Source organism: Cupriavidus sp. 05T41 (assembly GCF_056396525.1).
On sequence record NZ_JBFTLQ010000003.1, the window covers coordinates 57,672 to 173,014 of the forward strand.

A 115,343-nucleotide genomic window follows, 5' to 3' on the forward strand; every position below is an offset into this window, starting at 1 on the left:
CGAGCACCTCGATGCGCGGCTCGAGCAACTGGCAGGCTGCCTCGGTTTCGTTCAGCTCATACAGGGTATCGGCCAGCAGCCCGGCGGCCATGCAGGCCAGGCCAACGTAGGCGGCACCGTGGCGCTCGGCTTCTTCCATCACCTCGCGTACGATCTTGCCGGCCAGCTTGAGCTTGCCCTCGCGCGCCAGGCTGATGGCATGGATGCAGCGGCCGAGCTGGCCGCTGCGCGGCGCGCCGGTGCGCATCTCGGCTTCTTCCAGCACGCTGCGGGCCAGGCCGTAGTCGCCGCGCGCGGTGAGAAGCCATGACAACACATTGCCACGCGAATGCCAGGCAAAATCATCGATGTCGTCCGGCACGTCCCACAGGCGCGGCAGCATGGCCGTCGCCGCGTCGGTGTTATCCAGTTGCAGGGCCAGCCCAGCCCGCAACAGGCACAGCGTGTAGCACTCGCGCGCATCCAGCCGGTCCTGCTGCKATTCCATCTGGTCCAGGCTGCGCTGCAACTGGTCGAAATCCCGGGCGTAGAGCTGCAGATAGGCATTGACGACATGCAGGCCGAAACGCCCCTCCACCTGCTCCGTCGGCAGCATGCGCATCAGCCCCGCCACCTGGTGCAGCTTGCCGCGCGACAGCAGCGCGTGCGCGCAGCCTTCGACCATGCCCGCCGCCATGTCGGCGTGGCCGGCGCTGACGGCATGGAACACGGCCTCGTCCAGGTGCCCGCGGCGCTCGAACCAGCGCCATGCCGCGGCGTGCAGCGCGCGCTGCCCGGCCTCGCCGCGGCCGGCCAGGCGGTCGAGCAGCGTTTCACGCAGCAATGGATGGATGCGGTACCACGTCTCGTGGTCGGCACCGTCTTCCGAGGTGATGAACAGATGGTCGGCCACCAGCCGGCCCAGCCGGGACTGGATCTGGGCAATGCCCGCAAGGGGCCCGACAATGTCCGCGCAAAGCGGTGCGCTGAAGCGCTGGCAGATGGCCACGCTGACCAGCATGTCCAGGTCGGCCGGTGCCAGCCGCGCCAGCAYCTCGCGCCCGAAATAGCCGGCAAATGCGCCGGTATCCTGCATGCGCGTCAGCGCGGACCTGCCGCCCTGCCGCGTGCGCAGGTCGACGGMAAAGAGCTGCAGCCCCGCCACCCAGCCGTCCGTGAGCGCATGCAGCGCAGCGGCATCGCTGCTGCCGATGGCGCCGAGCTGCTCGCGCAGGAAGCGTTCCGACTCGTCCTGCGTAAAGCGCAGGTCGCGCATGCCGAACTCCGCCACCGTGCCCTGCAGGCGCAGCCGCTCCATCGACAGCTCCGGCGCGCTGCGCGAGCTGAACACCAGGTGCAGCGGTGGCGGCGCATAGTCCAGGAGCCATTGCAGCGCCTGCAGCACGCGCGTGTCGGCGATCTGGTGCAGGTCATCGATCATCAGCACCAGCGCGCGCTGTCGCTGGGCCAGCGCCTGGACCAGCGTGATCACCMAGAGTTCGATGGCGGCCTCGCTGCAATCGGCGCCGACCACCTGCGCGGCGGCGGCGGCGGCGCCGGGGTCGGCTTCGCCGATGCTGGCCAGCAGGTAGTCGAAGAAACGGGCGGGCTCGTTGTCCTCCGCCGCCAGCGACAGCCAGCACACGTCATACCCGAGCGGCAGGATGGCCTTGCKCCACGCCATCAGGGTGCTGGTCTTGCCACTGCCGGCATGGCCCTGGATCACCACGCAGMGCTGGCGGCGCGCTTCAAGCAGCCGGTTCAGCAGCGCCTCGCGCGGCATGAGCTGGCGTGCGCCGCGCGGCGGCTGCACCCTGATGCTGGCAATGGGTCGCCACTCAGGCGCAGGCACCGCGGTGCCGCCCGTTCCCGGCAAGCGCTCTGCGGATGACGCATCCGCCAGCAATCCGGTCGGGCCGGCGGCGGCGGGCACGTGCCCCGCGTCAGCCGAGCCGCGGATCCATTGATACGCGGTGCCCGTGCCGGTCTGCATGGCGGACTCGATGGCCGCGAGCAGTTCGGGAATGCCGGCGGGAAAGCCGGCCGGGACGCCCCCCGGCCCCTGGCCCTGCGCATCGCGCAGGAAGCGCTGCACCAGGCGCAGCCAGCTCGCCACGCTGGGCGCGAGCTGCACGCTGATGCGCGGATGCTGCCGCAACCAATGCTGCAACGATGCATCGTAGTGGCCGGCATGGCTGACCGCCAGCACCAGCAGCCGGCATCCGGGCCCCGCCGCGGCGTCGGCCCGGTGCAGGAACGTCGGCCATGCCTCATCGCGGACGATACCTGCCGGCGCATCGGGCAGGCTGCCGTCCAGCATCGTCAGCGCCGTCATCAGCGAGACCGCGAGGCTGCGCTGATGGGCCGGCAGCGAACGCATGTGGCAAGCGCCCTGCCGCGCGGGCGGCACGGCCACATCGCTGTCGCCCGCGTCTGCGATCGACAGCACCAGCGCATGGACGTGCGGCGCGGCATGGAGGGCAATGACTTCCTGCCTCATGACGGATGGTGCCATGCCATCCMCGGCGCTGGCGTCGGGGGGAACCACGCCGCCCGGGGCGATCCGTTGCGGCGCGGCGCCGGCAAGCTCCTGCGCCGGCATGCCGTAGCCGTGACGGCTGGCGCCGGGCTTGAGGCCTGCCGCGCGCCAGTGGCGCGAGACGCTGGCCGCGCTCACGCCGAGTTCGGCGGCAAGGGTGCGGGTGCTCCAGCTGCGTGGCGCTTCTGCGTTCTCGCAATGGGTCAGCATCGCCAGGCGGGCAACATCCACCTTCACCGGCGGCGCGCCGCGCGGCAGGTCCTGCAGGATCCCGCCCAGTCCCGCCATCACAAAGCGCTCGCGCCAGCGTGCCACCTGTGCCCGGCCGACGCCGAGTTGCGGTGCAATTTCCTTGTTCTGCTCGCCATCGGCGGCCAGCAGGATGATGCGCGCGCGCTGCGCCAGCCGGGCCGGCGCGTCGGCGGCGCGGGTCAGCGCCTCGAGATCGGAGCGTTCCTGCTCCGTCAGGGTGATTCGGGGGGCAACACGCATGGACAGCCTCTGCGGATTGACGATGGCTTGGAGCCATGGAAATGCGATAGCGGTGCGTTGGCGCACCGCCGGCAGGACGCTTCGGCGCCTCAGCCCTGTGCCGCAACGGCGGCGGGCACGGGCTCCTGGTACAGCGTTTCGATCAGCGGCTTGCGGCGTTCGCGCGTGGTGGCCTGGTTGATGTAGCCCTTGTCGGCCACTTCATTGGCATCGATCGACGCCGGCTCGGCCATCAGCAGCACGCGGCGCACCTGTTGGCTGACGCCGCCACCGGCGCCGTTGCGCAAGCGCTGTTGCACGGCCTGCAGCACCAGCGGATGCGATACCAGCGCCGCGGCGCCCAGGGCGGCCAGTTCGGGTGCCAGCGCCTGGCAGGCCACCACGTTGGGCCATGCCAGCGCCGCCACGTAGCCCCGGTCATGGCCGCAGATCACCGCGTCGGTCAGCAGGGGCGCGCATTGCTCGAGCAGCGCCACGCGCACGGCGCCGGTGCGCACCCAGGTGCCGTTGACCAGCTTGAAGTCCTCCACGCAGCGCCCGGCATAGCGCAGCCCTTCGGCCGGCGCGTGCGCCACCGCCAGCCGCACGGCATCGCCCATGCAGTAGAAGCCCTCTTCGTCGAAGGCGGCTCCGGTCAGGTCCGCGCGAYCGAGGTAGCCCTTGAACAGATTGCGGCCGCGCATGCGGATTTCATAGCGGCCGTCGCCGCCATCGAGCGGCACCAGCTTGACTTCGACGCCGGGCGCCGGCATGCCGAGGTTGCCGGTCTCGTCGGTCGGCCGGCTGAAGTTCAGGCCCATCGCGGTGGTCTCGGTGGCACCGAAGCCACTGGTGAACAGGATGCGCTCGCCGGTGATGCGCTCGGCCAGGCCCTGGAAGCGCGCATAGACGTCGGCCGGCAGGCTGGCGCCGCCGAAGCTGACGAACATCAGCCTCGCAAAGAAGGCGCGGKCCAGTTCGTCATCGCGCTCCAGCTCGGTCACCAGCATGGCCCATGCCGCCGGCACGGTGGCGAACATGGTCGGCGACACCTCGCGCAGGTTCTGCAGCGTGCGCGCGAACTGGCCCGCCACCGGACGCCCGTCGTCGATGTAGTAGGAAGCACCCAGCACAAAGGCACGGCCGAGGTTGCCGACACCGCCGAAGACATGGCTCCACGGCAGCCAGTCCAGCACCACCGCGCCCTGGTAGACCGGCGCGGCATGCGCGAACAGGAACTGGCCRATCAGGGCCTGGATGCTGGCGTAGGAGATCTCCACGCCCTTCGGCACACCGGTGGAACCCGAGGTGAAGAAGATGCGCGCGGTATGCTCGGGCCGCACCGCGGCATGCGCGGCCTCGAGCCGCGCCAGGCGCTGYGGCGTCAGCGCGGTTTCGCGCAGCGCCTCCCATGCCACCTGCCCCGCGGCCGCGCCCTCCACCGCGATGACCGCCCGGGCCGGCACCGCCAGCGCATCCAGCGCACGCGCAAACTGCGGCGCCGACTGCACGAAAACCGCCGCTGGCGCCAGCAGCTGGTGGATATCCCTGAGCCGCACGAAGTCCTTGCTCTGCAGCGAATACGCGGCGGAGGTCGCGGCACAAGGGATGCCKGCATATTCGGCGGCCGCGACCAGCAGCGCATGCTCGATCGAATTGCCGGAAAGGATCATCAGCGGCTGCTGGCGCGACAGGCCCATCTCCAGCAAGCCGGCCGCCACGGCCAGCATCTGCCGGTGAAAATCGCCCCAGGACAGAATGCGCCACGCGCCGGCGCTGTCGCGCTGGGCCAGCGCAGTCTGCGCGGCGCGCTGCTGCGCCCAGCCCTGCACGAAGCCGCTGAACCCCAGATGKGGGGATGGCACCGGCTCGGTGGCCGCGCGCAGCAGCAGCGTGCCGTCCGGCCGCGCCACATGGATGGCGTCKGCCGTGCGCAGCGCGGCATCACGGTAGCGAGGCGACGTAGCGGGCATGCCGTGCGTCAGGGCGGCCTCCGTGGCTGGGTGGCGATGGTTCAACATTGTCTTCAGTCTCCTCTGCTTGCGCCCTGGACCTGTCATCTCCAGGGCCGATATCGGTCAGTCGATGGTGGCGCCCGAGCGCTGGATGGTGGCCTTCCATTTGCTGCGCTCGGCCTTGACGAAGTCAGCGAACGGCTGAGCGGACATCGGCAGCGGCACGCCACCCATCTTGTGGATGGCATCGACGGCCGCCGGGTCCTGCAGCATGCGGCCGATGCCGGCCTGCCACCTGGCTACGACAGCGGCCGGCGTGCGCGCCGGGAAGAACAGGCCGATCCACGAAGTGGACTCCGCCTCGGGGTAGCCGGCCTGCGCGATGGTGGGCACCTGCGGCAGCGCCGGCAGGCGCGTGGCGCCCGTTACTGCCAGCGCGCGCAGCTTGCCGGCCTGGATCTGCGCCAGCGTGGACGCCGGATAGTCGAAGGTCATGTCGACCTGCCCGGCCAGCAGGTCATTGATGGACGGCGCGCTGCCCTTGTACGGGACATGCACAAACCTGACGCCGGCCTGCGCCTGGAACAGCTCGGCGGCCAGGTGCGTGCCGGTGCCGTTGCCGGCGGAAGACACGGTCAGCTTGCCGGGATTGGCCTTGGCAAAACCGACCAGCTCCCCGACGGACTGGTACGGCAGCCGGCTGTTCACGACCAGTACATTGGGAATGGAAACCAGCCCCTGCGCGGCGACGAAGTCCCTGGCCGGATCGAAGMGCAGCGCCTTGTACAGGTACTGGTTGCTCGCCATGGTCCCTTGCGTGCCCATCAGCACCGTGTATCCGTCCGGCTCGGCGCGCGCCGCCAGTTCGGTGGCCAGGTTGCCGCCCGCGCCGGGACGGTTGTCGACAATGACGCGGATGCCGGCATCACGCGTCATGCGCGCTGCTACCAGCCTGCCCAGCTGGTCGGTGATGCCGCCAGGCGGCCCCGGCACCACGAGCGTGACCGGCTTTTCGGGATAGGTGCCCTGCGCCTGTGCGGGCTGCGCTGCCCACGCCAGGGCGCCGGCTCCGAATGCCGCGGCACAGGTAGCGGCCAGTGTCCACTTACACAGGCGCCAGCACCGTTTTACAACGGATCTTTGCATTTCCAGTCTCCATTTCAGCGCCGGTGCTCCGGGACGGTGCCGGGCAGCCGAGGTGCGATGTGTTCTTGTCGCTCATCTTTCATCTACGAGAATTCGGAGCAATCCACCAAATGCCGTACTTAAAGATACTACGCCATTTCGTACTTATCTACCAGTGGTCGTAGAAATGACGGATATGTTCCACCTGAGCGCAGGCACGGCGCGACACGGCAGTGACCTGGTGGCGCCAAAAGCACCCCCGGAAGGGCTACGCCACCCTGTACCGCTGATAGCGGGGCTTATCCCGCGGCGCGTGGCTTATCCCGCGTCCGCCCCCCTTGGTCGAGTGGGGGCGAATGCCGGGCCGCTGCGTGACACTGTTCCGAAGATTCCGCAGCCCCCAGCCAGAAGCGGCTGCCAACGACGAGACCAGCCCATGCAGTACGACGCACCCCTCACCCCGGCCCCGCCATCCCTGCCGCAATGCCGGCCGGCGCCAGCGCGCCAGACGCCGCAGGCCCTTACGCCGATGGAGCGGCTCATGGACCTGTTGCAGGAGGTGCGCCAGTTCAGCAGCCAGCTGCAGCGCAAGGCCAGGCAATCGGCCCGCGGCGCCGGCGGGCCGGCCTATGCCGATGCATTGCACACCATGCTGTGCGACCGCATGCGCAGCGGCGATGCCCGCATGCGCATCGTCTGCTACGCGTCGGCGGCGGAACTGGGCGTGCCAGTGGAACTGCAGCCGGAACACTGCCGGCAGGCCATGAGCGGCGGCCGGGGCTTCCCCTTGCGCGTGCTGTTCTGGGCCGCGCACCGGCGCGTGCAGGCTGCCAGACGGCCGCGCCGCCATGCGGCGGCACAGCCGTGGAACTGAAGCGACCGACCGAATTGCCGCCCGCGCCGCGCGCGCGGGCATGGAGCCCGACCATGATGACCAGCACGACTGACCGGACCGCCATCCACACGCGACAGGTGACCTGCCACGGGTACGAGCGCAGCGATGGCATGCTCGAGATCGAGGMCGAACTGCGCGACCTCAGCCCCACCGGAACCGACCTGTTGTTCAAGCAGGTGCCGCCGGGCGGCGCCATCCACCATATGCGCATCGTGGTGACGATGGACCGGGCGCTGCTGATCCACGACGTGAAGGCCGTGATCGAAACCGGCCCGACCGAGTACTGCCGCGCGATCGAGTCTGCCTACGCCKGCCTGATAGGCCTGCAGATCCGCGGCGGCTTCCGCCAGCAGGCCAGGGCGATCGTGGGCGGCGTGCGCGGCTGCACCCATCTGACCGAACTGCTCGGCCCGCTGGCCACCACCGCCACGCAGACCACCATGGCCATCGGCCGCCGCGAGCGCAAAGGCCGCTGGCCGGGCGAGGGCACCGGGCCCATGCCGAAGCCCGTGCTGATCGGCAGCTGCCACACCTACCACGAGGACGGCGAGGCGGCGAAGCTGCTGTGGCCTGTGCACCGGCGCGTGCCGGCCGCGCAGGACGCCTGATCACTGGCGTCGGCAGCGCGGCGCCGCTGCCGAGGCCGCATGACGCGCATCGCGCGCTACCAGCAAGCCGGGCCGCCTCGGGCACCTGGCCGCTACGAAAACCACGGAGAAGACATGAGCTGTTTTGCAGAACGGGCCCGCGGGCCTTTGCGTACGTTGCTTGCGTTGCTCTGCCTGCCCGCGCTGCCAATGCCAGCCGCGGCGCAGGCGTATCCGGAGCGGCCGGTGCGCATCGTCTCGATCACCAGCGCCGGCACCGGCGCCGATGACTACACGCGCCTGCTGGCCAGGCACCTGGGACAGAAACTCGGGCAGAGCTTCGTGGTCGAGAACAAGCCCGGCGCGAACATGATCCTGGCCTGCGACTATGTCGCCAAGTCCGCGCCGGATGGCTACACGCTGCTGCTCTCGGCGTCCGGCGCCATGGCCGCCAACCCCTTCCTCTTCAAGCGGCTGCCCTATGACCCGCTGAAGGACTTCGTGCCGATCGCGCGCATGTCGGTGATTCCGGTCGCGCTGGTCGTGCCGGCCACCTCGCCGTACCGCACGGTGGCCGACCTGGTTGCCGCGGCCAGGGCGAAACCGGGCACGCTTAACTTCGGCACCTCGAGCACGGGCTACCGGACCATCCTCACCGCGTTCAACGACGCCGCGAAGATCCAGGCCGTGAGCGTTMCCTACAAGGCCATGAGCACGCTGCTGCCCGACCTGATGAGCGGCGTGGTCGACTACGGCGTCGTCGAGGTATCGGCCGTGGTGCCCCACGTGCAGTCGGGCAAGCTGCGCGCGCTGGCGGTCACCGCCAACGCACGCATGCCGCAGCTCAAGGACGTGCCCACCATGGCCGAGGCCGGCATGCCGGCGGCAGCGGTGAACAGCTGGACCGGCCTGTTCGCGCCGGCCGGCACGCCGCAGGCTGTCGTCGACAAGCTCGCGCGGTACACGCTGGAGTTCGTGAACTCGCCGGAGGCGCTCGCGCACTACGGCGCGCGCGGCAGCCTGGCCTTTCCCGCGAACGGCGCCGAGCTGCKMCAGACCATCGTCGCCGACCAGCAGATGTGGAAGCGCCTGATCACACTGGCCGGCATCGAGCCGGAATGACGCACGCGGCGTTTGCCGGCCGCACGCCAGCAACACCTGTCCTCCCCCCCTACTGACCCAAGGAAGCAAGCATGAGCATCAAAGGCAAGGCCTATATCGTCGGCGCCTATGAGCACCCGACCCGCAAGGCACCGGACAAGACCGTGGCCCAGCTGCACGCAGAATGCGCCAGGGGCGCGCTGGAAGACGCCGGCCTGACACTGGCCGACGTCGACGGCTACTTCTGCGCGGGCGATGCCCCGGGCCTGGGCGTGCTGAACATGGTCGACTACCTCGGCCTGAACGTGCGCCACGTGGACTCCACCGAGACCGGCGGCTCCTCTTACCTGGCGCACGTCTCGCACGCCGCGCAGGCCATCGCCATGGGCAAGTGCAACGTGGCGCTGATCACGCTGGCGGGACGCCCGCGCTMCGAAGGCTCCAGCGGCACCAAGCCGCGCAACTGGGGCGACAACCTGCCCGACCTGCCCTTCGAGGCACCGTACAGCCCGCTTACGGTCAATTCGTACGCCATGGTCGCCATGCGCCATATGTACGAGTACGGCACCACCAGCGAACAGCTGGCGTGGATCAAGGTGGCTGCTTCGCACCATGCCCAGCACAACCCCAACGCCATGCTGCGCGACGTGGTGACCGTGCAAGACGTGCTGAACTCGCCGATGATCTCGGACCCCCTGCACAAGCTGGACTGCTGCGTGGTGTCGGACGGCGGCGGCGCGCTGATCGTGGCGCGCCCGGAAATCGCGGCGAAGCTGAACCGGCCGAAGGTCAGGATCCTTGGCGCGGGCGAGCATGTGAAGGGCCAGCTGGGCGGCAAGGTCGACCTCACCTGGTCCGCGGCCCGCGCCTCCGGTGCGGCAGCCTTCGCCGAAGCCGGCGTCACGCCCGCCGACATCCAGTATGCGTCGATTTATGACAGCTTCACCATCACGGTGCTGATGCAACTCGAAGACCTGGGCTTCTGCAAGAAGGGCGAAGGCGGCAAGTTCGTCGCCGACGGCAACCTGATTTCCGGCATCGGCAAGCTGCCCTTCAACACTGACGGCGGCGGCCTGTGCAACAACCACCCGGCCAACCGCGGCGGCATCACCAAGGTGATCGAGGCCGTGCGCCAGCTGCGCGGCGAAGCCCACCCGGCCGTGCAGGTCAAGAACTGCGGACTGGCGCTGGCACAGGGCACCGGCGGCCTGCTGGGCTCGCGCCACGGCAGCGCCACCCTCATCCTGGAACGCGAATAACGCCTGACTGCAGGCATCGAGCACAGCCATGACCACACCCTACACCCCTACCCCATTCAAAGCGCCCGCCGAGCATCCCGACAACACGGAATTCTGGGCCGCCGCGCGCGAAGGCCGCCTGCTGGTGCGCCACTGCGACAGCTGCGGCAAGCCCCACTGGTACCCGCGCACGCTGTGCCCGTTCTGCCTGGGCACGACGCACTGGAAGCAGGCCAGCGGCCGCGGCACGATCTATTCGTTCAGCGTCACGCGGCGCGCCGGTCCGACGCCGTTCTGCATGGCCTACGTCGCGCTGGACGAAGGCGTCACGATGATGACGCAGATCGTCGATTGCGATCTCGACACGGTCCGGATCGGCCAGAAGGTGCAGCTGCGCTTCTCGCCGTCGGACGGCGGCGCGCCGCTGCCGACCTTCACGCTTGCCYGATCCGGCCAGCGGTTCCTGCCTCCTGCCCACAACCCTGCCAGCCTGATCCATGAATACGACTGCCTCCCTGGAACGACTGTTGAACCCGCGTTCGGTCGCCATCATCGGCGCCTCGGACGATCCATTGCGAATCGGCGGCCGGCCGATCGCCTCCATGCGCAAGCTTGGCTATGCGGGACGCATCCTGCCGGTCAACCCCAATCGCCGTGAAGTGCAGGGCCTGCAGGCCTGGCCCTCGGTCGCGGCCTTGCCGGAAGTCCCTGACGTGGCCATCGTGGCCGTCCCCTCCGGCCAGGTGCTGGAAGTGCTGAACGCACTGGGCGAACGCGGCGTGCCCGCGGCCATCCTGTTCAGCGCCGGCTTTGCCGAAGTCGGCGGCGACGGCGTGGCCATGCAGGCCGAGCTGGTGGCCGCGGCACGACGCACCGGCATGCGCCTGCTCGGGCCGAATTCGCTCGGCCTCGTCAACCTGCATACCGGCTTTGTCGGCAGCTTCTCCTCACTGGCTGGCATCGACGACGTGCGCGCCGGCCGGGTCGGTATCGTCAGCCAGTCCGGCGCGTACGGCAGCCACCTGGTATCAGCCATGGTGGATTCGGATGTCGGCCTGTCKAACATCGTCATGACCGGCAATGAGGCCGACCTGACGCTCGGCGAGATCGTCAGGCTGATGGTGGACGATCCCAACACCGATGTGATCGCCCTCTACTCCGAAGGCATCAACGATGGCGACGGCCTTGTCGACGCGCTGAAGGCCGCGCGCGCCGCGCGCAAGCCGGTGGTGATGATGAAGGTCGGCCGCAGCGAGGTGGGTGGCGCCGCGGCACAGTCGCACACCGCGTCGATCGCCGGCAACGATGCGGTGGTCGATGCCGTGCTGCAAGAGCTCGGCGTGGTGCGCGCCTACACCACCGAAGCAATGCTCGACATTGTCCGGCTGGCCACGCGCAGCGTGTTCCCGGCCGACAACACGCTGGGCGTGATCACMGTCAGCGGTGGCGCCGGCGTGATCGTGTCGGACGCCGCCGAGGAATACGGCGTGCCGATGCCAGAAATGCCCGCCTCCGCGCAGGCCGCGCTGCTCAAGCGGCTGCCCATCTGCGCCCCGCGCAATCCGGTTGACACCACGGCGCAGTTCATCAACGACCCGACGCTGGTGCAGCCGTTCATGGACATGATGCTCACCGAAGGCGGCTATCGCACGGTGCTGGGCTTCTTCAGCTATGCCGGCACCACGGGCCAGGTGGCGCCGGTGCTGCGCGAGCAGCTCGCACGGGTGCGCGCCGCTTATCCGGACCGGCTTTATGTGCTGGTGCTGCGCGGCCCGCGCGAGGTACTGCGCAACTACGAGGCCGAGGGCTTTACGGTGTTCGAGGACCCKACMCGCGCCGTCGCCGCGATCGCCGCCATGGGCCGTTTCGGCCGCGCCTTCGCCATGCAGCCGCTGGCGCCCGCGCCGCAGGTCGGACCGGTGGCCCTGCCGGCGCAGACGCCCAGCGAGGCGCAGGGCAAGAAGCTGCTGGCCGAAGCCGGCATCGCCAGCGCGCCGGAGAGCGCCTGCAGCGCGGTCGAGACCGCCGTGCTGGCGGCGCGCGAGATCGGCTACCCGGTGGTGATGAAGATCCTGTCCCCGGACATCCTGCACAAGTCCGAGATCGGCGGCGTGCTGCTGAACGTGAGCGACGAGGCAGCCGTGCGCAGTGGCTTTGCCACGCTGATGGAACGCGCCGCCAAGGCCGCGCCCGAAGCGCGCATCGAAGGCGTGCTGGTGGCAAAGCAGCTGGGCGGCGGCGTCGAATGCATCATGGGGATCAACCGCGACCCGGTGTTCGGCCCGATCGCCATGTTCGGTCTCGGTGGCGTATTCGTGGAGGTGCTCAAGGACGTGGTGTTCCACCGCTGCCCCTTCGGCGAGGACGTGGCCGAAACCATGATCCGTTCGATCAAGGGCGCGCCGCTGCTGTTGGGCGCGCGGGGCCGGCCGGTCGCGGATATCCCGGCGCTGGCGCGCACGCTCTCGCGCCTGTCGGCCTTCGCCGTGGCCGCGGGGCCGCGCCTGCAATCGATCGACCTGAACCCGGTCTTCGCGATGCCGCAGGGCGAGGGCGCGTACGCCGCCGACGCGGTCGTTGAAATCAATACGGACGCGGCCTGATGCGTGGGGGAAGGGCCGCCCTGGCGGCCCTTCCCCGTTTTTTTCCAGAGGATCTTCAGACATGAACCTTCAGAACAAGATCGCTATCGTCACCGGTGCCGCTTCCGGCCTGGGATTCGCGACATGCGAGGCACTGGCCGCGGCCGGCGCCACGGTGGTGGGCTTCGACCGCGATGCCGCCCGGCTCGCCGAGGCAATGGGCCCGGCGATGACGGCCATCGCCGTGGATGTTTCCGACGAGGCCAGCGTCAAGGCCGGCGTGCAAGCCGCGCTGCAAGCGCACGGCGCAGTCCATGTCGCCGTCAACTGCGCGGGCGTGCTGGGCCCGAGCAAGACGCTGTCCAAAGGGCAGCTCTTTCCGATGGACCTGTGGAACCAGGTGCTCGGCGTCAACCTCACCGGCACGTTCAACGTGATTCGCCATGCGGCGCTGGCGATGAGTGCCAATACCCCGGATGAAGGCGGCGAGCGCGGCGTGATCGTCAATACCGCGTCGATGGCGGCCAGGATCGGCCAGATGGGACAGGCCGCATACAGCGCCAGCAAGGCGGGCGTGGTCGGCATGACGCTGCCGATCGCGCGCGACCTGGCCGAACACGGCATACGCGTGATGTCGATCGCGCCCGGGCTGTTMGAATCCGGCATGTCGGCCGCCATGCCGCAGAAGGTGGCCGACGGCTTGCTGGAGAAGATGCTGTTCCCGCGCCGCATGGGCAAGGCCGCCGAGTTCGCCGGACTGGTGCGGCACATCGTCGAGAACCGCTATCTCAACGCCAGCACCATCGAGATCGACTGCGGCTCGCGCTGATCCGGCGCCGCCGGTCCCTTGCCCTGGTCAGCCCGCCTGCCGGAGACGATCCCGATACCGGTTGGGCGTGACGCCCTTCCAGCGCCGGCAGGCGCGGATGAAATTCGAGACCTCGCCATAGCCGAGCGCTTCGGCCACCTGCTCCAGCGTCAGGCCGCTGGCGAGCAACTCCTCGGCCAGTGCTTCGCGCACTTCTTCCTGCAGCTGGCGGAAGCTGGTGCCCTCCTCCACCAGGCGGCGGCGCAATGTGCGGGAGGTCATATGCAGTTCTCCGGCTAGCGTCTCCATGTCCAGCCACTGGCCCGGCCGGGCCACCATGCGGTCGCGCAGCTTGCCCGCAAGGCCATCGCGCGCCTGCCGGCGGGCGAGCATCGCCTGGCATTGCGCTTCGCACTGGCTCGCCACCTCGGCGCTGGCGCCCGGCAGCGGATGGTCAAGATAGCCGGATGCGTCCTTGACGATGCGGTTCTCCGCAGCCGCGAAGCGCGGCATKATGCCGAACAGCGCCAGGTAGGGGCGAGCATCGGCAGGCTCCGGCATGCGCAGGCTGACGCTCTGCACGGGCAACGTGGTGTGGATCAGGTCGCGCATGATGCTCGTCATGCTCGCGCAGTCGCGCTCGACGATAAACGTGCGCACGTCTTCCGGCACCTTGCTGTCGTCGAGGGTGGAAACCAGCGTGTCCCCCACCACTTCGGTGTGGATATCGGGAAACGGATACGAGAGATCGAGATAGCGCACCGCCATGCCGATGGCATGGCGCAGCGTGGCGCAACTCAGCAGCGCAAACCCCCAGATGCCATAGGTCGCCAGCCGGTAGCGCAGGCCAGCATCGATGCCCAGGCCCGGGGCATGTCCCAGCGCATTCACAAGGTTGCGTATCAGCCGCAACTCCTGCTCCGCTTCCACCACGGCGCCCGGGTTGGCCAGTTGCTGCCAGTTCAGGCCGGTCCCTTGCAGGCAGCGATCCCCCGACAAGCCATGGTCGAGCCCGAACTGCAGCAGCAGCTGCACGCTCGGTCCATTGTGACGGGGAACATGCCTGACGGTACGCATCGGCGCGAAGGAATTGGGTTGTCCGGAAATGATAACTATCTGTCCGAATATGCCATAACACCGACGCGCGCGCCCACTTAGCATTACTACCCATCGAGTGGCGTATCAACGCCCGAAAGACAAGAACCAGGAGACAACCCCCGTCGTCGCGGCTACCGCAGCGACACCCACCGTCCGGCAGCGCCGGACCGGTTCACTGCGCCAGCACGCGGCGCGGCATTGGTGCTCATCCATCGCACCAGGCGCGCCAAATCCCACCTTTGACAGACAAGGACATATCGACCATGCGAATGCAGGACAAGATCGCACTCGTCACCGGCGGCGCCTCGGGCATGGGCCTCGCCTTCTCGCGACGACTGGCCCGKGAAGGCGCCCKGGTCTTCTTCACCGATATCAACGAGACCGGCGGCCGGCAGGCCGAAGCGGAACTGAGGCAGGCAGGACTGCAAGCTGCTTTCCTGCGGCACGATGTCGCGCAGGAAGCCGACTGGCTGCGCGTGCTGGACCATATCCGCGTGGCCGAAGGCCGGCTGGACGTGCTGGTGAACAATGCCGGCATTGCCATCTCCCAGACCATTGAAACCTGCACGCTCGAAGACTTCGACAAGATCCTCAACGTCAATCTCAAGAGCGTCTTCCTGGGCTGCAAGCATGGGCTCGCGCTGATGAAGGCAAAGGGCGGCTCGATCATCAACGTGTCGTCGATCACTGCGATCTGCGGCGAGCCGATGGCGCCCGCCTACAGTGCGTCCAAGGCAGGCGTTCGCTTTCTGTCGAAGTCCGTGGCGCTGCACTGCGCCGAAAAAGGCTATGCCATCCGCGTCAACAGCCTGCATCCCGGCTACATCGATACGCCGCTGCTCGCCAGCGGCAACACCGGCAGCCTGAGCGAAGCCGAGCTGATGGCCTCGCGCATGCGCATCGGCGGCGAGATCCCGCTCAAGCGCCGCGGCACGCCCGACGAAGTCGCGGGCGCCGTCCTGTACCTGGCCAGCGATGACTCCGCCTATGTCACCGGCACCGAACTGGTGGTCGACGGTGGCTATGCCTGCCATTGACTGCCATCGACCTTTGCTCTGCGCACCAATTTCTGATCCAGGAGACCCTGACCATGGCACTTCCCGAAACCATCACCCATCAGGACAAGCTCCTGTACGTCGACACCACCGCGCACCCCTTCCTGAAGGCCTTCGGCGGCCATGAAGGCATCGAGATCTTCCCGCTGTTCCTGGACCCTTGCAACGGCGTATGGATCATCCGCGCCCGCTTCGCGCCCGGGCTGACGCTGCCGCTGMACTTCCACACCGGCGTGGTTCACTTCTACACCATGAGCGGCAGCTGGTACTACACCGAGTACCCCGACCAGAAGCAAACCGCCGGCTGCTATCTGTATGAACCGGGTGGCTCGATCCACCAGTTCAACACGCCGGCCGACAACGACGGCCCGACCGACGTGATCTTCCAGGTCATTGGCGCAAACGTGAACTTCATGCCGGACGGCTCCTTCATCAGCCTGTCGGATGCCGGCCAGATCAAGGCCTGGGTGGACCAGGCCATCCGTGCGCAGGACAACGGCATGAAATACATCTCGGGCGGCCTGCCGGGCCTTTCCGCCTGACGAATCGCTTCGGAGAATGCACAGATGCTACGCACGATGGGCTTTCCCGGCCAGTACGTGCAGGGCCCCGGCGCCCTGCGGCAACTGGGCGCCCTGCGCGGCAGGATGGGCTGGAAGCGGCCGGTGGCATTGCGCCAAGCCTGACCCTCACCTTCACCGGGAAGAATCATGACCGAACGAATGAAACGCGCGCTGGCCGCGATCGCGACGGGACTGGCCGTTGCCGTTGCCAGCCCGTTTGCCGCCGCGGCCCAGGGCAGCAGGCCGAACATCCTCGTCATCTGGGGCGATGACATCGGCTGGCAGAACATCAGCGCTTATGGCATGGGCACCATGGGGTACACCACGCCGAACATCGACAGCATCGGCATGGCCGGCATCCGCTTTACCGACCACTATGCGCAGCCGTCCTGCACGGCGGGGCGCGCGGCGTTCATCACCGGGCAATACCCGATCCGCTCCGGCATGACCACGGTCGGCCAGCCGGGCGACAAGCTCGGCCTGAAAGCTGAATCGCCCAGCCTGGCCGAGGTGCTCAAGCGCCTTGGCTACCGTACCGGACACTTCGGCAAGAGCCATCTGGGCGACCACAACGAGAACCTGCCGACGGCGCATGGCTTCGATGAATTCTTCGGCAACCTGTATCACCTCAACGTCGAAGAACAGCCGGAGTACCACGACTACAAGCACTACGCGAGCGACTATCCGGGCGGGCCCAAGGCATTCGCGCAGAGGTTCGCGCCGCGCGGCGTGCTCCACGCCTTCGCCACGGACAGCGACGACGCCAGCACGGATCCGCGCTTCGGGCGCGTAGGCCGGCAGAAGATCGAGGACACCGGCCCGCTCACCATGAAGCGGATGGAGGACTTCGATGCGGAGGAAGTCATTCCAAAGGCCATCGACTTCATGCAGAAGTCAAAACAGGAAGACAAGCCGTTCTTCGTCTGGCTCAACACCAGCCGCATGCATCTGTACACCCACCTCAACGACAAGTGGCGTTACGCGGCAGCCAGGTACACGCATGAAGATGACCTKCACGGCGGCGGCATGCTCCAGCACGATCACGATATCAGCCTCGTACTGGACTATCTCAAGCGCAGCGGCCTGGACAACAACACCATCGTCTGGTACTCGACCGACAATGGCCCGGAGCACTCGTCGTGGCCGCATGGCGCGACTACGCCCTTCCGTGGCGAGAAGATGACGACCTACGAAGGCGGCGTCCGGGTGGTGTCCATGCTGCGCTGGCCGGGCGTCATCAAGCCGGGCCAGATCAAGAACGGCATCCAGGCGCATCAGGACATGTTCACCAGCTTCGCGGCCGTAGCCGGCGCTCCCGACGTGGCGGAGCAGATGCAGCGCGAGAAGAAGCAGTACATCGACGGGATCAACAACGTCGACTACTGGACCGGCAAGTCGCAGGAAAGCGCGCGGCGGGACTTTCTCTACTACTACGAGAGCAAGCTGGCGGCGGTGCGCATGGGCCCGTGGAAGTTCCACTTCTCGGTGAAGGAGGATTACTACAGCGACCTGCGTCCCCGCACCATCACCATGCTGTTCAACCTGCGCAGCGACCCGTTCGAAAGCTATGACAGCAAGGATTCCTACGGTCATCTGGTGCAGAAGGCAGCGTGGATGGCGGGCCCGCTGGGCGAATTGATCGGGAACCACCTGCAAACGCTGGGGGAATATCCGCCGGTGCAAGCGGCCAAGTCGTTTGACCGCTCGAACATGGTGCAGGACTTCCTGCAGCAGAAGCGGCAGCAGGCTGCCGGGCGGCAATAGGAGTCTCCGATGGAACGCAGCGGGCAGCTCGGGGCACGAGCGGTGAAGACATCKGGAGGCGGCCGGCTGGCCACGCGGCGCCACGGCCGCGCAATCATGCTGGCCTTCGTGGCATGCGTTGCCGCCGCCACCGGCGGCGGCCTTKCCTGGTGGCAGGCACGCACCCATGCACCGGGCGCCGTCGTCGCCAGKCCTGGAGATGGCGTTAGCGGGCCGCGGGGCATGGTCCACATCCCCGGCGGCGAATTCCTGATGGGCAGCGACAGCAAGATGGCCCAGGACAACGAGAAGCCCGCGCACAAGGTGCGCGTCCATGGCTTCTGGATGGACCAGCATCACGTCACCAATGCCGAGTTCCGCAAATTCGTCGCGGCCACCGGTTACGTCACCACTGCGGAAAAGACCCCTGAATGGGACACCCTGAAGGTCCAACTGCCGCCGGGCACGCCGCGCCCGCCCGCCAGCGCGATGGTGCCGGGCGGCATGGTGTTCGTGGGCACATCGCGGCCGGTGCCGCTGCAGGACTATTCACGCTGGTGGCGCTACGTTGCGGGCGCCGACTGGCGCCATCCGGGCGGGCCCGGCACGTCGATCGATGGCAAGGACGACCACCCGGTGGTGCAGGTCTCCTATGAAGACGCGCAGGCCTATGCCCGATGGGCCGGCAAGCGCCTGCCGACGGAAGCGGAGTGGGAGTTCGCGGCACGCGGCGGCCTGGCGCAGGCGACCTATGCGTGGGGCGAGAAGTTCGCCCCCGACGGCAAGCAGATGGCCAACGCCTGGCAGGGGCAGCAGGCGCAGCCCTTTCCCGTGGTGAGTCCCAAGGCGGGCGGCGCGCCGGGCACGAGCCCKGTCGGCACCTTCCCGGCCAACGGCTACGGCCTGCATGACATKACCGGCAATGCCTGGCAGTGGGTAACGGATTGGTACCGGCCCGACCAGTTTCAGCGCGAAGCCGCTCTCGGCCGGCTGATCGAGAATCCCGCGGGTCCCGTGGCCTCCTGGGATCCGGGCGAGCCCGGCGTTCCCGTCAACGCGCCGAAGCGCGTCACGCGCGGCGGCTCCTTCCTCTGCAACGAGGACTACTGCCTGAGCTATCGCCCCAGTGCCCGACGCGGCACCGACCCTGACAGCGGCATGTCTCACCTCGGTTTCCGGCTGGTCATGGACGACAGTCGCTGGGATGCGAAGCAGCGCGATCGCTAGCCTCAGCCTCCTGATCGGGACGCTCTCCACAACCGGCTCTTCGCCGCCCCGAAGCGGTCCCTGTACAAGCCAGGCACAACAACAGCGTAGACCAACGCCAATGCAACGCCCCTCTGGGAGGAGACACGATGACAGATGCCAAAAAGACCATTGACGTAAAGCAGTTCATCGACGGACAGCGGTTCTCGCCATATCAATGGCTGATCCTGGTCGTCTGCTTCCTGACCATTGCCATCGACACCTACGATGCCTTCGCCGTCGGCTTCGTTGTCCCGGTGCTGATGCAGGCATGGCACCTGGACAAGGCGGTCTTCGGGCCCGTCATGAGCGCATCGATCCTCGGCATGGCGATCGGCGCCCTGCTGGCCGGCCCTCTCTTCGACCGCACCACGCCGAAGACCGTGATGGTTGCCTCCATGATCCTGTTCGGCCTGTGCAGCTTCGGCAGCATGTTTGCCGAAACGCCGCTTTCGCTGGGTATCTGGCGATTTCTCACCGGCCTTGGCATCGGCGCGGCGGTGCCGGGAGCCACGACACTCGTCTACGAGTACGCACCGGCAAGGCGCAGCGCGCTACTCGTCAATACCATGGGCTGCGGAGGAATGATCGGCGCGGCGGCGTGCGGCATGACCGCCGGGCTGCTGATTCCGGCCTACGGCTGGAAGAGCCTGTTCGTGGTGGGTGCGTTCATGCCGATCGCCCTGGCGATTGTCGTGCATTTCACGGTGCCGGAGCCGCTGCGTTTCATGGTGCTGCGCCAGTGGCCGGCCGAACGGATTGCCGCCGTGCTTCGCCGCATCGCCCCGGCGCATGACTTCGAAGGCGCGCGCTTTGCCTTTTCCGAAGATCAGCCCAAGGGCCCCGGATCGGGGATGGCCGTCATGCTGTCGAAGCCGCTGCGCGCGGGAACGCTGGCGCTGTGGCTGACCTACTTCGCCGGCACGTTCGCCTACTACCTGCTGATGGGCTGGATGCCCACGCTGATCCAGGAGTCAGGCGCGACCTTGCGGCAGGCGACGATCGCGACCAGCCTGTTGGCCCTGGGCGGCATCATTGGCGCCTTCCTTGTCGGCTGGCTGATGGACCGCTTCGAGCGCAACAGCGTCGTGGCGCTGGCATTTGCCCTGGGCGGCGCCTCGGTCTGGCTGATCGGGCAACAGGCCGGCAGCCCKATMTGGCTCGCCGCCAGCATCCTGCTTGCCGGCGTGGGCCTGAATGGCGCGATATTCTCGATGGGCGGCCTCGCTGCAGCGTTCTACCCGACGCATGGCCGCTCGGCAGGCATCGCATGGATGTACGGCATCGGCCGCATTGGCGGCATCCTCGGGCCAATCACCGGCGCTGTCATGCTGCGCGCGGGGGGCGCCGACGTGTTCTTCACGATCGTGGCGGCCACCATCCTCTTCCCTGTGCTGGCGCTTTGGTTCAAGCGCAGGGCAACATCAGGCGCAGGCGAGATCGCAGCCTCTGTCCGTGACGGGGTCGGAAGCAGCCGCTTGCGCTGACAATTCGACCAACCCCTGCMCGCCATCGCTGCCGTTCGGACTTGCCAGGCCGAACGGCAGCATTGGGGCGCAACGCGCGCGGCTTCGGGTCCATCTTCCGTCCMGCGGTCAAAACCTGTGCCGGACAGCTACAGCCACGCCGTACCTGCCCTTCTGCCCTGCGCTCGGCAAGTAGCCGGCGGCAAAGCCGTTGGGCGAGGAATCGAAATTCAGCCCGGCGCTTCTTTTTCGATAGTCCCCGAAGAACCCGGTTTCACTCCCACTCGATCGTCGCAGGCGGCTTGCCCGACACGTCATACACCACCCGGTTCAGCCCCCGCACCTCGTTGATGATCCGGTTCGAGCAGCGGCCCAGCAGCGCGTACGGCAGGTGCGCCCAGTGCGCCGTCATGAAGTCGGTGGTCTGTACCGCGCGCAGCGCGACGACGTAGTCGTAGGTGCGGCCGTCGCCCATCACGCCGACGGACTTGACCGGCAGGAACACGGCGAAGGCCTGGCTGGTCAGGTCATACCAGCTCTTGCCCACTTGCGCGGGTTCGCACAGGCCGGCGGCGGCGTCCTTCTCGGTGGCCAGCGTGCCGCGCAGTTCTTCGATGAAGATGGCATCGGCGCGGCGCAGCAGTTCGGCGTAGTCGCGCTTGACCTCGCCCAGGATACGCACGCCCAGGCCCGGGCCCGGGAACGGGTGGCGGTAGACCATTTCGGGCGGCAGGCCGAGTTCCACGCCGAGTTCCCGCACTTCGTCCTTGAACAGGTCGCGCAGCGGTTCGAGCAGCTTGAGGCCCAGCGTTTCCGGCAGGCCGCCCACATTGTGGTGGCTCTTGATGGTGGTGGCTTTCTTGGTCTTGGTGCCGCCGGACTCGACCACGTCGGGGTAGATGGTGCCTTGCGCCAGCCACTTGGCCTTGCTTAGCTTCTTGGCTTCGGCCTGGAACACTTCGACGAACTCGCGGCCGATGATCTTGCGCTTGGCTTCCGGATCGGTCACGCCGGCGAGGTGGCCGAGGAACTGCTCGGCGGCGTCGATGTGCACGACCTTGGCATGCAAGCGGCCGGCGAACATTTCCATCACCATCTTGCCTTCGTTCAGGCGCAGCAGGCCGTGATCGACGAACACGCAGGTGAGCTGGTCGCCGATGGCGCGATGGATCAGCGCCGCGGCCACCGACGAATCGACGCCGCCGGACAGGCCGAGGATCACTTCTTCGTCGCCGACCTGCTCGCGGATCCGGTTGACGGCTTCAGCGATGTGGTCGCGCATGACCCAGTCGGGCCTGGCGGCGGCGATCTTCTGCACGAAGCGGTCGAGGATGTCGCGGCCCTTGGCGGTATGCGTGACTTCCGGGTGGAACTGCACGGCGTAGTAGCCGCGCGCCTCGTCGGCCATGCCGGCGATCGGGCAGCTCGGCGTGGATGCCATCAGCTTGAAGCCCGGCGGCAGCTCGGCGACCTTGTCGCCATGGCTCATCCAGACCTTGAGCATGCCGTGGCCTTCGGGCGTGGAGAAATCCTCCAGGTCCTTGAGCAGCGCGGTGTGGCCATGCGCACGCACTTCGGCGTAGCCGAATTCGCGGTGATCGCTCCACTCCACCTTGCCGCCGAGCTGCACGGCCATGGTCTGCATGCCGTAGCAGATGCCCAGCACCGGCACGCCGAGGTCCCACACGGCCTGCGGCGCGCGCAGCTGATGGTCTTCGTAGGTGCTGGCGTGGCTGCCGGACAGGATGATGGCCTTGGGCGCGAACTCGCGCACGAATTCTTCCGACACGTCGTTCGGGTGGATCTCGCAGTAGACGTGCGCTTCGCGCACGCGGCGGGCGATCAGCTGCGTTACCTGCGAGCCGAAATCAAGGATGAGGATTTTGTCGTGCATGATGGGCGGATGACGTGTCGTCCGGCGCGGGGTCGGGCATCACTTCCGTGCCCGGGCCATAGCCGGGCGGTGGCGTGAAACCAGGCTCGCGCCGGTATTCGGGTGATTGCGGCCGGCCTGCCACGGGGGGCGCGCCGGCATCCTTGTCTTGCGAATCTTTCTGCAGTTCGCGCTGCGCGCGCAGTTCACGCTCGCGCACGCGCACGCGCTTGGCCGCCGGCAACTGCACGGCCGCGAAAAATGCCAGCACCGCGGCCAGCACCGGCAGCCAGATCTTGCCCGCGCCCTGCACCGGCAGGTCGAGCATGAGCATCCAGGCCACGATCAGCACCGCGCTGACCAGGTTGACCTGGCCCACCGTGCGTGCCACCGCCACCGTGAGCTGCCCGTTGATGGTGGCCTGCCACAGCAGCAAGGCCAGGCCGATCAGCGCCACGCCGAGCAACTGCCCGTAGAGGGGGGGCTGGGGCTGCGGCAACTGCAGCGCGCTGTAGAGCGTCGTGAAAGGCGAAAGCAGCAGGACGATGCCGAGCAGCAGATCCAGCAAGGCATCGAGAAACAGCACAGCTCGCAGCAGAACTTTCATGAAATCTCCTCCGGTCAGGCGTAAGGCCCGGCCTGGGGGCGCGGCCGGCTCGGCCCGGCAGAAAGCTGTACCGGGCCGTGTGACTGGCGGGGCATCGCGCCCCGCGCAGCCACTGGGTCAAAGCGACTTAGTCGATGTAGTAGTTCGGCGCTTCCTTGGTGATCTGCACATCGTGCACATGCGACTCGCGCATGCCCGCGGCCGTGATCTGCACGAACTCCGAKGTCTCGTGCCAGCTGGCGATGGAGCTGCTGCCGCAATAACCCATGGAAGCACGCACGCCACCGCACAGCTKGTGGATGATCGCCGTGACCGCACCCTTGTAGGGCACGCGGCCTTCGATCCCTTCGGGGACCAGCTTGTCGACGTTGGCGGTATTGTCTTCCTGGAAGTAGCGATCGGCCGCGCCGTCCTTCATCGCGCCCACCGAGCCCATGCCGCGGTAGCTCTTGAACGAGCGGCCCTGGTACAGGAACACTTCGCCCGGCGCTTCTTCGGTGCCGGAGAACATGCCGCCCATCATGACCACGTGCGCGCCGGCTGCCAGCGCCTTGGCGACGTCGCCCGAGTAGCGGATGCCGCCATCGGCCACCAGCGGCACGCCGGTGCCCTTGAGGGCTTCGGCCACGTTGGACACCGCGGTGATCTGCGGCACGCCTACGCCCGCCACGATGCGGGTGGTGCAGATCGAGCCCGGGCCGATGCCGACCTTGACGCCGTCGGCGCCATGATCGACCAGCGCGCGCGCGGCGGCGCCGGTGGCGATATTGCCGCCGATCACCTGCACCTGCGGATAGTTCTGCTTGACCCAGCGCACGCGGTCCAGCACGCCCTGGCTGTGGCCATGCGCGGTGTCGACCACGATCACGTCCACGCCGGCCTTGACCAGCAGGTCCACGCGCTCGTCATTGTCCGGGCCCACGCCGACCGCCGCGCCAACGCGCAGCTGGCCGCGRTCGTCCTTGCTGGCCAGCGGGTKSTCCACGGCCTTCTGGATGTCCTTCACGGTGATCAGGCCGCGCAGCTCGAAAGCCTGGTTGACCACCAGCACGCGCTCGAGGCGGTGGCGGTTCATCAGGCGCTTGGCGTCCTCCAGCGAGGCGTCCTCGCCCACCGTCACCAGCTTTTCGCGCGGCGTCATCTTGGCGCGCGCGGGGGCTTCCAGGTCTTCCTCGAAGCGCAGGTCGCGGTTGGTGATGATGCCGACCACGGTCTTGCCTTCYAGCACGGGGAAACCKGAAATACCGTGTTGATGTGACAGCGCAATCACATCCCGGATCTTCATGTCCGGAGGGATGGTGATCGGATCACGCAGCACGCCGGATTCGTAGCGCTTCACGCGCGCGATTTCGCGAGCCTGGTCGGCCGGCTTCAGGTTCTTGTGGACGATGCCAATACCACCGGCCTGCGCCATGGCGATCGCCAGGCGGGCTTCCGTGACGGTATCCATGGCGGCGGATACCAGCGGAATGTTCAGCTCGATCGAACGGGTCAGGCGGGTACGGAGGGAAACATCACGGGGCAGTACCGACGAATAGGCCGGCACAAGCAGCACGTCATCGAATGTGAGTGCTTTCTGGACAAGACGCATAGCAATTCCTCTAGGCGCAAAACCGAATTATACAGGAATGGCACGTTTCTTGACGCGCCTGCGAGTGCCCTTGTGCGAGTCTGCTATGCTCTTTGTCCTTTTTCCGGCATAGGTCTGACCAAGATGGGTATCGGCGTACTGTGCGGCCTGCTGGCCGGCGCGTTCTGGGGCATGGTGTTTATCGCCCCCAAGCTGCTGCCCGTGTTCTCGCCGTGGGAACTCGCGATCGGCCGCTACCTGGCCTATGGGCTGGTCGCGTTCATTGCCGCGCTGCCGCTGATGAAGCGCATCGCCCGCAAGCTGACCCGCGCCGATTGCGTGGCCCTGCTGCGCCAGGCCTTCACCRGCAACCTGCTCTACTACGTGCTGCTGGCCTTCGGCGTGCAGCTGGCCGGCGTCGGCCCGACGTCGCTGATCATCGGCATCCTGCCCATCTCGGTCACCATCATGGGCAGGCGCGACCACGGCGCGGTGCCGCTGTCCCGGCTGATCTGGCCCTTGCTGGTGGTGGCCGCGGGCATCGCCTGCATCAACATCGACCTGTTCGGCGGCGGTGGCGGCGCCCACGGGCAGGCCGGCGCGGCGGCGCTGCGCCCGGCATGGGAGCGCCTGGCGGGCGTCATGTGCGCGGCAGGCGCGCTGGTATGCTGGACGCTMTATGCCGTCGACAACGCGCGCTACCTGCAGCGCAACCCCCAGTACAGCGGCAACGAATGGTCGGCCTTGTACGGCATCTCCACCGGCGTGGTCTCGGTGGTGCTGGCGATCGCTGGCTGGCTGCTGGCCGGCGACAGCCTGGCCGCCGCCGGCAGCGGCCGCGACTGGCACTGGTTCTGGACGGTCAACGCGGCGGTGGCACTGGGCGCGTCGCTGATCKGCAACAACTTGTGGAATATCTCGAGCCGCCGACTGCCGCTCACGCTGTCTGGCCAGATGATCGTGTTMGAGACGCTGTTCGCGCTGGCATATGGCTTTGTGTTCGACCATCGCCTGCCGCGCCCGCTGGAGATTGCCGCCATTGTGTTGTTGATGGTCGGCGTGGMCTGGTMGGTGCGCTTGCACGCCACCGGCAAGTCTGCCTAAACTAGCGGCCAATCCCGGCGGTCAGGGGCGCGCGAGTCACTCGTGGGGCGGGGATCTCCTGCCTGCCTGGGACGACTGCGAATCGTTGCGGATGGCAGTTGCGGCCTGCCGCAGCGCGCGCCCTTCGCAGCCATTGTTCCCCGCAGGCCGTCACCCCGACCCAAGCCAATGAAACCAATGACTGCGCGCAAGACCGCCCGCCCGCTCGCGCTCCTCACGCTCGCCGCCCTGGCCTGCCTTTGCCAGTCCGGCATCGCCCAGGCGCAATGGCAATGGCGCGACGCCAGCGGCCGTACCGTGTTCAGCGATGTCCCGCCGCCGCCCTCGGTGCCGCCCGCCAGCGTGGTCAAGGCCCCCGGGCGCTTTGCCGGCGCCTTGCGGCCCGCCGAGCCGGCGCCGGCCGTGGCGGCCGTGGCGGCCATGTCGGTGAATGCCAGGACGGAGCTGAAAGGCGAGGCGAAAGCAGAGGCCAGGCCGGCCGCGAGCGCGGAAGACGCCTTCCAGAAACGCCGCGCGGACGCGCTCAAGGCCGAGGCCGAGCAAGCCACCAGGGACAAGCTCGCCCAGGAACGCCAGGTGCGCTGCACCGAGATGCGCAACTTCGCCACGGCATTGCAGCAAAACCGCCGCATTGCCCTGCCGGCCGCGGATGGCTCGGCGCAGCACCTGAACGACGACCAGCGCCAGGCCGAAATGCAGCGCGCGAACGCGAGCATCGCGGAAAACTGCGCCTAGGCGAGGAAACGGAGCGCCTTGCGCGTCAGCCGCCGCGCAGCCATTTCTGGCCTTCCCTGGTGCCGCCGCGACGGGTTTTCAGCACGCGCTTGCGGCGCGCCGACTTCGGATCCGCCACCAGCGGGCGATAGACTTCGATACGGTCGCCGTCGCGCACGACGGTGTCGGGGGTCTTGAGCTTGCTGAAGATGCCCACGCGCAGGGTGGCGGGATCCACCTCCGGGCAGGCCTGCAGCAACCCGGACGCGCCGATCGCGCCGATGACGCTGGTGCCGGGCGCCACCTCGATTTCCCTCAGGAAGGCGCCTTCAGGGCGGGCGTAGCACACCGATACGCGCACCGTGCCGGCCGCCGCGTCAGCCATTGCCATACACCACCTCGGCCCGCTTGACGAAGGCGTCGACGAAGGTATTGGCGATCATGCTGAACACCGGTCCGATGATCTTCTCCAGCAGGAAGCTGGAGAACTCGTAGTGCAGGTGGAACTCKATCTTGCAGGCGTCCTCGCGCAGCGGCGTGAAGCGCCAGGATCCGCTGAAGACCTTGAAGGGGCCGTCCTCGAACACCATATCGATGCGGGTGGGCCGCTCCTGGGTGTTGCGGGTATGGAAGTACTGCTTGATGCCGTTGAAGTGGATGTGGATCTTGGCGTCGAGCATGGTCTCGGTCTGCTCGAACACCTCCACGCCACCGCACCAGGGGAGGAACTTGGGATAGTCCTCGACTTGCGTGACCAGGTTGTACATCTGCTCGGCGGAGTGGCCGAGCAGCACGGATTTATGGACGTCTGCCATGTATCGKGAAATCGGGTGTATCGGGAAAGCAAGCACGGCCCKAACGAATCCCGGGCGCGGCATGACGCACTGCGGGATCCACCGGGGCGGGCCGGTTTGCTAGAATCGCAATTTTAGCCCACGCACGGCACATCGGCATCCCGGCCGCGTCCTKGCCACAATGCAAGGGCGCCTGGCGGCCTCCCGGCGGCGCGGCCCACCCGCCCGGCTTCCCCATCTGATTTCTGGTTTTTCGTTTTTTTGTTTTTTGTTTTTTGTTTTTTCTTACCTTCATCTCCTCTACCCGGATCGCATGACCATCGCAGACAACAAGAAGGCCTTTTTCGACTACTTCATCGAAGAGCGATACGAGGCGGGGATCGTGCTCGAGGGCTGGGAAGTCAAGGCGATCCGCGCGGGTCGCGTGCAGATCAAGGAGGGTTACGTGGTCGTGCGCGATGCCGAGCTGTTCCTGATCGGCGCCCACATCAGCCCGCTGCAGAGCGCTTCGACCCACATCAACCCCGATGCGGTGCGTACCCGCAAGCTGCTGCTCAAGGCCGAGGAAATCAAGCGGCTGATCGGCAAGGTGGAGCAGCGCGGCTTCACGATCGTGCCACTTAACCTGCATTACACGCGCGGCCGCGTCAAATGCGAGATCGGCCTGGCCAAGGGCAAGAAGCAGTTCGACAAGCGCGAAACCGAGAAGAACCGCGACTGGCAGCGCGAAAAGGCGCGCATCATGAAGGGCGCGACGAAGGAATAAGGCGCGGGGAGCAACGCTCCCGCCTGGCGCCAGCCGCGTGCGTCGCGCGCGCCCTTGCCTGCCCTCCTTGCCTTCCCTGTATCCGCTAGGCCTTCTGCGCTTTCACGATCTGCAGCGCGGCCGCCACCATGCTGCTCATCTCCCCGAGGTTGCCCGGCACGATCAGGGTGTTGCCCTGCTTGGCCAGGTTGCCGAAGGCGCCCACGTATTCCTCCGCTACCTTCAGGTTGACCGCCTCCATGCCGCCATCGGTGCGGATGGCGCGCCCGATCTTCTCGATCGCCTGCGCATTGGCTTCGGCCACGGCCAGGATCGCCGAGGCCTCGCCCTGCGCCCGGTTGATGGCGGCCTGGCGGTCGCCTTCCGATTTCTGGATGGCCGCCTCGCGCGCGCCCGTGGCCAGGTTGATCTGCTCCTGGCGCTTGCCTTCCGACGCCGCGATCAGCGCGCGCTTTTCGCGCTCGGCGGTKATCTKGGCCTGCATGGCATGCAGGATCTCCTTGGGCGGCGTGAGGTCCTTGATCTCGTAGCGCAGCACCTTCACGCCCCAGCTGGCGGCGGCTTCATCGAGCGCGTTGACCACGCTGTGATTGATGTAGTCGCGCTCTTCAAAGGTCTTGTCCAGCTCCAGCTTGCCGATCACCGAGCGCAACGTGGTCTGCGACAACTGGGTGATGGCAACCACKAAATTGCTCGAGCCGTAGGACGCCTTCATCGGATCGGTGACCTGGAAATACAGCACGCCGTCCACCTGCAACTGCGTGTTGTCGCGCGTGATGCAGACCTGGCTGGGCACGTCGAGCGGGATTTCCTTCAGCACGTGCTTGTAGGCCACCCGGTCGATGAAAGGCAGCACCACGGTCAGGCCCGGCGTCAGCGTCGCGCGGTACTTGCCGAGGCGCTCCAGCACCCAGGCATGCTGCTGCGGCACGATCTTGAAGCTCTGCGCCACCAGCACGATCACAGCGACCAGGACCAGCAGGGGCAGCAGGCTGCCGAAGAACTCGAACATGTGACCTCCGTGAGGGGGTTGAAGAAAGACAGAACGGAATAAAAACCGCGGGAAACAGGCCCGCGCCAGGACCAAACGCCTAGCGCGGGCTGACGAACAGGGTGTTGCCGTGCACCTCGACGATGCGGAAGCGCCCGGGCGCCGCGGCGGCGCCGGGCTGTAGCTCGACATMCCATTCGGTGCCGCGGTAGCGCACCCGCGCACGGCCGCCCGAGCCCCACGCCGGCACTTCCAGCTCCTGGCCGATGTCCAGGTTGACGTTGGGATCGCACTCGGCAGCATCGCGCCGCGTGCGGCCGTAGCGGGAGCGCCGCAGCACCACGAAGCCGGCCAGGGCCACCAGCGCGGCCAGCACGGTCTGGCTGGCCGCGGCAAGCMCCCCCAGCGCGGCAAGGCCGCCGGCGGCGGCCCCAAGTGCCACCATCAGCAGGTACAAGGTGCCGAGCGCCAGTTCCGCGATCACCAGCACCGCGGCCAGTGCAAACCAGATGTAGTACGGCGCCATCTCCCCCCCTACCGATCAGCAGTCCCAATTGAAAAACCCCCGYAGCGCCAGGGCGCCTGCGGGGGTTCGGAACACCTGGCGCAGGGCCGGTGTACCGCTATTGTGACTTCAAATGCCTCAGGAAGCCAGTTGCTTCCAGGTATCGATGACCGAGTCCGGGTTCAGCGAGATCGACTTGATGCCTTYCTTGGCCAGCCACTCGGCAAAGTCCGGGTGATCCGAAGGACCCTGGCCGCAGATGCCGACGTACTTGTCCAGGCGCAGCGCGGTGGAGATCGCGCGCGACAGCATGAACTTGACCGCCGGGTCGCGTTCGTCGAAGTCCTTGGCCAGCAGTTCCATGCCGGAGTCGCGGTCCAGGCCCAGCGTGAGCTGGGTCAGGTCGTTCGAGCCGATCGAGAAACCGTCGAAGAACTGCAGGAATTCCTCGGCCAGGATGGCGTTGGACGGCACTTCGCACATCATGATGATACGCAGGCCGTTCTCGCCGCGCTTCAGGCCGTGCTTGGCCAGCAGCTCGATCACCTTCTCGGCCTGGCCGAGCGTGCGCACGAACGGCACCATGATCTCGACATTGGTCAGGCCCATGTCGTCGCGCACGCGCTTCATGGCCTTGCATTCCATCTCGAAGGCTTCGGCGAAGTCTTCGGAGATGTAGCGCGAGGCGCCGCGGAAGCCCAGCATCGGGTTTTCCTCGTCCGGCTCGTAGCGCGAACCGCCGATCAGCTTCTTGTACTCGTTGGACTTGAAGTCCGACAGGCGCACGATGACGGGCTTCGGGTAGAACGCCGCGCCGATGGTGGCGATGCCTTCGGCCAGCTTGTCGACGTAGAACGCGCGCGGGCTGGCGTGGCCGCGGGCCACGCTTTCCACGGCCTTCTTCAGGTCAGCGTCGACCTGCGGGTAGTCGAGGATGGCCTTCGGGTGGACGCCGATATTGTTGTTGATGATGAACTCGAGGCGGGCCAGGCCCACGCCCTGGTTCGGGATCTGGCAGAAGTCGAAGGCCAGTTGCGGGTTGCCGACGTTCATCATGATCTTGACGTCGATTTCMGGCATTTCGCCGCGCTGCACTTCCGTGACCTCGGTCTCGAGCAGGCCGTCGTAGATACGGCCTTCATCGCCCTCGGCGCACGACACCGTCACCAGCGTGCCGTCCTTGAGCACGTCGGTGGCATCGGCGCAGCCGACCACGGCCGGCACGCCCAGTTCGCGCGCGATGATGGCAGCGTGGCAGGTACGGCCACCGCGGTTGGTGACGATGGCAGCCGCGCGCTTCATCACCGGCTCCCAGTTGGGGTCGGTCATGTCGGCGACCAGCACGTCGCCGGGCTGCACGCGTTCCATTTCCGCMGGGTCGTTGATCACGCGCACGYGGCCGGTGCCGATCTTCTGGCCGATCGCGCGGCCGCTGGTCAGCACGGGTGCCGTGCCCTTGAGCTTGAAGCGCTGCTCGGCCTTGCCGGCGGACTGGCTCTTCACGGTCTCCGGGCGCGCCTGCAGGATGTAGATCTTGCCGTCGCGGCCGTCGCGGCCCCATTCGATGTCCATCGGGCGGCCGTAGTGCTTCTCGATGATKACGGCGTACTTGGCCAGCTCGGCCACGTCCGCGTCGGTGATCGAGTAGCGGTTGCGCAGTTCGATGGGCACGTCCACGGTCTTCACGCGGCCGGCTTCGCCCGGCGCGGTGAATTCCATCTTGATCAGCTTGGAGCCGATCGAGCGGCGGATGATCGGGTACTTGCCGGCTTCCAGCGTGGGCTTGAAGACGTAGAACTCGTCGGGGTTGACCGCGCCCTGCACCACGGTTTCGCCCAGGCCGTAGCTGGAAGTGATGAAGACCACTTCCTGGAAGCCCKACTCGGTGTCGATGGTGAACATGACGCCGGAAGCGCCCACGTCCGAGCGCACCATGCGCTGCACGCCGGCCGACAGCGCCACCACGTCATGGGCAAAGCCCTTGTGCACGCGGTAGGAAATGGCGCGGTCGTTGTACAGCGAAGCGAACACGTGGCGGATCTTGTCCAGCACGTCGTCGATGCCGCTGACGTTCAGGTAGGACTCCTGCTGGCCGGCGAACGAGGCGTCGGGCAGGTCTTCGGCGGTGGCCGACGAGCGCACCGCGAACGAGGCTTCGGCGCCTTCGCGCTCTTCGGCACGGGCGTAGAACTCGCGGACTTCCTGCTCGAGACGGGGCTGGAACGGGGCCTTGACGACCCAGTCGCGGATCTCGGCGCCGGCCTCGGCCAGTGCCTTGACGTCGTCGACGTCGAGGGCCTTGAGGCGATCGGAAATGCGCTGGGTGAGGTTGTTGTGKGTGAGGAAGTCACGGAACGCGAGCGAGGTGGTGGCAAAGCCGCCGGGAACGCGCACGCCGGCCTCGGCCAGCTGGGAGATCATCTCGCCCAGCGACGAGTTCTTGCCCCCCACGGTTTCCACATCTTCCTTGCGCAACTGCTMGAACGGCAGCACATAGGCGCCGTCAATTGCCGGGTTGTTCATAAAAGCCTCAAAAACAAAGTAAGAAACCTGTTGCTGACGCCCGGAATCTTGTTGGAGTTCTGCTACCGGACGGATCGCTTGGCTAAACAGTCCCGCGCATTCCCACCCTCGGTGGGGACCGGAGTTCGACCGTGATTGCTGCAGCGCACATTGTCGACAATCCGTGGCCGGATCGTTGCCCCGACAGCGCTGGCGGAATTGCTTAGCGAAAAGATCGCCGCTATTCTACCGTGCCGCTCCGCACTTTCGCGGAGCACGGTTTCAAAAAATAATTGTACAGACATGTCCCAGCCCGCCGCTCCCGCCGCGCCCCTTGAGCCGCAGCAATCCCAGGAACCGCGCAAAGAGGAGCGCCCTGCCATCCGTACGGTTTTTATCGTCTCCGATGGCACCGGCATCACCGMGGAAACCTTCAGCCACTCCATCCTGGCCCAGTTCGAGATGCGCTTTCGCAAGGTGCGCATGCCGTTCGTGGACACCCCGGAGAAGGCACATATCGCGGTAGGCAAGATCAACGAGGCCTTCTACGCCGAAGGCGCGCCGCCCATCGTCTTCACCACCCTGGTCAACCAGGAGTCGAACAAGGCGATCCGCCGCGCCAAGGCCATGATCCTGGACATGTTCCAGACCTTCATCGAGCCGCTGGAAAAAGAACTGGGGCTCAAGTCCACGCACGCGATCGGCCGCTTCCACCAGAACGCGGACACCGAGGCCTACCAGAACCGCATCGAGGCGATCAATTTCTCGCTCGCGCACGATGATGGCCAGTCGCACAAGAACCTGGCCGAGGCCGATGTGATCCTGGTGGGCGTGTCGCGCAGCGGCAAGACCCCGACCAGCCTCTACCTGGCGATGCAGTACGGCCTGAAGGCCGCCAACTACCCGCTGATCCCCGACGATTTCGAGCGCGGCAAGCTGCCGACGGCGCTGTACGCGTTCAAGCCGAAGATCTTCGGGCTGTCGATCAACCCGCAGMGGCTGGCCGAGATCCGCAACGAGCGGCGCCCGGGCAGCAAGTACGCCGCGCTGGAAAACTGCCGCTACGAGGTCAACGAGGCCGAGGCGATGATGCGCCGCGAAGGCATCAAGTGGCTGTCGTCCACCCACAAGTCGATCGAAGAGATCGCCACCACGATCCTGCAGGAGATCAAGGTGGAGCGCGACAGCAACTACTGATCGGGAGCGCCGGCGGCGGGGCCGGCGGCAGGAACAGGCTCAGCCGCCCGGCCGCCGCTGGCGCACGGCCTCGAACAGGCAGATCGCCGTGGCTGCCGCCACGTTGAGCGACTCCAGCCCGCCCGGCTGCGGGATGCCCACGGTACGGTCGACCCTGGCCATCCATTCCCGGCTCACGCCGCTGCCCTCGTTGCCCACCACCCAGCCGACCGGCGCACGCAGGTCGGTGTMGTACACCGCGGCCTGAGCGTGCGACGAGGTGGCCAGCAGCGGCACGGCCAGGCGCGGCGCCAGCATCTCGAGCGTGCAATGCTCGACGATATTCAGGTGAAAATTCGCGCCCATGGCCGCACGCAGGGTCTTGGCTGACCAGGCGAAGGCGCTGCCGGTCACCAGGAAGGCATGGCCGATGCCGGCCGCGGCCGCGCTGCGCAGGATGGAGCCGACATTGCCGGCGTCCTGCACACCGTCGAGGATGACGCAGTCGGTGTMGATGCGCGACGGCAGGTGGCCGGACGGCGTATCGATCACCAGCATCAGGTCGATACCGTTGACCACGCCGGCAATCTGCTCGAACAACGCATCGGCCAGCAGCACCACGCGCTCGGGCGCGACCTGCGCCAGCAGCGGTGCGACCTCCGCATGGTCGTAGTGCCGCTCCGACACCACGCACTGCACCGGCTGGCCCAGCGCGGCCAGGTAGGCCTGCGCCAGGTGCACGCCATCCAGCACCGACTGCCCCGCCTTGCGGCGCGCATGCGTCGAGGTGGTCAGCGCCTTGAGATGCTTGAACAGCGCGTTCTCGCGCGAAGTGACGTGTTTCACGATGCCTGCTCCGCCGATGCGTCCCACGCCGACGCGGGTGCCGGCGCGATGGGTCCCCGCGCGATTGCCTCGCGCACGGGCGCGAATGAGCGCCGGTGGTGCGGCGTGGCGCCGAACTCCGCCAGCGCGGCCAGGTGCTGCGGCGTGCCGTAGCCCGCATGGGCATCGAAGCCGTACTGCGGATACGACGCATGCAGCGTGAGCAGCTCGCGGTCGCKCGCGACCTTGGCGAGKATCGACGCCGCMGAGATCGCCTGCACCTTGGCATCGCCCTTGACKATGGCCTCCACCGCGAAGCGCACCTGCGGGCAGCGGTTGCCGTCCACCTGCACCAGGTCCGGCTCGAGGCCGCCGTCGGCCAGGCCATGCACCGCGCGCTGCATGGCCAGCATGGTGGCGTGCAGGATGTTGATGGTGTCGATTTCCTCCACCGACGCAAAGGCGATATGCCAGCCCAGCGCGCGTTCGCGGATCTGCTCGAACAGTTCCTCGCGGCGGCGCGCCGTCAGCACCTTGGAGTCGGCCAGGCCGTCGATGGGCCGGGCGGGATCGAGGATGACCGCGGCGGCATAGACCGGCCCGGCCAGCGGCCCCCTGCCCGCCTCGTCGACGCCGCACAGGCGGCGGGCCTGCGCGGCGGCCGGGGTCAGGTCGAAACCAAGCTGGGCGGCATCGGCCTGCATGGCCCGGGCGGACTGTCGGCGCGCCATTACACGCCCCTCCGTTGGCGGATCAGGTCCGCCACCACGGCCGAGGCGATCTCGGCGGTATTGCGCTTGAGGGTCTGGTGCATCTGGGTGAAATGTTCGCGCAGGAACGCGGTATTGCCTTCGTCGTTGAGCTGCAGCAGGGTCTCGCGCGCCAGCGCCTCGGGCGTGGCGTCGTCCTGCAGCAGCTCGGGCACGACAAAACGGCCCGACAGGATATTGGGCAGCCCCACGTACGGCAGGTAGCCCTGGCGCTTCATGATCTGCGCTGTCAGCCAGGGCACCTTGTACGAGATCACCATCGGCTTCTTGTACAGCGCCGCTTCCAGCGTGGCGGTGCCGCTCGCCAGCAGGATCACGTCGGCGGCTTCCATGGCGAGATGCGACTGGCCATCGACGATGGTGAGCGGGATCTGCGGGAATTGCCGGTGCAGCTCTTCGACGATCTCGCGCAGCGACGCGCTGGCGGCCGGCAGMACGAAKGCCAGGTTGCCGTCCATGTSRTGCATGCGYGCCATGGCGCCRAAGAACGTCGGCCCGAGGTTGCGCACCTCGGACTGCCGGCTGCCCGGCAGCACCGCCACCACGCGGCTTGCGGCGGGCAGGCCCAGCCGCKCGCGCGCGCCTTCGGTATCGGGCACCATCGGGATCACGTCGGCCAGCGGATGTCCCACGTAGGTGGCGGGAATGCCGGCCCTGGCATAGATCTCAGGCTCGAACGGGAACAGGCACAGGATATGGTCCACGGCGCGCGCGATGGTGCGGATGCGCCCGCCGCGCCAGGCCCAGATCGACGGGCTGACAAAGTGCACCACCGGGATGCCGGCACGGCGCAGCGGCACTTCCAGCCCGAAATTGAAATCCGGCGCATCCACGCCGATAAAGCACAGCGGCGGCCGCGCCAGCAGCGAGTCGCGGATCGCGCGGCGCGTGGCCAGGATCTCGCGCAGCGAGCCCAGCACCTCCACATAGCCATTGACCGACAGCGTTTCCATCGGCCATTGCGATTCGAACCCCTGGGCCATCATGCGCGAGCCGCCGATGCCGGCGTAGCGCACGGTCTCGCMGAGGCGCGCCTTGAGCCCGCCCATCAGCAGCGAGGCAAGCAGGTCACCGGAATTCTCGCCGGCGACCATGGCAACCGTGCCGCGCTTGTTCTCGTGCGCCGTGCCCGCTACGTCCGGGGCAGCATCCGTGGCCGGTAGGACACCGTCGACCATGGCGTTGACCGGGTTCAGCGCACAATGCCGCGCTGAGTGGCGGCAATGAAGTCCAGGAAGCCCTGCAACGGCACGCTCGCGCTGCCGTCGGCCTGGGCGATCAGTTGCGCGATCTCGATGCGCGCGGCCTCGAAGCTCAGGTCGGACTTGTAGAGCACCTTGTAGGCCTGGCGCAGCGCCGCGATCTGCGCGGCATCGAAGCCACGACGGCGCATGCCTTCGACGTTGATGCCGTGGGGCGTGGCCTTGTTGCCGCCCTTGTCGCCGGCGGCGATCACGAACGGCGGCAGGTCCTGCACCAGCGCCGAGGCGCCGCCCAGCATGGCATGGGCACCGATGCGCACGAACTGGTGCACCCCGCTCATGCCGCCGAGGATGGCCCAGTCGCCCACCTGCACGTGGCCGGCGATCTGCGCGTTGCTGGAGAACACCGTATGGTTGCCCACCTGGCAGTCATGCGCGATATGCACATAGGCCATGATCCAGTTGTCGTCGCCGATGCTGGTCACGCCCTGGTCCTGCACCGTGCCGGTATGGATGGTGGTGAATTCGCGGATGGTGTTGCGGTCGCCAATCACCAGGCGCGTCGGCTCGTTGCGGTACTTCATGTCCTGCGGCATGCCGCCGACCGAAGCGTAGGGCCCGATGCGGTTGTCCGCGCCCACGGTGGTATGGCCTTCGACGGTGGTATGCGCGCCCACCTGGGTGCCGCTGCCGAGACGCACGTCGGGACCAATGATCGAGAACGGCCCGACGGTCACGTCGGCGGCGAGTTCGGCCTTGGGGTCGACCAGTGCGCTGGGATGGATTTGCGTCATGCGTCCTGTCCTATGGTCTGAGGAGAAGAGAAGGTACGGTCAATACAAAGTGCCGATGCTGCGATGCCCCGGCCGCGAGCGGTGCGCACGTCCGCCGGGCAATGCCGGCGCGAGCGTGGCGCAGGCCGCTTCAGCGGCCCGGCGTCATTCGGCCTGCTTGACGGTACACATCAGCTCARCTTCGCAAGCCACCTTGTCGTCCACCGTGGCGAACGCCTTGAACTTCCAGATGCCGCGGATATAGCGCTCGACCGAAACGGTCATGTGCAGCTGGTCGCCCGGCGTGACCACCTGCTTGAAGCGCGCGCCGTCGATGCCGACGAAGTAGTACAGCGAGCCTTCCTTGCGCTCCATCTCGGCGCCGAAGGTCAGCAGGCCGGCCGACTGCGCCAGCGCTTCCAGGATCATCACGCCCGGCATCACGGGATGGCCGGGAAAATGGCCCTGGAAGTAGGGTTCGTTGATCGAGACGTTCTTCAGCGTCTTGATGCGCTTCTGCGGCTCGAGCTCGAGCACGCGGTCCACCAGCAGGATCGGGTAGCGGTGCGGCAGCAGCTTGAGGATCTTCTGGATATCAATATCGGCTGCGGTCATGATGATTTCTCTTCGTTTTGCTGTGTAGGATTGCCGGCCTGGCCACGCAGGCGTTTCTCGAGCTGCACCACGCGCTCGCGCAGCTTGGTGAGCCCCCGCACGATGGCTGCGTTGCGCTCCCAGTCGCCGTGCGGCAGGAAAGGAAACACGCTGGTGAAATGGCCGCCTGGCTTGGTTATGGATTTGGTGATCGAAGTGCCGCCCGATACCGTGGTGCGATCGGCAATGTTCAGGTGGCCGGCAAAATTGGCCGACCCGCCGATCACGCAGAAACGGCCCACCTTGGTGCTGCCGGCGATGGCCGCGCAGCCCGCGATCACAGTATGCGCGCCCACCCTTACGTTATGGGCGATCTGCACCTGGTTGTCGAGCTTGCAGCCGTCCTCGATGACGGTGTCGGCCATGGCGCCGCGGTCGATCGCGGTATTGGCGCCGACCTCTACGTCGTTGCCCAGCACGGCACGGCCGGTCTGGGGAATCTTGACGTACTCCACCCCCGCCGGCCCGATATCGGGCGCGAAGCCAAAGCCGTCGGCGCCCAGCACCACRCCGCTGTGCAGTATGCATCTCATTCCGACCACGCAATGGTGATAGACCGAGACATTGGCATAGATCAGCGTGTCGTCGCCAATCTCCGCGCCCGAGCCGACAAAACCGTTGGCAAGGATGCGCACCCGCTCGCCCAGGCGCGCGCCGCTCTCGATCACCACATTGGGACCGATGAAGCACGACGGCGGCACCACGGCGTCGGGCGCCACGCTGGCGCGCGGATCGATGCCGGTGCGGTGGTCCGTGTTGGCGCGGCGCTCGAAGCCCTGCGCGATGCGGGCAAAGCACACGTAGGGATTGCGCGCCACCAGCCAGTTGCGGCCGTYGGCCTGCCCTTCGGCGCGGATGCGCTCGAGATCGGCTGCCGAGACGATCACGGCGCCGGCGTGCGACGCCAGCGCCTGCGGCAGATACAGGGGATTGGAGAGAAACGAKAGCTGGTCGGGACCGGCCTGGTCGAGCGGCGCGAGGCCGCGCACGGCGAGGTCGGGATCACCCACAACCTGCGCGCCGGTCTCGGTGGCGAGCTGACCCAGTGTGGGTGTTTGCATGGCAGTACTTCCTTGAACGACGGGAGCGACTTGGATGACGAAGCKGTCAGCCGGCTTACTTGCTGCCGGCGTTCAGCGCCTTCATCACATCGTCGGTAATGTCGATGCGCGGATTGACGTACACGGCTTCCTGCACGATCAGGTCGTACTTGCGCTGCTCGGCGAGCTGGCGGATCACGCGGTTGGCGCGCTCGAGCACCTGCGCCAGTTCTTCATTGCGGCGCTGGTTCAGGTCCTCGCGGAACTCGCGCTGCTTGCGCTGGAACTCGCGGTCGAGGTCGGCCACTTCGCGCTGGCGGCGCTGKCGGTCGGCGTCGGCCAGCACRGCSGTGTCCTTGTCGAGCTTGTCSGCSATGCCCTTGATCTTCTGGGCCATGTCCTGCAGTTCGCGGTCGCGCTTGGAGAATTCCTGCTCCAGCTTGACCTGGGCCTGCTTGGCGGGCACCGAGTCGCGCAGGATGCGTTCGGAATTGACKGCCGCGATGCGGGCTTCCTGCGCCATGGCCGGAACGGCGGCCAGCAGCGCGCCGGCCGTCAGCGCCACGGCGGCCAGGCTCTTGATCAGTGGGAACGTTGTTTTCATGAATCGGATCCTCAATCCTCTTTCCTGTCTCTTTCCTGTCTTTCCGCTATCAGAACGCAGTACCGATCTGGAACTGGAAGCGCTGGACCTTGTCGTCCTCGGCCTTCTTCAGCGGGAAGCCCACGCTGACCTTGAGCGGACCGATCGGCGACAGCCAGGACATGCCCACGCCAGTCGAATACTTCAGCTGGCTGAACAGCAGCGGCGCGCCTTCCTCGTACACGTTACCGAAGTCGAAGAAGGTAAACAGGCGCAGCGTGCGGTCCACGCCCGAGCCCGGCAGCGGGAAGATGAATTCCACGTTGCCGATCATCTTGGACGCGCCGCCCACCGGGTTGCCGTTCTGGTCCTTCTTGCCCAGCGTGCTGGTCTGGTAGCCGCGCACCGAGCCGATACCACCGGCGTAGAAGTTCTTGAACACCRGGAACGGCGTGTTGCCGTAGCCGTGGCCATAGGCCACTTCGCCGTTGAAGGCCAGCGTGAAGGCCTTGGACAGCGGGTAGAAGTACTGCTGCTGGACGCTGGCGCGATAGTACTGCGTATCGCCGCCGGGCACGCCGATTTCGACGTTGGCCTGGGTGTAGGGGCCCTTGGTCGGCACCAGCGCGCTGTCGCGGCGGTCGCGCGCCCAGCCGATCGTGAACGGGAAGTTGTTGATCGGGTCGCCGCTGCTCTTGCCCACCTTCTGTAGCCATGCCGTGTACTGGCTCGGCGTATTGACCGAGGTGTACACCTGCGAGCGCTCGTAGCCGATGCCGAAGAACACSGTGTCGGTTTCCGAGAACGGCACGCCKAACTTGAAGCCACCGCCCATCGACACGATCTTGTAGTCCTGGTCGCCGGTGTAGTACAGCGGGCGGGACGTACGGTAGAACACGTCGGTCGAGCGGCTGATGCCGTCCACCGTGAAGTACGGGTCGTACTGCGTCAGCGAGATCGTGCGGAAGGACTTGGCGGTGTTCACGTCCAGGCCCAGGCTGGTACCGGAGCCGAACACGTTGTCCTGGCGCAGGCCGGCCTGCAGCACCAGCTTGTCCGTGGAGGAGAAGCCCAGGMCCAGGCTGATCTGGCCGGTCGGCTTCTCGGTCACGTTGACGTTCACATCGACCTGGTCGGGCGCGCCGGCCACGTCCTCGGTGGTGATGTTGGTGTCGGTGAAATAGCCGGTGCGGTTGATACGGGCCTGCGATTGCGTCAGCTTCTCGCTGTCGAACCACGAGCTTTCCATCTGGCGCATCTCGCKGCGCACCACTTCGTCGCGGGTCTTGCTGTTGCCCACCACGTTGACGCGGCGCACGTATACGCGGCGGCCCGGATCGACCATCAGCGTCAGCGCGACTTCGCGCTTTTCCTTGTCGATCTGCGGTTGCGGGTTGATGGTGGTGAAGGCGTAGCCGTAGGTGCCCAGCAGGTCGGTGATGGCCTTGGTGCTCTGGGTCAGCTTCTCGGACGAGAAGATCTCGCCCTTCTGCAGCTTGAGCAGCTTTTCCATCTCGGCCTGCTTGCCGAGCAGCTCGCCYGCCAGGCGCACGTCGGACACCTTGTACTGGTCGCCTTCCTTGATGTTCAGCGTCAGGAAGATGTCCTTCTTGTCCGGCGTGATCGAGACCTGGGTGGACTCGATGGCGAACTCGAGGTAGCCGCGGTTCAGGTAGTACGAACGCAGCGCTTCCAGGTCGGCGGTGAGCTTCTGCTTGGAATAGAGGTCGTTCTTGGTGTACCAGGACAGCCAGTTCGGGGTCGACAGCTGCATTTCATCGCGCAGCGTGCTTTCCTTGAATGCCTTGTTGCCGACGATATTGATCTGGCGGATCTTGGCCACCGGGCCTTCGTCCACATTGAACACCACCGACACGCGATTGCGGTCAACCGGGGTGATCGTGGTCTGGACGTCGGCCGCGTAGTAGCCGCGCGCCACGTACTGGCGCTTGAGCTCCTGCTCTGCCTTGTCGATCAGCGCCTTGTCGTAATAGCGGGCTTCGGCCACGCCGACCGCGCGCAGGGAGCGGCGCAGGGTGTCCTTGTCGAATTCCTTGATGCCGACGAACTCGAGCTGGGAGATGGCCGGTCGCTCTTCGACCTGGACCACCAGCACGCCGTCCTCGGAACGGATCTGGACATCCTTGAAGAAGCCGGTATTGTAGAGCGCGCGAATCGCTTCCGCGCCCTTGTCGTCGCTGAAGGTCTCGCCGACCTTGACCGGCAGGTAGCCGAATACTGTGCCGGGCTCCACGCGCTGCAGGCCTTCGACACGGATATCCTTGACTACGAATGGCTCCGCGGCCCAACTGACTGGGGTCCAGGCCGCGATGATGGCACTCGCCAGCAAGCCCAGCGAGATGCGCTTATGTCTGATCAATCTTGATCCCCTCTTTGATTCCATGCAGGATTGCGCTCCGATGCTTCACGGGGCTGCGCCTTGTCGGCGTGCGGCGCGAGGTGTCGGTGACACCCGCATGCCGCTGCCGGCAACCTACGTCTAGCCGCGCGCAAGAAACAGCCGGCTGACGTCRTTGAACAARGCGAGYGARGTCAGGAGCAAGAYGCASGCGATGCCGACCTTCTGCAGCAYMGCCTGCCAGTGRTCTGGTACGGGCCTGCCAGTCAAAAATTCMACGCAATAATACAGCAAATGCCCCCCATCCAATACCGGAATAGGTAACAAATTCAACACACCGAGGCTGACGCTGACCAGCGCCAGGAAGCCCACAAAGGGCTGCCAGCCGAGGTTGGCGGCACGCCCGGCGTAGTCCGCCACGGTCAGCGGCCCGCTCAGGTTCTGCAGCGACGCCTGCCCCACCAGCATCTTGCCGAGCAGCTTGAGCGACAGCGCGCTGGTGGTCCAGACCTGCCCGATCGAACGGGTCATTGCCTCGGCCGGCTGGTAGCGCACGGTCTCCATTTCCACCGCCTGGCTCAGCGCCGCGCCGAGCTTGCCGGTGGCCGCGGCGCCGGCGCTGGCGCCGTCCGGGGCCGGCACGGCATCGAGCTTGACCKGCACGTCGATGCGCTGGCCGCCCCGCTCGATACCCAGCGTGACCTCGGCCCCGGGTCGCGCCCGCACCCCGCGGATCAGCTCGCCCGCCTGGGTCAGCGGCTTGCCTTGCCATGCCACCACGCGGTCGTCCTTGCGCAAGCCGGCGCGCTGCGCGGCGGAATCCKGCAGGACTTCGGTGATCGTGACCGGGCCGCCCTTGAGCGCCAGGCCCAGGATGGCGAGCGGGTCTTCCTCGGGATTGCCGCCGGTATTGGGCAGGCGCGCCAGCCGGACGTCGCGCTCGGCGCCGTCCGGCGCGCGCACGCGCAGCACCGCGCTGGCATCGCCAAAACCCTGGGCGAACACCGCCATGCGCAGGTCGTTCCAGGAGCGCACGCGCTCGGTCTCGCMATTGGCCTGCAGCGACAGGATGCGGTCGCCCTCGCGCAGGCCTGCCTGGGCCGCCGCCGTGCCGGCCGGCGGCGCGGCCACGACGGGCGCGGCCTCGCGCATGCCACCCGCGAACAGCACGAAATACAGCACCACCGCCAGCGCGAAGTTGGCCAGCGGCCCGGCCGCCACGATGGCAAAGCGCTTGCCTACCGGCTGCCGGTTGAAGGCGCGCGGCAAGTCGGCGGGATCGATGGCGGGGTCTCGCTCGGGATCGCGCTCGCGCTCGTCGAGCATCTTGACGTAGCCGCCGAGCGGAATTGCGGCGATGGTCCACTCGGTACGGTCGCGGCCCCTGGATACCCAGCGCAGCAGCGGCCGGCCGAAGCCGATCGAGAAACGCAGCACCTTGACGCCGCACAGGCGCGCGGCAAGGTAGTGACCCATTTCATGGAAATAGATCAAGATGCACAGGGCAACGACAAAGGCGATTACGGTTTGCATGGCAGGCAGCTTGTCGTCAGGGGCTGGCCGCCCCGATGGCATAAAGGATACGCCGGGCCCGTGGCCCCGCATCCCGCTGTCCGGTGGCGGCCGGCAGCGGCCGGCAACAGCCGGCTCGCCGCTATTGTCGCCGATCCCGGCAACAGCCCCGCCAAACTCAGGATGCGCCCCGGTTTTCCAGCAGCTCGGCCGCGCGGCGGCGTGCCTCCTGGTCCGCGCCCAGCACGGCTTCCAGCGCGTCGGCGCTGCCGCCCGCGGTCCGTTCGAGCACGCCGGCCACGATGCGCGCGATGTCCGTAAAGCGGACCTTGCCCTGCAGGAATGCCTCGACCGCGACTTCGTTCGCGGCATTCAGGGTCGCCGGCGCCAGCCCGCCCGCGCGCAGCGCGTCGAACGCCAGGCCCAGGCACGGGAAACGCGTGAGATCCGGGGTTTCGAAGGTAAGCGCGCCGGCAGTGGCCAGGTTCAGCGGCGAAACGCCGGCATCAATGCGCTCGGGATACGCCATGCCGTACGCGATCGGCGTGCGCATGTCGGGGTTGCCAAGCTGGGCCAGCACCGAGCCGTCGGCGTACGACACCATCGAATGCACGATGCTCTGCGGGTGGATCAGCACCTCGATGCGGTCGGCCGGCGCGGCKAACAGCCAGTGCGCCTCGATGACCTCGAGCCCCTTGTTCATCATGGTGGCGGAGTCGACCGAGATCTTGCGCCCCATCACCCAGTTCGGGTGGGCGCAGGCCTCGTCGGGCGAGATGTCGTGCAGCGTGGCCGGGTCGCGCGTGCGGAACGGGCCGCCCGAAGCCGTCAGCACCACMTTGGCCACGCCCGCGCGGTAGCGCGGGTCATCGGCCGGAAGGCACTGGAAGATGGCGTTGTGCTCGCTGTCGATGGGCAGCAGCGTGGCGCCATTTTCGCGCACGGCATCCATGAAGATGCGCCCGGACATGACCAGCGCTTCCTTGTTGGCCAGCAGCACGCGCTTGCCGGCGCGCGCCGCGGCCAGCGAGGGACGCAGGCCTGCCGCGCCGACAATGGCGGCCATTACCGCGTCCACGGCCGCATCGGTGGCAACCGCTTCCAGCGCGGCCTCGCCGTAGCCGACCTCGGTCTTGACGCCATCGGCGCGCAGCAGTGCCTGCAGTCCGGCGGCGGCCTCGGCGGAGCCCATCACGGCATGCGCCGGGCGGAACTCGCGGCACAGGGCTGCCATCTTGTCCACTTGCCGATGCGCCGTCAGCGCGTGCACGACGTAGCGCTCGGGGTGGCGCTTGATCACATCAAGCGTGCTGTCCCCGATCGAGCCGGTGGCACCCAGGACGGTAATACGACGCATATCAGATCAACTCAAAGATAGGTGGCCAGCAAAGCGGCCAACGGGAAAACGGGCAGCAGCGCGTCGATGCKATCGAGCACGCCGCCATGGCCAGGCAGCAGCCGGCTGCTGTCCTTCATGCCGACCTGGCGCTTGAGCAGCGACTCGAACAGGTCGCCCACCACGCTGGCGATCACSAGCAGCGTGGCCAGCAGCGCCACGATCACCACGCCGCCGTGGTCGGCCAGGCGCGAGTACCAGGTCGGCGAAAATGCGTGTGTGGCGGCCAGCGCGAGCGAAATCGCCAGCGCCAGCACCCAGCCGCCGAGCGCACCCTCCCAGGACTTGCCCGGGCTGATGGCGGGCGCAAGCTTGCGCCGCCCGATGGCCTTGCCGACGAAATAGGCGCCGATATCGGCCGCCCAGACCAGCACCGCCACCGACAACAGCACGCCGATGCCCAGCTCGCGCAGGACCAGGGTGGCCTGGCCGAAGGCTGGCAGCATGAACAGTCCGAGCACGACGCCCAGCGCCGTGAAGCCCGGGGTGGCGCGGCGCACGCCGCGCGCCAGCAGCACCAGCGCCACGCCCCAGCAGGCCACGCCGATCTGCAGCAACAGGGTCAGCGCATCGCGCCCGGGCGCCTCATGCCAGGCAATCAGCGCCAGCAGGCAGGCCACGGCATAGGCGTAAGGCCAGAATCCGCGCAGCCCGACCAGGCGCCCGAACTCCCAGCCCGCCAGCAGCACGATCACCGCCACCAGGCCGGCCAGCGCCGACGGCGGCGCCAGGAACAGGATCGGCAGGATCAGCAGCAACAGGCATACGGCGGTGATGACACGGGTAAGGAGCATGCGCTGGGAGGATCCCGGAGTAATGGAAAACAGCTGGAAACAGCTTCAGGCGGTGCCCGAAAGCCCGGACGGCGCCACTACCTGCGCGCTGGTGCGGCCGAAGCGGCGTTCGCGCTGCCGGTACGAGGCAAAGGCCTTGTCCAGTTCCGCGGAGTCGAAATCCGGCCAGAAAACGTCGGTGAAATAGAGCTCCGAGTACGCCAGCTGCCACAGCAGGAAATTGCTGATGCGCTGCTCGCCGCCAGTGCGGATGAACAGGTCCGGCTCCGGCGCGTACGACATGGCCAGGTGCGGCGCCAGCACGGATTCGTCGACCGAATCCGGATCGAGCATCGGAGAGCGTTGCAGCATCTTGCGCATGGCCTGCAGCAGGTCCCAGCGCCCGCCATAGTTGGCGGCGATGGTCACGGTMAGGCCGGAGTTGCCGGCGGTGCGCGCCTCGGCATCGGTGATCAGTTGCTGGATGCGCGGGCTGAAGCGGGCCAGGTCGCCAACCACGCGCACGCGGATATTGTTGGCGTGCATCTTGATCACCTCGCGGCGCAGGGCGGTCATGAACAGCCGCATCAGGAACGAGACCTCGTCGGCCGGACGGCGCCAGTTCTCCGAACTGAAGGCGAACAGGGTCAGGTACTGCACGCCCCGCGCCGCGCACGCCTCGACCACCGCCCGGACTGCATCCAGGCCACGGCTGTGGCCGGCAACGCGCGGCAGGTGCCGCTGGGTCGCCCAGCGGCCGTTGCCATCCATGATGATGGCAACGTGGCGGGGCACATAGGTGGAATCGGGGACGCCGAGCGTGGAACTGATGTGATGCATGATGAGAAACGGTACCGGACAGGGCGACAGCTGGCAAGCCGCCACCCCGTGCCTCACACCGTCATGATCTCCTTGTCCTTCTCGGCGACCATCCGTTCGATCTCGGCGACGAACTTGTCGGTCAGCTTCTGGACTTCGTCCTGCCCGCGGCGCTCGTCGTCCTCGGAGATGGCCTTGTCCTTGACCAGCTTCTTGAACTGCTCGTTGGCATCGCGACGCAGATTGCGCACGGCGACCTTGGCGCCTTCGGCCTCGCCCTTGACGACCTTGGTCAGCTCCTTGCGGCGCTCTTCGGTCAGCATGGGCATCGGCACGCGGATGGTCTCGCCCATGGTGGACGGATTCAGGCCGAGGTCGGCATCGCGGATCGCTTTCTCGATMGCGCCTACCATCTTCTTTTCCCACGGCTGCACGCTGATGGTGCGGGAATCTGCCAGGCCGACGTTGGCCACCTGGCTGATCGGCACCGGCGAGCCGTAGTAATCGACCTGTACGTGATCGAGCAGACCAGTATGGGCGCGACCAGTGCGAATCTTGGCCAGATCGGCCTTGAACGCATCAATGGTCTTCTGCATCTTCTGCTCGACGCTCTTCTTGGTGTCGGCGACGCTCATTTTTACCTCCGGGAGAAACGGGTAACCATGACCCCGGATACCGGGGTCGAAAATGAATCATTCTACTCTTTGCCGCGACCCGCGCCACCCTGCCGGGTGGCGTCCGGCCCACGGCGCCGGGCGATGCGCTTATACGTGCACCAGCGTGCCTTCGTCCTCGCCCATGATGACGTGCCYGAGCGCGCMCGGCTTGACGATCKAGAAAACCTTGATCGGCAGCTTCTGGTCGCGGCACAGGGCGAACGCGGTGGCGTCCATCACCTGCAGGTTGCGCGAGATGGCCTCGTCGAACGAAATCGTGGTGTAGCGCGTGGCGCTCGGGTCCTTCTTGGGGTCGGCGGTATAGACACCGTCCACCTTGGTCGCCTTGAGCACGATCTCGGCACCGATTTCCGCGCCGCGCAGGGCCGCGGCGGTGTCCGTGGTAAAGAACGGGTTGCCGGTGCCGGCGGCGAAGATCACCACCTTGCCCTCTTCGAGCTGGCGGATGGCGCGCGGGCGGATATAGGGCTCGACCACCTGGTCCATGCGCAGCGCGGACTGCACGCGGCCTTCGATATTGGCATGGCGCATGGCGTCCTGCAGGGCCAGCGCGTTCATCATCGTGGCCAGCATGCCCATGTAGTCGGCCGTGGCGCGGTCCATGCCCGCGGCACCGCCGGCCACGCCGCGGAAGATGTTGCCGCCGCCGATCACCACCGCGACCTGTACGCCGAGCTTCACGATCTCGGCAATGTCGTTGACCATGCCCTCGATGGTGGAACGGTTGATGCCGAAGGCATCGTCGCCCATCAGGGCTTCGCCGGACAATTTCAGTAGGACGCGCTTATAGGCAGGCATATTGATTCCCGGAGATGGAGCGGCTCGTTCTTTTGAGCCGCGTATTTGATTGCGAGCTTGAAAGCAGYGGCACGAAACGGCGCCGCCGCCAGGAAAGCCGGTTTTCGGGGTGGCCTGGCTGGCGCGGCGGGCGCGCAGGCAGACGACTGCGGAAACGGGCTATGACGGCCGCGCGGCGCGGCAAAGCGCGGCACGGACACCATTTGTGCCGAGGGGCACCTCGCGGTGCCCCTCGGCATTATACGGCGGCCTGTTTGCGCCCTACCGGGCGCGGGACTGGCCGCCAGGACTTCAGGCCTTCTGGGCGGCTGCCACCTGGGCGGCCACTTCGGCGGCGAAATCGTCCTGCTTCTTCTCGATGCCTTCGCCGACCACGTACAGGGTGAAACCCTTGACCGCGGTGTTGGCAGCCTTGAGCATCTGCTCGACGGTCTGCTTGTCGTTCTTCACGAAGGTCTGGTTCAKCAGCGACACTTCCTTCAKGTACTTCTGCACCGAACCGTCCACCATCTTGGCGACGATCTCGGCCGGCTTGCCCGATTCGGCAGCCTTCTGCTCGGCGATGCTGCGCTCCTTGGCGATCAGCTCCGCCGGCACGTCGGCCGACGACAGCGACACCGGCTTCATCGCGGCCACGTGCATGGCCACGTCCTTGGCGGCCACTTCGTCGCCGTCGAACTCGACCATCACGCCGATGCGGGTGCCGTGCAGGTAGGCTGCCAGCTTGCCGCCGTCGGCGTAGCGCTTGAAGCGGCGGATCGCCAGGTTCTCGCCGATCTTGCCGATCAGCGCGGTACGGGTGGCTTCCACGGTCACGCCGTCGATTTCCAGCGCCGACAGGGCGGCCACGTCGGCCGGGTTCTGCTTGGCGACCAGCTCGGCGACCTTGGCCGAGAAGGCGAGGAAGTCATCGTTCTTCGACACGAAGTCGGTTTCGCAGTTCAGTTCGACCAGTGCGCCGGTGGTGCCGTCGATGAAGGACACGACCACGCCTTCGGCGGTCACGCGCGAAGCGGCCTTGCTGGCCTTGTTGCCGAGCTTGACGCGCAGCAGCTCTTCAGCCTTTTCCAGGTCGCCGTCGGCCTCGGTCAGGGCCTTCTTGCATTCCATCATCGGCGCGTCGGTCTTCGCGCGCAGCTCTGCCACCATGCTTGCGGTAATTGCCGCCATTTGTCACTCCTTGGTTGGTTCGCACCGGCCTGCCCCGCGTGGGTCTGGCGGGCCCGGGCCGGAGGTATGCTCAACTTCACCCGCGACAGATCATGCCCGTGGCGGATGACAACAATTCAAAAAAAGGGGGCGTAACATCCGCCCCCTTGTCTGCCGGAAAGCCCCGGCTGCGCGCAACACCGGCTCCGGGCCGGTCGGCTAGCGTCGATGGTCAGCTGCTTGGGTGCGCGTGCGGGGATCCTTTCGGCAACAAGCCTCAGGCTTCTTCGACTTCGACGAAATCGTCGCCGCCGCGAGCGGCTTCCACCACGTCCTGCACCGCGTTGGCGCGGCCTTCCAGGATCGCGTCAGCCACGCCGCGCACGTACAGGGCCACGGCCTTGCTCGAGTCGTCGTTGCCGGGGATCACGTAGTCGATGCCTTCGGGCGAGTGGTTGGTATCGACCACGCCGATCACGGGCACGCCCAGCTTGTTGGCTTCGGTCACGGCGATCTTGTGGTAGCCGACGTCCACCACGAAGATCGCGTCAGGCACGCCGCCCATGTCCTTGATGCCGCCGATGGACTTCTGCAGCTTGTCCATTTCGCGCTCGAACATCAGCGCTTCCTTCTTGCTCATGGTTTCCAGCGCGCCGGCTTCCTTGGCGGCTTCCATGTCCTTGAGGCGCTTGATCGAGATCTTGACGGTCTTGAAGTTGGTCAGCATGCCGCCGAGCCAGCGGGCGTCGACGTAGGGCATGCCGGCACGGCCTGCTTCYTCAGCCAGGATTTCGCGCGATTGGCGCTTGGTGCCCACKAACAGCACGGTGCCGCGGTTTGCTGCCAGCTGACGCACGTACTTCAGCGCGTCCTGGAACATCGGCAACGTCTTTTCGAGGTTGATGATGTGAATCTTGTTGCGATGACCGAAGATGAACGGAGCCATCTTGGGGTTCCAGAAGCGGGTCTGGTGGCCAAAGTGGCAACCGGCTTCCAGCATTTCGCGCATGGTAACGGACATGTAATTCTCCAAAAGGGTTAGGTCTGAAATCCGCCCCGACATTCCTCAAAAGGAACACCCCGGATGGACGGACTCGCGATTTCAAATTTCTGGCTACTTCTAGCTACTTCAGGCTTTACGAAGCGGCGCCGAGGACACAGGTCGCAGAAAGCGCCGTGCCAGGGACATTCGAAAGAAAGCCAGCCCAAGATTGTAGCAACAAAAACCCACTTCGCTCAAGGGGCCCGGCATTGCGATGACAGGAAGGCGCGCCGCCGGGCCCGGCAAGCGATGCTCGCCGCACCCTGCTGCCGGCGCGGGCGGACAATCGCCGCCAGGGGCCCGCGCAGCCCATTTTGGCTGCGGTGGGGGCGCGATGGTGCGATAATCTCACCTTTCAGACCCGAATTGAKGCGCAGCCAGTGGCTTCGCCGCCACATTTGCGAGCAGCATGAGCATCCATATCAAGAACGCCGACGATATCGCCCAGATGCGGGTAGCGTGCCGGCTGGCCTCCGAAGTCCTCGATTACATCACGCCCTTCGTCAAGCCCGKCGTGACCACCGGCGAACTCGACCGGCTGTGCCATGCCTACATGCGCGACGTCCAGGGCACGGTGCCCGCGCCGCTGAACTACGCGCCGCCCGGCTATCCGCCCTTCCCCGGCGCCATCTGCACCTCGGTCAACGACGTKATCTGCCACGGCATCCCGGGCGATCGCGTGCTCAAGTCCGGCGACGCGGTCAACCTGGACATCACCGTCATCACCAAGGAAGGCTACTACGGCGACACCAGCCGCATGTTCATCGCCGGCGAGGGCTCGATCCTGGCCAAGCGCCTGGCCCAGGTCACCTTCGAATGCATGTGGAAGGGCATCATGCAGGTGCGCCCGGGTGCCCGCCTCGGCGAYATCGGCCATGTGATCCAGGTCCACGCGGAAGGCGCCGGCTACACCGTGGTGCGCGAATACTGCGGCCACGGCATCGGCAAGAATTTCCACGAAGACCCGCAGATCCTGCACTACGGCCGCCCCGGCACCGGCATGGAAATCCAGGCCGGCATGATCTTCACCATCGAGCCGATGGTCAACGCCGGCAAGCGCGACATCCGCACCATGCCCGACCACTGGACCGTCAAGACGCGCGACCGCAGCCTGTCGGCCCAGTGGGAGCACACCATCCTGGTGACCGAGACCGGCTACGACGTGCTCACCGTCTCGGCGGGCACGCCGGCGCCGCCCGCCTTCGTCACCGATTCTGTCGCAGCCTGACGCTAACTGGGCGCCAAAGTTGGCGCCCTTCTTTTTTCAGCCGTCCCTTCGATGTCCCAAGCCCAACCCATGGACGCCACGCCGGAACTCATCCTCGCCACCCGTGTTCGCGATCAGTTGAAGGCCGACAAGCAGGCCGTGTTCGACGAATTCAACACGCACGGCCACGTCGGCCACCTGCTCACGCGCCTGCGGCGCGCGGTGGACACCGCGCTGGTCGAGGCATGGCGCGGCCTGGGCCTGCCGGCGCAGTGCGCGCTGGTGGCGGTGGGCGGCTACGGGCGCGGCGAACTGTTCCCGCACTCGGATGTGGACGTGCTGCTGTTGCTGCCGTCCGAGCCGGACGCGGACACCACCTGCCGCCTGGAAAAGTTCATCGGGCTGTGCTGGGACCTGGGCCTGGAGATCGGCTCTGCCGTGCGCACGGCGGATGACTGCATCCGCGAGTCGCGCCAGGACGTCACCATCCAGACCTCCCTGCTCGAAGCGCGCCTGCTGACCGGCAGCCGCAAGCTGTTCACCGAGTTGCAGACGCGCTACCAGGCCGACCTGGACCCGCGCGCCTTCTTCCAGGCCAAGCTGCTGGAAATACGCCAGCGGCACGCCAAGTACCAGGACACCCCCTACGCGCTCGAACCCAACAGCAAGGAGAGCCCCGGCGGCCTGCGCGACCTGCAGGTGATCCTGTGGATGACCAAGGCCGCGGGCCTGGGCGACAGCTGGAAGGAACTGTTCGAGCGCGGCCTGCTGAGCGAGCGCGAAGCGCAGGAGCTGCAGCGCAACGAGCGCCTGCTCAAGACCATCCGGGCGCGCCTGCACCTGGTGGCCGGACGCCGCCAGGACGTGCTGGTGTTCGACCTGCAGACCGCGCTGGCCGAAGCGTTMGGCTACCGCCAGAACAACAACAAGCGCGCCAGCGAGCAGCTGATGCGGCGGTACTACTGGGCGGCCAAGGCCGTCACCCAGCTCAATATCGTGCTGCTGCTCAATATCGAGGCCATGCTGTTCCCCAGCKAATCCAAGGTGACGCGCGTCATCAACGAGCGCTTCGTCGAACGCCAGGGCATGCTGGAAATCACCAGCGACGATCTCTACGAGCGCGAGCCGCACGCCATCCTGGAAACCTTCCTGGTGTACGAGCGCACGCCAGGGGTCAAGGGCCTGTCGCCGCGCACCCTGCGCGGCCTGTACAACGCGMGCACGGTGATGGATGCGCGCTGGCGCAACGACCCCGAGAACCGCCGCCTGTTCCTGGCCATCGTGCAGGAGCCGCAAGGCATCACCCACGCGCTGCGCCTGATGAACCAGACCAGCGTGCTGGGTCGCTACCTGATCAATTTCCGCCGCATCGTCGGCCAGATGCAGCACGACCTGTTCCACGTCTACACCGTGGACCAGCACATCCTGATGGTGGTGCGCAATATGCGCCGCTTCGCCATCGTCGAGCACACGCACGAATTCCCGTTCTGCAGCCAGCTTATCGCCACCTTCGACCGCCCCTGGGTGCTGTGGGTGGYGGCGCTGTTCCACGACATCGCCAAGGGCCGCGGCGGCGACCACTCCAAGCTCGGCACCAGCGATGCGCGCCGCTTCTGCAAGCAGCACGGCATCGGCCGCGAGGACACCGACCTGATCGCCTGGCTGGTCGAGCACCACCTGACCATGAGCCATGTGGCGCAGAAGCAGGACCTGACCGATGCCGACGTGATCCATGCCTTCGCCCGCGTGGTCGGCAACGAACGCTACCTGACCGCGCTGTACCTGCTGACGGTGGCCGACATCCGCGGCACCAGCCCCAAGGTATGGAATGCGTGGAAGGGCAAGCTGCTCGAAGACCTCTACCGCATCACGCTGCGCGTGCTCGGCGGCGCCCGCGTCGACCCGCACTCGCTGTGGTCGCAGCGCAAGGAAGACACCATCGCGCAGTTGCGCCTGAAGGCCTTCGACCCCGAACTCGGCAAGCCGCTGTGGGCCCAGCTCGACGTGGCCTTCTTCCTGCGCCACGACGCACGCGACATCGCCTGGCTCACGCGCCACCTCTACAACAAGGTCAGCAGCGACGGCCCGGTGGTCAAGGCGCGCGTATCGCCCGCCGGCGAAGGCATGCAGGTGGCGGTCTACGTCAAGGACCAGCCGGACGTGTTCACGCGCATCTGCGGCTACTTCGAACGCAAGAGCTTCTCCATCCAGGAAGCCAAGATCCACACCACCCGGCACGGCTACGCGCTCGACACCTTCCAGGTCACCGATCCCGGCATCGGCGGCGCGGCCAGCGGCAACTACCGCGACATCATCGCGCTGGTCGAGCACGAACTGGCCGAGCGCCTGCAGGCGCATGCCCCGCTGCCGGAACCCTCGCAAGGCAGGCTGTCGCGCCAGTCGCGCAGCTTTCCGATCAAGCCGCGCGTGGACCTGCGCCCCGACGAGCGCGGCCAGTACTAMCTGCTGTCGCTCTCGGCCAATGACCGCACCGGCCTGCTGTACGCCATCTCGCGCGTACTGGCCAAGCACCGCATCTCGGTGCATACCGCCCGCATCAACACGCTCGGCGAGCGCGTTGAAGACGTTTTCCTGGTCKACGGCAGCCGCCTCGCCTCGGACAACAAATTGCAGTTACAGCTTGAACAGGACCTGCTGGCGGCGCTGGCCATCTAGGCCGGACGCCCCGCATTGAAGATATGACCGATGACACTTCGCCCAAGCGCAAGACGCTGGGCATCAAGGCCACACCCGCTGGCAATACCCGCAAGCCCGCCGCTACCCGGCCGGTGCGGGTGTCCGACCTGAACCGCCAGCGCGTGCGGGCCGTGGTCGACGGCATCAAGCAGGCACAGGAACGCGCGGGCGGCAGCGACCGCCCGCGCAAGAAACCCGAAGACGGCGCGCAACGCCCGCCGCGCGGCCCGCGCACGGGAGACGGCCAGGACCATCCGCGCCGTTTCGGCGGCCAAGGCGACGATCGTCCGCGCCGTTTCGCCCCCGGCGAAGGCCAGGACCGTCCGCGTCGTTCTGCTCCCGGCGAAGGCCAGGATCGTCCGCGCCGGTTTGCTCCTGGCGAAGGCCAGGATCGTCCCCGCCGCTTCGGCGGTGAAGGCGATGACCGCCAGCGCCGTTTCACCCCCGGCGAAGGCCAGGACCGTCCGCGTCGGTTTGCTCCTGGCGAAGGCCAGGAYCGKCCCCGCCGCTTCGGYGGCGAAGGCGATGAYCGCCAGCGCCGCTTCACCCCCGGCGAAGGCCAGGACCGTCCGCGTCGGTTTGCTCCTGGCGAAGGCCAGGATCGTCCCCGCCGCTTCGGCGGTGAAGGCGATGACCGCCAGCGCCGTTTCACCCCCGGCGAAGGCCAGGACCGTCCGCGTCGTTTTGCTCCTGGCGAAGGCCAGGAYCGSCCYCGCCGCTTCGGTGGCGAAGGCGATGATCGCCAGCGCCGTTTCACTCCCGGCGAAGGCCAGGACCGTCCGCGTCGTTTTGCTCCTGGCGAAGGCCAGGATCGTCCCCGCCGCGTCAGTGGCGAAGGCGACGATCGCCAGCGCCGTTTCGGCCCGCGCGAAGGCGATGACCGTCCGCGCCGCTTCGCTCCCGGCGAAGGCCAGGACCGTCCCCGCCGCGTCAGTGGCGAAGGCGACGATCGCCAGYGCCGTTTCGGCCCGCGCGAAGGCGATGACCGTCCGCGCCGCTTCGCTCCCGGCGAAGGCCAGGACCGCCCCCGCCGCCCGTACGATGGTGGCCAGCGCGATAACCGCGGCAGCCGGCCCGAACGTGCGGAGCGCTCCGAGCGCCCGGCGCGTGCCGAGCGTCCCGCGCCCGCGGCGCAGGCACCGCGCGCCGAAGGCGGCGCCKACGGCCTGGTGCGCCTGTCCAAGCGCATGTCCGAACTGGGCCTGTGCTCGCGCCGCGAAGCCGACGAATGGATTCCGCGCGGCTGGGTACTGGTCGACGGCCAGCCCGTGACCGAACTCGGCTCGCGCGTCAGCCCGGACGCCAATATCGAAATCCACCAGGCCGCGCGCTCGGAGCAAGGCGAGCGCGTGACCGTGCTGCTGCACAAGCCGGTGGGCTATGTGTCGGGCCAGGCCGAGGACGGCTATGAGCCGGCCGCGGTGCTGTTCGCGCCGGAAAACCAGTGGGAGCAGGATCCCACCCACAAGCGCTTCSMGCCGTGGCARCGCAAGARCCTCGCSCCSGCYGGCCGYCTCGAYATCGATTCCACCGGCCTGCTGGTGCTGACGCAGGACGGCCGCGTCGCGCGCCACCTGATCGGCGAGGACTCGACCGTGGAGAAGGAATACCTGGTGCGCGTGCAGTGGGAGTCGCCCGAAGGCCTGGTCGAGCGCAATATCTCGAACGTCTTCCCCGCCGAACTGATCGAGAAGCTGCGCCACGGCCTGTCGCTCGATGGCGAAGCGCTCAAGCCGGCCAAGGTGAGCTGGCAGAACGAGGAGCAGTTGCGCTTCGTGCTCCGCGAGGGCAAGAAACGCCAGATCCGCCGCATGTGCGAACAGGTCGGCCTCCAGGTGGTCGGCCTCAAGCGCGTGCGCATGGGCCGCATCGTGCTGGGCGACCTGCCGGTTGGCCAGTGGCGCTTCCTCGGCCCCTTCGAAAAGTTCTGAGCCCCGCGCCCTGAACTGAATACCGGCGGCCGTCCTGKCCGCCGGCACATCCCCGCAGACGCTCTTCAGCCAAGCCGCGCGCCGACCAGCGCCACGGCTTGCTGCCACACCTCGCGCTGGCGCCTCAGGTAATCCTGCGCGGCCGCGCCCGTCAACGMCACTGGCTCGGCACCATCCGCCTGCAAGCGCTGGCGCAAGGCCGGCGCCGCCATCACGCGGCCGAGGCGCGCGGCCAGCGCCGCGCGCCTCGGTGCCGCCCAGCTCGCCGGCGCAAGCACGCCGTACCAGGCTTGCTGGTCCATGCCGGCAATACCGGACTCGCCGAACGTCGCCACCTGCGGCGCCAGTGCGCTGCGCCGGCTGCCGGTCACGGCCAGCGCGCGCAGCCTGCCCTGGCGCACCAGCGGCAGCGCCGCCTGCAGCGTACTGACCAGCACGCTGACATGCCCGCCCTGCAGGTCGGTCATGGCGCGGGCGCTACCCGGGTAGGGAATATGCGTCATCTGCACGTCCGCCTGCCGGCATAGCAGCTCGCCGACCAGGTGCGCGCTCGACCCGATGCCGAGCGAGGCATAGCCGAGCTGGCCGGGGTGCCTGCGCGCCTCGTCCAGCAGCTCGGGCAGGCGCATGTCGGCGGTCGCGGTCAGCAGCACGTGCGGCGTGCTGGCGACGATGGCCAGCGGCACCAGGCCCGGGGCGAGCGCCTGCGGCGCCAGCAAGGGAGMGATGCTGACCGAGCCTACGGTGCCCAGCAGCAGCGTGGGGCGGTCCGCGGGCGCGCGAGCCGCCTCCTGCAATGCAATCTGCCCGGCTGCGCCGGGACGGTTCTCCACCACCGTKAGGCAGCCGTCCAGGCTGAGACTGTCCGCCACCAGCCGCGCCACGTGGTCCGCACCGCCGCCGGCGCCATAGCCCACCAGCAKGCGGCAGGCCGGCTCGGCGGCGTGCGCGGGATGCCGGTACAGGCCCAGCACGGCCAGCGCCGACAGGCCGGCCAGCGCGCCGAGCTGCCGGCGCCGCGCGGCGGAAGCCACGGACAAGGAGGGAGAAGACGGGCGCGCTGGCGACGGCGCAGTGCCGCGGCGCGGGCCCCTGGAGACATGCATGACGGCAGGAGAAAGGTGCGGCCGGCATCAGATGCCGGTGCCGGCGGGATGCGTCATGCTAGCACCGCCGCACCGCCCTGCCCGCCCGGGCAAACCCGGCGGCCGGGCGGCAGCCGCGCCGTGCTCTACAACTGCGGCGCGCGGCAGGCCGCGCCATTCGCGTTGGCCGATTCCGCCAGCCCGAACGCCGTCCTGGCCCCGCATTGCGAGCCGAGCATGCGTGCCTGGTCGTGGCCCACGCCCACCACCTCGAAGGCCTGGTGCCGCACCGGCGGCCGCTGGCTGCCAAGCCTGCCGCCCAGGTAGTTCTCGTAGCGCAGGTAGCCACGCGCGCGCTCCAGCCGCGTCGGCCCTTCGGCCTCGGCGCCGCAGGCCTTGTCGAGTACGCGGTGGTTGGGGTCGTTGTCGTTAGACCCGACCAGATAGGTCACCTGCCGCTGCAGGTAGCGGCGGAACAGCGCATCGCCGGTCGCGCCGCGCGCATACGGAACMATATCGAGCATGCCATAGCGGTACTTGTCGTAGTCCGCGCAGACGGACGTGTCATAGAGCGCGAAGCCCTTGCCGCTCGGCCGCTCCGGCGTGAAATAGAGATAGGACGAAGGATTCGCCACCACGTAGCGCAGGTCGGTGCCGCTGGCGCGGATGCGCTCGTCGACATTGTTCAGCACCGCATAGCGGTGCACCAGTTGCGCGCCGCCGGAATGGCCCGCCACGGTCACGCGCGTCACGCCGGGAAAGCGGGACTTGTCCGTGACCATGCCGACGAGGTCGTCCAGGACCTGCAGCGAACTGACCGAGAACGGGGCGTTGACGGCATTCTCGCCACCCATCCAGCCCTGCACGCTCCACACCGGCATGTCATCGAAACCCTTGCCCTTGGCCTGGTCCGGCGTCCCGGGGAAATTGGGCGCAAGCAGCAGCACCTCGTCTGGGTTGCGCCCGGTCTGCCTGAGCAGATCCGCGCCGGCCGCGAAGTAGTCGTCGCCGTTGCGTTGCAGCCCGTGCTGCACGAAGATCACCTCGCGGATGCCGCGCAGGTCGCCGTCGAGCGGATGGCTGGCGTAGACCGGGAAATCGTAGGCTTGCGCGCCGGCGCCCAGCCGTACGCGCTGCCAGTGCACGGCGGCGGTCTTGCCCGCCGCCGGCGCGGCGGAAGGGGCGGCTACCGCCGCACTGCCCTGGCCGGGCGCCGCGCAGCCGAACTGGGCTGCCGCCGCCAGCACGCTCAACGCGCACAGCGCGCGCCGCAATGTCTTCATGTCTTGTCTCCTGATGCCGTGGCGCCCCTGCGCCTGTTTTCGACGGCCATGGCCGATCATGCTAGGCCACCGCGGGCCGGATGTAAAATATATGCAAACATACAATGGCATATCTTATAAATATGCCTCGACACCCGCTCGCAAAGACTCGCATGGAACTGAGACACCTCCGCTATTTCCTCACCGTKGCCGAAACCGGCCATATCACGCGTGCCGCCGAGCAACTCGGCATCCAGCAGCCGCCGCTCTCGCAGCAACTCAAGGCGCTGGAAGCCGAACTTGGCGTGATCCTGTTCGAGCGCCAGCCGCGCGGCGTGGTGCTGACCGCGGCCGGACGCGCGTTGCGCGCCGACGTGCTGGATATCTTCGCGCGCCTGGAACAATCCMGCCAGCGCATGCAGCGCATGGCGCGCGGCGAGGAGGGCTCGCTCTCGRTCGGCTTCACCAGTTCGGCCRCGGCCCACAAGCTCACGCCCGAGGTCCTGCGTGCCTGCCGCCGCCAGMACCCCGGCATCGCGCTCAAGCTGAGCGAGAGCAACGCCGCCGAGGTCACCGAGCAGCTCGCCACCGGCTGCCTGGATGTCGCGCTGTTGCGCGCCCCGGTGGAACGCCCCGCCGGCCTGCGCTTCGACCTGCTGCTGGAAGAGGAAATGGTGATCGCGCTGCCGCTGGACCATCCCCTGCTGCGCAAGCGCGGCGGCCCGGCGCAGGGACCGATCTCCCTGCGCGCGCTGGCCGGCGACGATTTCATCCTGGTGCGGCGGCCCGGCGCGCCGGGCATGTACGGCGACCTGCTCAACGTATGCGAGCAGCTCGGCTTCACGCCCCACGTGGGCGCGGAAGTCGAGCGCATGCTGAGCAACCTCAACCTGGTGGCCGCGGGCGCGGGCGTGAGCGTGGTGCCAGCCTCGATGGCCGGCCTCAACCCGCACGGCGTGGCCTACCGTCCGATGCTCGAAGCCGACCGCCTGCGCGCCCCGCTCACGCTGGCCTACCGCGCGAGCGACGACGATCCTGCCTGCGCCGCGCTCGTCGCGCTGACCCACCGCATCGCGGCGCGCCACCGGCGCCGCGCGAAGCCCGCCGCGGGCAGCTGAAGCACCCGCAGCCATTCCCGGCCCGGACATGGGTCAATACAACAGGCCCAGCTCGAAGCTGCCGCTGCGCGTGCCGGACAGCACGCCACCGCTCGCGGTGTACGCCCCGCTCACCCCGCCCGTCGCGCCGATCACACCCAGCACCGGCTGGTTGTAAGCCAGCGCGCCGCTCGCGCTGCCGCGCGTGATGGCAAGGCCCGCCAGGTCGGCGTTGAGCTGCGTGCCGTCGCTCACGCTCACGCGATAGCTGCCGTCCGCGGCCCCCGCTGCCAGCGGCAGGCTGGCCGGCTGCGGCGCGTAGAACTGCATGCCGTAGCTTGTGGCCGATCGCGTCAGCACCAGCGGCACCGGCTTGCCGTTGACCATGCCGCTCACCAGCGAGCCGCTMAGCGTGCCGCCGCCCGCCGTGGGCGATCCACCCACGAAATAGTCGAAGGCATTGCGCGCGCTGTTCCAGCTGAAATAGCCCTTGGTAGTCGCGGTGCAGGCCGCGTCGTAGGTGATGAAGCCGCCGGTGACCGGATCCGCGCAGGTCTGCCAGGTCGCCGCCGAGGACCGCAGCCGGGCCGAGCCGTTCACCATGCTGGCCGCGCCGCCCGCCACGGCATACTGGATGCCGTTGACGTTGTAGATGTCGGCCACCGCCTTGTAGTCGCTGCTGACGCTCTGGAAGGCCAGCAGCGGCGCGAAGCCGGCGCCTGCCGCGTTGGCCACGCCGCCCAGCATGACACCGCCGCCGGTGAGCGTGAACAAGGCCCCGTTCTCGCCACTGGCGAAAGTGCAGCCGCCCTGCGCCACCAGCTTGCCGCTGCGCGCGGTGCCGGCGGCACGCTGCAGGCTGGCGTCGACGGTCACGGTGTAGTCCAGCGTGGCCGGATCCAGCCGCACMGTCAGCTCCTCGCCAAGCATATTGCCGCCCTTGTAGTTCGTCACCGCGGACGGCAGGTTCAGGCAAGCCTGCGGCGGCCCGCTGGCGCCCGCGCAGCTGTAGTTGATGGCGGCGTCCATGCTGCCCGATCCCTTGTACTTCGGCCACGACGGGTACTGGCACAGCGGCCGCGCGCGGCCATAGGTCTGGGCATTGGTATCCATCACCGTGCGGGTGCCCGGCGCCACGCCCTGCTCGACCCAGTTCTCCAGCGCGGTMAGCGAGTTCCACGCCGGCAGGAAACTGCCGGTGCCATGGCCCATGCCGGGCACGGTGTAGAAGCGGATGCCCTGGTCCACCGCGGCCTGCCCCATGCGCCCCGTCACTGCCTGGAACCAGGCGATGGTKGAGTTCGGGCTGATCACCTCGTCGGCCAGGCCGTGCAGCAGGATCAGCCGGCCGCCGTGGCCGAGGAAGCCGGACAGGTCCGGATTGGTGGCGTCGGTCAGCGCCGAGACCTGCTGCACGCGCGCGACATGGGCGCCCGGGCTGGCGGGATCGAAGGTCAGCGTGTCGAAGCCGGGCACGCGCGTGACGAAGTACTTCACCCACTGGTCGCCGGTCAGGTAGACGTTGGCGTCCGCCGTGGTGGCCGGATTCCCCGGCACCGGCCGCGTACCCAGGTCACGCGTGGTGAACGGCCCCGMCACCAGCGCACCTTCGAGCAGGTTGTAGCCGCCMGCCACGGTCACGCCGTTGGCSAWCGGRTAGCTCARYTGSAGCGGSTKYTCGATGGTCTTGACGGTGTCGATCTGTGCGTCGGACAGGCAGGTGTCGCCGGTATCGGTGCCGCCCGGGCAACGCAGGCTGGCCAGCACCTGCAGCGATCCCACGCGGCAGCCCTCCACATTGCTGACCACCTGGTCGGCCGCGCCGTCGAGCTTGTCGCAGACGGCCATGGCCGCGCCCTGCACCAGCAACGTCTTGTTGATATTGAGCCAGCCCGCGCCGCCGTTGCGGTAGAGCGCACGGCCCACCGCCACGTTCGACAGGCGCGTGCCGGTGTAGTTGAGCGCAGGCTCGTTGGCGATCACCCCATCGTAATCCGCCGGCCAGCGCTGGATGTAGCTGAGCGCGTCGCGCCCGCCGGTGGAAGTGCCGAGGAAGTAGGCACGATCCGGCGCACGGCCGTAGCGCTGCCTGAGCAGGGCCAGCGCGGCGTCGTGGGTCTTCTTGAGCGTGTCGCCKCCGTAGTTGGCCAGCGCCTCGTCATTGGCGGCGAAGGCACCGTCGGTGATGCTGCCGCTCTGGTGGCCGGAATCGTCGCCCCAGGTGGCGTAGCCGCGCGCCACGGGCGCCGGGTCGTCCGGCAGCGCGAAGCGCACCGTCTCCGTGCCGTCGATCAGCTTGCCGTCGAAGCCCCCGCCGCCGAACTGGATGGCCTTGCCGTTCCAGGCCGTCGGCAGGTTGAGGGCGAAATTGATCCTGGGCGCGCTCGCGTCCACGGGCAGGATCTGCCCGCGTACCGCGCAGTACTCGCCCAGCGTATTGCCGGCCGCGTCGGCGGCTATCAGCACGGCGCTGGCCACCTGCGYGCCGCCGCTGGCCAGCGCCAGGGCCGATGCGGGCAGGCTGGCACTGGCCAGCGCCGTGCAGGCATCCAGCGGCGACAGGGACGGCGCGCCGGGAACCATCGGCGTGCCGGGCGCGTCGCCGCCGGCCGTGCTGCCCGGCACCGTCGACAGCGAGCTTGCGGGATCGTCCCCGCCGCAGCCGGCCAGCAGCAAGCTGGCCGACATGGCGACGATCAACACCGGCCACGCCAGTGCGCGGCCACCACGAACGGTCTTCATCTGGTCTCCTCCAAGGCTCCCGGTTGGAATGGCCCGGGATGTGGAGCGAGACGGTAGCACCGGCGTTGCCGCAGGTAAAATATATGGATATTGCCGTTTCCATATCTGTTAAATATGGATTTGGCATGGGACGGGCTGGCTTTGGCCTTGTGGCTGAAAGGCCGGGCCTGTGTGGGTGTGGGGCTGGAGGCTGGCTCGATGAGCAGCCCATGATGGATGAACTCGCTACGGAGCGCCTGGCAACCCTCGACCGAGGCGGCCGCCACGATGCCGCCCAGGCAGCAATGCCAGCAGAACCACCGGGGCGGCTGCGCTCAAGACGTCCGGCCTTCGATCCTCAAGCGCCCGGGAAGCCATCCTGCCTTCCCGGACAACCTCAATCATCGCTATTGGGTGGCAAATCCGGAAACAACACCTCCGTAAATCCAAACMGCGTAAAGTCCTTCACCCGCATCGGGTACAAGACCCCCTGCAAGTGATCGCACTCATGCTGCACCACGCGCGCATGGAAATCCTCGGCAACGCGCTCGATGGGTGCCCCCATGATGTCGAAACCGGTGTATTTCAGCCGCGTATAGCGCGGCACCACGCCGCGCAGTCCCGGCACGGACAGGCAGCCTTCCCAGCCATCTTCCTGCTCATCGCCAAGCGGCGTCAGCACCGGGTTGATCAGCACGGTCTTGGGCACGGTCGGCGCATCCGGGTAGCGCGGATTGCGGTCGAAGCCGAAGATCACGACCTGCAGGTCCACGCCGATCTGCGGCGCGGCCAGGCCGGCGCCGTTGGCATGGTCCATGGTGTMGAACATGTCGTCGATCAGCGTACGCAGTTCGGGTGTGTTGAAACGCGTGACGGGGCGTGCCACCTGCAGCAGCCGCGGGTCGCCCATCTTGAGAATGTCGCGGATCATGGTTGTTCTCCGGTTCCGGCCTCGGCCAGCAAGGCCAGCATGGCGGCCTCGTCCAGCACGGGCACGCCGAGCGCCTCGGCTTTTTCAAGTTTGCTGCCGGCTTCCGCGCCGGCCACCACATAGTCTGTCTTCTTCGACACCGAGCCGGCCACCTTGGCGCCGGYCGCTTCCAGCCTTTCCTTGGCGTCCTCGCGCGACAGCGTGGGCAGCGTGCCGGTCAGCACGAAGGTCTTGCMGGCCAGCGGCGCCGGCGCGGCGCGGGCGGCCGGCTCGCTCTCCGTCCAGTGCACGCCGGCCGCGCGCAGCTGCTCGATGACTTCCACGTTGTGCGGCTCGGCAAGGAAGCCGGCGATGGATTGCGCGACCACCGGCCCCACGTCGTTGACCTCCAGCAAGGCCGCTTCGTCGGCTGCCATCAGGTTGTCGAGCTTGCCGAAGTGCTTGGCCAGGTCCTTGGCCGTKGCTTCGCCCACGTGGCGGATGCCGAGCGCGAACACGAAGCGGTTGAGCGTGGTCTGGCGCGAAGTMTYGATGGCCGCCACCAGGTTGGTGGCCGACTTGTCGGCCATGCGCTCCAGCGCGGCCAGCTTGGCCACGCCGAGCTTGTACAGGTCGGCCGGCGTATGCACGATGCCGTGGTCCACCAGTTGCTCGACCACCTTGTCGCCGAGGCCTTCGATATCCATGGCGCGGCGCTGCGCGAAATGCAGCAGCGCCTGCTTGCGCTGGGCKGCGCAGATCAGTCCGCCCGTGCAGCGCGCGATCACCTCGCCTTCGAGCTTCTCGATATGCGAACCGCACACCGGGCAGGCCGTGGGCATGACAAAGGCACGCGCATCGGCGGGCCGGCGTTCCGCCACCACCGCCACCACTTCGGGAATCACGTCGCCGGCGCGCCGCACGATCACGGTATCGCCGATATGCACATCCTTGCGGCGGATCTCGTCCTCGTTGTGCAGCGTGGCATTGGTCACGGTGACGCCGCCGACGAACACCGGCGCCAGCCGCGCCACCGGCGTGATGGCACCGGTACGGCCGACCTGCACTTCGATGTCCTCGACCACCGTGGTCATTTCCTGCGCCGGGAACTTGTGCGCCAGCGCGAAGCGCGGCGCGCGCGAGACAAAGCCCAGCCGTTCCTGCTCGGCCAGCACATTGACCTTGTACACCACGCCGTCGATGTCATACGGCAGCGACGCACGGCGTTCGCCCACGCCGCGATAGAAATCCAGCAGCCCCTGCGCGCCGCGCACCACGGCGCGCTCGGCGCAGACCGGCATGCCGAGCGCGGCGAACCAGTCCAGCATGGCACTGTGCGTCTCGGGGCGTGGCCCACCCTGCAGCTCGCCMAGCCCGTAGGCGAAGAACGACAAGGGGCGCCTGGCAGTGATGCGCGGATCGAGCTGGCGCAGGCTGCCGGCCGCGGCATTGCGCGGATTGACGAAGGTCTTTTCCTCGGCCTCGGCCTGCCGGGCGTTGAGCTTGTCGAAATCGCGGCGGTACATGAACACCTCGCCGCGCACTTCCAGCACGGCCGGCAGCGATGCCGCATCGCCGCGCAAGCGCAGCGGAATGGCCTTGATGGTGCGCACGTTGGCGGTCACGTCCTCGCCGGTCTCGCCGTCGCCGCGCGTGGCGGCCTGTACCAGGCGGCCACCCTCGTAGCGCAGCGACATGGCCAGGCCATCGAACTTCAGCTCGGCGGCGTATTCCACCGCTTCGACGGCGCTGAACAGGTCCACGGCGCCTTCGGCCTGCGCGGGGCGCCCCAGGCCCTGCGCRCAGCGACGGTCGAAACCGAGCACGTCGTCGTCCTCGAACGCATTGTTGAGCGACAGCATCGGGATGGCGTGGCGCACCGTGTCGAAAGCCGACAGCGGCTGGCCGCCCACGCGTTGCGTGGGCGACTCCGGCGTCAGCAGGTCGGGATGGGCCGTCTCGATGTCCTGCAGCTCGCGGAACAGCGCGTCGTAGTCCGCATCGGGAATCGACGGCGCGTCGAGCACGTAATACTGGTAGTTATGGCGCTCGAGCTCGGCGCGCAGCCAGTCGGCGCGCGCGGCTGGAGAATCGCCGKCAGGCGCKGGGGCTTGCGCCGCCGCACCGTCTCGTTTGGGACTCATATTGTATTTCCGGATCCGTTGCCGGTCAGGGGCTGAAAATCACAGGCAGAAAATCACAGGCTGAACAAGCGCAGCGCCACCGGCGAGCCGGCAGGCATGCCGCGTGCCTCGAGCTTGTCGTAGAGCGCTTGCAGGTGGCCGAAGATGGCGACGAAGGATGCCTCGCTCAGCGGATGCATATTGTCGTCCACCAATTGTGCGCCCATGCGCTGCGCCAGGCTGTAGCCATACTCGCAGACGGTCTTGAACGGCTTGGTCGCCTGTGCCGCTGACGGTACGTCGAGCAGCAACGTGATCTGGCGGCCGGCCTTGGCGGTGAGATMGTCGCGCAGGAAGTTGGTGTCGCCGAACTGCAGCGTGAACAGGGCGCGCTGCATGCCGTCCGGGCCCGGCTGGTAGCGCGTGAAGCGGGTACCGTCGCGCGACAGCACCAGGCCGTCCTGCGTGGCCACGGTCTGCACGTAGGCAGCCGACCACGGCGCGCCGTCGGAGATCACGTTGACGCCGAGCTGCACGTCGCAGCTGGCGGCAAAGGCGTCCAGTTCGCGGCCATTGGCCACGGTCTCGCTCATGTCGGGCAGCCCGGCCGAGGCGTCGAGCGACTCGGCCAGCGCTTCCACCGCGTTGACGAACTCGGAGAATTCGAGCGCGTTGAGCGCGCCGCCGCGATTGGCCAGCTGCACCGCCACCTGCAGGTCTTCGTACTGGTGGCCGGCGGTGACCGCTTCCCAGGCATTGGACTCGGCGCGCAGCCCTTCCAGGTGCACCTGCTTGGTGCCGGCGCGGCGCAGGCGGCCGGTCAGCGGCAGGATGCGGTCGCCGGACTGCTTGCGCTCCAGGTGCAGCGGCACGATGCAGTCGATCAGCGGATCGATGACGGCCGGCGCGGGCTGGCCGTCGGCCACCAGCGGCTCGGGCTCGCGCGCAGCGGGTTTTGCTTGCTCGCGCGGTGCGGCAGGCGCCTCGGCGGCGGGCACGGTATCGTCCTCMGCCTCGGCGTGCGCGGCGTGCGCATGCTCGTCCGCCGCCCCGGCCTGCGATGCTGCATGGGGGGCCGCTTGCGAGGTCGCAGCGGAAGTGGCCTGGGCTGCCACATCGCCAGGCTCGCGCTGCGCATGCGCGGACGCCGGCGCGGCAGCGATGGCCAGTTCGTCGGCAACGATCTCGTCGGCGTCCGCCGTCGCCGCGGACGCGGCGGCCATGCTCGCCGCCACGGCGGCGGCATCCGGCGGCGACGTCCCCAGCGTGGGTTCGCGCCGCTCGGGCTGGCGGTCTGCCGGGGCCTCGTGCAGCTTGGCGTGGACTTCCGGCGTCACCACCGGATTGACCACCGGCTCGCGCATCGGCGGCAGGTCGTCTTCGGGCTGCAGCGCGCGCGGGCGGCGTGCCTTGCGGATMTGCCACTGGTTATAGGCCACGACCAGCAGCAGCAGGACCACGCCTGCGACGATGAGGGCAGTCTGTAGCGTCATGCTGCCTMCGCCATCGAGATCGCTGCGTCCATGTCCACCGCGACGATACGCGACACGCCCTGCTCCTGCATCGTCACGCCAATCAACTGATGTGCCATTTCCATTGCGATCTTGTTGTGGGAAATGAAGACAAACTGGGTCTTGTCGGACATGCGCGCCACCATATTGGCGTAGCGCTCGGTATTGGCGTCGTCCAGCGGCGCGTCCACCTCGTCGAGCAGGCAGAACGGCGCCGGGTTGAGCTGGAACATGGCGAACACCAGCGCAATCGCCGTGAGCGCCTTCTCGCCGCCCGACAGCAGGTGGATGGTGGAGTTCTTCTTGCCCGGGGGCTGTGCCATCACCTGCACGCCGGCGTCGAGGATTTCGTCGCCGGTCATGATGAGCTTGGCCTGGCCGCCACCGAACAGCGACGGGAACAGCTCGCCGAAGTGGTGGTTGACCTGGTCGAAGGTGCCCTGCAGCATCGCGCGGGTTTCCTGGTCGATCTTGTGGATCGCATCTTCCAGCGTGGTGATGGCGTCGAGCAGGTCGGCCGACTGCGCATCGAKGAAGGTCTTGCGCTCGCGCGCCGCGGCCAGTTCGTCGAGCGCGGCCATGTTGACCGGGCCCAGCGCGTTGATCGCGTTGTTCAGGCGCGTGACTTCGCCCTGCAGGTAGGAAGGCTTGAGGTCCGGCGAGAGCTTTTCGGCCAGCGCGGCTTCATCGACCTCGGCCGTKGTCAGTTGCTCGCTGAACTGCTCCTGGTTCAGGCGCGCGGCCTGTTCCTTGAGCTGGTACTCGGTGATGCGGTCGCGCAGCGGCTGCAGGCTGCGCTCGGCGGCCAGGCGCTGGTCGTCGTACTGGCGCAGTTGCGCCGACAGCGCATCGAGCTCGGTGCGGGCGAGCTGGAGCTTTTCTTCCTTCTCGGCGCGGCGCTCCAGCGCTTCCTGCAGGCCGGTGTGGGCGGTCTGCTCGTTGATGGTCTCCAGCTCGGCGCGCGCGTCTTCCAGCGACTGTTCGAGCCGTTCGGACTGGTCCCCCGCGGTCTGGATATTGCGGCGCAGCTCCTCGATGCGGTTGGCCAGGTTGCGCTCGGCGAACAGCGCTTCCTGCGCGGCGCGCTCGAAATCGCGCAACTGGTGGCGGGCCGACGACAGCTTGCTGTCCAGCGCTTCGAAGGCCATCTGGTGGTCTTCGTGGGTGGCCTGCATCTCGGCCAGCGCGGCGTCGTGCTGCTCGAAGCTGGCCTCGGATTCGGCGCGGATGGCGCGTTGCTCCTCGATCTGCGCGCGGATCTCGTCGAGTTCCTCGCGGATCTGTCCGCTGCGCGCGGCGTAGCGCTCCATCGCCTGCGACAGCTTGAGCACGTCCATCTGCAGCGCGTGCACGCGGCGGGTGGCCTGCTCGCTGCGGCTGCGCGCATCGATCAGCACGGCGCTGGCGTGGGTGTAGGCCGCCTCGGCGCGCACGGCCTGGGACTTGGCCTCGTCCGCCAGCAGCATCTGCGCGCGAGCCTGCTTCTGCAGGTTCTCGATCTCCTGCTCGCGGGCCAGCATGCCGGCCTGCTCGGAATCGGCGGCGTACAGCTGCACCGAACTGCGGCCGACCAGGTGACCCTCGGCCACCACGAAGCTGGCGCCCTCGGGCAGCGTGCCGCGTGCGGCCATGGCCTGGGCCATGTCGGTGGCGGTGTAGATATCGGCCAGCCAGTCCTGCATCACGGCGCGGATGCCGGGCTCGGTGATCTGCACCAGCGCCATCAGCGGGCGCAGGCCGGCCGGGGTTTCCTGCGGGCGCGCGGCCGGCGGCGGCGAATAGAAGGCCAGCTTGGCGGGCGGCGCGTCGGACAGGAAGGACTTGATCCAGTCCAGGTTGGAGACTTCCAGCGCGGCGAGCTTTTCGCGCAGCACGGATTCCAGCGCGTTTTCCCAGCCCGGCTCGATATGGAGCTTCTTCCACAGGCGCGGCAGTTCGGCCAGGCCATGCTTGGCCAGCCAGGGCTGCACCTTGCCTTCGGTCTGCACGCTCTCCTGGAGCTGCCTGAGCGCGGACAGGCGCGCTTCCAGCGAGGAGATCGCGGCAGCCTCGCTCTGCACGCGCGCCTGCGCGGCGCGGCGCTCGCCGTCCAGGCGCGGCACGCTTTCCTCGGCATCGGCCAGGATCGCCTGCGTTTCTTCCTGCACGGCCTCCTGCTCGGCCAGCTCGGCGCGCAGTTCTTCCAGGCGCACTTCGTCGGGGCGGTCGAGACCCTTTTCCTCGCCGGACAGGCGCTCGCGGCGCTGCTCGAGCTGCTGCAGCATCTGGTCGGCGCTGCGCTGCTGCGCGGCTTCGAGCTTGAGGGCCTGCTCGGCCTGCATGATGCTGGCGCGCTGCTCGTTGGAGAGCGTCTGGGCATCGCGCCACTGGGCTTCCAGCGTGGGCAGTTCGTCGGTCTTGTGGGCCACCGCTTCCTGGGCTTCGACCGTGCGGCCTTCGGCCACGGCCAGCTCTTCCTCKGCCTGGGCCAGGCCGTCGGTGGCCTGCTCGGATTTGCCCTGCCACTGCTCGCGCTGCGCGCTCAGCGCGGCGATCTGCGCCTGCACGCGGTTGCGCGACTCCACCACATAGCGGATCTCGGCTTCGAGCTTGCTGACTTCGCCGTTGGCTTCATACAGCGCGCCCTGCGCGCTGTGCATGTTGTCCGAGGCCGCGTAATGCGCAGCGCGCATGGTTTCGAGCTCCGCCTCGACGTGGCGCAGCTGCGCGGTCTGCGCTTCCAGGTCGATCTGGGCCTGCTCGATGGCGCGCTGGTGGCGCTCCTGCTCGGCTTGCGCCTCGTTCTTGCGCAGCAGCCACAGCAGGTGCTGCTTTTCCTCGCCGTCGGCCTGCAGGGTCTTGAAGCGCTGGGCCACTTCGGCCTGGCCTTCGAGCTTCTCCAGGTTGGCGCCGAGCTCGCGCAGGATGTCTTCGACGCGGGTCAGGTTCTCGCGCGTGTCGGACAGGCGGCTTTCGGTCTCGCGGCGGCGCTCCTTGTACTTGGAAACGCCGGCCGCTTCTTCCAGGAAGATCCGCATGTCATCGGGCTTGGCCTCGATGATGCGGGAGATCATGCCMTGGCCGATGATGGCGTAGGCGCGCGGGCCGAGGCCGGTACCCAGGAAGATGTCCTGGATGTCGCGCCGGCGCACCGCCTGGTTGTTGATGTAGTACGAAGAGGTGCCGTCGCGGGTCAGCACCCGCTTGACGGCGATCTCGGCGTACTGGCTCCATTGCCCGGCGGCACGCCCTTCGGGGTTGTCGAACACCAGCTCGACGCTGGCGCGGCCGGCCTGCTTGCGGGCGGTCGAGCCATTGAAGATGACGTCCTGCATGGACTCGCCGCGCAGTTCGGATGCGCGTGACTCGCCCAGCACCCAGCGCACCGCATCGATGATGTTCGATTTGCCGCAGCCGTTGGGACCGACGATGCCGACCAGCTGGCCGGGCACTTGAAAATTGGTGGGATCGACGAAGGACTTGAAGCCCGCCAGCTTGATCGAGGACAGTCGCACGGTTGGTCGTGGGGTATCTAGGGTATTGCAGCGTTCAGGAAAGGCGGGACAGCGCAGAGGCAGTCGGCGCGTGCCGTCTGGGCCTCGCGCCGGGCTCTTGTGCCCGATAGTTGGCGCTAATCATACCATCGCGCCTTCCACGCCCGGGCGCTTTCCGGGCCGCATGGGCGGCCATTTTCCACTGCCCCGTTAAGCCCCGTCCGATTCACTTTGTGCGGTCCGCGCCCTACACTCGGACCAGGCATCGCGCCGCCCGGCGCCTGCCCTCCGTGCGCGGCGGCAACAGGTGGCGGGCAAGTGACAGGGGAGCGGCGGGAAACTTCTAAGGGTTAGTGCTAGTCTCTCCATAGTCAGCGTGATCCCTGATGCCCATTGCAACCAAATCCTGTCGAGCGGGCAGGTGACGCAAAACGGCGTCTCCGGCCCAACGCGGAGTCCGCGCTCCGCGACACTTCTGGGAGTGTTCAGCATGACCGCCTCGATTCTGGCGACCTCAGACGAAAGATTGACCGGCCCCGGCGCCGGTGATGACAGGCAACGCATGCCCTGGTCCATCGGCGAAATCGACTTCGCCGCCATCGATGTGGCCCGCGTGCGTCCGGACCGCGAACTCTTCTACCTGCTGGTGTCCGCCTCTTTCGTCGAAAGTGGCTCCGACACCTACGCGGGCAACCTCGCYAGCTATTACGCCGCCAACCCCGAGGCGTCCGGCTGGCTTTCCGGGCAGTGGGAAGCCGAGGAACTCCAGCATGGCCTGGCGCTGCGGCGCTATGTGGAGCATGTGTGGCCTGGATTCGACTGGGAGCGCGGCTATGCCCGCTTCTTCGACGAATACCGCCATACCTGCTCGGTCGACAAATTCGAACCCTCCGAGGCGCTGGAGATGGCCGCGCGCTGCGTGGTGGAGACCGGTACCGCCGCGCTTTACCGCTCGCTCGAGCAGGCCAGCGACGAACCGGTGCTGCGCAACCTCACGCGCCGCATCGCCAACGACGAAGTGCGCCACTACAAGCACTTCTACCGCTATTTCAATACCTTCAACGATCTCGAACGGCTGGGCCGGCTGCGCGTGCTGGGCGCGCTGGTGCGCCGCCTGCTGGAAATCAAGAACGAGGATGCGGAGATCGCGCTGCGCAATGTGCTGCGCATCGAGCGCGGCGCGGAGGATATCCCGCAGAAGGATGTGCGCCGGCTCAATTCGCGGGTCAGCGCGGTGATCCGCCGCAACCTGCCKGTCGACATKACCGTGAAGATGCTGCTGCGCCCGCTGGACCTGCACGCCGGCGTCGAGCGCGCCATCCGCAAGCCGCTGGTGGCGGTGGTTTCGCGGGCGATGCTGTACTGAGCGCTTGCCGAAGCTGACGCGGCCCGGCGCCTATTGCGGCTGCAAGACGCATTCGCCCGCGTCCTCGCCCTTGCGCCGCGAACGATGCACCAGTCCGGACAAGGCCCCGGCCGCCACGATGCACAAGCCGCCGGCGGCTTCCTTCCAGCTCAGCGTCTCGGTGGCCAGCCACCACGACGACACCGCCGCGATCACGATCTCGAACAGCATCAGCAGCGAGACCCGGTTGGCCGGCAGGCGCTGCAGCCCATACTGCACCACCGAATTGCTCAGCACCAGCGTGGCGGCCAGGCCCAGCACCAGGGCCAGGCCGCCCCAGCCGATCGCCGGCGCCAGCGCCATGCCACCCGGCTCCAGCCACAGCGCGCACGGCAGCCCGACCGCGGTGCACCCCAGGTAGACCATGATCGTGCGCAGGCGCGCGTCCATGTCCGGGTAGAGCTGCCCGGCCCGGCGCGACAAGACGTTGTTGACCGCGAAACCCATGCCGCCCACCAGGCCGGACCATTCCGCCGCCTTGGCCGGCAGCGGCAGGCCGACTTCGGGCGTCCACAGCATCAGGCCCGCGCCCCCCAGCGCCAGCGCCACCAGCATCAGCCCCGCGGCGGACAGCTTCTCGCCCAGGAACAGGCGTGCGAACAGCGCCGTCCACACCGGCGTCAGGTAGAACAGCAGCAGGACCCGCATCACATGGCCGTTGACGCTGCCCCAGACGAAGCCGGCGTTGGTCACCCCCGCGGCCAGCCCGATCGCCACGAACAGCCAGGACCAGCGCAGCCCGCCCAGGTGGCGGGCAAAGGACAGCAGCGCGATTGCCGCCGCCGCCGCGCTCACCAGCGCCGCCGCCGTCATCCCGCCCAGGCCCCAGCCGGCCAGCACGCGGTAGGGAAACCAGGCGATGCCCCAGACCGAGGCACCCAGCAGGATCGACAGCGCGGACTTGAAGCCGTGCGCGTCGGCCGGGGCGGCGGACAAGGCGGATGAGGTAGGCAGATTGCTCATAAAAACGAAAGGAACCGCCGGCGTGGCGGTTGATTTGTGACGACAAAGGAAAATCGATGGTGCGGGAACGGGCGGCCGCCAGCGGCGCCGGCCCCGCGCCAAGTTGCCGGGAAGCCCGCCGAACCCCCGCACAGAGCGCGGGAGAGCCCGGCAATCCTCTATAATGTCCGGCTTTGAGCCTTGGCCCTGGCGGCCCGAACCTGACCGTGAACCCCCGACTCGACCTGCTCCAGCCCTATCCGTTCGAGAAACTGCGGGCGCTGGTGGCCAACGTGAAGCCGAACGCCGCATTGCCCGCGATCAGCTTCGGCATCGGCGAACCCAAGCATCCCACGCCCGAATTCATCAAGCAGGCGCTCACGGACTCGCTGGCGGGGCTGGCGAATTATCCCACAACGGCCGGTTCCGATGCACTACGACAGTGCATAGCGGCGTGGCTCCAGCGCCGCTACAACCTGCCGGCGGTCAATCCCGCCACCGAGGTGCTGCCGGTGACCGGCTCGCGCGAAGCGCTGTTCGCCTTCGCCCAGACTGTGGTCGACGCCAGCCGCCCCGGCGCGCTGGTGCTGTGCCCGAACCCGTTCTACCAGATCTACGAAGGCGCGGCGCTGCTGGCCGGCGCCACGCCGGTGTTCGCCAACAGCGACCCGGCGCGCAATTTCGCCCCGGCGTTCGACCGCATCTCGGCCGAGACCTGGGCCCGCGTGCAGCTGGTCTACGTGTGCTCGCCGGGCAACCCGACCGGCGCCGTGCTGTCGCTGGACGACTGGCGCGAGCTGTTCGCGCTGTCTGACCGCCATGGCTTCGTGATCGCCTCCGACGAGTGCTATTCCGAAATCTATTTCAAGGAAGGCGAGCCGCCGCTGGGCGCGCTCGAAGCCGCGCGCAAGCTGGGCCGCGCCGAAGGCGCCCACCCGTTCGAGCGCCTGGTGATGTTCTCCAGCCTGTCCAAGCGCTCCAACGTGCCGGGCCTGCGCTCGGGCTTCGTCGCCGGCGACGCCGCCCTGCTCAAGAAATTCCTGCTATACCGTACCTATCACGGCGGCGCCATGAACCCCGCCGTGCAGGCCGCCAGCGTGGCGGCCTGGAACGACGAGGCCCACGTGCGCGACAACCGTGCCGCCTACGTGCGCAAGTTCGCCGAGGTCACCCCGATGCTGGCCGAGGTGCTCGACGTGGCGCTGCCCGACGCGGGCTTCTACCTGTGGGCCGACGTCTCGCGCACCGGCCTGACGGATACCGCGTTCGCCACCCGCCTGCTGGCCGAGCAGAACGTCACGGTGCTGCCCGGCAGCTACCTGGCGCGCGAGGCCGACGGCATCAACCCCGGCGCCAACCGCGTGCGCATGGCGCTGGTCGCCACGCCCGAGGAATGCCTGGAAGGCGCGCGCCGCATCGTCGCCTTCTGCAAGTCGCTCGGCTGAACGCCGAACGCGGCTGCCCCGAATTTTGTTGTAGACAACGATCAACCACTGAAAACACGCATATGACGCAAGCACTGCAAGCCCTGATCGACCAGGCATGGGAAGACCGCGCCAGCCTCTCGCCCAAGTCGGCCCCCAACGACATCCGCGAAGCCGTGGCCACCGTGATCGGCCAGCTCGACACCGGCGCCCTGCGCGTGGCCGAGAAGCAAGGCCGCGACTGGATCGTCAACCAGTGGATCAAGAAGGCCGTGCTGCTGTCGTTCCGCCTGGAAGACAACGCGCCGATGAGCGCCGGCGGCTTCGCCCAGTTCTATGACAAGGTACCGACCAAGTTCGCCGGCTGGACCGCCGACGACTTCGCCAAGGGTGGCTTCCGCGTGGTGCCGCCCGCCGTKGCCCGCCGCGGCTCGTTCATCGCGAAGAACGCGGTGCTGATGCCCTCCTACGTCAACATCGGCGCCTACGTCGACGAAGGCACCATGGTCGACACCTGGGCCACCGTCGGTTCGTGCGCGCAGATCGGCAAGAACGTCCACCTGTCCGGCGGCGTCGGCATCGGCGGCGTGCTCGAGCCGCTGCAGGCCAACCCGGTCATCATCGAAGACAACTGCTTCATCGGCGCCCGCTCGGAAGTCGTGGAAGGCGTGATCGTCGAAGAGAACTCGGTGATCTCGATGGGCGTGTATCTGGGCCAGTCCACCAAGATCTATGACCGCKAAACCGGCGAGATCCACTACGGCCGCGTGCCGGCGGGCTCGGTGGTGGTGGCGGGCAACCTGCCCTCCAAGGACGGCAAGTACAGCCTGTACTGCGCCGTGATCGTCAAGAAGGTGGACGCGCAGACCCGCGCCAAGACCAGCCTGAACGACCTGCTGCGCGGCGACTGATCGCGCCTAGCGCGGAGCTTGCGCGGGCGCCTGCCCGCGCAGGCTCCGCCGTCAGACCGATGCACCCCTTGCGCAAGCGACTCATGGCCCTGGATCCCGCGACCGTCAGCACCGTGCTGTCCCTTCTGCCAACCATTCTCGAGCAGGCCAACAAGACCATCGAGAAGATCAAGAAAGGCCGGCGCAAGGATGGTTCGCCCGAGCATGCCGGGCCCGAATCCCTCGAGGCGCGCGATGGCTCCGTCGCCGCCCGCATCGCCGAGCTCGAAGCCGCCGCCGTGCAGCAGGCCGAAGCCGTCAAGATGCTGGCCGAGCAGCACGCCATCACCATCGAGGCCCTGCGCAAGGAAGCCGCGCGCCTGGACCGCCGCCTGCGCCTGATGACCAGCGTGGCCATGGCCGGCGTGGCGCTGGGCCTGGGCGGGCTCGTCATCGCACTGAACCTGTTGTTCCGTTAATGCTGTTCCGCTAAGCCATCCAAGGCGCACCGCACATCATGACCGTCCTGCTCTACGGCATCCCCAACTGCGACACCGTCAAGAAAGCCCGCACCTGGCTGGACGCCAACGGCGTGGCCTACGACTTCCACGACTTCAAGAAGCAAGGCGTGGACGAAACGCTGCTGCGCGGCTGGCTCAGGCACGTGCCGCTGGCCACGCTGCTCAACCGCAAGGGCACCACCTACCGCGCGCTGTCGGATGCCGACAAGGCGCGCGCCGAGAACGAAGCCGGCGCCATCGCACTGATGCAGCAAAGCCCTTCGCTGATCAAGCGGCCGGTGCTCGATCACGGCGGGAAGATTTCCGTCGGGTTCTCGGCAGACAACTACGCCGGCCTGTTTTAAGCGGCTATCGCAGGGCTGGCGGCCGATTGTTCGCCGTCAGCTCCGGGGTACGCCGGCCAGCATCGACAAAGGCGTAGACTCCACGCCCGACACCCCTATTCCGAACCTCGGCCCCGACGCCGCAGACTCGCCATCATGAACCCCACCCTCGCCCTTACCGAAGACCTGATCCGCCGCCGCTCCGTCACGCCCGCCGACGAAGGCTGCCAGGCCGTGCTCGAAACCCGCCTCAAGGCCATCGGCTTCGAATGCGAGTGGATCGTCAGCGGCCCGGACGACTTCCGCGTCACCAACCTGTGGGCCGTCAAGCGCGGCACGCAGGGCAAGGCCGGCAAGCTGCTGGCCTTCGCCGGCCACACCGACGTGGTGCCCACCGGCCCGCTCGAGCAATGGGGCTCCGACCCGTTCCAGCCCAGCCACCGCGACGGCAAGCTCTACGGCCGCGGCGCCGCGGACATGAAGACCTCCATCGCCGGCTTCGTCGTGGCGACCGAAGAGTTCGTGCAGCAGCACMCCGCCCACGCCGGCTCCATCGCCTTCCTCATCACCAGCGATGAAGAAGGCCCCGCGCACGACGGCACCATCAAGGTGGTGGAAGCGCTCAAGGCGCGCGGCGAGCGCCTGGACTACTGCGTGATCGGCGAGCCCACCTCGGTCGACACMCTTGGCGACATGGTCAAGAACGGCCGCCGCGGCTCGCTCTCGGGCAAGCTCACCATCAAGGGCGTGCAGGGCCATATCGCCTACCCGCACCTGGCGAAGAACCCGATCCACCTGGCCGCGCCCGCGCTGGCCGAGCTGGTGAACGAGCGCTGGGACGAAGGCAACGAATACTTCCCCGCCACCACCTGGCAGATGTCCAACATCCACGGCGGCACCGGTGCCACCAACGTGATCCCGGGCCATATCACCGTCGACTTCAACTTCCGCTTCTCCACCGCCAGCACCCCCGAAGGCCTCAAGGCGCGCGTGCACGCCATCCTCGAGCGCCACCAGCTCGACTACGAGCTGGCCTGGACCCTGGGCGGCGAACCCTTCCTGACCGCGCGCGGCGAACTCTCGGAAGCGCTCAGCGGCGCGATCGAGGCGGAGACCGGCGTCAAGACCGAGCTCTCCACCACCGGCGGCACCTCCGACGGCCGCTTCATCGCCAGGATCTGCCCGCAGGTCATCGAGTTCGGCCCGCCCAACGCCAGCATCCACAAGATCGACGAGCACGTCGAAGTGCGCTTCATCGAGCCGCTCAAGAACGTCTACCGCGGCGTGCTMGATCGCCTGATCGCCTGATCGCCTGACCTGACTGACCTGAATACCTGGACCACCGCACCATGGCTACGCCCTCCCCCCTGCAAACCGTACGCGACCTGCTGCGCCTGGCCGTCTCGCGCTTCACCAAGGCCAGGTTGTCGTTCGGCCACGGCAGCGCCAACGCCTACGACGAAGCCGCCTACCTGGTCCTGCACACGCTCAACCTGCCGCTCGACACGCTCGATCCCTTTCTCGACGCGCGCCTGCTGCCCGAGGAAGTCGAGGCCGTGCTGCAAGTCATCGAGCGCCGCGTCACCGAACGCGTGCCCGCCGCCTACATCACCAACGAAGCCTTCATGCACGGCCTGCGCTTCTACGTGGACTCCCGCGTGATCGTGCCGCGCAGCTTCATCGGTGAGCTGCTCCAGGAAGKACTCGAGCCGTGGGTGGGCGATATCGCCGATATCGGCCCGGTGCTGGAGCTCTGCACCGGCTCCGGCTGCCTGCCCATCATTGCCGCCCACGTCTGGCCCGAAGCCCGCATCGACGCGGTCGACATTTCGCCCGACGCGCTGGAAGTCGCCCGCCGCAACGTGGCCGACTACAAGATGGAAAACCGCATCAGCCTGTACGAGGGCGACCTCTACGCCCCGCTGCCCGCAGGCGCCAGGTACGACGTCATCCTCACCAACCCGCCCTACGTCAACGAGACTTCCATGCAGGCGCTGCCGGCCGAGTACCACGCCGAGCCGCGCATCGCGCTGGCGGGTGGGGACGACGGCATGGACGTGGTGCGCCGGATCATCGCCGGCGCCAAGGCGCGGCTGAACCCGGGTGGCGTGCTGGTGGTGGAAATCGGCAATGAGCATGCCAATGTGGAAGCGGCTTTCCCCAACCTCGAACTGATCTGGCTGCCGGTCAGCGCGGGCGAGGAGCAGGTCTTCCTGGTGACCTACGAAGGACTGCCGGGTTAAGCCGGCGCGCAGCGGCGGGAAGCCTTCCTGCCGCCGCGCCTGCCGTCATCGAGGCCGGGCGCAGACTTCGCGCCCGGCCTTCTTTCATGCCTCAGAGCGGCGCAGCGCACGTGAAGTTGCGCTCGTCGTCGATGCTGCCGCTGCCCTTGTAGCGTGCCACCTGCGGATAGGCGCACAGCGGCCGCGTCCTTCCTGCATTGCCCTTCACCGCCGCGCTGCTCGCCAGCCCCCCCACCTTGTCGGTGGCATCGGCCTTGAGCGCGACGATGCGCGCGGGCGCCTGGCCCTTCTCCACCCAGTCCTCCAGCGCGCCGATGGCGTCGAACGCATTGGGGCCGATGCCGCTGCGGCAATGTCCCATGCCCGGCGCCAGGAACAGGCGCGCGAAGGCCGGCGTGTCGCTGACGGTTTTCCCGACCGCCTCGTAGTACTGGATGGTGTCGTAGGCATTGCCGATCGGGTCCGCCAGGCCGTGGTACAGGATCAGCTTGCCGCCGCGCTTGCGGAATGCGCCAAGATCGGGATCAGTGGCATCCACCGTGGCGCCGATGCGCGCCTTCACGATGGCGACGTCACGGTCCCAGTCGAACGAGCGCCAGTCCCAATTGGCATCCTTGAATACCCAATCCTTGAAGAACTCGGTGCGGAACGCCTGCGGTCCTTCGATCGCATAGCCCCAGCCGCCGAGGTAGCCGAACTCGCTGCCCACCGGCCAGCCCGGGTAGATCTGCGCCCTGGTGCGCGGGTTCTGCGCACCGGCGTACAGGCGCCTGAGCGTATCTACCTGCGCCCCGGTCAGGCATTGCGCGCCGTCGGCGTCGTCCTTGCACTGCAGGACCTTGGGATCGAAGCGGCACTGGCGCGGATCGCCGATCAGCCCGTCGGCGAGGCCATCCTGCGCGTCGCAGGCGCTGATCGCCGCCTGGTTGATCAGCGGCAGCTTCGACGGCGGGATATAGCCGGCCTTGGTCTTGAGGTTCTGGGTCGCTCCCCACAGGAAGCCCTGGTTCAACGCGGTCCGGTTGTTGCCGGGCGCGCCCGCGATGATGCCGTCGAAGTCGTCGGGGTAGCGCTGCGCGGCCATCAGGCCCTGCCCGCCGCCGGTCGAGCAGCCGAAGTAGTAGGCGTGGGAAGCGTCGCGACGCTCGAATGTCCTGACGATGGCGCGCGACGCCGCCGCCGCGGCATGGACCGAGCGATAGGCCCAGTCCGCGATCTTCTCCGGGTGGCCCACGCCCCAGTTCAGGTTCTCGTTGCGGTACCCGGCGGCGTCCACATGGCCGCTGTCGCTCGAGATCACCGCGTAGCCCCGCCGGATGGCCGGCTCGAGTTCGTCGTAGCGGATCGAGCCGACGTAGCCGCCGTTGCCGACCACCAGCGTCTTGCCGTTCCACGCCTCGGCGGGCGGCATCCAGAGCTCGAACCCGATGTCGGAGTCCGGCGTGGGCCTGAGCTGGCCGGCCACCCGGCAGAACGCCGGGAGATTGTCGATCTTGTGGCCGTTCGGCAGGGCCAGCGCTCCGGCGGCCTGCATCGCGGCGGACGTCATCTTCACGTCCGGCAGGCCGATATCCGCCAGCGATTCGCAGGCGTTCGCGGCGCGCGCGCCATGGGAAAAGAAAAGCGTGGCCGCCAGCAGCGCTGCGGCCGGGCTCCACTGTTTAAGCAATCTGGGGTTCACCATCATCGGGGGGCTGTCTCGCTCTAGCTCGTTGTCGTTCTGGCTGTCGGTCTGCGCAAGCTGGGAGCGCCGTTCTCGTGCGGCCGGCCCGGGCCGGTCCGGGGACTTGGGGGACGCGGGCGGCGTGGACGGCTTGTGCTCCAGCCATCCCATTCTTGACGAATCGAAGATAAAAGAAAAATGAATTTCTTTTTACCAACAATAAAGTAACGCTTTACCATTGGCGCCTCACCCAGTCCCCGTGCGTGCTTCCAGCGCCATCCCCAGCCACCGGTCATTCCCATGAACACAATCCGCATGCTGAAGACCTTCGTCGCGGTTGCCGACTTCGGCTCGTTTGCCGCGGCTGCCGAGCGCGTCGCCCTCACGCCGGCGGCGGTAGGCTCGCAAATGAAGGCGCTGGAAGACGAATGCAAACGGCCGCTGTTCGACCGCTCCAGGCGCGGCGTCACCTTCACGCCCGCGGGCGTGGCGCTGATCGCGCGGGCACGCCGGCTGGTGAAGGACTACGAAAGCATGCTCGCCGACCAGGTTGGCGAAAGCGAGATTGCCGGCACCGTGACCATCGGCGCGATCGTCTCCGCAATGGGCGCGCTGGCCACCAGCGTGGTCGAGCTGAAGTCGCAGTATCCCGCGCTGGATATCCGCATCATGAATGGCCGTCAGCTCGAACTGCAGGCCAAGGTGCTGGAAGGCGAACTGGACGCCGCCATCCTGATCGAAATGCCCAGGCCCGAGACACGGGAAGCCACCTGGACGCATCTGTACGACGAGCCGCTGATGCTGATTGCCAGCGCCAGGGCCGCACCGCCCGGAGCGGACGCCGTCGCCCTGCTGCGCACGCAGCCTTTCATCCGCTTCGACCGCGCCGCGACCACCGGCATCAAGATCGACCAGCTCCTGCGCCGGTGCGACGTGCAGCCGAACGAAATCGTCGAGATGAATTCGCTGCCCGCCATCGTGGAACTGGTGCGGCAGAACGCGGGCGTCTCGATCGTGCCGGTGCTGCACAACTTCGCGTGGCGCAGCGACGCGGCGCTACGCCTGTTGCCGATTCCGGGAAAGCAGCTCGAGCGCCGCGTCGGCATGCTGGAGAGCACCGGCCGGCTCTATATCACTTCGATCATCCGCGAGCATTTCGTCCGCAAGCATTGCGGCTGACGCGTGGCCAGCCCCGCGCGGGCATTCGATCCGTGCCGAAGCCCATGGGCAAGGGCGCCGGATACGGAGCGCGAGCCGGCTCCCGCCCCGGTTCGTCACTCGCTKGTCACGTTGGCCCTCTTGACCAATGCCGCATAACGCGCCGCTTCGCTCTGGAAGAACTTGGCGGCCGCTTCCGKGGTGCCCGGATTGATCGTATTGCCCTGCTTCTTCATCGCATCCAGAACCTCCGGGCTGGTGAATGCCTTTGCAAACAGCGCCTGGATGCGCCTGGCCTCGGCGGGCGGCAGGCCTGCCGGGCCCACKACGGCAAACCATCCCTCGACGGCATAGTCCGGCAGGCCTTGTTCAGCGATGGTGGGGATCTCGGGCGCCGCGGGCGAACGCGTTGCGCCGCAGAGACCGATCGCGCGCAGCATGCCGCTCTTCAGGTGCGGTGCGACGGCATTGAGCGCCACCACGCCCATCTCCACCTGGCCGGCGATCAGGTCGGTGATCATCGGCCCGGTACCCTTGTAGGGAACGTGGCGGGCCTTGACGTGCGCCTCCTCGAGGAACATTTCGGCGGCGAGCTGGATGATGGTGCCATTGCCTGACGATGCATAGTTGAATGCATCCGGCCTGGCCTTCAACAGCGCAACGAGTTCCTGGACGTTCTTCGCMGGAACCTTGGGATTGACCACCAGCACCAGCGGCGTCGAGCCGATCACGCTGATCGGCGTGAAGTCCTTGATCGCATCGAACGGCATCTTCTTGTAGACGCTGGGGTTGATGACGTGGTTGTTGGAAACGAGTMCCAGCGTGCTGCCGTCGGGCGGGGCCTTGGCCACCGCGGCTGCGCCGGCTATGCCGCCCGCGCCGGGAATGTTCTCGATCACCACGGGCTGTCCGAGGTTCCTGCCCAGCGAGGGGCCGGCAGCGCGGGCGATGGCGTCCACGCCCGAGCCGGCGCTGATCGGCAGGATCAGGCGCACCGGCCGGCCGGTGCCTTCGGCCGCCGCCGKAGCGGCCGGGACGGCGAGCGCGAACGCCAGCGCCGGGATAGCGATGCCGAGTACTGCCCTGCGTGAAAGAAAGGGGGCCATGCTTGTCTCCAGATATTTTTCTGTTCTGATCMGTGCGGCTGCGGGAGCCGTCCGGCAAGGCGGAAGGATTTCAGCCAGGCGTGTGCGCACGCAGGGCGGAAAGGATTTCCTCGTTGTGCTCGCCGATGCCCGGCAAGGGCATGCGCACGCCCGGGCGCCGGCCATCCATCATGAGTGGCAACAGCACGACGTCGGTGGTGCCGCCATCCTCGGTCTGCATCGGCGCCAGTCCCCCGCTCGCCTTGAGGTGCGGATCGTCGAGAAGCTGTTCCGGACGCACGATGGGCGCATAGGGAATGCCGGCGGCTTCAAGCCTGGGCGTGAGTTCGTCCACGCGATGATGCTTGAGAATCTCGCCAAGCCGTGCCAGCAAGGCCGGCCGCACGGCCACGCGCATGGCGTTGGTGGCGAATGCAGGGTCGGCGGCGAGATCGGGCCGTTGCAGCACCTCGCACAGGTTGTTGAACTGCTTGTCGCTCACGGCGCCGATGAACAGCTGCTCGTCTGCGGCCAGCGTGAAGACATCGTAGACGCTCCATGCGGACACGCGGGACGGCATCGGCGGCGGCGGCTCGCCGGTCATCGAAAACTGCTGCATATGCTGGGACGACAGGAACACGCAATTCTCGAACAAGGCGCTCTGCACTTCCTGCCCCTTGCCGGTGCGCTCGCGCTCGCGCAGGGCGGCCAGCACGCCGATGGCGCCGAACATGCCACCCATGATGTCGTTGACCGAGGTGCCGGCGCGCAACGGGCGGCCCTTTGGCCCGGTCATGTAGGAAAGACCGCCCATCATCTGCACGACCTCGTCCAGGGCCAGCCGGTTCTCATAGGGACCGGGAAGAAAGCCCTTGTGGGAGACGTAGATCAGCCCGGGATACTTCGCCGAAAGCGTCGCATGGTCCAGCCCGCATTTGGCCATCAGGCCCGGGCGGAAATTCTCCAGCAGCACATCGCACTGGCCGGCCAGTTCTGCCGCCGTGGCCTGCCCCTGCGGGGTGGTGATATCGATGACGACGCTTTTCTTGTTGCGGTTGAACGAGCGGAAGAAACCGATACCCAGCCCGGGAAGGTTGCGCGTCTTGTCGCCGCCCGGCGGCTCGACCTTGATGACTTCGGCGCCGAGATCGGCCAGGATCATGCCGCAGGTCGGGCCCATCACCATATGGGTGAACTCGAGGACGCGGATGCCGGCAAGCGGCAAGGGGGAATGTTCAGTAGGCATGGGTCGCTCTCAGGCGGTCACGGCATCGGCAAGCGACGCGGAAAAGGTCTTGGGCAGGCCGGCGCGCCACAGGGTGCCGTGCAGGGTTTCACCGTCCAGCCAGCCGGCCACGCGCGCGCGCAGCGCAAGCAGCTTGCCGATATCGGCGCCGGTCGCGAATCCCATGCTCGCGAGCATGAAAGCCAGGTCTTCGGTGGCGACATTGCCGCTGGCGCCGGGGGCGTGCGGACAGCCGCCGATCCCGGCAAGGCAGGCATCAAAGCGCGTGACCCCGGCTTGCAGGGCGGCACAGACGTTGGCCAGGCCGAGGCCGCGCGTATCGTGGAAATGGCCGCACCAGAAGCGCTCGCCGGCAATGGCCCGGGCGCGCTCGAACAGGCTTCGCACCATGGCGGGATCGGCATAGCCGACCGTGTCCGCCAGGCTGACGCGGTCGGCGCCCGCATCCAGCAAGGCCTGCATCAGGCGCAGTACTTCTTCCGGGTCCACGCGGCCCTGTATCGTGCAGCCGAAGGCCGTGCCGACGCCACCTTCGATCAGCGTCCGGGAGCCGGCCGCGTCGCGCGCGGCGCGGATCCGGCCCACCTCGGCCACCACTTCGTCGGGCGTCTTGCGCAGGTTGGCCAGGCTATGCGCATGGCTGGCGGAAAGCGGCACCAGCATCAGGTCCGCGCCGCTGGCGATGGCGTTCTCGGCGCCGCGCAGGTTCGGCACCAGTACCGAGACGAACAATCCCGGCATGGACCTGGCGAAGTCCACCAGTTCCGCGGTATCGGCCAGTTGCGGCAGCAGCCTGGCCGGCACGAACGAGCCGACCTCGATCTCGCGCTGGCCAGCGGCGTAGGMAGCCTGGATCCATTCGCGCTTGGCGGAGGTAGGCAGGATGGTAGCGATGCTTTGAAGGCCGTCGCGCAGCCCCACCTCGCGGATCACCGCCTGGCGGGATGTGCTGTTGGTCGGTGTCGTCATGCGGTCTGTCTCCACAGGTGGCTCCGGGGTTCCGGCTCGATAGGCGAACTGTATGCCGTTCCCGACGAGGCCAGAAGCGGTATTGGAGCAGCACTAACGTTCCGGATCGGAATGTMTCCGCCTGAAAACGTCGGGATCAGCCATTCCACAACGCCGCAGGGATTCCCGAGCTGAGCAATGATGATGAGAATTTCGCGTAAGATTTCCACATCGGAAACTCTGGCAAGGCCTGCGGATGCGTGACCTGGACCTCACCTCGCTGCGCCTGTTCGCCGCCGTTTGCGAGACGCGCAATATGGCGCGCGCCGGCGAGCAGCAGCACATCGTGGCGTCGGCCATCAGCAAGCGGCTGGCGCAACTCGAAGACACCGTGGGCGTCACACTGTTCGAGCGGCGCCGGCGCGGCGTGATCCCGACCGCGGCCGGGGAGATCCTGCTCGAGCACGCGCGCGCCATGCTGGCGGCGGCCGATCGCGTGGAGCGCGACATGGCCGACCACGGCAAGGGCATCAAGGGCCAGGTCCGGCTGCTGGCCACCGTGTCGTGCATGGCCGAATCCCTGCCCGACGATATCGCGGGCTTCCTGCAGGTACCGGCGCACCGGGATATCCGCGTCACCATGGAAGAAAGCCTCAGCCGCGACATCGTCAGGTCCCTGCGCGAAGGCTCGGCATCGCTGGGGATCTGCTGGGATGCCGCGGACCTAGAAGGATTCCAGACCCGGCCCTACCGCACCGATGCCCTGGCGGCGATCGTCCATCCCTCGCATCCGCTGGCCAGCCGCGCGGATTGCACTTTCGCGCAGACGCTTGACTACGACCACATCGGCATGCCGGGGCAGACTGCGGTGCACACCATGCTGGCGCGCGCCGCGGCCATCATCGGCAAGCCGATGGCGTACCGGGTGGTGGTGTCCTCCTTCGATGCCACGCTTCGCTGCGTCCGCGCGAACCTTGGCCTTACCATCGTGCCGCGCGAGGTGGTCGAACCCGTTTCGGCCAGCTTTGGCGTGCAGGTGATCCMGCTCACCGATGCGTGGGCGCAGCGGCGTTTTGCGATCTGCTTTCGCGACGAGGCGAGCCTGTCGCCGGCGGCACGATTGCTGGTGGACTTCCTGATAGCAAGAGCCGCATCCTGACAGGGGCCCGCCAGCCTGGCAAAACCCCGCAATCACGCCGGGGCCGGTCTTTTAAGTCTCGCTTAAGTCTCGGCCMCTAGACTGACAACACTCAAGACAACCCGGACAGGTGGTGCCATGACCCCCCAAGAGATGCAGGCGCTGGAAGGCTTCCTGGCGCAGTTGACCCAGGCCCGAGCAGGCGCAAAGGACCCCCAGGCAGAGGCGCTCATCGCCGATGCCGTCGCCAGGCAACCGGATGCCGCGTACCTGCTGGTACAGCGCGCCATCCTGCTTGACCATGCGCTGATCGCGGCAAAGGCCCAGATCTCTACGCTGCAGGCGCAGTTGCAGATGGCGCAGGCCAGCGGCTCCAGCCGCTTCCTCGCCCAGGAGAACGCCTGGGGAAGCAGCGCCAATGCCKTCAACAATTTCGGCAATGTCGGCAATGTCGGCAATGTCGATCCGGCCGCGGCGCGCCCGGTGATGCCGGCCCCGTCGGGCATGCCTGTCTCCGTATCGCCACCGGCCCAGCCGGTACAGGTGCAGGCACAGCCTCCCCGGCCCGGCTTTCTGGGCGGCGGCCTGGGAAGCACGCTGGGCGGCATCGCAACCACGGCCGCCGGCGTAGCCGGAGGCGCGTTCCTGTTCCAGGGCATCGAGAACCTGTTCCATCGCAATAGCGGGAACGGGAGCGGGAGCGGCTTTCTCGGGCAGCCCGCCGCGGGCGCGCTGCCGGCCGAGTCGACCGTGGTCAACAACTACTACGGGAATGACGACCGCTCGTCGGGCGATGCCCTTGATGCGGGGCTGAGTCGCGGCCTGCCGGATGACGGCGCGGGCAGTGACGACTTCCTGGACGACGACATATTCAATGCCTGACGCGCCCGTCCCGGCGTGAGCGGGGCCGGCGGCTCATGGCCATGCCTCGCATGGCCATGGGCCGCGGCGCCGGGCCCTACTCTTCCTCGTAGCCCTTTCTCAGTTTCTCGTCGACCAGCTTGTCCATTTCACGCCGGGCCCTCTCGTGCGTGTCGAACACCTTCAGGACAGACTGGCCATTCGTGCCGATACGGCCATAGCTCACCGTCATTTCCATTGCGCTCACCGAGATGCGCCAGAACTTCCTCGAGCTGMCTTGCTCGAAGCGAAACCGACGGACCAGGGACGTAGCGGATGCGCCGGGTCCGGCAGCCTCGCCAGGCAGCGCCGGCGAGACCCGGGCGGGATCCGGCGCGCCTGCGCCACCGGGGGACGGCGGGCCGTCGTCCGCTTCGGCATCCGGCGGCGCCTCTTCTTCCTCCCCGACAGTGCCGGCGAGACTGGCCTCGATGCGCGACAGCACGGCTTCCGGATCGCGTATCCAGTCCTTGCCCGGTATGTCGATCACGCGCCAGCCGAAATTGCGCAGGATGGTCGGCCGGAACACGTAGCGCTCCCGCGCGTCGGGCACCTCGGCATCGGGCGCGTCCAGCAGGATCGCCAGCGCATAGTGCCCGCCGGTCGCATCKGCAATGGCCAGGTCGCACCGGAAGCGCGATCGCCCCACATGCTCATGCACGTCGTGCCCGCGCGCGCGCAGCGCCGCCGCGATGGCGCGGCGAACCGGATCCTCCGGGGCCGCCCGGGTAAAAGCGCCCTTGGCGCCKGGATTGAGCCCGCCCAGCACCAGCTGCGAGCGCTCCGACTCGCCATGCGCGCTGGCGTGGGCGAACTGCAGGAACGCGCGCAGCGCCGCGGCGCCATCGTTATGCACGTTGGTGATCGCCTCGGCATGGATGGTCGAGACCACGGCCATGCGGTGGCGGGCCCGGCTGAAGATGACATTGAGCCGTTTCTCGCCGCCGCGCTGGTTGATCGGGCCGAAGTTCATCAGCATCTTCCCGTCCGGCCCCGGGGCATAGCAGATGCTCAGGATGATGATGTCGCGCTCGTCGCCCTGTACGTTTTCCAGGTTCTTCACGAACAGGCCGTTGAACTGGTCCTCGTCCTCGCGCACATATTCACGCTCCAGCCGCATCGCGAAATCCGCATCCTCCAGCGCCAGCACTTCCAGCGCTGCCTCGATTTCGCCCTGCTGGGCTTCCGAGAAGGCCACGATGCCGATGCTCAGGCCAGTCCCGCGCCGCAGGAGCTCGCGCACCATGGCGGCGATGTAGCGTGCTTCCGGCACATTGCGCCGCTGCGCGTAGACGCCGTCGTCGATACGATGAAAACTGACCGGGCGCGCCATCACATGGTCCACGCCGGCAATGACCGGGTCCCCGGCATCGAAGCGGGCATCGGCCGGCGCCTGGCCGGCCTGCTCCAGCATGCGGTCGGGAATGGTGACCAGGCGCCCCTCGTAGAAAGCCGCATTGGAGAAGCTGATCAGCGTTTCGTGCCGGCTGCGATAGTGCCAGGCCAAAAGGGTCGCGGGCAGGTTGCGCGCCGCCTGGTTCAGCAGGCTGTCGGCATCCAGGCTGATGGCGATCCGCTCGCCCTCTTCCTGGACGATKATCTCGTCCGCGTCCTCCGCGCCGGCAGCCGAGAAGAAGCTGGTCGGGGGCAGCTGCATCTCGTCGCCCACGACAACCACCTGCGACGCGCGGCTCAGCGCCGGCACGGCTTCCTCGGTGGGGATCTGGCTTGCCTCGTCGAAGATCACCACGTCGAACAGATCCGGCGAGAGCGGCAGCGTATCCGACACCGAGAGCGGGCTCATCAGCCAGATCGGCTTCAGGTCGTTGATCACCAGGCCGGTTTCGTCGTCGGACAGGTCGCGGATGGAGCGGTAGCGCATGCTCTTGCCGAACTCGTGCTCCAGCTYCCGGCGGCCGGTGGCATAGCGTTTCTTGAATTCCTTTCCGGCCGGATCGAGCTGGGTGGCCGACAGCGACGACTGCCGCACGTGCTCGCTGAACTGGCGATGCAAGGTCGCCCGCACCTGGCGTGCGTTCTGCTCGAGCACGCTCTTCTCGCCGTGGGCCACGCCGCGCGCCGCCGCAGCCAGTGCCGCGCCGTCGAAGCGGGCCAGCTCCGGCGCTTGCCGCTCCAGGCGTTTGAGCGCCTCGTCGGCCACCAGCGCCTCCAGCTCGGCCGGTGCGTAAGGCAGGGTCTGCAGCGCCCCGGCGTATGCCGCGCCGGCGGCGTGCGTGGCGCGCAAGAGCGGCAGCAGGTCCGGCAGTTCCTCCAGATCTTCGCGCAGGTCGCGCAACAGCTCGGCCAGGTCGTCCAGGGTGGCCGCATCGGCAACGGCGAGGCCCGCGCGCACGCGCTGGGCCAGCTTTTCCAGGGCTTGCTGCATCGATGCTTCGGCCTGCGCGGCCACGACCGGGTCGACGGCATTGCGCAAGTGCCCGGCCAGGCGACGGCTGATGCCGGACGAGGCGACGCGTTGCCGCAGCTCGTCCAGCGCCTGCAGGAACGATGGCATGGAGGGTACGCCGTAGCGGGCATGGAAGGCAGCGTCCGCCTGCGCKAGCGCCGCGGCGGCGGCCTGCTCCGCCGCCAGTGCTGCGAGCACCTTGGCATAGCCGGGGTGGATCGCATGGCGCGAGAAATCATAGCGGCGCTTGAGCTCCGCGCGCAGCCGCCACCACGCCGGCTGCAGCCAGCGCATCAGGGAGCCCTCGTGCCTGCGGACCAGGTCCAGCGCCGAAGCCGTGTCGTCCGGGCTCAGCTTGTCGCGCCACTGCGTGGTCGCGGTGGCAKCCTGGGCAAGCGCCGCGGTCTTCTGCTCGAGCTGCGCGCGCGCGCCTGCCAGCTCCGTGGCCGCCGGCGAGCCTGCATCCAGCAGGACCAGGTGGCCGGCCAGGTGATGGTCGAGCAGCCATCGGCTTTCCTGCGCAATGGCCAATGCATCCGTCAGCGAGGTGCCGCCGTCCGCCAGGCGGGCGGTATCGTCGAGCACCGCATCCAGCTGGTCGAACAGGGCTTCGCACTCATCCACCAGTTGCCTGGCCCGCCCGAAGGCGCGCTCATCATCGAGCAATCCGCGCGCAAGCCGGGCAAACGGATGCTCGGCCAGGCTGCGTACGCCAAAGCGCTCCACCAGGCTGCGATGCAGGCGCTGGGCCAGGTCCCGGTGCTTGGTCCAGGTGGCCATGGACGGCAGCAGCTCGCGCTGCGCCTGGTCGGGCGCGGCCGGGGCCGGCGGCAATTCGGCCAGGCGGCGCACCAGCGACCGGATCGTGGTGCCCAGCGACGCTGGCAGGTCCGCCATCGCTTGTTCGAAACGTTCGATGCGCGCCTGCTGCCGTTCCAGCGTGGCCAGGGTCTCGTTGCGCTGGTCCCGCAGCCGTTCGCTGTCGTGCGGCTGCGCGATCCAGCGCTCGTAGCAGGCGCGCAGATCGGTGACGAATGCCTTCTTGTCGGTCTGCGAATCGTGGATCAGGCAACACAGCTCGCCCAGCCCGCTCTGTTTCAGGCGATGGAAGACCACATCCAGCGCGGCGCGCTTTTCGCAGACGAACAGGACACGCAGCCCGCGCCCCGCGTAGTCCGCAATCAGGTTCGTGATGGTCTGCGACTTGCCCGTGCCGGGCGGCCCCTGGATGATGAAGCTGCGCTGGCTGCGGGCCAGGCTGACGGCGGCGTTCTGCGTCGCGTCGGAAGGCACCACGTTCCACTGGTCGCGGATGGCGATCGGCGCCACCGCCCCGGTGTCGACTTCCCGCGGCTCGATCGAGAACACCCGGTMGAATGCCGGATTGCTGGCTTGCTCCTCCAGMAACTGCGAATAATCGCGCACCAGCGACATCTTCCGATAGTTGAAGTTCGCCAGCGTCACCTGGGTCAGGTCCAGGTCCCACGCATAGCGGTGCCCCTCGGACTCCTGCAGCGCGTAGCCGACCTGTTCGGTTTCTGCTGCCTCTGCTGCCCCTGCGGCCTCTTCCGCCGGCGGCGCTTCCGCCATGCGGGCATGGCGCGGCCCCGCCACCGGCATGGCGCCGGCCTGGAAACGCTGCGGCAAGGGGCTCGGCCGCACCAGCGACTCGAACAGCGCCTGCCCCAGCGGACGGTAGTCCTGCGGGTCATAGCTGTAGTCGGGCAGGCTGGCCAGCCCCGCGCGCGGCGCGCGGCTTGCGCCGCGCCGGCGCTGGAACTGCTGCATGCGCTGCATGGCTTTCTGGCGCACCAGMCTGATGGCTGGCTTTTCMAGCAGGCGCAGCTCCACCGAGGGCTCCGACTGCCGGATCTGGGCCAGGATGTCCGCGTGCACCTGCGCKATCGTGGTCTTCTGCAGGTCGACGGTGGCGGGCAGCCGGATATCGTAGAGCTGGCGCAGGTAGTGTCGCAGGACCGGGTTGAACTCTGCCTCGGCGTCCTCGCACTGGATCACGTACTGGTCGCGCACGCCCTTCCTGCGGGTGAGCTCGACCGGCATCCACAACAGCGGCGTGGTGATGCGTTCTTCAGGCGCCTCCTTGAGGTTGTGCCAGCGCAGGAACGCCACCACCAGCCGCAGATTGCCGAAGCCGTACTCGGCGCGGTCGCGCCGGGTTTCCTGGATCAGGCGGTCGAGCGCTACCGGCAGGTAGGGCTGGTCCTCGAAGCGCAGCCAGTGATGCAGGTTCACCGCGCTGCCGGAGGCAACGTCGGCGGCGAAGGGGCCGCCCCAGGTGCAGATATGCTCCGCCCGGATGCTCTCGACCTGGAGCATCATCGGCACGCTCGCCACGGTGAGGTTCACGGTGGCCACGCCGGGCCGGAAATGCAGCAGGCGGTTGCGGCGCGAGAGATCGAAGAGGCGATCGCGCAGATGCGACAGGACCGCGGTGCGGCGCGGCGCCAGGCCCGTCGCCCCGGCCAGCGCGCGCTCGATGTCCAGCGCGGCCGGCTGGTCGCGCCACGCCTGGAGCCTGCGCGCCAGGCCCGACAGGTCGGTGGCGCGCTCGTGGCGGTTAAGCGCCGTCATCTCCACGATGACGCTGGCCACCACCGGATTGAGCCGGTCGTTGAGCTGGAACAGGTTGCGCCGGTGCGCGGCGAACCGCTCCACATCGTGCGCATCGTCGAAGTCCAGGCCGCACGCCAGGCATGCCAGCATCAGCCCCAGGCGGAAGATGTCGGTGATCTCGTCGTGGTGGCCGACCATGATCTCCCAGCTCGCCAGGCCCGGCAGGTAGACCGGACGCGAAATGGGCGCTTCGAGGTCCGGCTGCACATCGAGATCGGCAATCTTCTCGCCGGTGCCGGCGTCCGAGGACTTGCGCAACTCCCCGACGATATTGAGCGCCGAGCCGGGCTGCGGCTGYACGCGATGCACGGCGCCGATGTCCATCCTCGGCCGCTCGCCGCCCGGCTGCCGCAGCTGCAGCGCGCCGGACTCGCCCAGGACGACCGAACCCGCGTCCAGCGTCGCCACCCTGCCTTCGGCATGGAGCCTCGCGACCTCCCCGAACAAGGGAAGCACCAGCACCAGCACATCGTCCGTGGTCAGGGCGGCGCCGTCCTKCGCATCCACCAGGGACCGGAACGAGCTGGGCTCGCCTGTTGCTGCATCTGCCACGTCATTCATGCGTCTGTTGCCTTCGCCAGTTGCTTGTTCAGCCTGTCCAGGTCGCGCTTGCCGAAACGGGCATCGCGCTTGAGGTTGAGCTGCAGTGCCTCGAGGGTGCCCAGCGTGCGCGCGGTCCGCGCGGCATGCAGCAGCGCGGCATCGCGGATATCCGGATCCACCAGGGCGACGTCGAGCATCAGCGCATTCAGGTAGTGGCGCACGCTGTCATCCACCTGCGCGCTCTCGAAGGCGGACAATGCCGCCGGCGCCTCGGTGGCCGACCAGTCGGGGAACAGCGCGCGCACCTGGTTGGCCACCGCCTCGGTACGCAATGCGCCATCGGCCAGGAAGTGAGTGAGAAAGCCCCGCGTGAGCGCCGCCAGCCTGAGCTGGCCCGGCAGGTCGAGCCTGTCMAGCGCCAGCGGCCCCTGCAGCCTGCGCTCCAGCCATGCGTTCAGGTCCCCCGCGCCCTGCCACCACAGGTCGAGCGCCCGCGCCCGGATAAAGGTCTCCGGATGCGTTGCCGCCGCGGTCGCGCCGGCGTCGGCGGCGTCGACCTCGCTGGCCTGCCGCAGATACGCGGCGGCATCGGCGCTGGCAATGCCGGTGTGTACCTTGACCAGCGTGGACACKGCCGGGGCGACCGCGCCCGCCGCCACCGCACCGCCACGATCGGCGAACAGCTCGGTATGCAGGTAGTAGCGCCGCGCGGTCTCGTGGTGGCTCGCCGCGGAGGCCGCGGCCGCCATCGCATCGTTGAGGATGCGCTCGGCGGTGTGGAAGGCGCCCTCGTCGCATGACCAGAGCAGGTAGTGGGACAGTTCATGGCCGAACAGGGCCAGCAATTCTTCCTGCGTCAGGTGTTCGAGCACCGGCCCTTGCAGGATCACATGGACTTCGCCCGGCACGAACAACAGCGAGGCATTCATCTGCTGCCCGCCCGACTGGTAGATGCTGGCCGGCGCGGAGATCCCGAGCCGCTGCATCACCAGGCCGAGCGCTGCGTGCACCTCCGGATGCGCCGCGGCATCGAGACGGTAGGTATCGCGCAACAGGTGCGCACGGACCTCGGCCACATGCTCGTCCCGCACCTTGAAGGAACTCGCCCACGCCCACACATCGGGCTCCTGGCTTTTCAGGTAGTCAACCACGGCCAGGTGATAGGGAAGCGGGACCAGTGCACTGGCGTCCGGCAAAGCTGAATCCATCCCGTCGATTTCCTTATAGCCAAGTCTGGCGCGGCCTGCCGCATCGTCATTCAACGGCAAGGGGCCTGCGCCTCAAGCCACGAAGATACCCGATCCGCTGCCATGACAAAAGCGGGGCCGGCGCCGCTGCCCGCCGCGGTCTGCCCCGCGCCATCATCAACACGGTCATCAGCACCCCCATCAACGGCTGCGCTCMGCCAGCAAGGCGCTCATCCGCTGCGCAAGCGGCGAGACATAAGCGCCAGCCCGGGTGATCACGCCCACGCGCCGGCGCAGGTCCAGTTCCTCGACGCCCACGTCCAGCGCATGCAGTCCGTTCAGCATGGCCTCGTCCCCCCCGCCCGATATGCTCAGCATGCGCGTGCCGCGCATCAGGTGGAACAGCGACGCGCTGCCGAAGTCCGTTTCGATCCGCAGGTTCGGCCCGGCGAGTCCGCGCTCGCGGAAGGCCGCGTCGACCAGCTGCCGCAATACGATATGCGGCTCCGGCAGCAGCCACTCCTCGCGGGCCAGGTCCGCCAGCGTCAGCTTGCGGCGGCGCTGCAGCGGGTGGGCTTCGTCGGCCACCACGACGAGCCGGTCGTCGAACAGTTCCTGTACCGCGAACTCGCTCGCGCGCTGCATGGGTACCGGCGCGACGGCCAGGTCCAGTTCGCCTGCGATGAGAAGGTCCATCAGCYCCCGCGCAAGACGGCGGCGCAGGCGCAGCTTCGCCACCGGCCGTTCCCTGACGAGTTGCCGGCAGGCTTCCAGCACGAGCGCATTGGGCATGGAGGGCGAATAGCCCAGGCGCAGGATGCCCTGCTCGCCCGTGCGTACCCCCTGCATTTCCTTGATCGCATCGTCGTACTCCAGGCGGATCCGGCGCGCGCGCTCCATGAATTGCACGCCGGCCTGCGTCGGGACCATGCCGTTGGCGGTGCGCTCGAACAGGGGCAGGCCGATCTGCGCCTCCACCCGCTGCACGGCCTTGCTCAGGGCCGGCTGGCTGATGCCCAGCGTTTCCGCGGCGCGCCCGATGCCGCCGTGGGCACTGACGGCCAGCACGTACTCCAGATCCCTTGTCTCCATCTCGGCATTCCAGTTGGTTATGACTTTATAGCCAACGCAGCATTGTAGTGATGCCTCTCATCTTACAGACTGTGCTCAAGAACTACTACGACTACGGAGACACCGATGAGCTTCGCTTTCTTCCTTCGCCGTGCCGCACGGTATTGGGGCGACAACGCCGCCGTGCTGTACCAGGACCGCGTGCTGACCTACCGCCAGCTCGACGAGCGCTCGACCCGCCTGGCCAACGCGCTGCTGGGCCTTGGCCTGGCCCGGGGCGACCGTGTGGCGGTCCAGTCGCGCAACCGCACCGAACTGGTCGAGATCGAATGCGCCTTGTACAAGGCCGGACTCGTCAAGGCGGCACTGAACCCGCGCTTCACCGCGGCCGAGGCATCCGACGTCGTGGAGAACTGCACGCCGCGCGTTCTGCTCGCCGGACCGGGCTACACAGGCTACTCGCCCGCCACGGCGGGCTTCGGCTCGGTCGAGACCTTCATTTCGATCGGCGGCCACGCCGCCGGCTATGGCGACTACGAGTCGCTCCTGGCCGCCGGCGGCACGACCGCACCGGAGATCGCGCCGGCCCCTGGCGACCTCGCCGTGCTGCATTTTTCCTCCGGCTCCACCGGCAAGATCAAGGCCGCCATGCAGAGCTACGGCAACCGCCTGGCGGCGCTGCGCAAGATGCTGCTCGGCATGGACAAGCCGGCGCGGCCGGGCGACCGCCTGGCTTTGATCGGGCCGGTCACCCATGCCTCGGGCATGCTGATGCAGCCCTACCTGTATGCCGGCGCGACGCTGGTGCTGTTCGACAAGTTCGAGCCCGCGCATTTCCTTGCCGAGGTCGCCAGGCTGCGCATCACCCATGTGTTCATGGTGCCGGCCATGATCAATATGCTGCTKGCGGAGCCGACGCTGGCCAGCGCCGATCTGGGCAGCCTCAAGACGCTGGCCTATGGCGCGGCGCCCATGGCGCCGGCGCGTATCCGCGAAGCGTGGGAGCGCATCGGCCCGGTCCTGTCGCAGGGCTACGGCGCCAGCGAATCCACCTCCGGCGTGACGCGGCTGTCGACCGCCGACCATGCGGATGCGCTGGCGCGCCGCCCGCAGCGGCTGGCCTCCTGCGGGCGCGCGCTCGGGGAAACGGAGGTGCGGGTCGTCGACGACCACGGCCAGGAAGTGGCCGGTGACGAGATCGGTGAGCTGATCATCCGTGGCGAAGACGTCTTCCAGGGCTACTGGGGCGAGCCGGAGCTGAGCCGCGAAACCCTGGTCGACGGCTGGCTGCGCACCGGCGACCTCGCCCGCGTCGACGAGGAAGGCTATATCTACCTGGTCGACCGCAAGAAAGACATGATCATCTCCGGCGGCTTCAACGTGTACCCGACCGAGGTCGAGGCGGCCCTGTACCTGCACCCGGACGTGCTGGAAGCCTGCGTGATCAGCGTACCCGACGACACCTGGGGCGAGAGCGTCAAGGCGGTGGTGACGCTCAGGCCCGGCCGGCAGGCAAGCGCGGCCGACCTCATCGCCCATTGCCGCGCGCGCATCGCCGACTACAAGTCGCCGCGCTCCGTCGACTTCGTTGGCGAGCTGCCCAAGAACGCCAGCGGCAAGCTGGCCCGCAAGCTGGTGCGTGAACAGTACTGGCAGGGTGTCGCCCGCCGCGTCAATTAGCCAACCGGTCAACCAGTCAATTCGTCAACCAGTCAATGCGACATCCAAGGAGAACGGCATGTTCGATAACCTGAGCAACCCCGTGCTGGCCGAGACCCGCGCCGGCATCCGCCGCTATATCGAAGAGGAATTGCTGCCGCTCGAGAAGGAACTCGGGCTCGGCTCCGAAGACGCCTGGCCGAAGGAGGTGCTGCGCGGCGTCTGGCGCCGCTCCAGCGAGCTGGGACTCTATGCGGCCTGCCTGCCCGCCGAACTGGGCGGCAAGGGCCTGAACATCGCCGAGCAGTGCGCGCTCAAGGMGGACCTCGCCGTCAGCGGCGCCGTGCTGGCACCGCATGTGCTGGGAGACCTGGGCGGCCCGCCGCGCGTGGGCAATATGCTCAAGTACGCGACGCCCGCGCAACTGGCGCGCTACTTCCAGCCGGTGATCCGCGGCGAGAAATCAACCTGCTTCGCGCTCACCGAGCCGCATTCGGGTTCGGACGCGCAGAGCATCACCACGAGCGCCGTCGCCGATGGCGACGAGCTGGTCATCAACGGCCACAAGCACTACATCAGCGGCGCGCCGTTTGCCGATTTCGCCATCGTCATGTGCGTCACCGACGCGGCCGCCTCGCCGCCGGCGATCACCGCCGTGCTGGTCGACCTGGACCTGCCCGGCGTCACGGTCAATACCGACTACGTGCCGATGTCGGGCCAGCATATCGACGCCGATATCCGCTTCGAGAACGTGCGGGTGCCGCGCGCCAACATCTTCGGCGGCGAGGGCAACGGCTTCAAGCTCGGCATGTCGCGCATCAATGTCAACCGGCTGCTGCACTGCCCCACCATGCTGGGGCTGGCGACCAAGGTCTATGCATCGTCGGTGGAGTACGCCGGCAGGCGCCGCCAGTTCGGCGGGCCCATCGCGCGATTCCAGGCGATCCAGCACATGCTGGCCGACATGGCGGCCGCGCTGTGGGCCTGCGAAAGCATGATCGCGCAGACCGCCATGCTGGCCGATGGCGGCGCCGACCTGCGCATGAAGGCTGCGGCGTGCAAGCTGTTTGTCTCGGAGCGCTGCTTCGAGGTGGCCGACAAGGCGGTGCAGATCCACGGCAACGTAGGCGTGACGCGCGGCCACCCGGTCGAGCAGGCCTACCGCAAGCTGCGCATGTTCCGGATCTTTACCGGCACCAGCGAGATCCAGCGCAACACCATCGCCCGCGCGATCCTCGAACCCATGCAGGCGAAGGCTTGAGCGGGCCCGCTGCCCGGCAAGACCGCTGTTTGACAAAGACCGGCGCAGGAATACTGCGCAAGTTGCACGGAGACCACCCATGAACCGCCGATCCTGGCTTGCCACCGCAAGCGCGGCTGCCCTGAGCACCATCTGGACGCCGGCGCGATCCGCCGCGCCCTACCCCAGCCGCCCCATCCGGCTGATMGTACCGTTCCTGGCGGGCAGCGCGCCCGACAATATCGCGCGGACCCTGTCGGTGGAGCTCGGCTCGCAACTGGGCCAGCCGCTGGTCGTCGAGAACATGCCCGGCGCCGGCGGCGTGATCGGCGCGCTGGCATTGAAGCGCGCCGCCGCGGACGGGTACACGCTGGGCATTCTGGCGAATTCGCACGTCATCAACGTGCATATGTACCGCAGCATGCCCTATGACCCCGCGCGCGACTTCACGTCGATMGCCGCGCTTTCCGGCGGCCCGACCGCGCTCGTGGTGCCCGCCGATGCGCCCTACAAGACGGCCGCCGAGCTGTTCGCGGCAATGAAGCGCGCCCCCGGCAAGCTCAACTACGGTTCGGGCGGCAAGGGGAGCATCGCGCATCTGGCGGTCGAGGCGCTGCTGCACCAGACCGGCACCGAGGCGGTCCATATCCCGTACAAGGGCGCCACCGAGATCATCACCGCCATGCTCGGCGGCCAGACCCAATTCGGCATGCCGGTACTGAGCACGGCCACGCAGTATCTGCGCAACGGGCAGATCCGCGCGCTGGCGGTCTCGTCGGCCGCGCGCTCGGTGTATTTCCCGGCGATACCCACGCTCGCCGAGGCCTTGCCGCCCGGCGTGGTCATCGACAACTGGAGCGGCCTGTTCGCGCCTGCGCATTTCCCCGCCGAGCTGACCCAGCGGCTGTTCACGGCCGTCACCGCATTGCAGGCCGGCGGGCGCCTCGACGCACAGCTCAAGGCCAACGCGGGGGAGCTGCGCCGCAGCGCTTCGCCCGCCCAGTTCAACGGCATGGTGACTGCCGATACCACCCGCTACGGCAAGCTGATCCAGTCGATCGGCATGAGCGGCGATCTCAGCTGAAGCACATGGGAGCAAACCAGATCATGAAACCAKAGTGGTCCTGCCTGAAGGACGTCAAGATCRTCGATATCAGCCAGCTGCTGCCGGGCCCCCACGCCACCAGCCTGCTCATGCAGCTTGGCGCCGACGTCATCAAGGTCGAGCAGCCTGGCGTGGGCGATACCTCCCGCCAGCTCGGCCCTGCCGTGTATGCCCAGTTCAACCGCGGCAAGCGCTCCCACGCGCTCGACCTGAAATCCGCCGGAGGGCGCGCCGCGTTCCTGGAGCTGGTGCGCAATGCGGATGCCGTAGTGGAAGGATTCCGCCCCGGCGTGATGCAACGGCTCGGCCTGGGCTATGACGCCCTCGCCGAAGTCAATCCGGCCATCGTGCTGTGCTCCATCTCGGGATTCGGCCAGACCGGGCCCTACGCGGACCACGCCGGCCACGACCTGAACTACCTCGCGCTGGCCGGCTACTGGTCGGTGCCGGTGCAGGTCGAGGACAAGGTGTCCCGGCCGCGCGCCCGCATCTCCGACTACGCCGCCTCCGGCTACGCGGCGCTGGCCCTGGCCGTGGCCGTGATGAGCGCGCGGCAGCATGGGCGCGGGCAGCATCTGGATGTGTCCATCCACGACGCCGTCCTGTCCTGGACAGCCCATGGCGCATGGGCGGCACGCGACTACGAGGCACAGCCCCACGCATCGCCGACCGTCATGCCCGAGAACGACATCTTCGCCACACGCGATGGCCGCCATCTCGCCATGGGCATTCTCGAGAACAAGTTCTGGCTGAACCTGTGCGACGCACTCGGCGCGGCGTTTCCGGCCCTGCTCGACAGCCGTTTCGCTTCGCGCCCCGGGCGCCAGCAGCACAAGCAGGAAGTGCATGGATTGCTCGCCGGCATCTTCCTGGCCAGGACCCTGGCAGAGTGGACCGAAGTGTTCGGCTCGCTCGATATTCCCTTCTCCCCCGCACTGGGCGCGCGCGAGTTGTTTGCCGACCCCCACGTGCAGGCGCGCAATATGATCCGCCCCCTGCCAGGGGAAGACGCCATCACGCTGGGCTTCCCGGTCAGGTTCTCGCTGGGCTTGCCGGCCAGCGACGATCGCGTGGCGGCGCTGGGCGAGCACAACGCCGCGCACGGCGGCGAGGGCACACCACAGGCCTAGGGTTGCGCTGCGGGAGCGGCGGGTGCTTCAAGAACGGCTGCAACCGCCCTCCGGTGGCTTTGTCGCGGTGTTGCCCGGATCGTGCAAGGCAACGGTCATGCCCCCGGCCGGACCGGCGCAGCGCGACGCCGCTCCGGCCACGCTGGCGGTCAGCTTGCCGCGGCCCGGTTCTTCAGTCCCAGCACGTCGATGGGCTCGATGGAGGGGGCCTTGGCCAGCAGCGTATCGGCGTTCGCCATCAGGGCCTGGGCGATGGGTCCGTCCAAGTGCGCCTGGCGGGCCTCTTCGGTTTCGAAGGCATCGAAGATGCCGAAGGTCGTGGGCGACAGCCGCAGGGCAAACCAGATCGGCGTGGCCGCTTCCTGGTTGGCCATCGAGAGGCCGGCCGCGAGAAAATCGGCGACCGCCTGCTCCTTGCCCGGCCTGGCTTCGAGGCGGACGAAAAATGCATGCTTGATCATCTTGGTACTCCTGTCGGTGGATGGGTAGTGCCGCGCGGTGATGCCACTTTACAAGCTTGCGTTGCGCGCCAATACTGTCTCGATTGACAACTTTGATATCGATCCTGCCATGCGGATTGCCGTTCTCGTGCTGGAAGGCGTGTTCGATACCGGACTTGCCACCGTGCTCGACGCCCTGACCACCGCCAACCAGCTGGCGCAGGCGACCGGTGTGCAGACGCCGGGATTCGACATCACCCTGGTCGGCGTGCGCCCCACCGTGCACAGCGGACTCGGGATGCAGGTGCCGGTGCGGCCCGCCGCCGAGGCGCCCGCGCCGGACTGGGTGATCGTGCCTGCGCTGGGCGCCAAGATGCCCGATGCGCTGGTGCCCGCGCTCGGCCGTGACGACGTGGCCGACGCGCTGGCCTTGCTGCGCACCTGGGCGAGCGGCGGCGCGCGCATGGCCGCGGCATGTATCGGCACCTTCGTGCTGGCGGAAAGCGGATTGCTGGACGGACACGAGGCGACCACCACCTGGTGGCTGACACCGCTGTTCCGACAGCGCTACCCCGCCGTGCGCCTGGACGCCCATCGCATCGTGGTGCCGAGCGGCGCCGTGCTGACCGCCGGCGCGGCGCTGAGCCATGTCGATCTGGCGTTGTGGCTGATCCGGCAGAACAGCCCCGAGCTGGCGGCGCTGGTGGCCAGCTACCTGGTGGTGGATTCGCGCACGTCACAGTCCGCCTACATCATCGCCGACCACCTCGCGCACGCCGATCCGCTGGTGGAGCGCTTCGACCGCTGGGTGCGCGAGCGGCTCGATACGGCGATCATCCTCGACGAGGCGGCCGGTGCGCTGGCCATCAGCAAGCGCACCCTGTCGCGGCGCCTGTTCGACGTGCTGGGCAAGACCCCGGTCGAGTACATCCAGGACCTGCGCATCGAGCGCGCGGTACACCTGCTGAAAACGAGCAAGCACAGCGTGGACCGCGTCGCCGAGCAGGTGGGCTACGCCAGCGGTGTCACGCTGCGGACGCTGCTGCGCCGGCGGCTGGGCAAGGGCATCCGGGAGTTGCGGGCATAAGCGGCCAGCGCCGGCGTGCGCCGTACCTCCCGCGATGGATCTCGAAACCAGAAAACTGCCTTGCGGGCGGCGCCTCTTATCCGGCGCGTGGCGGCTGCCTACACTCCAGCCATCGCAAACAGCGTCAGCAAGGAGTGCTCACCATGTCGATCCGCAAGCTCGCCATCGTTCGATTTCAGGATGGCGCAGTGAGCGACGCAGGCTGGCGGGCCAGCGCCATGCGCGCCTCCACCCGCTTMATCAGGTGCTCCACCCACCCGCGCACCAGCGTATCCGACGCGACCGCCGGCAGCGAGCCGGCGATCACCCGGTACACCTTCTTGCGCCCGATCTTGGAGACCTTCGCCGGGTCCAGCCACTCGGGGTTGTCGACCAGCAGCAGCAACGTCTCAAGACCGATGACGATCGGCCAGATGCAAGCCAGCCGCAGGCGGACCGCCGACCCGGGAATCGCGAGCGTGTAGTCGAGCGCCGCGCGGTAGTGCTGCAGCGTCAGTTGCAGCAGATCAAACAGTAGCGGCCGCGCGCGCAGGGAATTGCCCGCCTGCAGCAGATCCTGCGGACTCAGGCCGTGCCGCTMCAGCGCCACCGCCGGGAGATAGCAGCGGCCGATGCGCAGGTCCTTGCCGCAGTCCCGCAGGACATTGGTCATCTGCAGTGCCTTGCCGAAGCGCACGCCCCGCTCGAGCATGGTCCCGGATTCACCCTTGAGGACGCCCGGCATGTGGGCGTAGGTCATCGTGGTCCAGAACTCGCCGACGCATCCGGCGACCAGGTAGGTGTACCGGTCCAGCTCCTCCATCTCCCGCAGTGCGACGATGCGGCCGGAGGATTCGTCAGGGAAGGTGCGCAGGTCGAATTCCATGCCGGAAGTCAGGGTCGACACGATTCCGCGCACGGCCTGCCGGTCCGACTCGCCGAGCTGGGGCAGGATCGCCAGCGCGGGACCGAGCGATTCGAGCAGGAGCTTCTCGTCGGACTGCTGCTGTTGGCCGGCGACCTCCTCCGTCATGCGGCGCATGAGCGCCGGATCGCCGGCGGCGCCGTTGACCTGGTCGCGAAAGGACAGCAGCAGGGCCAGCCGTTGCGCCGGCGGGATCAGCGATGTGTCTGCAATCGTGTCGGCGGCGCGCGCCAGCAGGTACGCCAGGCCGATGGGATCGCGCATCCCGGCCGGGAGAATGCGCAGCGTGAGATAGAAGGAACGCGATACGCCCTTCAGCAGCGGGCCCAGAAGAAAGGCCCGGGTTGGATTTGGCATGGACGGGGATGCGGCGGTGCCGGCAGATTTGGCTCCGCCGAATTGTATACGGCAAGCGCGCACCAACGGCGCACGCTTGCCGCTGGCGCGCCCCTACCAGCCGGCCAGGGCCTTGACGGCAGCCTCGCGCACCTGTTCCACCACGCCTTCGCGCCAGTCGTCGGCGTCGCCGTAGAAGGCGTGCCACATTGCCTGGCGGATCAGGTTGCGCTGGCCTTCGTCCGCTTCCGGATGCACGTGCAGCCAGTGGTCGCCGCGCAGCGCATCGAGGACTTCGCTCACCGGCAGGGTGCCGAATTCCAGGGCGATGCCGTTGTAGTCGAGCGCCGGCAGGGTCTGCGGCACGGCGAGCCACGCCATGCCGTTGAGATTGGGCGAAGCCGACGTGCCGTCGTAGATGGAGGTGACGTTGCTGCCCCAGATGCCACGCGCCTTCGCCAGCGGCTCGGCCTTGTCCGGCCCCATGTAGATGGGTTCGCCGTAGCCCCAGGGCCCCAGGCCGGTATGGATGTCGAGCCAGCGCAGCGCCTCGCGGCCGGCGCCAAAGCGCGCCAGGACGCGGCGCAGGGTGTAGTTGCTCCAGGTGGCCTTGCTGCCGCCGAAGAACAGGCCCTCCGGCGCGTGATACTGGCCCGCGCTCACGGCGGCCTGGTACCAGGGCAGGCCCTTCTCGGCCACGGTCTTCATCAGCGCGGCCTGGTCGCTCTCGGACGGCGGCCAGTGCCCGGGCAGCAGCATCGGTGCCACCTCGGCATAGGGCGCGTTCTCGGGCAGCGGCCCGGTGAAATCCATGAAATTGCGGTTGAGGTCGACGTTGTCCTCGTTGACACGCCGCATATGCGAGAAACCGTAGGGATTGACGGCGTGCACCATCAGCAACGCCACGCCGGCATCGGCGAAATCCCGGAGCAGGTCCGCATCGCCGAGCAGCGCGACCTGCGCGCCGGAGCCGCAATACCCCTCCACGCCGTGCATGCCCGAAGTGACCATGAGGAAGCGCCGGGCCTCGGCATCGCCCACCCAGGCGACATCCATGGCGAGCTCCTCGTCCGCGCAGCCACGCTTGGTGGGATGCGGGAAATCCGTCAGCGCGGCGCCGGCCGAGCGGGCGACCTCGCGGAATTTCTGCCTGGCTTCGGCATAACTGCGGGAAAAGCTGGTATGCAGGGACATGACAGCGGATTTCGCGCCTGGCGAGAAGTGTGGGGGGTGCCGCTATTAAACGCCAACTCGGCGGCTATTGCCATCAGGGCAGGCATCCCGGGCCATGCGCGAGGCCGCGGCCAGCCCGGCTGGCGGGCTAGCCCTTGTCCGCGCGGGCCTTGTCCGGTCGAGCCTTGTCCTGGCCGGCCTCGCGCAACAGCGGCGAGCGGAAGGCGTGCGGATGCAATTCGATGCCCGCCGCGGCAATCTGTGCTGCCGACAGCACCAGGTGGCGCGCCAGCCAGTCATGGATGCTGCGCAGGAAGCGCTGCTGCTCCAGGCGGTTGGATTCGCGGATCACGCGCTCGAGCTTGACGTGCGCGGTGTACACATCCAGCAGGTTCACGCTCTTGAGCTTGGGCGGCGTGGTAGCGCTGCGCTCGATGGCGAGGATGCGCCTGACCTGGGCCTCGGGCAGCTCGCCGGCCTCCAGGTAGGCCTGGTAGACCTCCTCCAGTGCCGGGAAGCGCACCGTAGGCTRCACGCGGGGCACGCCGGCCACCTTTTCCATGCGCAGCACGAGATAGCGGAGGGCCTCCGCGCGGCGCCTGGCGGCGTCGGCGGCAGCGTCACGCTTGCCACCGGGGCGGCGCGCCCGGGCCGCGACCGGAGCGGTCAGCTMGAATTCATCCGCCGACGGCGGCGTCGCCGCGGGCACCGGCGAGCCGGCGTCGCGCTCGGTGTAGTCGGGCACCAGGTCGAGCAAGCCCGGCTCGGCCAGCACGGCGCGCGCGCAGTCCTCGCCAAACGGGTGCTCGTGCCCCTGCGCGTCGCGCAGGATATACGCCTGCCCGTTGCCGAAGCCGTGATGCCGGGCGCGCCCCACATGCTGGTGGCAACGCGTGGCCGGGTCGACGAAATCCTTGCGTACGGGGGTCCAGCTTTCGCTGTTGACTGCGGTCATGAATCAGCGCTTGCCTGCCGGCGCGCGGCGCGGTGGAATGTTGCGTAACGGCCCGGCTGGTCGCACCTGGCTCCGGGACCTGGCCATGCGGCCAGGCCGCCATTGTCCACCATCGCGCCCCGCCGGGCCAGCGCGCCCTACTTCAACATGAACGACATCGCCGACAGGCAGTTGAGCATGCGCACCGCCGCCTGTACCGAGGCGGCTTCGAACACCAGCGTCACGCCGTCCACGCGTTCGAGCGTGGGCCACTGGCAAAAGAGGTCGGCGTAGGCCGGGCTCTGCGTCTGCAGGCGGCATTGCACCGGGCCGGGAATGCGCAGTGGCCGGCCGCCGGCTTCGCGCACCGACTGCTGGACCGCCGCAGCGATGGCTTCGCGCGACGCCCCGGGCGACAGCGTGTTGCCGCTGCCGTGGCCGCCGGCTTCCTTGGTGCGCACGTAGCGTACCCAGGGCATCAGGGGACGCGTTTCCTCGACGAAGACATCGTCGCCGCTGGCCATCAGCACGGGTACGCCGAACTCGCCGGCCAGCGCGCCGTACAAACCGGCCTCGCCCATTTCCTGGCCGGCCAGCCAGATGCGGGCGAAGGCACTGCTGTTGATGGTGTGGGCCAGGATGCCGCGGCTCTGGGCGCGGCCGTGGTAGCCGATCATGCACACGCCGTCGCAGCCCTGCACGCCGGCCATCATGCCGAGATAGCGCGGCTTGCCGAGCACCAGGCGGGCGCGCGGGTCGAGCTGGTCGGGCAGCAGGTTGCGAAAGCCCCCGTGCGAGTCGTTGACCAGTACCTCGGTGGCGCCACCKGCAAAGGCGCCCTGCACCGCGGCGTTGGCCTCGGCGGTCATCCACGCGCGGGCGCGTTCGTATTCGCCATTGCCGGCGCGGACCTGCTCGGCGTGGAAGACGCCGGCGACGCCTTCGATATCGGTGGAGATCAGGATCTTCATCGCGGTCTGGTGCGGTTCTGTGCGGATAATCAGTTGGTGGGTGTCGCCGCATGGCGCTGCAGCCATTGCGGCAATTCGGGCATCAGTTCGCGCAGCGCGGTGCGGCGGTGGCCGTCGCGCCCGGTCACGCTTTCGGCCTGCCACAGCGCGCCCAGGATGGCCTGCTCGACGCTGTCGGCAGCGGCCTGGAACAAGGCATCGAGCCGGGTTTCATGCAGCATGGCCAGTGCCGGCATGGGCGCGTGCGCCTGCTGCGGCACGGTGTAGGCCGTGGAAAATGCCAGCGCGATGTCGCCGGAGCCGTGGCCGAACACCGAGCCGGTGCGTGCCAGCCCGGCACCGGCGCGCAGCGACAGGCGGCGCAGCTGGCGCGCGTCGAGCGGGGCATCGGTGGCGACGATCATGATGATGGAGCCCTTCTCGGGCCCGCCTTGCGTCTTCACTCCGGCCTGCGCCTGCAGCCGCGCGGCCAGCACGCCGCCAAGGCGCGCGCCGGCCACCGTGAAGTTGGGCAGGATGCCGAAGTTGGACTGCACCAGCGCGCCAACATGATATTGCTCCACCTGGCGCGAGGCCGAGCCGATGCCGCCCTTKAGCCCGAACGAGGACATGCCCCGCCCCGCCCCGACCGCGCCCTGCGCGAACTCCACCGCGGCCGCGGCGCAGGCCTGCGCGTAGTGCGCCTCCTGCACGGCCATGGCCTGGATATCGTTCAGGTAGCCGTCGTTGCACTCGAACACCAGCGGATTGACCGTGGGCCAGGCGCGGCCGATCTCCGGGTTGGCGGCGATGGCCTGGCGGATCTGCGCCTGCGCCAGCGCGCCCACCGCGAAGGTATTGCTCAGCGCGATGGGGGTTTCCAGCACGCCGAGCTCCTCCACCTGCACCAGTCCCACGCTCTTGCCGAAGCCGTTGAGCACGGTGGCGGCGGCCGGCACCTTGTCGGCGAACAGGTTGCCGGCGTGCGGCAGCACCACGGTGACGCCGGTCTGGCAGGCGCCCTGCGCCAGCGTGCAGTGGCCCACCGCCACGCCGGGCACGTCGGCGATGGTGCCGCGCGCGCCGGCGGGCAGCGTGCCGATATGTACCAGGTCCGGGACCGGGCCGGGGATCAGGTCCGGGATCAGGTCGGTGGCCATGCCGCGCTCCTGCCTTTAGCGGCGGTCGATCTTCGGATCGAGCGCGTCGCGCAGGCCGTCGCCCAGCAGGTTGAACGCCAGCACGGTCAGGAAGATGGCCAGGCTGGGGAAGATCGCCACGTGCGGCGCGGTGACCATGTCGGCGCGCGCCTCGTTGAGCATGGCGCCCCATTCCGGCGTGGGCGGCTGCGCGCCCAGCCCGAGGAAGGACAGGCTGGCGGCKGTGATGATCGAGGTGCCGATGCGCATCGAGAAATACACCACGATGGACGAGATGGTGCCCGGCAGGATGTGCCGCATCAGGATGGTCCAGTCGGAGGCGCCGATGCTGCKCGCGGCCTCCACATAGGTCAGGCGCTTGAGCATCAGCGTATTGCCGCGCACCAGGCGAGCGAAGGCCGGGATGCTGAACACSGCCACGGCGAAGATCACGTTGGTCATGCCGTTGCCGAGGATGGCSACGATGCCGATGGCCAGCAGGATGCCGGGGAAGGCGAACAGCACGTCCGAGACGCGGCTCACGATGCGGTCCCACCAGCCTTCGTAGTAGCCGGCCAGCAGTCCCAGCACGGTGCCGACGATGGCGCCGATGATGACGGAGAAGAAGCCCGCGGCAAGCGAGATGCGGGCGCCGGCCAGGATGCGGCTGAAGATGTCGCGTCCGAGCGAATCCACGCCGAACCAGTGCGCCGCCGAGGGGCCGGCGTTGAGCGCGTCGTAGTCGAAGAAATTCTCGGGATCATAGGGCACCAGGTGCGGCGCGAAGATTGCGATCGCCACCAGCAGCAGCACGAACACYCCGGCGCCCAGCGCCAGGTGCTGCTTGCGGAATTTGCGCCAGAACTCGGTCCAGGGCGTGCGCACGGCCTCCTGGGCGGTGGCGGGAGCGGCGGCGTTGCCGTCGGCGGGCGTGGAAAGCTGGGTCATGCCGGCCTCTCTTTATTTGTAGCGGATGGCGGGGTTGATGACGGTGTACAGCACGTCGACCACCAGGTTGATCAGGATGAACTCGAGCGAGAACAGCAGCACCTCGGCCTGGATGACCGGGTAGTCGCGCATCTCGACCGCGTCCACCAGCAGGCGCCCGAGCCCGGGCCAGTTGAAGACCTTCTCGACCACGATCGAGCCGCCCAGCAGGAAGCCGAACTGCAGGCCCATCATGGTGACCACCGGAATCATTGCGTTGCGCAGGCAGTGCTTGGCCACCACCAGGAACTMGCCCACGCCTTTGGCGCGCGCGGTGCGCACGAAATCTTCCTGCAGCACCTCGACGAACGAGGCGCGCGTGAAGCGGGCCATGACCGCGGCCACCGCGGCGCCCAGCGTGATCGAGGGCAGGATGTAGTGCTTCCAGKAATCGGCGCCGATGGAGGGCAGCCAGCCCAGCTGCACGGAGAACACTTCCATCAGCAGCATGCCCAGGGCAAAGGCCGGGAAGGAGATGCCGGACACCGCCAGCGTCATGCCCAGGCGGTCAGGCCAGCGGTTGCGCCAGACCGCGGAGGTGACACCGATCACCATGCCGAAGATCACCGCCCACACCATCGAGGCCAGCGTCAGGTACAGGGTCGGCATGAAACGGTCGCCGATCTCCTCGCTGACCGGGCGCTTGGTGCGCAGCGAATTGCCGAACTCCCAGCGCACGGCGTTCGAGAAGAATTGCACGAACTGCTCGGGCAGCGGCTTGTCCAGGCCGAGATCGCGGCGCACCAGCTCCACCGTGGCCTGGTCGGCCTCGGGGCCGGCCGCGAGCCGGGCGGCATCGCCGGGCAACAGGTGGACGAACATGAAGACCAGCACTGCCATGATCAGCAGTGTGGGAATCACGCCCAGGAATCGTTTGAGAAAGTAATTCAGCATGATGCACCGGAAAAATAAAAGACCGCGGGCCGCCCGCCCTGCCCCCGCATCTGTGGGCAGGCGGCCGTGCACGGCTTGCTGCGCTGTACTGCCGGGTTACTGCGGAGGTACTGCCGGGCCCGGCCACGGGCGCGGCGGCGAACCGGACGCGCCCGCATGCCGGCGACCCTTATTGCTTGATGTCGATCTCGTCGAAGTTGAACGAGCCATCGGGCATCACGTAGGCGCCGGTCAGGCGCTTGGCGCGCGCGAACAGCACCTTCTCGGTCACCAGGAAGGCCCACGGCGCGTCCTTCCAGATCTGCTCCTGCGCATCCTTGTACAGGCGTGCCTTCTCGGCGCGGTCCGTSGTGCGCAGSGCGCCGGCGATGTCGGCGTCGACCTGGTCGTTCTTGTAGTAGGCGGTGTTGAGCAGCTTGGGCGGCATCGATTCGGAAGCCAGCAGCGGGCGCAGCGCCCAGTCCGACTCGCCGGTCGACGACGACCAGCCCACGTAGTACATGCGCACGCCGGCGTCTTCCGGCTTCTGCACGCTTTCCACCTTCTCCACGCGCTGGCCGKCCTCGAGCGCCTGCACCTGCGCCTTGATGCCGACCTGCTGCAGCTGCTGCTGCACGAACTGGATCACCTTTTGCGCGGTGGTGTGGTTATAGGCGGACCACAGCGTGGTCTCGAAGCCGTTCGGGTAGCCGGCTTCCTTGAGCAGCGCGCGCGCCTTGGCCGGGTCGTACGGCCACGGGCCCAGCTTCTCGGCATAATCCACGCCCGCGGGCACCACGCCGTCGGACGGCGTGGCGTAGCCGGCGAATGCCACCTTGGCCAGTGCGTCCTTGTTGATGGCGTAGTTGATGGCCTGGCGCACCTTGGGGTCGTTGAACGGCTTGACCGTGGTATTCAGGCTCAGGTAGCGCTGGATGATCGACGGCGAGGCGATCAGGTCCACCTTGGGATTGCTCTTGAGCACCGCGGCCTGCTCGAACGGGATGCTGAAGGCGAAGTCCGCCTCGCCCGTCTGCATGATGGCCGCGCGCGTGTTGTTGTCCACCACCGGCTTCCAGGTGATGGTGTCGATCTTCGGATAGCCGGTCTTCCAGAAGCCGGCGAACTTCTTGCCCTTCAGGTGATCGGGCTGCTTCCACTCGACGAACTCGAACGGGCCGGTGCCGACCGGGTGGAAGGCGATGTCCTTGCCGTACTTCTGCAGCGCGGCGGGCGAGATCATCACGGCCGACGGGTGGGCCAGCACGTTGATGAACGGCGAGAACGGCTCTTTCAGCGTGACCTTGACGGTGTTGGCGTCKATCACGTCGGTCTTGGCCACGCGGTTGAACAGCGTGTAGCGCTTGAGCTTGTTGGCCGGGTTGGTGACGCGGTCCAGGTTGGCCTTGACGGCGGCAGCGTCGAAAGTGGTGCCGTCGTGGAACTTGATGTTCTTCTTGAGCTTGATGGTGTACGTCAGGCCGTCCTTGCTGGCTTCATAGCTTTCGGCCAGCACGTTGACCAGCTTCATGTCCTTGTCGAGGCCGAACAGGCCCTGGTAGAAGGACTTGGTGGCGGCCTGCGACAGTGTGTCGTTCGAATCGTACGGGTCCAGCGTGGTGAAGGTGGAGTACACCGCCATCACGGCGTCCTTGGCGGCAAAGGCGGGGCCTGCGCCGAGCGCGGCCAGGGCCAGGCCACCGGCGATCAGCTTGGAAGGGGCCAATCGGGTCATCATCCGGGTCATCTTGGATTCTCCTTGGGAAATGCGTTGGTTCACTTCGGTTCGGTTCAGTAGGCGCCGCCGATGGCGTGCCGGGCGACAAAATGGCGGGAGGCGTTGCTGCCGGCGACGGCCACCAGCGGCTTGACCAGCGGCTCGTCGCCAAGCGCGCGGATGGGGCTGGGAATCTCGTCGGACAGCGGCTCGCGCTGGAGGTGGCGGCGCGCCGGGTCGGCGATCGGCACCGCCGACATCAGCTTCCTGGTGTACGGGTGCTGCGGGTTCTCGAAGATCGCGCGGCGCGGGCCGATCTCGACGATCTGGCCCAGGTACATCACCGCCACGCGGTGGCTCACGCGCTCCACCACCGCCATGTCGTGCGAGATGAACAGGAAGGCGATGCCCATTTCGCGCTGCAGGTCGAGCATCAGGTTGACGATCTGCGCCTKGATGGAAACGTCGAGCGCGGAGACCGACTCGTCGGCCACCACCACCTTGGGGTTCAGCGCCAGGGCGCGCGCGATGCAGATGCGCTGGCGCTGGCCGCCCGAGAACTCGTGCGGGTAGCGCGACGCATGCGCGGCGGTCAGGCCCACCTTTTCCAGCAGCCATGCCACGCGCTGCTCGGCTTGCTTGCCGCTGGCCACCTTGTGCACCAGCAGCGGCTCCATGATCGAGTAGCCCACCGGCACGCGCGGGTCGAGCGAGGCGAACGGGTCCTGGAAGATGAACTGGATATTGCGGCGCAGGGTCTGCAGCGCGCCGCCCTTCATCTGGCTGATGTCCTGGCCGTTGAATTCGATGGTGCCGCTCTGGCTGTCGACCAGGCGCAGCAGCGAGCGGCCGGTGGTGGACTTGCCGCAGCCCGATTCGCCCACCAGCGCCAGCGTTTCGCCCGGGTACAGGTCGAAGCTCACGCGCTCCACGGCGTGCACGCGGCGCGCCACGCGGCCCAGCAGGCCGCCCGGCACGTCGAAGCGGGTCACCAGGTCGTGCACGCGCAGGATCGGCGAAGCGCCGGCCGGCACCGTGTCCTGCGGCACTTCGGGCGCGGGCGGCTCGCCCTGGTCGAGCTGCACCAGCGGGAACTTGGCCGGCCAGTCGGTGCCGCGCATGGCGCCGAGCTTGGGCACGGCGGACAGCAGCGCGCGCGTGTACGGATGCGCGGGCCTGGCGAAGACCTGCTCGGAGGCGCCCTCTTCGACGCTCTCGCCGCGGTACATCACCAGCACGCGGTCGGCCACCTCGGCCACCACGCCCATGTCGTGGGTGATGAAGACCACGCCCATGYSCATCTCSKYCTGCAGMTYGCGGATSAGCTGSAGGATCTCGGCCTGGATGGTGACGTCGAGCGCGGTGGTGGGCTCGTCGGCGATCAGCAGCGCCGGCTTGCACGACAGCGCCATGGCGATCATCACGCGCTGGCGCATGCCGCCGGAGAGCTGGTGCGGGAAACGGTCCAGCACGCGGCGCGCCTCGGGGATGCGCACGATCTCCAGCATGCGCAGCGCTTCGGCGCGCGCCTCGGCGCGGCTCTTGCCCTGGTGCAGGCGGATCGACTCGGCGATCTGCTCGCCCACCGGGAAGACCGGGTTGAGCGAGGTCATCGGCTCCTGGAAGATCATCGCCACGTCGCTGCCGCGCACGCCGCGCATGGTGGCACTGTCGGCGCTGGCGAGGTCGAGCACCTGGCCGTTGCGGCGGCGCAGTTCCATGCTGCCGCTGGCGATCTTGCCGCCGCCATGCTCGACCAGCCGCATCAGCGCCAGCGAGGTCACCGATTTGCCCGAGCCGGATTCGCCCACCACGGCCAGTGTCTCGCCGCGGTCGACGTGGAAGCTGAGGTTGCGCACGGCCTCCACGGTGCGTTCCGAGGTGGAAAAGCGCACGGTGAGATCGTTGACGGAAACCACCCGCTGCGGTGGCAGGACGATGCCCGACTTGGAAGAGGATGCTGCAGCCACTTGGCCCCCTTGATACCTGTTGATGCCTGTTGATGCCGAGGTTGTTGCTTCGCGCGCCCCGGCGTGCCGGCGCGCGCTGCCTGCCCTAGCCGTAGATCCACACGTTGACCGCCTCGCCCACCCGGGCGAAGCCGCGGTACATGCCTTCGGTATTGAACGGCAGCGTGACGTTGCCGGCGCGGTCCACCGCGATCAGGCCGCCGCGGCCGTCGATGGCCGGCAGCTTTTCCATCACTACGCGGCGCGCGGCTTCTTCCAGCGGCAGGCCCGCGTAGCGCATCTGCGCCGCCACGTCGTAGGCAGCCACGGCGCGGATGAACATCTCCCCGGTGCCGGTGGTGGAGACTGCCGCCACGTCATCGGCAAAGCAGCCGGCGCCCACGATGGGCGTGTCGCCCACGCGGCCMACCTGCTTGTTGGTGACGCCACCGGTGGAGGTGGCCGCGGCCAGGCGCCCCTGCGCGTCGCATGCCACCGCGCCCACGGTGCCGAACTTGTTGTCGGGGTCGATGGGCTCGGCTGCCCTGGTGGCGGCCAGCGTGGCGGCATCGTGGTCCAGCGTCGTGCCGGTGGTGGCGCGGGCGCGCTCCCATTGCTCGTGCCGCGCCTGGGTGAAGTAGTACGCTGGCTCCACCAGTTCCAGGCCCTGCGCCAGGGCAAAGGCCTCGGCGCCATCGGCGGCGAACAGCACGTGCTCGCTTTTTTCCATCACCGCGCGCGCGGCCAGCACCGGGTTGCGCAGGCGCTTGACGCAAGCCACCGCGCCGGCGCCCAGCGTGGCGCSGTCCATGATGGCGGCGTCCAGTTCGTAGGTGCCGGCGTGGGTCAGCACGGCGCCGCGGCCGGCGTTGAACAGCGGGCAATCCTCCAGCAGGCGCACGGCCTCGGTCACGGCGTCGAGCGCGCTGCCGCCATCGGCCAGCACGCGCTGGCCGGCTTGCAGCACGGCGGCGAGCGCGTCGGTGTATTCCGCCTCCTTGGCGGGGCTCATGGCGGCACGGGTAATGGTGCCGGCGCCGCCATGGATGGCGATCACGGGGGTGTTCATGGTGTTCACGATGCGTTCGGGGTTGTCTTCTTGCGGCGTGCGGGGGCGCTCCTGGCGCGCCCTTCGGCTGCTTCGTCGGGGCGTGGCTCGCGTGCGTCGCGGCCCTGCCCGGGCGGCGCGCCGTGCAGCCACGGCAGCAGGAATTCGGTCATCTCGGCGGCAGCCTTGACCGCATGCGCGGCGCGGTGCGCCACCGCGCCGCACAGGCCTTCGATAAAGGCCAGCACGGCTGCGTCCGAGTTGGCGKAGAGCTGGCGGCCGGTGTGCGCATACAGCGCGATGTCGGCCAGCGCCGCCAGCGGCGAAGTAGGTCCGTCGGTCAGCGCCAGGATGCGCGCGCCGTGCGAGCGCGCGCGCCGCGTGATGGTCACGGTGTCATACACATAGCGCGGGAAGCCGATCACGATCAGCAGATCKCTGGGCTGCAGCTTGAACAGCGCGCGCGCCGCGGTGGACGCGCCACCCGAGCCCGAGACCGAGATCACGGTGCGGCAGGACAGGTCCAGCCCATGCTGGAGCAGCCCGGCCAGGAAGCCGCTGGCGCCGAAGCCCACCACGAAGATGCGCTCGGCCGCCAGGATCGCTTCGACGGCGCGCTCGCAGGTCTCGGCGTCGAGCGCGCGGCGCGTGGCTTCGAGATTGCGCACGTCCTCGTCCAGCGAGGCGGCGATGACGGCGGCCACCGTGGCCGGCCGCTCCAGTCCGGTGCGCAGTTTCTCGACGGGTGCAAGCGTGGCTTCGAAACMGCGCACCAGCTCGGTGCGGAATTGCGGATAGCCCTCGAAGCCCAGCGCATGGGCGAAGCGATTGGCGGTGGCGACCGACACTTCCACCGCCGCGGCCAGCTCGTCGATGCGCATGGTGGCGGCGCGGAACTGATTGCCCAGCACGTATTCGGCCATGCGCTGGTGCGCCGGCGTCAGCGCGGGCAAGGCGCGGGCGATGCGCTCGGTGATCGAGCCGTTGCCGTTGCCGGTCTTGCCGGAAGTGCCGCTGTTACCGTGGTTGCCGAGGGACATGGGATGTTGCTGGGTTGGCCGGGATGCGTCATGCACGAAAACAAAGCATGCAAAGGATGCGCATCAATGTAAATAAATTTACACGCAAAACACGCGCCATGAAAATAGAGTTTTACGTGGCCAAGGGTTTGTACCTAGACGAACCCCCGTCCCGGGGCCCTTCCGGACCGCATGCGGGCCCTTGGCGTCACTGCCGGGCGGCGTGTCCGGCATGCGCCGTCCATTCGCGGGCATCGCCATGCGAAGCGGCTACAATGCCGGGTTGACCCGTGCCATGCCGGGCCGGACCGTCCGGCCACGCCGGCCATCGCTCCCTCTCCAGCTTTCCCCTCCCGTGATCCGAATCGACCAGCTTGTCCTCCAGCGCGGCACCAAGGTGCTGTTCGACCACACCAGCGTGACGCTGAATCCCGGCGAGCGTGTCGGCCTTGTCGGCGCCAACGGCAGCGGCAAGTCGACCMTGTTCGCCATGCTGCGCGGCGAGCTGCATGCGGATGGCGGCGACGTCTTCATCCCGCCGCAATGGCGCACTGCGCATGTGGCGCAGGAAACCCCGGCGGTCATGCGCAGCGCGGTGGAATACACCATCGACGGCGACACCCGCCTGCGCGACATCGAGGCACGCATCACGGCTGCCCAGGCCAGCGGCGACGGCACCGCTGAGGGCGACGCCCACGCGGCGTTCGCCGATGCCGACGGCTACACCGCGCCGGCGCGCGCCGAGGCGCTGCTGCTGGGGCTGGGCTTCACGCTGGCGCAGGTATCGCAGCCGGTGGCCTCGTTCTCGGGCGGCTGGCGCATGCGCCTGAACCTGGCGCAGGCACTGATGTGCCCGTCCGACCTGCTGCTGCTCGACGAACCGACCAACCACCTGGACCTGGACGCGATCGTCTGGCTGGAAGACTGGCTGGCCCGCTACCCGGGAACGCTGGTAATGATTTCGCACGATCGCGAATTCCTCGATGCGATCTGTAATGTCACGGTGCATATCGAGAACCAGCAGCTGCGCCGCTACGGCGGCAACTACACCCAGTTCGAGACCCTGCGCCTGCAGCAGATGGCCTTGCAGCAATCGGCCTACTCGCGCCAGCAGAAGGAGATCGCCCACCTCGAATCCTTCATCACCCGCTTCAAGGCCAAGGCCACCAAGGCGCGCCAGGCGCAGAGCCGGGTCAAGGCGCTGGAGAAGATGGAGCGCCTGGCGCCGGTGCATATCGCCGCCGGCTTTGCCTTCGAGTTCCGCGAGCCGGACGCCGCGCCCAACCCGATGATGGTGCTCGAGGGCGTGGACTGCGGCTACCCGCCGCCCGCGCCGGATGCGCCGCCCGTGACCATCCTGCACAACCTGTCGCTGTCGATCCAGACCGGCCAGCGCATCGGCCTGCTGGGCGCCAACGGCCAGGGCAAGTCCACGCTGGTGAAGACGCTGGCGGACACGCAGGAGCCGCTGGCCGGCAAGATGCGCCAGGGCAAGGGGCTGCAGATCGGCTACTTCGCCCAGCACCAGCTGGAAACGCTGCGCGACCATGACTCGCCGCTGCAGCACCTGGCGCGGCTGGCGCCGGACACGCGCGAGCAGGAACTGCGCGACTTCCTCGGCAGCTTCAACTTCCGCGGCGACATGGCTACCTCGCCGATCGAGCCGTTCTCCGGCGGCGAGAAGGCGCGCCTGGCGCTGTCGCTGATCGTGTGGCAGAAGCCCAATCTGCTGCTGCTCGACGAGCCCACCAACCACCTGGACCTCGACACCCGCGAGGCGCTCACCATGGCGCTGGCSCAGTTCGAGGGCACGCTGATCGTGGTCTCCCACGACCGTCACCTGCTGCGCGCCACCACCGACCAGTTCATGCTGGTGGGCGAAGGCACGATCAAACCCTTCGATGGCGACCTGGACGACTACCGCGACTGGCTGCTGCAGCAGGCCGCCGCCAAGCGCAACGCCGCCACCGCGGACCGTGCCCCGGCCGGCRGCGACAGCGCGGCGGGCGGCACCAACCGCCGTGACCAGCGCCGCGCCGAGGCCGACGAGCGCCAGCGCCTGACCCAGCTGCGCAAGCCGCTGACCAAGGAACTGGAAAAGGTGGAAAAGCGCATGGCCGTGCTACAGCAGGCCAAGGGCGAKATCGATGCCTTCATGGCCGACGAGGCCAGCTATGCCGAGGCCAACAAGAGCAAGCTGATGGAGATGCTCAAGCGGCAAGGGGAAGTCGGCGGCGAGCTCGATACGCTGGAGGAGCGCTGGCTCGAGCTGCAGGAGCAGATCGAACAGATCGTCTAGGGTCGCCTGGACGCGCAAGGGAAGGATCCCGGGGGCGCCCGCCCCCGGATACGCCGCGGCTGCGCGCCGTTGCGCAGACGATGCCGGCGCTCAGCGGTAGTTCTTCTCGCGCCGGATCATGCCGATCGCCAGCGTCGCCGTCAGGATKAACAGCCAKATCAGCGACCAGGCCGGAATCGACAGGC

Annotated in this window: 91 protein-coding genes and 1 pseudogene (2 of these 92 cut by a window edge); 36 read left to right on the plus strand and 56 right to left on the minus strand. The window is 67.8% G+C overall.

The window, feature by feature from the left end; all coding sequences use genetic code 11:
- The 3 genes from AC1DKV_RS02530 to AC1DKV_RS02540 form a co-directional block, all read right to left on the minus strand.
- Positions 1 to 3,010 carry the 5' portion of a LuxR C-terminal-related transcriptional regulator gene (locus tag AC1DKV_RS02530; RefSeq protein WP_477137390.1) on the minus strand. It extends 884 nt beyond the left edge of the window, so the window shows 3,010 of its 3,894 coding nt (coding positions 1–3,010); its start codon is at positions 3,008 to 3,010; its stop codon lies off the left edge, out of view.
- Positions 3,011 to 3,099: 89 nt separating this feature from the next.
- The gene (locus AC1DKV_RS02535; RefSeq protein WP_477137391.1) at positions 3,100 to 5,010 is read right to left on the minus strand and encodes an AMP-binding protein; all 1,911 of its coding nucleotides are present in this window, start codon (positions 5,008 to 5,010) and stop codon (positions 3,100 to 3,102) included.
- 57 nt (positions 5,011 to 5,067) lie between these two features.
- A complete protein-coding gene (locus tag AC1DKV_RS02540) occupies positions 5,068 to 6,090 on the minus strand; it encodes a Bug family tripartite tricarboxylate transporter substrate binding protein (RefSeq protein ID WP_477137392.1) in 1,023 nt (340 codons plus the stop codon).
- 520 nt (positions 6,091 to 6,610) lie between these two features.
- Here AC1DKV_RS02540 and AC1DKV_RS02545 point away from each other — a divergent pair.
- From AC1DKV_RS02545 to AC1DKV_RS02575, 7 genes and pseudogenes are all read left to right on the plus strand, one after another.
- The gene (locus AC1DKV_RS02545; RefSeq protein ID WP_441613513.1) at positions 6,611 to 6,943 is read left to right on the plus strand and encodes a hypothetical protein; all 333 of its coding nucleotides are present in this window, start codon (positions 6,611 to 6,613) and stop codon (positions 6,941 to 6,943) included.
- Between the two features lie 53 nt (positions 6,944 to 6,996).
- Positions 6,997 to 7,572: a DUF2889 domain-containing protein gene (locus AC1DKV_RS02550; protein WP_477137393.1), complete on the plus strand. Its 576-nt coding sequence runs from the start codon at positions 6,997 to 6,999 to the stop codon at positions 7,570 to 7,572.
- A 114-nt stretch (positions 7,573 to 7,686) separates the two neighbouring features.
- Positions 7,687 to 8,673 carry a Bug family tripartite tricarboxylate transporter substrate binding protein gene (locus tag AC1DKV_RS02555; RefSeq protein WP_477137394.1) on the plus strand — a complete coding sequence of 329 codons (987 nt, stop codon included), beginning with the start codon at positions 7,687 to 7,689 and terminating at the stop codon, positions 8,671 to 8,673.
- Between the two features lie 71 nt (positions 8,674 to 8,744).
- Positions 8,745 to 9,911, plus strand: coding sequence for a thiolase domain-containing protein (locus tag AC1DKV_RS02560; RefSeq protein ID WP_477137395.1), 1,167 nt, complete (start codon positions 8,745 to 8,747; stop codon positions 9,909 to 9,911).
- 28 nt (positions 9,912 to 9,939) lie between these two features.
- A pseudogene (locus AC1DKV_RS02565) lies at positions 9,940 to 10,335 on the plus strand (Zn-ribbon domain-containing OB-fold protein); the annotation flags it as partial.
- 52 nt (positions 10,336 to 10,387) lie between these two features.
- The gene (locus AC1DKV_RS02570) at positions 10,388 to 12,493 is read left to right on the plus strand and encodes an acetate--CoA ligase family protein (RefSeq protein ID WP_477137396.1); all 2,106 of its coding nucleotides are present in this window, start codon (positions 10,388 to 10,390) and stop codon (positions 12,491 to 12,493) included.
- Between the two features lie 61 nt (positions 12,494 to 12,554).
- A complete protein-coding gene (locus AC1DKV_RS02575) occupies positions 12,555 to 13,301 on the plus strand; it encodes an SDR family NAD(P)-dependent oxidoreductase (RefSeq protein ID WP_477137397.1) in 747 nt (248 codons plus the stop codon).
- A gap of 27 nt (positions 13,302 to 13,328) precedes the next feature.
- Here the strand turns inward: AC1DKV_RS02575 and AC1DKV_RS02580 are convergent, their stop codons facing one another.
- Entirely contained in the window at positions 13,329 to 14,315 is a 987-nt protein-coding gene (locus tag AC1DKV_RS02580; protein WP_441613506.1) for an AraC family transcriptional regulator, read from the minus strand.
- A gap of 326 nt (positions 14,316 to 14,641) precedes the next feature.
- Here AC1DKV_RS02580 and AC1DKV_RS02585 point away from each other — a divergent pair, with 326 nt between their 5' ends.
- The 5 genes from AC1DKV_RS02585 to AC1DKV_RS02605 all read left to right on the plus strand — a co-directional run bounded on the left by AC1DKV_RS02585 (position 14,642) and on the right by AC1DKV_RS02605 (position 20,471).
- Positions 14,642 to 15,415: a glucose 1-dehydrogenase gene (locus AC1DKV_RS02585; RefSeq protein ID WP_477137398.1), complete on the plus strand. Its 774-nt coding sequence runs from the start codon at positions 14,642 to 14,644 to the stop codon at positions 15,413 to 15,415.
- 53 nt (positions 15,416 to 15,468) lie between these two features.
- Positions 15,469 to 15,975 carry a 2,4'-dihydroxyacetophenone dioxygenase family protein gene (locus AC1DKV_RS02590; RefSeq protein WP_477137399.1) on the plus strand — a complete coding sequence of 169 codons (507 nt, stop codon included), beginning with the start codon at positions 15,469 to 15,471 and terminating at the stop codon, positions 15,973 to 15,975.
- Positions 15,976 to 16,143: 168 nt separating this feature from the next.
- The gene (locus AC1DKV_RS02595) at positions 16,144 to 17,760 is read left to right on the plus strand and encodes an arylsulfatase (RefSeq protein WP_441613503.1); all 1,617 of its coding nucleotides are present in this window, start codon (positions 16,144 to 16,146) and stop codon (positions 17,758 to 17,760) included.
- A gap of 96 nt (positions 17,761 to 17,856) precedes the next feature.
- Positions 17,857 to 18,966 (plus strand): formylglycine-generating enzyme family protein, encoded by a 1,110-nt coding sequence (locus tag AC1DKV_RS02600; RefSeq protein ID WP_477137456.1) that lies wholly within the window; start codon positions 17,857 to 17,859, stop codon positions 18,964 to 18,966.
- Positions 18,967 to 19,094: 128 nt separating this feature from the next.
- Positions 19,095 to 20,471 (plus strand): MFS transporter, encoded by a 1,377-nt coding sequence (locus AC1DKV_RS02605; protein WP_441613502.1) that lies wholly within the window; start codon positions 19,095 to 19,097, stop codon positions 20,469 to 20,471.
- A 253-nt stretch (positions 20,472 to 20,724) separates the two neighbouring features.
- Here AC1DKV_RS02605 and guaA read toward each other — a convergent pair whose 3' ends face one another.
- From guaA to guaB, 3 genes are all read right to left on the minus strand, one after another.
- A complete protein-coding gene (gene guaA, locus AC1DKV_RS02610) occupies positions 20,725 to 22,344 on the minus strand; it encodes a glutamine-hydrolyzing GMP synthase (protein ID WP_441613501.1) in 1,620 nt (539 codons plus the stop codon).
- On the minus strand, positions 22,319 to 22,930 hold the full coding sequence (locus AC1DKV_RS02615; protein WP_441613500.1) for a hypothetical protein: 612 nt from the start codon (positions 22,928 to 22,930) through the stop codon (positions 22,319 to 22,321). The genes guaA and AC1DKV_RS02615 overlap by 26 nt, the downstream gene beginning before the upstream one ends.
- A 127-nt stretch (positions 22,931 to 23,057) precedes the next feature.
- Positions 23,058 to 24,521, minus strand: a complete 1,464-nt coding sequence (gene guaB, locus AC1DKV_RS02620) for an IMP dehydrogenase (protein ID WP_477137400.1) — start codon at positions 24,519 to 24,521, stop codon at positions 23,058 to 23,060.
- A 123-nt stretch (positions 24,522 to 24,644) separates the two neighbouring features.
- On the opposite strand from guaB, the gene AC1DKV_RS02625 reads away from it, so the two are divergent.
- Both AC1DKV_RS02625 and AC1DKV_RS02630 read left to right on the plus strand, forming a co-directional pair.
- The gene (locus AC1DKV_RS02625; RefSeq protein ID WP_477137401.1) at positions 24,645 to 25,604 is read left to right on the plus strand and encodes a DMT family transporter; all 960 of its coding nucleotides are present in this window, start codon (positions 24,645 to 24,647) and stop codon (positions 25,602 to 25,604) included.
- A gap of 168 nt (positions 25,605 to 25,772) precedes the next feature.
- Positions 25,773 to 26,339, plus strand: a complete 567-nt coding sequence (locus AC1DKV_RS02630) for a DUF4124 domain-containing protein (protein ID WP_477137402.1) — start codon at positions 25,773 to 25,775, stop codon at positions 26,337 to 26,339.
- A 25-nt stretch (positions 26,340 to 26,364) separates the two neighbouring features.
- Here AC1DKV_RS02630 and AC1DKV_RS02635 read toward each other — a convergent pair whose 3' ends face one another.
- The gene (locus AC1DKV_RS02635) at positions 26,365 to 26,709 is read right to left on the minus strand and encodes an RnfH family protein (RefSeq protein WP_441613496.1); all 345 of its coding nucleotides are present in this window, start codon (positions 26,707 to 26,709) and stop codon (positions 26,365 to 26,367) included.
- Positions 26,696 to 27,133: a type II toxin-antitoxin system RatA family toxin gene (locus AC1DKV_RS02640; protein ID WP_441613495.1), complete on the minus strand. Its 438-nt coding sequence runs from the start codon at positions 27,131 to 27,133 to the stop codon at positions 26,696 to 26,698. Before AC1DKV_RS02640 ends, AC1DKV_RS02635 begins: the two co-directional genes overlap by 14 nt.
- Positions 27,134 to 27,425: 292 nt before the next feature.
- Between AC1DKV_RS02640 and smpB the strand changes: the two genes are divergently transcribed.
- The gene (gene smpB, locus AC1DKV_RS02645; RefSeq protein ID WP_441613494.1) at positions 27,426 to 27,878 is read left to right on the plus strand and encodes an SsrA-binding protein SmpB; all 453 of its coding nucleotides are present in this window, start codon (positions 27,426 to 27,428) and stop codon (positions 27,876 to 27,878) included.
- An 85-nt stretch (positions 27,879 to 27,963) separates the two neighbouring features.
- Here smpB and AC1DKV_RS02650 read toward each other — a convergent pair whose 3' ends face one another.
- The 3 genes from AC1DKV_RS02650 to ppsA all read right to left on the minus strand — a co-directional run bounded on the left by AC1DKV_RS02650 (position 27,964) and on the right by ppsA (position 31,897).
- Positions 27,964 to 28,890, minus strand: a complete 927-nt coding sequence (locus AC1DKV_RS02650) for an SPFH domain-containing protein (RefSeq protein ID WP_477137403.1) — start codon at positions 28,888 to 28,890, stop codon at positions 27,964 to 27,966.
- Positions 28,891 to 28,969: 79 nt separating this feature from the next.
- Positions 28,970 to 29,395, minus strand: coding sequence for an NfeD family protein (locus tag AC1DKV_RS02655; protein WP_477137404.1), 426 nt, complete (start codon positions 29,393 to 29,395; stop codon positions 28,970 to 28,972).
- A gap of 117 nt (positions 29,396 to 29,512) precedes the next feature.
- Positions 29,513 to 31,897, minus strand: a complete 2,385-nt coding sequence (gene ppsA / locus AC1DKV_RS02660; protein WP_477137405.1) for a phosphoenolpyruvate synthase — start codon at positions 31,895 to 31,897, stop codon at positions 29,513 to 29,515.
- A 282-nt stretch (positions 31,898 to 32,179) separates the two neighbouring features.
- On the opposite strand from ppsA, the gene ppsR reads away from it, so the two are divergent.
- Positions 32,180 to 33,073, plus strand: a complete 894-nt coding sequence (gene ppsR, locus AC1DKV_RS02665; RefSeq protein WP_477137406.1) for a posphoenolpyruvate synthetase regulatory kinase/phosphorylase PpsR — start codon at positions 32,180 to 32,182, stop codon at positions 33,071 to 33,073.
- A 39-nt stretch (positions 33,074 to 33,112) separates the two neighbouring features.
- Here ppsR and AC1DKV_RS02670 read toward each other — a convergent pair whose 3' ends face one another.
- The 16 genes from AC1DKV_RS02670 to rpsB all read right to left on the minus strand — a co-directional run bounded on the left by AC1DKV_RS02670 (position 33,113) and on the right by rpsB (position 49,403).
- Positions 33,113 to 33,898 carry a TrmH family RNA methyltransferase gene (locus tag AC1DKV_RS02670; RefSeq protein ID WP_477137407.1) on the minus strand — a complete coding sequence of 262 codons (786 nt, stop codon included), beginning with the start codon at positions 33,896 to 33,898 and terminating at the stop codon, positions 33,113 to 33,115.
- Positions 33,895 to 34,608: a ribonuclease HII gene (rnhB, locus tag AC1DKV_RS02675; RefSeq protein ID WP_477137408.1), complete on the minus strand. Its 714-nt coding sequence runs from the start codon at positions 34,606 to 34,608 to the stop codon at positions 33,895 to 33,897. The genes AC1DKV_RS02670 and rnhB overlap by 4 nt, the downstream gene beginning before the upstream one ends.
- Positions 34,608 to 35,825, minus strand: coding sequence for a lipid-A-disaccharide synthase (gene lpxB / locus AC1DKV_RS02680; protein ID WP_477137409.1), 1,218 nt, complete (start codon positions 35,823 to 35,825; stop codon positions 34,608 to 34,610). The genes rnhB and lpxB overlap by 1 nt, the downstream gene beginning before the upstream one ends.
- Before the next feature lie 14 nt (positions 35,826 to 35,839).
- On the minus strand, positions 35,840 to 36,643 hold the full coding sequence (gene lpxA, locus AC1DKV_RS02685) for an acyl-ACP--UDP-N-acetylglucosamine O-acyltransferase (protein ID WP_441613485.1): 804 nt from the start codon (positions 36,641 to 36,643) through the stop codon (positions 35,840 to 35,842).
- Between the two features lie 144 nt (positions 36,644 to 36,787).
- Complete coding sequence (fabZ, locus tag AC1DKV_RS02690) at positions 36,788 to 37,237, minus strand: 3-hydroxyacyl-ACP dehydratase FabZ (RefSeq protein WP_477137410.1); 450 nt, start codon at positions 37,235 to 37,237, stop codon at positions 36,788 to 36,790.
- Positions 37,234 to 38,337, minus strand: coding sequence for a UDP-3-O-(3-hydroxymyristoyl)glucosamine N-acyltransferase (lpxD, locus tag AC1DKV_RS02695; protein WP_477137411.1), 1,104 nt, complete (start codon positions 38,335 to 38,337; stop codon positions 37,234 to 37,236). Before lpxD ends, fabZ begins: the two co-directional genes overlap by 4 nt.
- 55 nt (positions 38,338 to 38,392) lie before the next feature.
- A complete protein-coding gene (locus AC1DKV_RS02700; protein WP_477137412.1) occupies positions 38,393 to 38,920 on the minus strand; it encodes an OmpH/Skp family outer membrane protein in 528 nt (175 codons plus the stop codon).
- Positions 38,921 to 38,969: 49 nt separating this feature from the next.
- Positions 38,970 to 41,303, minus strand: coding sequence for an outer membrane protein assembly factor BamA (bamA, locus tag AC1DKV_RS02705; RefSeq protein ID WP_477137413.1), 2,334 nt, complete (start codon positions 41,301 to 41,303; stop codon positions 38,970 to 38,972).
- A gap of 96 nt (positions 41,304 to 41,399) precedes the next feature.
- Positions 41,400 to 42,791 carry an RIP metalloprotease RseP gene (gene rseP, locus AC1DKV_RS02710; protein ID WP_477137414.1) on the minus strand — a complete coding sequence of 464 codons (1,392 nt, stop codon included), beginning with the start codon at positions 42,789 to 42,791 and terminating at the stop codon, positions 41,400 to 41,402.
- Between the two features lie 157 nt (positions 42,792 to 42,948).
- A complete protein-coding gene (gene ispC / locus AC1DKV_RS02715) occupies positions 42,949 to 44,127 on the minus strand; it encodes a 1-deoxy-D-xylulose-5-phosphate reductoisomerase (protein WP_477137415.1) in 1,179 nt (392 codons plus the stop codon).
- Between the two features lie 11 nt (positions 44,128 to 44,138).
- Positions 44,139 to 44,960: a phosphatidate cytidylyltransferase gene (locus tag AC1DKV_RS02720; RefSeq protein ID WP_477137416.1), complete on the minus strand. Its 822-nt coding sequence runs from the start codon at positions 44,958 to 44,960 to the stop codon at positions 44,139 to 44,141.
- A 45-nt stretch (positions 44,961 to 45,005) separates the two neighbouring features.
- On the minus strand, positions 45,006 to 45,779 hold the full coding sequence (locus tag AC1DKV_RS02725; RefSeq protein ID WP_441613477.1) for an isoprenyl transferase: 774 nt from the start codon (positions 45,777 to 45,779) through the stop codon (positions 45,006 to 45,008).
- Positions 45,780 to 45,832: 53 nt separating this feature from the next.
- Positions 45,833 to 46,393: a ribosome recycling factor gene (gene frr, locus AC1DKV_RS02730; protein ID WP_441613476.1), complete on the minus strand. Its 561-nt coding sequence runs from the start codon at positions 46,391 to 46,393 to the stop codon at positions 45,833 to 45,835.
- Positions 46,394 to 46,522: 129 nt separating this feature from the next.
- Positions 46,523 to 47,233: a UMP kinase gene (gene pyrH / locus AC1DKV_RS02735; RefSeq protein ID WP_477137417.1), complete on the minus strand. Its 711-nt coding sequence runs from the start codon at positions 47,231 to 47,233 to the stop codon at positions 46,523 to 46,525.
- A gap of 291 nt (positions 47,234 to 47,524) precedes the next feature.
- Positions 47,525 to 48,403, minus strand: coding sequence for a translation elongation factor Ts (tsf, locus tag AC1DKV_RS02740; protein WP_477137418.1), 879 nt, complete (start codon positions 48,401 to 48,403; stop codon positions 47,525 to 47,527).
- 256 nt (positions 48,404 to 48,659) lie between these two features.
- A complete protein-coding gene (rpsB, locus tag AC1DKV_RS02745; RefSeq protein ID WP_477137419.1) occupies positions 48,660 to 49,403 on the minus strand; it encodes a 30S ribosomal protein S2 in 744 nt (247 codons plus the stop codon).
- Between the two features lie 430 nt (positions 49,404 to 49,833).
- On the opposite strand from rpsB, the gene map reads away from it, so the two are divergent.
- The 3 genes from map to AC1DKV_RS02760 all read left to right on the plus strand — a co-directional run bounded on the left by map (position 49,834) and on the right by AC1DKV_RS02760 (position 55,259).
- Positions 49,834 to 50,652, plus strand: coding sequence for a type I methionyl aminopeptidase (gene map, locus AC1DKV_RS02750; RefSeq protein WP_477137420.1), 819 nt, complete (start codon positions 49,834 to 49,836; stop codon positions 50,650 to 50,652).
- Positions 50,653 to 50,721: 69 nt separating this feature from the next.
- The gene (locus tag AC1DKV_RS02755; RefSeq protein WP_477137457.1) at positions 50,722 to 53,307 is read left to right on the plus strand and encodes a [protein-PII] uridylyltransferase; all 2,586 of its coding nucleotides are present in this window, start codon (positions 50,722 to 50,724) and stop codon (positions 53,305 to 53,307) included.
- Positions 53,308 to 53,330: 23 nt separating this feature from the next.
- Complete coding sequence (locus tag AC1DKV_RS02760) at positions 53,331 to 55,259, plus strand: pseudouridine synthase (protein ID WP_477137421.1); 1,929 nt, start codon at positions 53,331 to 53,333, stop codon at positions 55,257 to 55,259.
- 65 nt (positions 55,260 to 55,324) lie between these two features.
- Here AC1DKV_RS02760 and AC1DKV_RS02765 read toward each other — a convergent pair whose 3' ends face one another.
- A complete protein-coding gene (locus AC1DKV_RS02765; RefSeq protein ID WP_477137458.1) occupies positions 55,325 to 56,293 on the minus strand; it encodes a Bug family tripartite tricarboxylate transporter substrate binding protein in 969 nt (322 codons plus the stop codon).
- A gap of 197 nt (positions 56,294 to 56,490) precedes the next feature.
- A complete protein-coding gene (locus AC1DKV_RS02770; RefSeq protein WP_477137422.1) occupies positions 56,491 to 57,627 on the minus strand; it encodes a hypothetical protein in 1,137 nt (378 codons plus the stop codon).
- A 152-nt stretch (positions 57,628 to 57,779) separates the two neighbouring features.
- Between AC1DKV_RS02770 and AC1DKV_RS02775 the strand changes: the two genes are divergently transcribed.
- Complete coding sequence (locus AC1DKV_RS02775; protein WP_477137423.1) at positions 57,780 to 58,724, plus strand: LysR family transcriptional regulator; 945 nt, start codon at positions 57,780 to 57,782, stop codon at positions 58,722 to 58,724.
- A gap of 33 nt (positions 58,725 to 58,757) precedes the next feature.
- On the opposite strand, the gene AC1DKV_RS02780 is transcribed toward AC1DKV_RS02775, so the two are convergent.
- The 5 genes from AC1DKV_RS02780 to smc form a co-directional block, all read right to left on the minus strand.
- Positions 58,758 to 61,445 carry a tannase/feruloyl esterase family alpha/beta hydrolase gene (locus AC1DKV_RS02780; RefSeq protein WP_477137424.1) on the minus strand — a complete coding sequence of 896 codons (2,688 nt, stop codon included), beginning with the start codon at positions 61,443 to 61,445 and terminating at the stop codon, positions 58,758 to 58,760.
- A gap of 376 nt (positions 61,446 to 61,821) precedes the next feature.
- Positions 61,822 to 62,355: a peptide deformylase gene (gene def / locus AC1DKV_RS02785; RefSeq protein ID WP_477137425.1), complete on the minus strand. Its 534-nt coding sequence runs from the start codon at positions 62,353 to 62,355 to the stop codon at positions 61,822 to 61,824.
- Positions 62,352 to 64,478, minus strand: a complete 2,127-nt coding sequence (gene ligA, locus AC1DKV_RS02790; RefSeq protein WP_477137426.1) for an NAD-dependent DNA ligase LigA — start codon at positions 64,476 to 64,478, stop codon at positions 62,352 to 62,354. The genes def and ligA overlap by 4 nt, the downstream gene beginning before the upstream one ends.
- A gap of 53 nt (positions 64,479 to 64,531) precedes the next feature.
- The gene (locus AC1DKV_RS02795; RefSeq protein WP_477137427.1) at positions 64,532 to 65,950 is read right to left on the minus strand and encodes a cell division protein ZipA C-terminal FtsZ-binding domain-containing protein; all 1,419 of its coding nucleotides are present in this window, start codon (positions 65,948 to 65,950) and stop codon (positions 64,532 to 64,534) included.
- Complete coding sequence (smc, locus tag AC1DKV_RS02800; RefSeq protein ID WP_477137428.1) at positions 65,947 to 69,462, minus strand: chromosome segregation protein SMC; 3,516 nt, start codon at positions 69,460 to 69,462, stop codon at positions 65,947 to 65,949. The genes AC1DKV_RS02795 and smc overlap by 4 nt, the downstream gene beginning before the upstream one ends.
- 541 nt (positions 69,463 to 70,003) lie before the next feature.
- Between smc and AC1DKV_RS02805 the strand changes: the two genes are divergently transcribed.
- Positions 70,004 to 70,807 carry a ferritin-like domain-containing protein gene (locus AC1DKV_RS02805; protein WP_477137459.1) on the plus strand — a complete coding sequence of 268 codons (804 nt, stop codon included), beginning with the start codon at positions 70,004 to 70,006 and terminating at the stop codon, positions 70,805 to 70,807.
- Positions 70,808 to 70,837: 30 nt separating this feature from the next.
- On the opposite strand, the gene AC1DKV_RS02810 is transcribed toward AC1DKV_RS02805, so the two are convergent.
- A complete protein-coding gene (locus tag AC1DKV_RS02810; RefSeq protein WP_441613463.1) occupies positions 70,838 to 71,809 on the minus strand; it encodes a DMT family transporter in 972 nt (323 codons plus the stop codon).
- 206 nt (positions 71,810 to 72,015) lie between these two features.
- Between AC1DKV_RS02810 and dapC the strand changes: the two genes are divergently transcribed.
- From dapC to prmB, 6 genes are all read left to right on the plus strand, one after another.
- Positions 72,016 to 73,233, plus strand: coding sequence for a succinyldiaminopimelate transaminase (dapC, locus tag AC1DKV_RS02815; RefSeq protein WP_441613462.1), 1,218 nt, complete (start codon positions 72,016 to 72,018; stop codon positions 73,231 to 73,233).
- A 62-nt stretch (positions 73,234 to 73,295) separates the two neighbouring features.
- Entirely contained in the window at positions 73,296 to 74,123 is an 828-nt protein-coding gene (gene dapD / locus AC1DKV_RS02820) for a 2,3,4,5-tetrahydropyridine-2,6-dicarboxylate N-succinyltransferase (protein ID WP_477137429.1), read from the plus strand.
- Positions 74,124 to 74,206: 83 nt separating this feature from the next.
- Positions 74,207 to 74,581: a hypothetical protein gene (locus AC1DKV_RS02825; protein ID WP_441613460.1), complete on the plus strand. Its 375-nt coding sequence runs from the start codon at positions 74,207 to 74,209 to the stop codon at positions 74,579 to 74,581.
- 38 nt (positions 74,582 to 74,619) lie between these two features.
- A complete protein-coding gene (locus AC1DKV_RS02830; protein WP_441613459.1) occupies positions 74,620 to 74,967 on the plus strand; it encodes an arsenate reductase in 348 nt (115 codons plus the stop codon).
- A gap of 135 nt (positions 74,968 to 75,102) precedes the next feature.
- On the plus strand, positions 75,103 to 76,254 hold the full coding sequence (gene dapE / locus AC1DKV_RS02835) for a succinyl-diaminopimelate desuccinylase (protein WP_477137430.1): 1,152 nt from the start codon (positions 75,103 to 75,105) through the stop codon (positions 76,252 to 76,254).
- A 41-nt stretch (positions 76,255 to 76,295) separates the two neighbouring features.
- Positions 76,296 to 77,189 carry a 50S ribosomal protein L3 N(5)-glutamine methyltransferase gene (gene prmB, locus AC1DKV_RS02840; RefSeq protein WP_477137431.1) on the plus strand — a complete coding sequence of 298 codons (894 nt, stop codon included), beginning with the start codon at positions 76,296 to 76,298 and terminating at the stop codon, positions 77,187 to 77,189.
- Positions 77,190 to 77,280: 91 nt separating this feature from the next.
- Here the strand turns inward: prmB and AC1DKV_RS02845 are convergent, their stop codons facing one another.
- Positions 77,281 to 79,023: a tannase/feruloyl esterase family alpha/beta hydrolase gene (locus AC1DKV_RS02845; RefSeq protein ID WP_441613456.1), complete on the minus strand. Its 1,743-nt coding sequence runs from the start codon at positions 79,021 to 79,023 to the stop codon at positions 77,281 to 77,283.
- Between the two features lie 129 nt (positions 79,024 to 79,152).
- On the opposite strand from AC1DKV_RS02845, the gene AC1DKV_RS02850 reads away from it, so the two are divergent.
- Positions 79,153 to 80,031 (plus strand): LysR family transcriptional regulator, encoded by an 879-nt coding sequence (locus tag AC1DKV_RS02850; RefSeq protein ID WP_441613455.1) that lies wholly within the window; start codon positions 79,153 to 79,155, stop codon positions 80,029 to 80,031.
- A gap of 95 nt (positions 80,032 to 80,126) precedes the next feature.
- Here the strand turns inward: AC1DKV_RS02850 and AC1DKV_RS02855 are convergent, their stop codons facing one another.
- The 3 genes from AC1DKV_RS02855 to AC1DKV_RS02865 all read right to left on the minus strand — a co-directional run bounded on the left by AC1DKV_RS02855 (position 80,127) and on the right by AC1DKV_RS02865 (position 83,310).
- Complete coding sequence (locus AC1DKV_RS02855; protein WP_477137432.1) at positions 80,127 to 81,116, minus strand: tripartite tricarboxylate transporter substrate binding protein; 990 nt, start codon at positions 81,114 to 81,116, stop codon at positions 80,127 to 80,129.
- A 70-nt stretch (positions 81,117 to 81,186) separates the two neighbouring features.
- A complete protein-coding gene (locus tag AC1DKV_RS02860; RefSeq protein WP_441613453.1) occupies positions 81,187 to 82,341 on the minus strand; it encodes a CaiB/BaiF CoA transferase family protein in 1,155 nt (384 codons plus the stop codon).
- A gap of 9 nt (positions 82,342 to 82,350) precedes the next feature.
- The gene (locus AC1DKV_RS02865; protein ID WP_477137433.1) at positions 82,351 to 83,310 is read right to left on the minus strand and encodes a hydroxymethylglutaryl-CoA lyase; all 960 of its coding nucleotides are present in this window, start codon (positions 83,308 to 83,310) and stop codon (positions 82,351 to 82,353) included.
- Positions 83,311 to 83,545: 235 nt separating this feature from the next.
- On the opposite strand from AC1DKV_RS02865, the gene AC1DKV_RS02870 reads away from it, so the two are divergent.
- Positions 83,546 to 84,448, plus strand: a complete 903-nt coding sequence (locus AC1DKV_RS02870) for a LysR family transcriptional regulator (RefSeq protein ID WP_477137434.1) — start codon at positions 83,546 to 83,548, stop codon at positions 84,446 to 84,448.
- Positions 84,449 to 84,565: 117 nt separating this feature from the next.
- Positions 84,566 to 85,309 carry a DUF2076 domain-containing protein gene (locus AC1DKV_RS02875; protein ID WP_477137435.1) on the plus strand — a complete coding sequence of 248 codons (744 nt, stop codon included), beginning with the start codon at positions 84,566 to 84,568 and terminating at the stop codon, positions 85,307 to 85,309.
- Between the two features lie 76 nt (positions 85,310 to 85,385).
- Here AC1DKV_RS02875 and AC1DKV_RS02880 read toward each other — a convergent pair whose 3' ends face one another.
- The 3 genes from AC1DKV_RS02880 to AC1DKV_RS02890 all read right to left on the minus strand — a co-directional run bounded on the left by AC1DKV_RS02880 (position 85,386) and on the right by AC1DKV_RS02890 (position 93,190).
- Positions 85,386 to 90,929 carry an AAA domain-containing protein gene (locus AC1DKV_RS02880; RefSeq protein ID WP_477137436.1) on the minus strand — a complete coding sequence of 1,848 codons (5,544 nt, stop codon included), beginning with the start codon at positions 90,927 to 90,929 and terminating at the stop codon, positions 85,386 to 85,388.
- A complete protein-coding gene (locus AC1DKV_RS02885) occupies positions 90,926 to 92,119 on the minus strand; it encodes a M48 family metalloprotease (protein ID WP_441613448.1) in 1,194 nt (397 codons plus the stop codon). The genes AC1DKV_RS02880 and AC1DKV_RS02885 overlap by 4 nt, the downstream gene beginning before the upstream one ends.
- 180 nt (positions 92,120 to 92,299) lie before the next feature.
- Entirely contained in the window at positions 92,300 to 93,190 is an 891-nt protein-coding gene (locus tag AC1DKV_RS02890) for a LysR family transcriptional regulator (RefSeq protein ID WP_477137437.1), read from the minus strand.
- A gap of 105 nt (positions 93,191 to 93,295) precedes the next feature.
- Between AC1DKV_RS02890 and AC1DKV_RS02895 the strand changes: the two genes are divergently transcribed.
- From AC1DKV_RS02895 to AC1DKV_RS02910, 4 genes are all read left to right on the plus strand, one after another.
- Entirely contained in the window at positions 93,296 to 94,849 is a 1,554-nt protein-coding gene (locus AC1DKV_RS02895) for an AMP-binding protein (RefSeq protein ID WP_441643454.1), read from the plus strand.
- Between the two features lie 58 nt (positions 94,850 to 94,907).
- Entirely contained in the window at positions 94,908 to 96,089 is a 1,182-nt protein-coding gene (locus tag AC1DKV_RS02900) for an acyl-CoA dehydrogenase family protein (protein ID WP_477137438.1), read from the plus strand.
- Positions 96,090 to 96,168: 79 nt separating this feature from the next.
- On the plus strand, positions 96,169 to 97,152 hold the full coding sequence (locus tag AC1DKV_RS02905) for a tripartite tricarboxylate transporter substrate binding protein (RefSeq protein WP_441613444.1): 984 nt from the start codon (positions 96,169 to 96,171) through the stop codon (positions 97,150 to 97,152).
- A gap of 23 nt (positions 97,153 to 97,175) precedes the next feature.
- Positions 97,176 to 98,303, plus strand: coding sequence for a CaiB/BaiF CoA transferase family protein (locus AC1DKV_RS02910; protein WP_477137439.1), 1,128 nt, complete (start codon positions 97,176 to 97,178; stop codon positions 98,301 to 98,303).
- A 149-nt stretch (positions 98,304 to 98,452) separates the two neighbouring features.
- Here AC1DKV_RS02910 and AC1DKV_RS02915 read toward each other — a convergent pair whose 3' ends face one another.
- Positions 98,453 to 98,764: a putative quinol monooxygenase gene (locus AC1DKV_RS02915; RefSeq protein ID WP_441613442.1), complete on the minus strand. Its 312-nt coding sequence runs from the start codon at positions 98,762 to 98,764 to the stop codon at positions 98,453 to 98,455.
- Between the two features lie 109 nt (positions 98,765 to 98,873).
- Here AC1DKV_RS02915 and AC1DKV_RS02920 point away from each other — a divergent pair, with 109 nt between their 5' ends.
- A complete protein-coding gene (locus AC1DKV_RS02920) occupies positions 98,874 to 99,830 on the plus strand; it encodes a GlxA family transcriptional regulator (RefSeq protein ID WP_441613440.1) in 957 nt (318 codons plus the stop codon).
- 175 nt (positions 99,831 to 100,005) lie between these two features.
- Here AC1DKV_RS02920 and AC1DKV_RS02925 read toward each other — a convergent pair whose 3' ends face one another.
- From AC1DKV_RS02925 to AC1DKV_RS02975, 11 genes are all read right to left on the minus strand, one after another.
- Positions 100,006 to 101,091 (minus strand): phytoene/squalene synthase family protein, encoded by a 1,086-nt coding sequence (locus AC1DKV_RS02925; RefSeq protein WP_477137440.1) that lies wholly within the window; start codon positions 101,089 to 101,091, stop codon positions 100,006 to 100,008.
- 93 nt (positions 101,092 to 101,184) lie between these two features.
- Positions 101,185 to 102,264 carry a M14 family metallopeptidase gene (locus tag AC1DKV_RS02930; protein ID WP_441613438.1) on the minus strand — a complete coding sequence of 360 codons (1,080 nt, stop codon included), beginning with the start codon at positions 102,262 to 102,264 and terminating at the stop codon, positions 101,185 to 101,187.
- A 127-nt stretch (positions 102,265 to 102,391) separates the two neighbouring features.
- Positions 102,392 to 103,198, minus strand: a complete 807-nt coding sequence (locus AC1DKV_RS02935; RefSeq protein ID WP_477137441.1) for a hypothetical protein — start codon at positions 103,196 to 103,198, stop codon at positions 102,392 to 102,394.
- Between the two features lie 137 nt (positions 103,199 to 103,335).
- Entirely contained in the window at positions 103,336 to 104,148 is an 813-nt protein-coding gene (locus AC1DKV_RS02940; RefSeq protein ID WP_441613436.1) for a M55 family metallopeptidase, read from the minus strand.
- Between the two features lie 29 nt (positions 104,149 to 104,177).
- Positions 104,178 to 105,287 (minus strand): DmpA family aminopeptidase, encoded by a 1,110-nt coding sequence (locus tag AC1DKV_RS02945; protein ID WP_441613435.1) that lies wholly within the window; start codon positions 105,285 to 105,287, stop codon positions 104,178 to 104,180.
- A gap of 15 nt (positions 105,288 to 105,302) precedes the next feature.
- A complete protein-coding gene (gene gsiD / locus AC1DKV_RS02950) occupies positions 105,303 to 106,214 on the minus strand; it encodes a glutathione ABC transporter permease GsiD (protein WP_477137442.1) in 912 nt (303 codons plus the stop codon).
- A 12-nt stretch (positions 106,215 to 106,226) separates the two neighbouring features.
- Positions 106,227 to 107,147 carry a glutathione ABC transporter permease GsiC gene (gene gsiC, locus AC1DKV_RS02955; RefSeq protein ID WP_477137443.1) on the minus strand — a complete coding sequence of 307 codons (921 nt, stop codon included), beginning with the start codon at positions 107,145 to 107,147 and terminating at the stop codon, positions 106,227 to 106,229.
- Positions 107,148 to 107,316: 169 nt separating this feature from the next.
- Positions 107,317 to 108,864, minus strand: a complete 1,548-nt coding sequence (gsiB, locus tag AC1DKV_RS02960; RefSeq protein WP_477137460.1) for a glutathione ABC transporter substrate-binding protein GsiB — start codon at positions 108,862 to 108,864, stop codon at positions 107,317 to 107,319.
- 53 nt (positions 108,865 to 108,917) lie between these two features.
- Entirely contained in the window at positions 108,918 to 110,813 is a 1,896-nt protein-coding gene (locus tag AC1DKV_RS02965; protein ID WP_477137444.1) for a dipeptide ABC transporter ATP-binding protein, read from the minus strand.
- An 85-nt stretch (positions 110,814 to 110,898) separates the two neighbouring features.
- Complete coding sequence (locus tag AC1DKV_RS02970; protein ID WP_477137461.1) at positions 110,899 to 111,861, minus strand: isoaspartyl peptidase/L-asparaginase family protein; 963 nt, start codon at positions 111,859 to 111,861, stop codon at positions 110,899 to 110,901.
- 5 nt (positions 111,862 to 111,866) lie between these two features.
- Positions 111,867 to 112,880 (minus strand): MurR/RpiR family transcriptional regulator, encoded by a 1,014-nt coding sequence (locus tag AC1DKV_RS02975; protein ID WP_477137445.1) that lies wholly within the window; start codon positions 112,878 to 112,880, stop codon positions 111,867 to 111,869.
- Positions 112,881 to 113,214: 334 nt separating this feature from the next.
- On the opposite strand from AC1DKV_RS02975, the gene AC1DKV_RS02980 reads away from it, so the two are divergent.
- Positions 113,215 to 115,158 carry an ATP-binding cassette domain-containing protein gene (locus AC1DKV_RS02980; protein ID WP_477137446.1) on the plus strand — a complete coding sequence of 648 codons (1,944 nt, stop codon included), beginning with the start codon at positions 113,215 to 113,217 and terminating at the stop codon, positions 115,156 to 115,158.
- A gap of 90 nt (positions 115,159 to 115,248) precedes the next feature.
- Here AC1DKV_RS02980 and AC1DKV_RS02985 read toward each other — a convergent pair whose 3' ends face one another.
- Positions 115,249 to 115,343 carry the end of a disulfide bond formation protein B gene (locus AC1DKV_RS02985; RefSeq protein WP_477137447.1) on the minus strand. Its footprint extends 391 nt past the window's final position, so only the last 95 of its 486 coding nucleotides appear in the window; its start codon lies off the right edge, out of view; its stop codon occupies positions 115,249 to 115,251.

Excerpts from the sequence above, each read along its gene's own strand:
- guaA (WP_441613501.1), bottom strand. The coding sequence starts at position 22,344 with ATGCACGACAAAATCCTCATCCTTGATTTCGGCTCGCAGGTAACGCAG.
- AC1DKV_RS02545 (WP_441613513.1), top strand. The coding sequence starts at position 6,611 with ATGGACCTGTTGCAGGAGGTGCGCCAGTTCAGCAGCCAGCTGCAGCGC.
- AC1DKV_RS02915 (WP_441613442.1), bottom strand. The coding sequence starts at position 98,764 with ATGATCAAGCATGCATTTTTCGTCCGCCTCGAAGCCAGGCCGGGCAAG.
- AC1DKV_RS02615 (WP_441613500.1), bottom strand. The coding sequence starts at position 22,930 with ATGAAAGTTCTGCTGCGAGCTGTGCTGTTTCTCGATGCCTTGCTGGAT.
- AC1DKV_RS02635 (WP_441613496.1), bottom strand. The coding sequence starts at position 26,709 with ATGGCAATGGCTGACGCGGCGGCCGGCACGGTGCGCGTATCGGTGTGC.
- AC1DKV_RS02830 (WP_441613459.1), top strand. The coding sequence starts at position 74,620 with ATGACCGTCCTGCTCTACGGCATCCCCAACTGCGACACCGTCAAGAAA.
- AC1DKV_RS02845 (WP_441613456.1), bottom strand. The coding sequence starts at position 79,023 with ATGGGATGGCTGGAGCACAAGCCGTCCACGCCGCCCGCGTCCCCCAAG.
- AC1DKV_RS02825 (WP_441613460.1), top strand. The coding sequence starts at position 74,207 with ATGGCCCTGGATCCCGCGACCGTCAGCACCGTGCTGTCCCTTCTGCCA.
- AC1DKV_RS02630 (WP_477137402.1), top strand. The coding sequence starts at position 25,773 with ATGAAACCAATGACTGCGCGCAAGACCGCCCGCCCGCTCGCGCTCCTC.
- AC1DKV_RS02860 (WP_441613453.1), bottom strand. The coding sequence starts at position 82,341 with ATGCCTACTGAACATTCCCCCTTGCCGCTTGCCGGCATCCGCGTCCTC.
- AC1DKV_RS02810 (WP_441613463.1), bottom strand. The coding sequence starts at position 71,809 with ATGAGCAATCTGCCTACCTCATCCGCCTTGTCCGCCGCCCCGGCCGAC.
- lpxA (WP_441613485.1), bottom strand. The coding sequence starts at position 36,643 with ATGACGCAAATCCATCCCAGCGCACTGGTCGACCCCAAGGCCGAACTC.
- AC1DKV_RS02920 (WP_441613440.1), top strand. The coding sequence starts at position 98,874 with ATGCGGATTGCCGTTCTCGTGCTGGAAGGCGTGTTCGATACCGGACTT.
- AC1DKV_RS02850 (WP_441613455.1), top strand. The coding sequence starts at position 79,153 with ATGAACACAATCCGCATGCTGAAGACCTTCGTCGCGGTTGCCGACTTC.
- smpB (WP_441613494.1), top strand. The coding sequence starts at position 27,426 with ATGACCATCGCAGACAACAAGAAGGCCTTTTTCGACTACTTCATCGAA.
- AC1DKV_RS02930 (WP_441613438.1), bottom strand. The coding sequence starts at position 102,264 with ATGTCCCTGCATACCAGCTTTTCCCGCAGTTATGCCGAAGCCAGGCAG.